Below are 115343 nucleotides of genomic sequence, written 5' to 3'. Positions count from 1 at the left end.
GGTGCGAGCCCGGTCGAGCCGTCCGCGGCGGTCGCGAAACAACCGGCGACCGCGTCGGGCACTGCGAAGGTCGAGCCGACCGCTCCCGCCAAGTCGGGCGAGTTCGGCCCGTGGACGGCGGCGAACCGCACGACACCCACGCCGAGTACGGAGCCGGGGCGCGCCAAGCTGGCGCCGCCGACCGTGGTCGTCGTTTCGGGCAAGGACGAGCCGAGCGGTGTTGCGGTCCCGGCCGTCGGTCGCGCGCCCGTCGTGGTGCCGGAGTCGGTTCCGCCGCCCGACGTTGCCCCGGCGCAGCCGCTCCCGCTCCCCGTTCCGGAGACGAAACCACCCGAAACGAAGCTGCCCGACCCGAAGCCGTCTGAGACGAAGCCGTCGGGCGGGAACCCGCTCGGGGCGATGTCCGACCTGTACCCGCCGGCGCTCGCCACCGGCGACCCCGCGTCGGACTACCTCAAAGCGCTCGAGTCGGCACAATCCGGGTACCGCATCAAGCTCGATCAGGCCGTCGAGCTTGGGCTGTTCAACGCCCGCGAGTACCAGGACCGGCGCGAAGACCTGTACCTGAGTGCGCTGCCGGTCACGCTAGAGCGGTTCAATTTCGCGGCGCAGGCGTTTTTCACCGAGCAAGTGGTCCGCCGGTCCACCGGGCGCGAGCTGGGGGGCGGCGAGCGCTGGAACATGGGCACCACGGCGGGCTTCAACAAACTGTTCCCGACCGGGGCGCTGCTCGCCGTCCAACTCGCTAACCAGGTGGTCATCGACCTGTCCGGCGACCGGCCGCAGACCAGCATCAGCAACCTGACACTGAGCCTGGCGCAGCCGTTCCTCCGCGGCGGCGGGTTCGCCGTCACGCTCGAAGGGCTGACGCAAGCGGAGCGCACGCTGCTGTACGCGATGCGCTCGTACGCGCGGTTCCGGAAGATCTTCTACGTGGCGATCGCGGGCGGCGGGGGGTACACGAACAACCCGTACGGGCTCCAGGGGCTGTCGCAGAACCTGGGGCGCGGCATCGGCGGCAACCTGACCGCCCCAAGCACCGGGTTCATGCCGCTGCTGTACCAGTCGGCGGTCATCAGCAACCAGCGCAAGAACGTGACCGCGCTGGAGCGGCTGTTGCGCCTGTACCAGGCGTTCCGCGAGGGCGGGCAGCAGTCCGACCTCCAGGTGGGGCAGGTGGAAGTGCAGTTGCTCAGCAGCCGCGGCCAGCTCCTCGGGCAGGTCGGGGGCGTGGCGGCGGGCGGCGGGGGGGGCGGCGGGAGCGGTATCCGCGGGTACCTCGACGCGCTCGACAACTACAAGCTCCAGCTCGGGCTGCCGGTGACCGTCGCGCTGGACCTCGACGACACGCCGCTGCGGCCGATCCGGCAGCAGCTCGGTCGGTTCGAGGAGGTGTACGCGCAGGTGCAGCAGGTGGAACTGGAGGCCGCGAAGTACGACCCGGCGGTGCCGGTGGCGCAGTTCCGCGCCCGGTGGCGCGCCCTGCTCACGGAGTCGCCGCTGGCGAAGGGCACCGCGTTCGCGAAGAGCATCGGGGAGCGGTTCGACTCGTGGGCGCCGGCCAAACTGAACGACGACCAGGCCGCCACCCGACTGGCCCGGCTTCGGGAGGAGCGGCGGAAGCTGCTCGACGCCCGCGCCGCGCGGCTCGCGAAGGGCCAGCCGGAGCCGCCCGCCGACACCCGCCGCGTCGCGCTGCTGGAGGACGAGATCGACCTGGGCGAGTTCGACCGGCTGGTGCGGGTGTACGAGTCGCAGCCGTGGAGCAAGTTCACCGGCCCGGCCCGGGTGGCGGCCCAGGCCGGCGCGTTCCGGGACGTGTTCAGCGCGTTCTACCTGCTCATCCTGGAGGCCCGCAACGACCGGCTGGTGCTGGTCCGGAACCAGTGGCCCGAGCTGCCGCCGCTGCCCATCGGGGCGGGTCAGGAGGGGAGCACCGACGCGCTGGCGGCCCCGCTGGACGAGGCGTACACGGCCGCGATCCGGGCGGCCCTGTCGAACCGGCTCGACCTGATGAACGCCCGGGCGCAGGTGGTGGACTCGTGGCGCCAGATCGCAATTCAGGCAAATTCGTTGCAGGGGGTCTTCGACGTCCGGTATGATTTAACAAGCAGCACCCCGGCCGGTCGGAACAATGGTCTCGCGTTTTCCGCCGACCGGAGCGACCACCGACTGACTTTTAACGCGCAACTGCCTCTAATTCGCCGCGCGGAGCGTAATAATTACCGTGCCGCACTGGTCTCCTACCAGCGCTCGCGCCGCACGCTGATGGCGTTCGAGGACAACATCACCAACGACGTGCGCAGCGACCTCCGGGATTTGCGAACCTTCGCTCAGTTGTACCGCATCCAACAGCGGGTCGTGGAACTCGGGTACTCGCAGGTGGACAACGCCCAGGCGATCCTGCTCGCGCCGCCGGCGCCCGGGGCCGGGAACGACGCGGGCAGCGCCGCCGCCCTCACCCAACAGGTGCTCGACGCCCAGAGCCGGTTGGTGGCCGGGCAGAACTCGCTGTACCAGATTTGGGTCGCCTACCAGACCGGCCGGATGCAGCTGTACCTCGACCTCGAACAGATGACCCTCGACGACCGCGGGGTGTGGATCGATGAGTTCTTCAACCGAGCCGACAGTTCCCGTCGTTCACCCGAGCCCGCCGGCGACCGGCCCCGGCAGCCCGTCGGTGAACAGCTTCCTGCCCCCCGGCCATTCGGACGGTAAGCCGCGGCAGCTTCCGTCCCGGGCCAAGGGGCGGAAGCTGTTGCTGCCGCTGGCACTGGGCGGGACGCTGGCGCTGGCGGCCGCCGCGGTCGGCGGGTGGTACGCCTTCCGCCCGGCCCCCGTCCGCAACGACGTGCTGCTGCACACCGTCCGGCGCGAGCCGCTGGTGGTCACGGTCGCGGAGAAGGGGACCCTCGAGTCGGCCGACAACCGCGACATCGTGTGTAAAGTGCGGGCCGGCTCCAAGGGGTTCGCCAGTACCATCAACTGGGTCATCGACGACGGCTCCCGCGTCAAGCCCGGCCAGCTCCTCATGATCCTCGACGACTCCGCCCTGAAGGACCAGGAGGAGGAGCAGCAGATCAAGGTTGACACGGCCTCGGCCAACAAGATCAAGGCCGAGAACGATTACGACATCGTGGTCAAACAGAACGAGATCGCCGTCGAGACCGCGAAGAACGCGCTGGCGCTGGCCGAGATCGATCTGGAGAAGTTCACCGGCCTGAACTACGACCCGACCCTCGGGGCGCTCGCGGTGGTCGGCGGCGGGATGGCGTCGCTGTCCGAGACCGGCTCGTTCCGCCAACTGGTGGACGATCAGACCGGGCAGGTGAAACTGGCCGAGAGCAACCTGGAGCAGTACCGAGAGCGGGCCGCGTGGTCCGACCGGATGGTGAAGCTCTCGTACATGAGCGCCGCCCAGGCCCAGGCCGAGCGGTCGAAGATGGAGAGCGCCGTCGAGGACTTGCGGAGCAAGCGGGCCAAGCTCTCCCAGATGCTCAGCTACGACCGCAAACAGCAACTCACGGACTTCCGGAGCAAGCGGACGAGCGCGCTGCTGGCCTACGAGCAGGCGGTGCTGCAAGCGGACGCGAACCTCGCCAAGGCACTGGCCGAGAAGAAACGGGCCACGTCCGAGTTCATCCAGCAGGACGAGAAACAGCGCGAGATCTCGCTCCAGCGCGCCGAGTGCAAGATCACGGCCCCGAGCGACATCGAGCCGGACTCGATGGTGGTGTATTTCCGGTCCGAGTCCAACCGGTTCGGCAGCAGCAGCAGCCAGGGGCTCATCGAGCAGGGGGCGCAGGTCAAGGAGGGGCAGAAGCTGCTCCGCATCCCGAACTTGCACCGGATGCAAGTGAACACCAAAGTCCACGAGGCGATGGTGGCCCGCATCCGCGGCGACGTGCGGGTGCCGACCCACCTCGTGGACGGGTTCCAGGCGGTGATGCTGCTGAACACCGACCCGTTCGGTCGTCTCGTGGGTCAGCGGGGCGAGTTGATGGACCGGGTGCGTGAGAAGTTCCGCAACCAGGAGTACAAGAAGCTGGCCGACGGGCAGAAGGCCACGGTGCGCGTCGACGCCCTACCGGACCGCCAGTTCGAGGGCCACGTGCGCACGGTGTCCGCGGTCGCCAGCCAGGCCGACTCGTGGATCTCGGACGTGAAACTGTACCAGACGCTGGTCATGATCGACTACGAGGTGTTCCCGGACGGGACCAAGAAGCGGATCGAGAGCGAGCAGCTCAAGCCGGACATGACCGCGGAGGTGACGATCACCGTGGACACCGCAAGGGAGGCCGTTTTGACGGTTCCGGTGCAGGCGATCATCGGCGGCACCGAGATGGGCGTGAAGCGCGAGGTGTACGTCAAGTCTCCGACCGGGGGATACGACCGCAAGCAGGTGGAACTAGGGCTCTACAACGAGAAGTTCGTGGAGATCAAGACCGGCCTGTCCGAGGGCGACGACGTGGTGATGAACCCGAAGGTGCTGCTGGCCCCGGACGACAAGACCCGCACCCGCGACGCCGCGCCCGGCGGTGGTGGCAAGGGTGAGGGCAAGGGCGGCGGGTTCGGTGACAGCCCGAAGGGCGACGGATCCGGCGCACCGGGCGGCGGTAAGAAAGGTGGCGGCAAAAAGGGTGGCGCGGGCGGCCCGCCGCCGGGCGCCGGAGGCCCCCAGCAAGGGTGATCGATGCGCGGCGCGAGCCCGCCGGTGCGACACGACTCAGGGTGCGAATTGCACCTGCGTGGTGTCACCGGCGGGCTCGCGTTGCGCCGGCGGGCTCACGCGGCCCGCGAAACGCTGTCGCTCCGGCGGGCTCACGCCGTGCCGCTCAGGAACCCACGACCCGCCCTTCGAGATTCCTTATGCCTGCCATCGTTCGCATCGTCGATCTGGTCAAGAACTACTATATGGGGACCCAGACCCTCAACGTGCTCAAGGGGTTGAACCTCGCGTTCGACGAGGGCGACTTCGTCGCCCTCATGGGGCCGTCCGGGTCGGGCAAGTCCACGCTGCTGAACGTGCTCGGGTGCCTGGACCGGCTGAGCAGCGGGCACTACTACCTCGGCGACGTGGACGTGTCCGAGATGGACGACGACCAGCTCTCCGAGGTGCGGAGCACCTACCTCGGGTTCATTTTTCAGTCGTACAACCTGCTCCCGCAGTATACGGTGGTCGAGAACATCGAGCTGCCGCTCCTGTACCAGGGCATCAAACTCGACGAGCGGACGAAGGCGCGGTGCGTGGCCCTCGCCGAACTGGTCGGGCTCGGAGACCGTCTGGACCACAAGCCGCTCCAGTTGTCCGGCGGTCAGCAGCAGCGCGTGGCGGTGGCGCGGAGCCTCGTGAACGACCCGCACCTGATTCTGGGCGACGAGCCGACCGGGAACCTCGACACGAAGACCAGCATCGAGATCATGCAGATGCTGCGGGAGCTGAACCGGGCGGGCAAAACGATCATCATGGTGACGCACGAGAACGACATCGCCGAGTGGGCGCGCCGGGTGGTGCGGCTGCGCGACGGGCGGGTCGAATCCGACGTGCGGAACGACACCCGCACCATCGTCGAGATGGACCGCTGAGCGCGTCGAGCGCCGCAGGGCCGTACTCCTTACTTCGAGCCGATGAGGCGGCCCGCGAATGAGCTTACCCTATGACGCTACAACCAAGGAACTGATCGAAACGGACCCGGCGGGTTGGGTCGCGTTCCTTGGCGGGGCCGTCCGGGCGTCCGCGGTGGGGCTGATCGACGCAGATCTCTCCACGGTCACCACGGCCGCGGACAAGGTGATCCGGGTGGACGAGCCGTTCCGGTGGCTGCTGCACCTGGACATTCAGACCGGACCGAGCGCGGACCTCGAGCGCCGGGTGTTCCGCTACAACGCGCTGCTGACCGCCCGACATGGGGTGCCGGTGGCGTCCGCAGTGGTGCTCCTCCGGCGGCGTGGCAATATGGCGTGGCTGAGCGGGCACATGCCGGTTGCCCCGCCGGTCGGGCCGAGTTGGGAGTTCCGGTATCAGGTGGTGCGGGTGTGGGAGCGGCCGGCGTCGGAGTTCCTAACCGGGCCGCTCGGGTTGCTCCCGCTCGCCCCGCTGGCCGGAGTCAGCGAGGGTGATCTGCCGTCTGTGGTGCGTGGCATGAAGGCCCGAATCGACGAGCAGGTGGACCCTCCGCTGGCCGCCAAACTGTGGGGCGCGAGTTACGTGCTGATGGGGCTCGCGTTCGAGCAGCCGCTGATCGATGCCGTGTGCGCAGGGGTGATGCAAATGGAAGAATCCGTGACGTACCAGGCGATTCTCCGGCGCGGGCTGCAAGACGGCTTACAGCAGGGGCTTCAGCAGGGGCTTCAGCAGGGGCTTCAGCAGGGGCTTCAGCAGGGGCTTCAGCAGGGGCTTCAGCAGGGGCTTCAGCAGGGGCTTCAGCAGGGGCTTCAGCAGGGCTCGTTGAATGAAGTACGCAAGTTGATACTCCGCCAGGGGGGGAAAAAGTTCGGTTCGCCGACGGCGACGCAAGAGGCCGCTCTTAACTCGCTGTCGGACCTCGCACGGCTGGACGCGCTGGCCGAAAAACTGCTCGACGTGAGTACCTGGGACGAACTCCTCGCCGGGGCGTGAGCCCGAGGCGGGCGCCTTTAACGCTGCCGCTCGCCCGGTTCGGACCCGTCGCCCGTTCCGAACCACCCTCTGCCGCCAGAACCGGCGGTAGAGCACCGTGCCCGATCCTGCGCCCCGGTACGGCTCTCGGAGACGTGAATGTTCGGTTACGACTTCTCGCTGCTGCAACTCGTCGGCCTCGGCGCGGCGGCGCTGGTGGTGGCCACCGTACTGTTTTTCGTGTTCGGCGGCCCCGCGGCGGCCTGGGTGCTCGCGCGGGTTCCGCTCGCCAGCAACACCGCGAAGCTCAAGCGGAGCGTCTCACTGGCGATGAAGAGCCTGTGGCTGCACAAGCTCCGCTCCGTGCTGTCGGTGCTCGGCATCATCATCGGCACGTGCTCCGTCATCTCCCTCATGTCGTTCGGCGAGGGGTCCATGCAGGACGCGCTGGACGACATCAAGCGCCAGGGCGCCACCAACATCATCGTCCGCAGCACCAAGCCGCCGGACGACTCGGCGACGGCCGCGAAAGGGTTCGTCACCAGTTACGGTCTGGTGCGCGACGACCTTGAGCGGTTCAGCACGCTTACGACCGACGGGGCGGTGTCGCGGATCGTGCCCATGCGGGTGTTCCCGAGCGAGGCGCGGTACCTGGACCGGCTCGTGAACGCCCGCGTCATCGGGACGACGCCCGACTACCAGGCGGTGAACAAGCTCGAAATGTCCCGCGGCCGGTTCCTGGTCGAGAACGACGACAGCGACCTCGAAAACTACTGCGTGCTCGGGGCGGAGGCGGCGGACCGGCTGTTCCCCTACGAGGACCCGCTCGGGCAGACGGTCGGGATGCGGAGCCACTTTTTCGTCGTCGTCGGGGTGCTGAAGGACCGGATGCCGACCGGCGGCTCCGGCGGCAGCCAGGCCGCCGAAGACTTCAACCGGGACATTTACATCCCCATTCGCACGAGCCGGCGGCGGTTCGGCGAGGTGATTTCGGTGCGCACCGCCGGCGCCCGCATGAACGAGAAGGTGGAGTTCAGCCAGATCACGCTCACCGTCAGCGCGGAAGTGGACACCCCCGCGGGCCGCGCGAAGGTGCAGGCGGTGGGCAACGAGATCAAAGGGATGCTGGACCGCAAGCACCCGAAGAAGGACTACTCGGTGACGGTCCCGCTGGACAAGCTCGAAGAGGCCGAGCGCGCCCAGAGCCGGTTCACGATGCTGATGGGCGTGATCGCGTTCATCTCGCTGTTCGTGGGCGGGATCGGGATCATGAACATCATGCTCGCGACCGTGACCGAGCGGACCCGCGAGATCGGCATCCGCCGCGCGCTCGGGGCGAAGCGCAAGGACATCGTGCTCCAGTTCCTCGTGGAGGCGGTGGTCCAGACGACAATCGGCGGGTTGCTCGGGGCCGCGATCGGCGTCCTGTCGGTGTACTGCGTGCCCGCCGCCTGGGAACTGGTCCGCTCGACCGCGTGGTTCGCGTCCGAGGTGCGGCTGCCGGCGAAGCTGCACGTGCTGTCGATTTTCCTGTCGGTGGGCGTGTCCATTCTGGTCGGGATGGTGTTCGGGCTGTACCCCGCGTGGCGGGCCGCGAAGCTCGACCCGATTGAGGCCCTGCGGCACGTGTAGTGAGGTTGTTCGCTTCACACGCGCAAGTTTTCCCTGCTTCGCCATTCTACCCGCGGGCGGGGGTGTTCCCCGCTCTTCCGCTGGCGGGGCGTTCGGTCCGGGGCGACCCGGCCGGGCGCCCCGTTTTCTTCGGTCGGTTGGTCGCGCGAGGCGGTAACGGCTCGTGTTCGGTGCCCGTTTTTGCGGGCACGGGGTTCACGAACCTTCGCGCTCTGGTCCGGGCTGGTACAATTCCCCTGTCCCACCAATCACGGATCAGGAGACACCGATGCCAGCAACCGCGACCGACCGCGTTCCGGTCACCGTACTCACCGGCTTCCTCGGCGCCGGGAAGACCACGCTGCTGAACCACATCCTCACGGCGCAACACGGCAAGCGGATCGCGGTCATCGAGAACGAGTTCGGGGAGATCGGCGTCGACCAGGATCTGGTCATCAACTCGGAAGAAGAAATCTTCGAGATGAACAACGGGTGCATCTGCTGCACCGTTCGCGGCGACCTGATCCGCATCCTCGGCAACCTGATGAAGCGCCGGGACAAGTTCGACTACATCCTCATCGAGACGACCGGGATGGCCGACCCCGGGCCGGTCGCGCAGACGTTCTTCATGGACGACGAGGTGAAGGCCAAGACCGCCATCGACGGCATCGTGACGCTGGTGGACTCGAAGCACGTCCTGCTGCACTGGGACTCGCACGAGGTGCAGGAGCAGATCGCGTTCGCCGACGTGATCCTGCTCAACAAGATCGACCTCGTGACGCCGCCGGAACTGGACAAGCTCGAAAAGCTGATCCGGAAGATGAACGCGAGCGCGAAGATCCACCGCACCACCAACGCGAAGACCGACCTCGACAACGTCCTCAACGTCCGCGGGTTCGACCTCGACCGCATTCTGGAGCACGAGCCGGACTTCCTGAAGAACGGCGGCCATTCGCACGATCACGAACACGATCACAAGCATGACGACAAGGATCACTCCCACTGCGATCACGAGCACGGGAAGTGCGAGCACGACCACGATCACGAGCACGAGCACGAGCACAAGACGCACGCGCTCGGGGTGATGAAAGAAGAGGAGCCAGACCACGTTCACGACTCGTCGGTGACGAGCGTGGGCATCACGCTGGCCGGCGACCTCGACGTTAAAAAGTTGAACAAGTGGATGATGGAACTGCTTCAGGAGAAGGGGCCGGACATCTTCCGCATGAAGGGCGTGCTGAGCATCAAGAACGATCCGAACCGGTTCGTGTTCCAGGGCGTTCACATGCTGTTCGACGGCCGCCCGGACAAGCCGTGGGGCAAGACGCCGCGGTCCAACAAGCTCATCTTCATCGGCCGCAACCTCGACCGCGGCGCCCTCACCGAGGGCTTCAAGAGCTGCTTGGCGTAGCGCAAGTCAAAAGGGAAGGCGCGAGATAAAGTGGTCGGTCGGATCGCCCCGGCAGTTCGCTGGACCGGGGAGATCGTTGTATTGTGGTTTGTTTTTGCCTTTTACCTTTATCCTTTTGACTTGATATGGCTCGCATCAACATCTTCGGCGGCGCGAAGGCCGAGAACCGACTCCGCCCGGTGTGGCAGGCGCCGACGCCGGACCACGTCGTCGGGCTGACTTGGTCCCCGGACGGGGCCAAACTCGCCGCCGCGACGGTCAGCGGGCCGGTCGTCGTGTTCGACGCGCACACCGGCAAGCCGCTGCACGAGCTGAAGGGGAACGGGTTCGGCACCGCGGCGATCGCGTGGCAGCCCGGCGGTAGCCTGCTCGCCTCGGTCGGGCAGGACAAGGCCGTGCGCCTCTGGGACACCGCGACCGGGGCGGAGGTGAAGGCGCTCGACGCCGGCGCGGCGTGGGCCGAGAAGGTGGCGTGGCATCCGCAGGGGCAGTTCCTCGCCGCCGCGGCCGGCAAAAAGGCGCGGGTCTGGTCCGCGGGCGGCGAACTGGTGCGGGAACTGCCCGCACAGGCGGGTACCGTGATGGACCTGAAGTGGCGGCCCGGCACCAACCACATCACGCTCCTCGCGTATGGCGCGGCGGCGACCTACGACCCGTTCGCCGGGCTCGAACCGGTCAAGCTGTTGTCCTGGAAGGGGTCGCCGCTCGTGATGGCGTGGAGCCCGGACGGCAAGATTCTGGCCCACGGGAACCAGGACTCGACGGTTCACTTCTGGTACTTCGACGCGTCGCGCGACTTGCAGATGTGGGGCTACAAGACCAAGGTGCGCGAGCTGGCGTGGGACTTCGGCTCGCGGTACCTCGCGACCGGCGGCGGCCCCGTCGTGTGCATCTGGGACTGTCAGGGCGGGCCGAAGGGGCCGGAAGGCACCAAGCCGACGATGTTGCCCGGTCACGACGAGAATTCGAGCCTGACCGCGCTGGCCTATCAGCACCGCGGTTTCCTGCTGGCGTCCGCGGGGGGCGACGGGAGGGTGATGCTGTGGCAACCGACCAACCGCCGCGGCGCCCAGGTCGGCGAGTTCGCGTTCCCCGGCGAGACGGAGGCGTCCGTGTTGGCGTGGTCGCTCGACGACAAGTCGCTGGCCGCCGGCAGCGGGGCGGGAACGGTTGCGGTTTTTCGAGCCGGTTGAGCGCCGCGAGACGAGCCCTGGTTTCCGTGCGGCGCGGACCCCGAGATACGAAGAGTAGCTTCTTGTCTTTGGGGTCGGCCCCTTGCGTCTGCGCACAGATCGCGCCCGTCTTACCGCCCCCGAAACGAACTGCTGTGAACCGATCCGGCATCCGTCGGGGGAGTGATTGTTCACTGGGTGTCGAGCGGGTACATCGGCCGTTTGATGTGCTTGTACTCGAACCGGGCCGCGTTAATTGCGGTCAGGCCCGGCGTGTCCACCTCAATGATGGTTCCGCCGATCGGGGCGTACGCGGCTTTGTAGGCGACAGCCGCCTTCACGACGATCGCCCGCGCGTGTTTGGGGTCGATCCCCAGCGAGGTGAGCTGCCCGAGGCTAAACGGCGGGGTGCGGAGGGTGTTTACCACGAGCAGGTTCCCGTCCGCGAGGTCGATGACCGCGGTGTGCCCCTGGTCGTTCTGTCGCTTCCCGCCGTGGCGCGCCTCCACCTCCACCCAGCGCCCCTCGTGCAGCGAGCGCACCGTGCCGCGAACGGTCAGCGGCGGCCCGTGCAGCGTGCCGGTGCTGCCGCCCACCTTCACCTCTACCCGCCCGCCGACGCCGGCGTCCTTGGCCTGCGCCACCGCCGACGGGGAGTGAAGCGTCACCACGCAGCCTTTCGCCCGCTGCTTGAGCAGTTCCGCGAGGAGAACGGTCCCGTCGCCGGCCGATCCGCCGCCGATGTTGTCTCCGAGGTCGATCAGCAGCGCCGGCAGGTGCGTACACGCCAGCGCCTGGCGCACCGCCTCTTCGGGGGCCGGGCACGGCACGTTGAGCTGCTCCCGCACCGCCCACATTGCGTTCGCCAGCTCGTCGGCGACCGCTTTCGCGCGGGTCCGGTCCCCGTCGGCCACCACGATCACGCTGGCGCCCATCTCGGGCACGTCCGCGTAGGGGAACCCGGCCATCAGGCTGACCGAGAGGATGCCGGGCTGCTGTTCCCGCGCGCGGGCCATCCGCATCAGCCCGGCCATCGGCTCGCGGCCCGTGTCCTGTCCCAGCAGGTTCAGCAGCATCGGCGGCTTCGCGACGTGGCACACCGGGCGGACCGCTTTGCCCACCGCCCGCGCGACCAGTTCCGCCGCGACCAGCCCGCGCTGCCGCTGGTCCACGTGCGGGTACGTCTGGTAGCCGACGAGCGCCTCGGCCGCTTCGGCCATCTTCGGCGAGACGTTCGCGTGGAAGTCGAGCGTGACCACCAGGGGCACGCTCGGGCCGAGCGCGGCGCGAACCCGGCGCAGCACCTCGGTGTCCGCATCGGGGTGCTTGGGCGTGACCATCGCCCCGTGCAGGGCGAGCAGCACGCCCTCCGCCCGGGCGAGCCGGAACCCGGTCACGAGGGCGTCGGTGAAGTGGTCGAAGAACTCGTCGCTCACCGGGCCGGCCGGGGTGGCCCACGCCATCGCGACCGGCACCGGGGTGAACCCGAACCGCCGCGCCCCTTCGATGAAGCCGCCGATCTCGTGGTGCGCCTCCTGCCAGCTCGGGATCACGGCGTCGCCGTACGTGAGGCTGCCGTCGCGGAACCGCGACAGGTCCGTGGGGAGTGGGGCGAACGTGTTCGACTCGTGCATGAACCCGCCGATCGCGATCCGCATCGTGTCTCTCCGCCGTCCCACGGGCCGGGCGCCAATATCGCGCCCGCTGTTCACGAGATTTCATATGGTTTCTGTGAGGGCGGCGTCCCTCACTTCTCCAATTACTGAGGTGCTCCAGTGCCTGTGAACGTGGCGGTGGTCGGCGCAACCGGTGCCGTGGGCGATCTGATCCGGAAGGTGCTCGCGGAGCGCAGCTTCCCGGTCAAATCGATCAAATTCCTGGCGTCCGAGAAAAGCGCCGGTAAAACCGTCGAGTTCGCGGGCAAACCGTACCCGGTCGAGTCGATCCGGGCCGAGGCGTTCGAGGGCGTGCAGATCGTCCTGAGCAGCACCCCGAGTTCGATCAGCAAGGAGTTCTCCCCGATCGCGGCGAAGGCCGGCGCGATCGTGGTGGACAACTCGTCGGCGTGGCGCATGGACCCGGACTGCCCGCTGGTGGTGCCGGAGGTCAACGCGCACGAGCTGCACAATGCGAAGAAGGGGATCGTCGCGAACCCGAACTGCGTCGCCATCCCGCTGTGCGTGGCGCTGAAGCCGCTGCACGACCTCGCGCCGGTGCGACGCGTGGTGGTGGCGACCTACCAGTCATCGTCCGGTAAGGGCGCGAAGGGGCTGATCGACTTCGCGGCGCAGGCGAGCGCCTGGGCCGCGGGGCAGCCGGTGCCCGCGCCGACGGCGCACCGGGCGCAGCTCGCGGGGAACGTGGTCACCCTCGACTGGACGCTCGACCCGAACGGCTTCACGGAAGAAGAAAACAAGGTCATCAACGAGACGCGGAAGATCCTCGGCGACCAGACCATCGGGGTCTGCCCGACGTGCGTCCGCGTGCCGGTGAAGGTGGCCCACAGCGAAGCGGTGACGGTCGAGTTCGCCCGCCCCGTTTCCGTTGCCGATGCCAAGGCGGCGCTGGCGAAGGCCCCGGGCGTGGTGTTCATGGACGAGGTCGTGGACGGGCGGTTCCCGCAACCCATCCACGCCGAGGGGAGCGATCACACGTTCGTGGGCCGCGTGCGGCAGGACCCGAGCAACCCGAACGCGCTGTGCCTGTGGGTGGTCGCCGACAACCTCCGCAAGGGCGCGGCCAGCAACGCCGTGCAGTGCGCCGAGGAACTGGTCAAGCGCGGCATTGTGAAGTAGCGAACAGACAAGCCGGGTTCACCGCAGAGAGCACGAGAGGGCGCGGAGAGAAGACCAAGAGAGACGTTCAAACTCACTCTCTTGGTCTTCTCTCCGCGCCCTCTCGTGCTCTCTGCAGTGAAATCTCTTGAATGCGTAACCTCAAACTCATCATCCGCTACGACGGGACCGACTTCTTCGGCTGGCAGACGCAGCCCGGCCGGCGCACGGTTCAAGAGACCGTCGAAAAAGCCATCGCGGAGATCACGCGCGAGCCGCGCGTGCGCCTGAACTGTAGCGGGCGCACGGACTCGGGCGTCCACGCGGTCGGACAGGTCGCGAACGTGTACACCGCGTCCAAACTCTCGTGCGCGGTGCTGCTGAAGGCGATCAACGCGAAGCTGTCCGAAGACGTCGGCGTGCGCGAGGTGACCGAGGCGCCGCAGAGCTTCTGCGCGAACAAGGACGCGGTGCGGAAGATGTACCGCTACGTGGTGCAGGACGGCCGGCTGCAAGACCCGTTCCTGCGGAAGTACGCGTGGTTCGTCCGCCAGCACCTGAACGCCGAAGCGATGGCGCGGGCGTCCCGGTGCCTAGTGGGGCGCCACGACTTCCGCTGCTTCGAGACGGAGTGGCCGAACCGGCTTACCAGTGTGCGGACCATTACGCACCTGAGCGTGAACCGGTTCGGCGAGTGCATCTGGATCGACGTGGAGGCGAACGGCTTCCTCTACAACATGGTGCGCGCGATCGCCGGGAGTCTGGTGCAGGTCGGCCGCGGGTTCTGGCCCGAAACGCAGATCGCCGACGTGCTCCACGCGATGGACCGCCGACTCGCCGGCCCCACCGCGCCGCCCGAAGGGCTGTTCCTGATGCGCGTGACGTACCCGGAATCCGGCGCCGATCGCCCGGCGCCGGGGGAGACGGACGCGAGCCGTTCGTGATAATAGCCGCATGTCCCACACATACCCCGCCGAACTCGAAATCCAGCCGCTCGCCCGGTCGGTGAGCGCGACCGTCACAGTCCCGGGCAGCAAGAGCATCACCAACCGCGCGCTGGTGCTCGCGGCGCTGGCGAGGGGGGACGCGCCGTGCGAACTGCGGGGCGTCCTTCGGAGCGAGGACACCGAGGTGATGCTCGGCGCGCTCGCCCAGCTCGGCTACTCGGTTCACGAGGACTGGGCGACGAACACGGTTCGGGTCACGAACCCGACGCCGCGCGCGATCCCGGCCGACCGCGCCGACCTGTTCGTCGCCAACTCCGGAACGTCGATGCGGTTCCTCGCCGCGATGGTGAGCCTCGGGGCCGGGCGGTACCGGCTCGACGGCATCCCGCGCATGCGCGAGCGGCCGATCGAGGATCTGCTCTCCGCACTGCGGGCGCTCGGCGTGAACGCGACCAGCGAAAGCGGCAACGGGTGCCCCCCGGTGGTGATCGAGGCGAACGGGCTGCGCACCGGGCCGGTTCACATCAAGGTCGCGAAGAGCAGCCAGTTCCTCAGCGCGCTGATGATGGCCGTGCCGTTCGCCCGCGCGAGTTCCGAGCACCCGGCTACGGTCGTCCACCTGGACGGCACGGTCGTGTCCGAACCGTACATCGAGATGACGGTGCGGATGCTCGAGAGCTGGGCGATCCGTGTCGATCGCGTGGCCCCCAACGCGTACCGCATCGAGCCCCAGCGCGGGCACCGCGAGCGGTACGACATCGAGCCGGACGCCTCAGCCGCTTCCTATTTCTGGGCCGCGGCGGCGGTCCTCGGCGGGAGCGTTACGGTGCGCGGGCTGAATCGGGCGTCGCTGCAAGGGGACGTGCGGTTCGTCGACGTGCTGGGACAGATGGGCTGTCGGATCGAAGAGAGCGATGGCGGGATCACCGTTCACGGCGGCCCGCTCCGCGGGGTCGATGTCGATATGAACGACATCAGCGACACCGTGATGACGCTCGGGGCGGTGGCACTGTTCGCCGACGGCCCCACGACCGTCCGCAACGTCGCCCACATCCGCCACAAGGAAACGGACCGCATCGCGGCGCTCGCGATCGAACTGCGCAAGCTCGGGGCCGAAGTCGAGGAGCGCGAAGACGGGCTCACGATCACCCCGCGCCCGCTCAAGGGCTGCGCGATCGACACGTACAACGATCACCGGATGGCGATGAGCCTGGCGCTGGTGGGCCTCAAGGTGCCCGGAGTTGTCATTCGGAACCCGGGCTGCGTCGCGAAGACGTACCCGGGGTTCTGGGAAGACCTGGAAGTGCTGGCCACGGCCAGTGGGCACTATTACGGCAGTACGCAAGATGCGCATTAATGCCAGCGGCCCGGCCGTCATTGCCTGTAACTTCAGGCGATTCAGCTCTGCTTATCTTTTGTGCCGCCGCAACATGCACGCGGCAATTTCCGTGAGTTACCAGGTCATGGGCGCGCAATACGGGGTTCGCGCGGACCAAAGGGCGTGGGCGGAGGTTTCGGGCGCTCAAGAAAAATAACCATTATCTTCGTACCGACTGTCTCTTCTCCAGGCGCAATAGGGGCATGGCCACTGAGCGTCAATGTGATCGTTTCGTCTTTATTGACCGAATAAGTGCCCGTGTAGTGCAGCCCATCGTAATCAATAAATTGTACTCCATTTTTAACGTTTGATTGCCAGTTTGCTGAGATGCTCTTTTTGACTTGCTTGTCCATGAAGGTCGAGCCCACTGAACTGCCAGCAACTCGCCAGTAAGGCCCCCCGGGCCAAGAATACGTGTATATAGACCATTTCTCTGTCCCAGGCTCACGGACTTTCATCCTGTACACATGCCAGTCCCCTTGAAAACTGCTTATTGGAACAAAAAATGCAGCGGGAAAGAAGATGATAAAGTGGAACATTTTCACTCCTGATCGCTAGGCCGAATGTGGGTTGATGGGTCAAACTATCGCCAGCGAGTGGCAATTAGATATTGGTTCATCGATTGTCGGCAGGGACGACTCCGCACGTGGGCTTCGGCAACAGACCGGCGGTCCAACTGCTCCATTGCGCGCCCGTCAAATGCGTCGGGCGCAGCGTCCTACTCATGGCGGCCACGACTAGACCACACGCCGCTCAAAATCTAGGGGAGTTTCGGAACACACTCTCAGCAGCGAAATTGAATCAGCTACGGGTTTGCGGAAGGCCTGGAAAGGTGGGCAATTAATACACGGTGGACGTGCGTGTTGCGCGGATGACTTGAGTCGCAAGTCTCAGGTCCGCAAGTCGTAAAGTCGACTACTGACTTTACGACTTGCGGACCTGAGACTTGCGACCGACTGGCCGATCACTGCCCTTCCGGCTTGGGCGTCGGCTTCCACAGCGGGCTGTGGCGCTTGATCTTGTACAGGATCTTCTCGCGGGCCTCGCCGGTCGCGGTCTCCAGCTTCGCCTTCAGCTTCTTCATCTTCTTCTTGCGGCTGTACCGCCGATCCAATTCGATGCGACGCTCGACCATATACTGCCCCTGAAAAGAACGCGCGGCGTGTCTCGCGGCCTGGCGCAGCGAAACGCTGCTTCACGGCCGCTCCAAATACGGACGCGATGTCTCAAACTTACGCACCACCGCCCCCCGCGACAAGCGAAGCGCACCGGCCGCTCCGTCGCGTGCTGCTGGCCGTCTGGGCCGTGCTGACGCTCGCCGCGCTGGCGTTCGTCGCGACGATCGGCACGAACGCCCCTTACGCCGACGAGTGGGAGTTCGTACCCGCCCTGCTGGGCGACGAACCCGCCGGCGAGTGGCTCTGGCGGCAGCACAACGAACACCGGATGCCGCTCCCGCGGCTCGTGGTCCTCATTTGCTTCAAGCTCACGCACGACTTCCGCACCGGGATGTTCCTCCAGATCGCGATGCTCTCGGCCCTCGCGCTCGGGCTGATGCGGCTCGCGGGGGAGTTGCGCGGCCGCTCGCACTGGGCCGACGCGTTCTTTCCCGTCTCGCTGCTGCACATCGGGCACTGGGAAAACTTCGTGATGGGCTATCAGGTGTGTTTCGTACTGTTCGCGACCCTTTCAACCCTGCTCGCGGTTGTCGCGTTGCGGATCACCCGCGCGAACGCGTTTCGGCTCGGGGCGCTGGCGGCGCTGCTCCTGATGCTGCTCGCACTGACCAACGGGTCGGGATTGGTGCTCGTGCCGCCCGTGGGCGCTTGGCTCGTGTTCGTCGCCGTCTCGCTGTGGCGGGAGGGTAAGAAGGGGCAGGCGATTCTCCTCCTGGCGCTGACGGCGCTGCCGGTTGTGTACGTCGCGGCGTATTTTCAGGGTTATCACCGCCCCGAACACCACCCGCCGCCCAGTACCGACGCGGTGCGGGTCGCCACCGTGACCGGCGAGGTGCTCGCGATGTCACTCGGGATGGGCCTCGGTGCGGTGTGGCCGCTCGTGGCCGGCGGTGTGATCGCGGTCGGCACGCTCACGCTCGCACGGGTGCTCCGCGGGTGGAAGGAGCCGGATCAGAAGCTCTCGGGCGCGGGGCTGATCGCGGTCGCGGCTGGAGTAACGGGCGTGGCGCTGGCGATCGGAGTCGGGCGCGCCGGGTTCGAGGGCTGGGAAGACATGGGGCTGTGGTCCCGTTACTCGATGCTCACGTGGCCGCTGCTCGGCACCGCGTACCTCGTGTGGGCGAAGGCCGGTAAGAAATGGGTGCCGATCACGCTGTGTGTCGCGGCGGCGCTCGCCTTTCCCGGCAACACCGGCACCGGCATGGTGAACGGCGGCCAGGTGCGGGCCGACTACAACGCAATCGCCGCCGACCTCGCGGCCGGCTTGAGTGCCGAGCAGATCACCGACGCGAGCGATCCGCGGCGGGCGTTCCCGCGGAGCCACCACGGCGCGCAGACCGAGCGGGCGCTCAGGGCCATCCCCCTGCTTCGCCGGGACCGGATCGGGATTTTCGCGAGGTAGCGCGATGGACCCAGCGAGCATGTGGTGGTTGGCCGGCGGCCTGGGCGTCGTGGCGCTCGTCGCGCTCGGGGTGCGCTGGCTCTGGCAACTCGGGCGGGCGGTCCACGTCGAGCGGTGCCGCGAGCTGTTCCGGCTCCAGCACGAGCGGTTCGAGGAGCAGTTGTTGAAGGCCGCCTGCGCCTCCGGACTGCCCCGGGGGCTGCGCTGGGTGAAGTGCGCCATCACCGGCGACGCGGTTCTGGTGCGCGACACGGCCACCGGCGCGATCGTCGCGCTGGTGCCGGTGCGGATCGATTTCGCGCCCGTTGAGGGGGGAGACATGGAGGACGTGCCCGCGGCGAACGAGCCGCGCCCGGCCACCGCGGTGTTCAGCTTCCATCGGGGGAATTGGCACACCGCCGGGCGGGTCGTGTTCAATCACACGCCCGACCAGACCGTGAACGCCTTTCCCGAGTTGCAGCCGTTGCCAGACCACCTGTAGACGATTGGTTTTTGTCTTTGTGGCACAGACATTCCGGTCTGTGCGGCGCGAGAAGGTCGCACAGGCCGGAATGCCTGCGCCACAAGGATCAAAGTTAGTTAGAACAAAATAGAATTTGCGAAGAGAATTTTGACAGGATGAACAGGATCCACCGGATGAAGACAGATCAGCCCAAAATCCTGCTTATCCTGTAGATCCTGTCAAAATCTGCTGGGCTACCCGATCGAGTTTTGGCGCTACACGCCCTTGCCTCGTACCGGCCGCCTCTTCGGCGGTGCTCATGGTGTTGCCCCCGTTACGCGCAACCGTCCTATTCGCTGCCGTTTGTCAGCCGGGCACAATTCTTTTGCGACTTCCAATTATTCCGTTGCGCGTCCCCACCACTCCGGGTGGGGATAGAGGTAGCTCATCCCCAAAACGCCAGCGACATCACTTCCGTTTTGCCAGCTCCAGAAGGATGTCGATGCCGCGGGCGAGGGTGTCGTCGGAAGCCGCGTAGGACACGCGGAAGTGCGTGTCGCGTGCGCTGAACACGCCGCCCGGGATCACGAGCAGGTTGTGTTTCACGGCTTCCGTGACGAACTCGGTGCCGGTCCCCCAGGGCGCCTTCGGGTACAGGTAGAACGCCCCGCCCGGCACCGCGAACTCGAACGCGCCTTTGAGTGCCGCGACGAGCTGGTCCCGCTTGCGCCGGTAGTCGGCAACGATGCCGGAAACGTCGTAGTCCATCGCCGCGACGCCGCCCCACTGCACGACGCTCGGCGCGCACACGAACGTACACTGCTGGAGCTTCGCCATTTCCTGAACCAGCCACTTCGGGCCGTGCGCCCAGCCGAGCCGCCACCCGGTGACGCCGTACGTTTTGCCGAACCCTTCGATCACGAGGACGTTAGGGTCGAACTCGGCGGGCGAGTGGGCCGGCCCGTCGTAATGGAACGCGCGATAGATCTCGTCGCTGATCAGCAGGATGCCGCGGTCGCGGGCGAACTGCGCGAGCGCCTTCTGGGCGTCGGCGTCGAGTACGGCGCCGGTCGGGTTTGACGGCGTGGACAGCAAGATGACCTTGGTTCGCGGGGTCACCGCCGCCTCGATCTGCGCGAGGTCGAGCCGGAAGTCCGGGTACGTATCGACCGTAACCAGCTTCCCGCCCGCGAGCGCGACCATGTTCGGGTACGCCACGAAGTACGGGTCGGCGGTGATCACCTCGTCGCCGGGGTTCACGACCGCCAGGAGCGCGAGCAGCAGCCCGCCGCTGGTGCCGCTCGTGGCGAGCACGTCGCGGTCCTGCCCCGGTAACCGCTGGTGCAGGTCGCCCCGCAGCCGCGCGAGCAGTTCGGGGATGCCCTGGGTGACGGTGTACCCGTTGTGGTCCGCGTCGATGGCGGCCTTCGCGGCGGCCTTGATGGGGTCGGGCACCGGGAAGTGCGGCTGCCCGATGCTGAGGTTCACCGGGCTCTTGAGCGACTTACCCAGCTCAAAAATCTTCCGCACACCGGACACCTCGACCGCCCGCGCACGGTCCGCCAACAGCGACTCGGAAATCACAACGCACCTCGGCGACCAAGAAAGAGGAAGAGGATTGGCCGCAAAAAAGCACAAAGGGCACAAAAGGATGCAGAAGACGAAGACAGCAGAAGTGTGTTGAACTCACTCTTCTGTCTTGGTTCCTTTTTGTGCCCTTTGTGCTTTTTTGCGGCCAATCCTCTTCCTCTTTCTACTCGCCCGGGAGCAAATGCCGCGGGGCGGTGTGCGCGTAGCCCTGCCACATGGCGGTCAGCTTGGTCTGCGCCTGCTCGATCGGCATCGCCACGTACCGGTGGTCCCGCTTCACCACGAGCCCGGCCCGCATGAGCTTCGCGAGCGCGTCGATGATCTCGAAGTTCACCTCCGCCGGGAGCCGCTTCTTCAGGTCGCGCTCGATGTAGAAGTCCAGGTCCTCGGTGTCCCAGCCCCGGTCCCCGCCGTACTTCCAGAGGAAGAAGTACGCGAGCAGCGACTCGCGCACCTCCTGCTCCTCGGCCTCGTCGAGCGCGCGGAACAGCACGCTGCCGTTGTTCGCGAGGTTCTGGTAGAACAGGCTCTGCCGCAACTGGTGCAGGTACGTCTGCCGCGACGAGTGGAACGCGTGCCACGTCTTGTACCCGTACCCGGCGAGCAGCGCCAGCGGCGTGTACAGCGCGAACAGCACGTTCACCCCGAACCCGCCCAGCAGCGACATCAGCGGGAACTGGCTCAGCTTCCACAGCAGGTACGCCCCCGAGCTGGCGAGCGACCCGCCGATCTTGAGCCGGTCGAACTTGGGCATCCGGATGCGCCCGCCGGGCAGCAGCATCTCGATGTCGATCTGCGGCATGTCCTTGAACAGCTTCATGTAGACGCCGGCGTGGTCGGTGCCCTCGTCCAGCCGCTTGTGCGGGCGCGTCTTGAACACCACCGCGGCGCGGGCGAACGTGGTCACCTCCACCGGGAACCGGCGCCAGAACCGGACCAGCCCGGGCCGCTGCCGCGTGGTCGTACCCCGACCCCGGTAGAACACCTCGACCTTGTCGAACGCCTCCCAGGCCACGTCCATGTCCACGCCCCACGCGCTCGCCCCGCGCATGATGCTCTCCATCTGGTCGCGGGTGAGCCGGATGTAGTTGGCCCGCCGCATCAGGTGAACGAGCGTGTCGAACAGGCGGTCGAGGGCCGCGTCGCGCTCCGCGCCCTGCGGCGGGCTGAGCGGCCTGGGGTCCGCGTCGGGGTCGAACGCGGCGTAGGCGTCCTTGAGCCGGCGGATCTCGGCCAGGTACAGCGTGTGGACGTGCTCCGACACCGTGCGCGCGAACCGGGTGAACGCGGCCCGCTGTTCGGCCGAAAGCGGCCGGTCGCCGAGCGGCCCGGCCTCCTCGCACAGGTAGCCGACGAGGTCGGCCACGCGGATCGGGATGTAGTGCTCTTTCATCATCAAAAAAGCAAAAGTGAAAAGGCGAAAGGCAAAACAGGCACAGCAGCGAGTCGGTTCACCGGTTCGATTTTGACTTTTGCCTTCTCACTTTTGCCTTATTCCTCCAATACGCCCGGGTCGTCGAGCTTGGCGGCGGCCTCGTCGGCGAGCTGGTCGAGCGTGCCCTGCACGTGGCTCATGCGCTCCGGGCGCTTGGTCGCGTTCGGCTGGAGGCACTGGTGGATCAGGTCGGCCAGCCCCTCCGGGACCAGCGGGTTCGCGGCCCGCACCGGCTTGAGCTGCTCCTTGAACAGCTTCTTGGTCATCGGCAGCATGCCGTCCCCGGCGAACCACGACGGCGGGAGCTGCAGCGTCGCGAGCCGGTACATCGTCGCGCCGAAGTTATAAATGTCCGTGCGCTCGTTGACGAGCTTGTGTTCCACCGTTTCGGGCGCGATGTACTCGGGCGTGCCCTGAACCCGGTCCTTGCTCTCGCCCTTCACCCACGCCAGCCCGTAGTCGAGCACCTTCACCCGGGTGCCGCGGTCGTACATGAGGTTGTTCGGCTTCATGTCGGCGTGGCACACGCCCTGTTTGTGCATGTGGGTGAGCCCGTCCGCGATCCGCTCCAGCACGCGCAGCAGTTTCGCCATTTTGAGCAGGGGCAGGCGGTCCATCGTCCGCCCCGGAACGTATTCGATCAGGAGCTTGGCCTTTTTCGGGCCGGAGAACCACCCGCCCTCGGTTTCAAGCGCGTACACCTTCACTAGATTGGGGTGGTTGAGCATCTGCCCCACGCGGAACTCGTGTTTCGCTTGGTCCAGGTACTTCAGGTCCTCCTTTCCGCCGATGTCGACGAGCTTGAGCGCGTACTCGCGGTCATCATCCGCCCGGCGGATTTGTAAAATGCTGCTGTGGGCACCGCTGCCGAGCGTGTTGAGTACGGTGAACTTGCCGATCTTGTCGATCACCATTGGGGCACCGAATGGGTGAGCGGAAGGTCCGGTGAATCGTACCTTATTCGATCCGGGTTGGCGAGCGGCGCCGGTGCCCGAGAGTGAGTCACCATGTCGTCTACGGTTACGAGCCTCGATGAGCGAACCAAAGAGTACGGGCGCGAGATCTTCGCCCGGCTGAACCGGCAGGGGCCGGTGCTGTTCACCCGCGCGTGGGTCGAAGACAAGCTCATGGGCCTGGGGATGCACGACCCGGCGCTCAAGGTGCAGCTCTTCCGGTTCGTGGACACGCTCCCGTACCTCAAGGAGCCGAAGGAGGTGGCCCGTCACCTCCGCGAGTACCTCAACGAGGCCAAGGACGAGCTGCCGTGGTGGGTGCGATTGGGCACGAAGCTGATTCCCGATCGGGGGATTCTGGGTCAGGGGCTGGCGTTCGCGTCCCAAAAGGGCGCGGAGCAGATGGCCCGCAAGTTCATCGCCGGGTCCAACGTGCAGGAGGCCGTCGCCGCGGTCCACCAGATGCGCACCCGGCGGCTCGCGTTCACCATCGACCTGCTCGGCGAGGCCACGATCACGGAGGTCGAGGCCGACCATGTCCAGAAGCAGTACCTGGACCTGCTCGCCGGGCTCACCCGCGAGGTGAACGACTGGCCCGAGGAGCCGACGATCGACCGCGACGACCGCGGCCCGATCCCGCGGGTGAACGTGTCGGTGAAACTCTCGGCTCTGTTCAGCCAGTTCGACCCGATCGACCCCGCGGGCACGTCCCGCGCCGTGTGCCGGCGGCTGCGGCCCATTCTGAGCCTCGCGAAGCAGACGGGCGCGTTCGTCAACTTCGACATGGAGCAGCACAGCTTCAAGGACGTGACGCTCCAGATCTTCCGCGACATCCTGACCGAGCCCGAGTTCCGCGACTGGCCCCACGTCGGCATCGCGATCCAGGCGTACCTGACGGACACCGAGGCGGACCTCCAGGCGCTGCTCGCGTGGGCGCGGGACGTTCGGAAGTGCCCGGTCTGGATCCGGCTGGTGAAGGGGGCGTACTGGGACTACGAAACGGTGGTCGCGGCGCAGAACCACTGGCCGGTTCCGGTCTTCACGAAAAAGTGGCAGTCGGACGCGAACTTCGAGAAGCTCACGGAGTTCCTGCTGGCGAACGTGGAGTGGCTGGTGCCCGCGTTCGGGTCGCACAACATCCGCAGCATTTCGCACGCGCTGGCGGTGGCGGAAAAGCTCGGCGTGCCCCCGCGGCGGTACGAGTTCCAGATGCTCTACGGGATGGCCGACCCTATCAAGGAGGCGATCCAGTCGCTCGGCCACCGGGTGCGCATCTACACCCCCTACGGGCAACTGCTCCCCGGGATGGCGTACCTCGTGCGCCGGCTGCTCGAAAACTCCTCGAACGACTCGTTCCTGCGGCAGGGCTTCGCCGAAGGGCTGGCCGAGGAGCTGTTGCTACTGGACCCGAACGCGCACGCCGCACCCCCGAGTCACGCCGCACCCACGAATCACACTGAACCCATGAGTCACACCGAGCACGCCGGTACGCAAAACGGGCACCTTCCCCCTGCTCGGGGGGCTCACGCCCCCCGCTCGCCTTTCGCGAATGAGCCGCTCACGGACTTCTCCGTCGCGGCGAGCCGCAACGCCATGAGCGCGGCGCTCGATCAGGTGCGCAAAGAACTCGGGCGCACGTACCCGATCGTCATCGACAACAAGCCGCAGCCCGTCGGCGCCGTTCTGGCCCGCGAGAACCCGTCGCGCAAGTCTGAGGTGCTCGGCAAGGTCGCGATGGCGACCGCGGAGCAGGCGAACCGGGCGGTGGCGTCGTGCCTCGCGGCGTTCGACGGGTGGCGCGACACGCCCCTCGCCGAGCGCACCGGGCTGCTGCGCCGGCTCGCGGAGCAGTTCCGCAAGCGCCGCTTCGAGCTGTCCGCGTGGATCGTGCTCGAGACCGGCAAGCCGTGGCGCGAGTCCGACGCCGACGTGGCCGAGGCGATCGACTTCTGCGAGTACTACGCGATCGAAATGGAGAAGCTCGGCGCGCCGCAGGCGCGCGACGTGCCCGGCGAAGACAACCGCTACTTCTACGAGCCCCGCGGCGTGGCGGTGGTGATCGCGCCGTGGAACTTCCCGCTCGCGATCCTGGCGGGGATGGCGACGGCGGCGCTGGTGGCGGGCAACACGGTCGTCCTCAAGCCCGCGGAGCAGTCCGGCATCATCGGCGCGAAGCTGATGGAGTGCCTCCAGGCCGCCGGGGCGCCCCCGGGCGTCGTGAACTTCCTCCCCGGCGACGGCGACGTGATCGGCCCGCCCCTCGTTCAGCACCCGGACGTGGCCCTCATCGCCTTCACGGGGTCGCTCAAGGTCGCGCTGCTCATCAACGAGCAGGCGTCGAAGACGCCCGGCGGCCAGAACTTCGTGAAGAAGGTCATCGCCGAAATGGGCGGCAAGAACGCCGTCATCGTGGATTCCGACGCCGACCTCGACGAGGCGGTAAAGGGCGTGGTGGATTCGGCGTTCGGGTACGGCGGGCAAAAGTGCTCGGCCGGGTCGCGGGCGATCGTGCTGGACGGGATCTACGACCAGTTCTTGAACCGCTTGGTTGAAGCGACCAAGAGCCTCGCAGTGAAGGCGGCGGACGATCCGGGCTGCTCGCTCGGGCCGGTCATCGACGCCGAAGCCCGGGACCGCATCCTGAAGTTCATTGAGGCCGGAAAGCGCGAGTCGCGTCTGGCCCACCAGACCGACCTCGGCGCGCTCGCCGAGCAGGGCTACTTCGTCCCGCCGACGATCTTCGCGGACGTGCCCGAAACGGCCGGCGTCGCGCAGGAGGAGATCTTCGGGCCGGTGCTGTCGGTGATCCGGGCGAAGGACCTGGACGACGCGCTGCGGATCGCGAACGGCACGAAGTACGCGCTGACGGGCGGGTGCTACAGCCGCAGCCCGAGCCACCTGGAGAAGGTGAAGCGCAAGTTCCGGGTCGGGAACCTGTACATCAACCGCAAGTGTACGGGGGCGCTGGTGGACCGCCAGCCGTTCGGCGGGTTCAAGCTGAGCGGGATCGGCTCGAAGGCCGGCGGCCCGGACTACCTGCTGCAGTTCGTGCTGCCGCGGACCATCACCGAGAACCAGATGCGCCGCGGGTTCGCCCCGGAGGCCGTCGCGGGGGAGTGAAGAACGAGCCGGTCAGCGGAACAGGAGGCACAGGGCTTCCGCCCTGTGCTACGTCCGCCGGCCCCTCCGTGGCGGGAAGCGAGTTGAACGGAAAAGCCGAACGTCAAAAGGAGCAACACTTTTGACGTTCGGCTTTTTTCTTTTGCCTTCGTCTTGCACCCCGGAGGGGTCGCCGGACGTAGCACAGGGCGGAAGCCCTGTGCCTCCTGTGCTGTGCCACCGACGCTCTACTTGCTGAGCCCGGTGAAGTCCACAGTCACCCGCTCGCCGGCGCGGAACGGCACCTTTTGGCTCAGCGTCTCGGGCCGCCCGTCGCGCATGATTTCCGCCTTGAGCAGGTACGCGAACTCGCGGTTCGCGGGCAGCGGCGGGGTGGCGAACTGGCGCACCGCCTCCTTCGACGGGCTCTTCTTGTCGTCAACGTAGAGGGTCGCGCCCGCGGGCAGTTTCACCGTGATGGTCGCGCGGTCGTTCGTCGGCCCGGTCGGCGCGGCGGGAGTGTCGCGGACGGGCGGCTCGGCCTTCGTTGGCTCCGTCACCGGCGCGCTCGGCGTGCCCGAACCGTTCGCGGTTGTCGTGCCGGCCGTCGAACTGGTTGGGCGCGCGGTCAGGTCCGTGAACTCGACTGACACGGTCGCGCCGGCCCGCACCGCGACCTTCTCCGTGACACTGACGATTTTGCCGTCGCGTTCGTATTGCGCCGTGAACCGGTACATGAACTCCTGGTCCCGCGGCAGTTCGGGAGAGACGAACCGGCGCTCCGAGCCCACGAGGCTCAGTTCCCGACCTTCCGCCGAGAGGCGGGCGTCGGCGGGGAGGCGCACCACCACCGTGGCGCGGGCGGCTTGGCCGTTCGCGACGGTCGCCGAGGGAGCGGCGTGTGCGGCGGGGCGCAGCCCCGTTGCTTCCGCCGGGCGCGGTTCGGCGTATGGAATGTTCGGCTGCACCGGCGACGGCGGGAACGAATCGAACGATGGCGGTGCGGGGTAAACTAGCCCGCCCTGGCACGACAACCCGCCGGTCACGATCGGCGTGTACGAGATCGCCGGGCCGCCGAAGCACGAGTACGCCGACCCGCTGCACGAGTACCCGGAACACGAGTAGCTCGAACCGGAGCAGCCGTAGCTGTGCGACCCACAGCAGCCGTAGCTGTGCGAACCGCAGCACCCGGTGCGGCTGTCGCGCTCGAAGAAGCTGCGGACGCGGTCGCCGATTCCCAGACCGAACACGTGACCGCCGTTGCACGACGACCCGCAGCACCCGCTGCACGACGCGGGGTACGCCACGGACCCGGAGCACCCGCCGCCGTAGCAACTGTACCGCACCCCACCGGAGCATCCGTTGCACCCGTTACATCCGTTGCAACTGTTTCCGAAAAAGAGGTCGCGGAAGTAGCCGTTGAACCCCGGCGCGTCCGGCGCGGCCGTGAGGGCGGTCATCATCACAACGCTGTACATACTCGGTCCCTCGCGGGCGCGGTAAATTGCGGGCTTTGCGAAGCCCTTGTCGCGAGGATAACTGGCGCAAGAGGGGAGGACAAATCGACTGGCGGTAATCTTTACAACCAGATCGGTTGCGAAGGTTCAACTCCCGCGCAACACGAACGAAGTGTATAATCCGTGCAATCGGAGGAGTCGAGAACCGGAACACCGCGGGACTGCTATCCTGAGCCCTGGGCCGGTTGCCGGCGCCTGTGCCACAATGACAGTAGCCGGGAACAGGCGCCGAACCGCCTCCTGACGCCGGGTCCCGATTTCCGCCCCTGACTTCCGCCCCTCTCCGAAGGAGAGCGAATGCCGCTTCGCAACCTCGCATGGCTCGTCGCGGTGCCCGCGATCATCGCGCTGGGGCTGGCGATCAGCTACAGCGCCCCGGCGCCGGACAAGGACTACCGACTCGTTCGGCAGGTCGTGGACGTCCTCGCGGAGGTGGACTCGAACTTCTACCGCGAGCTCAGCGACGACGAGCGGCAGCAGTTCGTCGAGGACATGATTAACGGCGGGCTGCGGAAACTGGACCCGCACTCCGAGTACCTCAACGCCGAGCACCTCAAGCGGTTCGAGACTGACGCGCAGGGGAGCTTCGGGGGCGTGGGCATCGTTCTCACGATCGACCCGGAGACGAAGTTCCTCAAGGTCGATCACCCGATGCCCGGGACGCCGGCCTACGACGCCGGGATCATCGCCGACGACCTGATCGTGAAGGTCGGCGACACGTCCACGGAGGGGATCACGGTCCCGGACGCACGGAAGCTCATCACCGGCGAACCCGACACGAGTGTCACCCTGACCACCCGCCGCGCCGGCCGCAACCCGGCCGAACAGCAGGTCACACTGAAACGCGCCCAGGTGGCGCAGCACCCGGTTTCGGGTGTGCGGCGCCGGGCCGACGACCCTCAAAAGTGGGAGTGGTTCGCGGACAAGCCGGGCGGGATCGGGTACATCCGCGTCAGCGGGTTCAGCGAGCTGACCACGAAAGAGATCAAGGCGGCGGTCGAGGAGATCGAGCGAGACGGCGGAAAGGCGATCATCCTTGACCTGCGCGAGAACCCGGGCGGGTTGCTGAGTGAGGCCGTTTCGGTGTCCGATCTGTTCCTAACCGAGGGGAAGATCGTCTCGACGCGGGACCGGCGCAGCAAGGAGCGCACGTTCGAGGCCAAGAAGGACGGGACCATGTTCCTGCCGGCGGAACAGAAGCCCATCGCGGTGCTGGTGAACGACGGCAGCGCGAGCGCCAGCGAGATTGTGGCGGCGGCGCTCCAGGACAACAAGCGGGCCGTCGTCATCGGCGAGCGCAGCTTCGGTAAGGGGAGCGTTCAGAAGCTGCTGCGGCTGCCCGGCGATCCGCCCAGCGCGGTGAAGCTCACGACGGAGACCTACTGGCGCCCGAGCGGGGCCAACATCGACCGCATTCGCGCCTCGAAGGACGCCCCGGACCAGTGGGGTGTGAGGCCCGACATTGAGGTCCCGACCACGAAGGAGGACAAGCTCCGCGCGGAGGTCGAGCAGTTGAAGCGCCAGTGGGTGGCGGGTAAGCCGGACGTGGTCGGCCCGAAGCCGCCGGCCGCGCCGAACCCCAAGGGCATCGACGGCAAGCCGATCGTGGACGACAGCAAGCCGTACACGGATCAGCCGCTGAACAAGGCGCTCGAGGTGCTGCGCAACAAGCTCCGCGGGGTGGGCACCGCGCCGGCCCGGCGCCTCCCGGAACGGGTGCTGGGGTAGCGTTGTTCGCAGGCGAGCGGGGGGCGTGAGCCCCCCGAGTGACGAGCACGCTCCGAGTGACGAACGCAAACTGAGCGACGAACACGAACCGAGTGAAGAGCGCGAACTGCGCGACGAGCACGCTCCGAGTGACGAACACGAACCGAGTGACGAACACGAACCGAGTGACGAATACGAACCGAGCGACGAGCACGCTCCGAGTGACTGTGTTCTTCGGCGTTGGGTCACTCGGGGGGCTCACGCCCCCCGCTCGCCTGCGAACACCGTGACGAACACAAACTGATTGACTGAGTTCTTCGGCGTTGGGTCCCTCGGGGGGCTCACGCCCCCCGCTCGCCTTCAAACACCATGAACGACTCCGCCACACTGCCGCTTGCTGTTCTGTACGAAGACCATCACCTCGTCGTCGTGAACAAACCCGCGCCGCTGCTCACGCAGGCGCCGCCCGGGGTGCCGAACCTCGAAGAGCGGGTGCGCGAGTACATCAAGGACAAGTACGCCAAGCCCGCGGGCGTGTACCTCGGCGTCCCGCACCGGCTCGACCGGCCCGTCAGCGGGGTCGTGTGCTTCGCGCGCAACACCAAGGCGGCCCAACGGGTCCACGCACAATTCGAGCAGCGCAGCGTCCGGAAGGTGTACTGGGCACTCGTGGAAGGCGTCGTCGCGCCGGACGCCGGCGTGTGGGACGATTACATCCGCAAGGTCGAGAACGAGGCCCGCGCCGCGCGCGGCCACGAGGGCGAACCGGGCGCGAAGCTCGCGACGCTCGAGTGCCGTGTGCTGGAGCGGTTCGCCGCCCACACCCACCTCGAGCTCCACCCGCTCACGGGACGGATGCACCAGCTCCGCGTGCAGTCCGCGTGGCGCGGGCACCCGGTGATCGGGGATTCGCTCTACGGCAGCGCGCGCCCGTTCGGCCCGCCCGCGGAACTGCCGCGCGACCGCGTGATCGCCCTCCACGCCCGCCGGCTCACCTTCGAGCACCCGTTCACCAAGCAGGAACTGGTGATCGAAGCCCCCGTCCCGGCGTACTGGCACCCACTTCCGGACGACCCGGTGGCGTGACGGCACGCGGGTCGCTACGATGCCCCTGCGCCCAACCACGCGCCCGCTTCCACCCCTCCGCAGGAACGAACATGCTGAACCGTCGCGAACTGTTCCGCTCCGCCGCCGCTGGTTCCGCCGCGCTCGTGCTCCCCTCCCTCACCCGCGCCGACGACGCGAAGGGGTTCGCGCTGCCCAAGCTTCCCTACGCGTTCGACGCGCTCGAGCCGGTGATCGACGCCAAGACGATGGAGATCCACCACGGCAAGCACCACCAGGCCTACGTGGACAACCTGAACAAGGCGCTGGCGGGTAAGCCGGAACTGCTCGCCAAGTCCATCGTGGAACTGGTGCGCGACTGGAAGAAGCTGCCGGCCGACCTCCAGGCGCCGGTGCGCAACAACGGCGGCGGGCACCTGAACCACACGTGGTTCTGGCAGATGATGAAGAAGGACGGCGGCGCGCCGAAGGGCGAACTCGCGAAGGCGATCGATGCCAGCTTCGGCAGCCTGGACGGGTTCAAGAAGGAGTTCGCGACCGCCGCGACGACGCAGTTCGGCAGCGGCTGGGCGTGGCTGGTGAAGGGCAAGGAGAAGCCGCTGGCGGTGGTGAAGACCCCGAACCAGGACAACCCGGTGACCGACGGGCAGGCCGTGCTGCTCGGGTGCGACGTGTGGGAGCACGCCTACTACCTGAAGTACCAGAACAAGCGCGCCGACTACGTCAACGCGTGGTTCAGCGTGGTGAACTGGGACTTCGTCGCCGAGTTGTTCGCCGCCAAGTGACATCGAAGGTTGTACCCGCCTGCATCAGCCAGGCGGGTCGTTCGTCACATCACGGTGTGATCTGGCCCGCGAGTCCGCGCGAATGTCCGGTGTGCCGAATCCGCCGTCCGGAAAGGGGCGCCCGCGCGGCAGCGGCGGGTTCGGGTGGCGCGCGTTCTTCCACCACTCTGCGACGCCCGTGTTCGTTCTGGGAAAAGGCAAACGGTTGCGGTACGCGAACCCGGCGTGGGAGCGGCTCGCCGGCGTCACGCTGAAAGAATCGCTCGGGATGGTGTGCTCCCAGCGGCGGCACAGCACGCCACTCGCCGCGGCGCTGGCTCCGACGCTGGAAGCGCTCGCGGGGCACCACGACCGCGCGCGACGGCCGGCGCCGCCGGGGCGGAACGGGCCGCCGTGGTGGGATGTCACGTTCGCCCCGCTCGCGCCCGGTGCCGAACGGCCCGGGGACGCGGCGGACGCGAAACGCGGGAAAGAGACGTTCGGGATCGTCGGGTTCGTGACGGTGGTCGGCGAACCGGTGCCGGCCGCGGCCAAGAAGGTACCCGCGACCGTCTCGGCGCTGCGTGACCGCCGGGCCGCGCACTTCGGGCTCGACCTGCTGGCCGGTGAAACGCCCGCCGCGGCCCGGCTGGTGTCGCAGGCGCGGTTCGCGGCCAGTGTCATCGCGCCGGTGTGGATCGTCGGCGAGCCCGGGAGCGGCAAGGAAACGACGGCCCGCGTGATCCACCACGCGAGCGCGAACCGCGACCGCGCGTTCGTCGGAATCGATTGCGCGGGCCTTCAGCCGTACCTCGTCGAGAGCCTGCTCTTCGGGCACGGCGGGCTGGTCGGGTCGGACCGCGTCGGCACCCTGTATTTGAAGGAGCCGGCGGCGCTCCCGCGCGACCTGCAACAGCGGCTCGCGGACCACTTCACTGATACCCCGGCGACCCGGCTCATTTGCGGCTCCGAGAAAACCGCCGGCGATGGCGTGAGCGGCGGTGCGCTCGTCCCGATGTTTCAGACGGCTCTGTCGGCGTTCGAGGTGCGCATTCCGCCGCTCCGCGAGCGCCTGGGGGACATCCCGCGCCTGGCGACGCGCCTGCTGGGACGCCCGCTCGACCCGGCCGCACTCGCGGTGCTACGGGAGCACTCCTGGCCCGTGAACCTGCGCGAACTGGCCAGCACCCTCCATGAGGCCGCCCGCGGCGCCGAAAGCGGCCCGGTGCTGCGCGAGCACCTGCCGCACGAGCTGCGGGTAAAGGTCGGGATCGCGCGCACGCACCCGCCGAAATCGCTCAACCTGGACGAGATCCTCGCGGCGGTCGAGAAGAAGCTCATTCAGCTCGCGCTGAAGAAGGCCAACAACCACCAGACGGAGACGGCGGAACTGCTCGGGGTGTTCCGGGCGAAGCTGTGGCGCCGGCTCGACGCGCTGGGCATCCCGATCCCGCCACAGCCGCCCAAACCGCGGAAGTCCGAGAGCGGGGACTGAATCGCTTCCGCGTGGATCTGGGGGGAGGTACGGCGTGCGCGCCCCGCAACTGGTGATCGTCGAAACCGACGGGTGGATCGCGCGGATGCTGGCCGAGTTCACCGCCGAGAGCGCGTGGCTCGTGCGCGCCGCGCGGCCCGATGACGCGGCGGCGCTCGTGCGCGACCGCCGGCCGTCGGTGCTGGTGGTCCAACTCGACCCGGGCGACGACGCCGCGACCGCGGCGGCCCTGGCGCTCGTTTCCGACGTGTCGGCGCGGCTCCCGGACGTGCCGGCGGTCGTGGTGAGCGACGTGAAGTTCAACGACGCGGACCGGGTGGCGTGGACGGCGGCGCTGTTCGACCTCGGGGCGCGGTACGCGCTGTTCCCGCCGCTCACCCGCCCGGTTTTTGAGGACGTGGTGAGCGGGCTGATGGCCGCCGCGGGCCGGCGCGCCGGCACCGCCGCCACGCCCGCGCCACAACCGAGCGAGCCGCCGAAGCCCCGCCCGCGCCGCAAGAAGCCGGAGCCGGAGGAAGAGGTGATCGACCTGGCCGACGAGGAGGACGTGAACGAGTGAACCCGCTCGGCGAACTGCCGGTGCTGCTCGACGCGCGCTGCATCGGGTGCGGTGATTGTGTGGCGGTGTGCCCGGTGGGGTGCCTCGCGATGGCCGGCCCGCGGCCGTGGCTGCCCCGCCCCCGGGACTGCGTGTCGTGCTCGCTGTGCGAACTGGTCTGTCCCGCCGACGCGATCGAACTCCGGCCCGCCGCCGGGTGACGCCGGGGCACTCGTCCGGTCGCGCGGGGCGCCTTCCTTCCCGTCTTCACACGGTTCCCGGTTCCCACCGCGCCGCGGATTGGTATACTATTATCTCGACATCGAGAGACTTTGTCCCTCTCCATTTACCGAGCGACCTAACAATGGCCGACCACGGGACCACCAGCGCGACCCCGACCGCCACCCCGATGAGCGGGGCCGACATCCTCGTTCAGGCCCTCATCCGGCACGGGGTCGATACGGTCTTCGCGTACCCGGGCGGCGCCAGCATGCCCATCCACCAGGCCCTCACCCGGGTCAGCGGCAAGCTCCGCACCATCCTGCCGCGGCACGAGCAGGGCGGCGGGTTCATGGCCCACGGGTACTGCCGCACCACCGGCAAGGCCAGCGTGTGCGTGTCCACCAGCGGCCCCGGCGCCACCAACTTCGTGACGTGCATCGCCGACGCGAAGATGGACAGCATCCCGGCCATCTTCATCACCGGGCAGGTGAGCACCAACGTCCTCGGCAACGACGCGTTCCAGGAAACGCCGATGGTCGAGATCTGCCGCGGGATCACCAAGCACCACTACCTGCTCACCCGCACCGAGGACATCACGCGGGTGATGAAAGAAGCGTTCCACATCGCCACCACCGGCCGCCCCGGCCCGGTGCTGATCGACGTGTGCAAGGACGTGCAGACCAAGTCGGTCGTCCCCGACTGGGACGTGGCGATGGACCTGCCCGGCTACCGCCCGGTGCGGAAGGCGCCGCGGGCCGAGCTCGAGCCGATCATCGCCGCCATCCGCGCCAGCAAGAAGCCGTTCATCTACGCGGGCGGCGGGGTGACCCACAGCGACGCCGCGGCCGAGCTCAAGGAGTTCGCGGAGCTGGTGGGCGCGCCGGTGGGCCTCACGGTCCACGGGCTGGGGAACTTCCCCGCCGACCACTACCTGTGCCTCCAGATGCTCGGGATGCACGGCACCGTGTACTCGAACTACGCGATCAACGAGGCCGACCTGCTCCTGGCCTTCGGGGTGCGGTTCGACGACCGCGTGACCGGCAAGCTCGCCGAGTTCGCCAAGCACGGCAAGATCGTTCACATCGACATCGACAAGTCGGAGATCCACAAGAACAAGTTCGCGCACGTCCCGGTGCACGGCGACCTGAAGCACGCGCTCCAGGGCTTGAACGCGATGCTCAAGGAGGAGAAGAACGCGGACCTCACCGCCGGCGGCCGGTACACCGACTGGTGGCGGCAGGTGGACGCGTGGCGCGACGCCGAGCCGCTCAAGTTCGCCGAGCCGGACAACTTCATCATCCCGCAGTACGCGATCAAGCGGCTGTGGGAGATCCTGCGCGACCGGAACCAGCTCGACGACACGATCATCACCACCGGCGTGGGCCAGCACCAGATGTGGGCCGCGCAGTTCTTCCACTTCAACAAGCCCCGGAAGTGGATCACCAGCGGCGGCCTCGGCACGATGGGGTTCGGGCTCCCCAGCGCCCTGGGCGCGAAAGTGGCGTTCCCGAACAACCTCGTCATCGACATCGACGGCGACGGCAGCTTCCTGATGAACGTGCAGGAGCTCGCCACCGCCTACGCCGAGAAGATCCCGGCCAAGGTGCTGCTGCTCAACAACCAGCACCTGGGCATGGTGATGCAGTGGGAGGACCGGTTCTTCGGCTCGAACCGCGGGCACACGTACCTCGGCGCCGGCGAGGACCACGCCCCGTACCCCGACTTCTGCAAGATCGCCGAGGGCTTCGGCGTGACGGCGAAGAGCGTCATCGACAAGGCCGACCTGGACGCGGCCCTGATCGAGATGATCGAGGCCCCGGGGCCGTTCCTGCTGAACGTCCACGTGCCGCACCAGGAGCACGTGCTGCCGATGATCCCGGCCGGCTCGACCGTCAAGGACATCATCAAGGAATAACGGGCCGCCGGTCAGATTAGCGATTCGTTAGCCCGGCCGCACGGCCGGGCTTTTTCGTTGCGCCGCGGTCGAACCGGTGCATAAACTCGACCTCACCGGCGCCGCGCCTAGCCATGCGGGCGACCGTTTCAATAGGAGAGCGAAATGCCGATCCGCTTGGTGTGCCCGTCGTGTTCGGCGGCGCTGTCGGTGAAGGACGAGTACGCCGGCCGCGCGGTCAAGTGCCCCAAATGCGGGAGTGTAATCCCGGGCTCTGCGTCTGCCCCTTCTGCATCGAAGCCGGCATTACCCTCGCCACTCCCGCCGTTGCCCCAAGAGCCGAAGGCGGCGCAGAACCTGTTCGAGGTCGTCAACGAAACGGAGGAGCCGAAGGGCGAGCGGCCGTCCGATAAGGACCGCACGCGGGACGACGAACGGGGCGAGAGGCCCGCACGCCGGGACCGCGGCGACGACCGGAACGACGAAGCGGTCGCGAAAAGGAGCAAACGCAACACCCCCGACGACGACCGCGACGACCGCCCGGTGCGGAAGAAGCGGCGCCGCGACGATGACGACTACGAGGACGACGAGGGACGATCCGCTCGCAAAGAAGGGCGGTCCAAACTGACCCTCATCCTCGCCCTCGTGTTCGGCTCGCTAATCTTGTGCTGCGGCGGCGTGTCGCTCGGCGTCTATTACGTCCTGCAAAAGGCCGGCGACCGGGTTCAGGAGGTCACAAACGATCTGAAAAATAAGGCCGAACAGGCCGAGAAAGCCGCCAACAGCGCGCCGATCAGCATAACGGCTGAGGAGTTGGCCCGTGAATTTAAAGCCAACCCTACCGCCGCCGCCGAGAAGTACACGGACAGAACACTGATCGTCGACGGCAAGCTCAGTGACATCACCGAGGGGGCCAAGGACGAGGTGATCGTGTCCCTGGACGGGCTCACGCCGCCGCCGGGTCAGTTCATCGGCACGAGCGTGCGATTTCAAATGCGTAAGGGCGACACGAGCACGTTATTTATCGCGTCCCGCGGACAAACGATCAAGGTAAAGGGCAAATGCGCGGGAAACGTCGGCGACCTTTATGTGAACGTGACCGATGCCACCTTCGAGGGTGCCGAACGGGACCTGAACCCGATTGTTTCCGCGTCCCGGCTGCTGAGCGAGTTCGCCCTGGCCCCCGTCGCGACGGACAGTAAGTACAGCGATAAGGCGATCACCATTACCGGCGCGTTCGTGGAGAAGGTGGAAAACGAGTCGATAATGATCGCGACCGGCCCCGGTAAAAAGGCCGGTGGCAAGGGTAAGATCCGAGTCGCTCTGTCGTTCTACACGAAGTCGCAGAGCGACGGGTTCAAGCCCGGCTCCCCGGTGACTATCAAAGGCGAGTATTCCGGGTCGCGTGACGGCACGATTCTCATCAACCGCGCCTGGATCGCGCACTAACCGGTCCGATGCCACATTCGATTGAAGAGTACCGGTGAGTGGTAGCGCCGTGCGGCCGTCCGATCAAACGACACCCCGCCGCGCGTCGGAAAAGGACAAGAAGGTCGCGACGGATGCACTCAAGGCCCTCACGAACTCGTGCAGCGCGTGCCACTACGGCGGACCGATCCGTAAGAGAAAGGCCGAAGAGGATTGGCCGCAAAAAAAGCACAAAAGGGAACTAAAGACCAACACAGAGGAGTAAGTTCAAACTAACCCTGCTGTTTTCGTCTTGGTTCCCTTTTGTGCTTTTTGTGCTTTTTTGCGGCCAATGCTCTTCGGCCTTTTACTCTCCTTCGCGGCTCGCGCCGGGTACCCAGAGTACGTCGCCTTTGCCGTTTTCGTTAGCGATGCGCCCCAGCACGAACAGCAAATCGCTCAGTCGGTTCAGGTAGATGAGAGCGTGCGGGTTGACCTTTTCGGTGTGCGTGAGCGTGACCACCGTGCGCTCGGCCCGGCGGCACACGGTGCGCGCCAGGTGCAACCAGGCCGCCGCCGGGGCGCCGCCGGGCAGGATGAAGCTCCGGAGCGGTTCCAGCGGTTCGTTCAACCGGTCGATCGCTTTCTCCAGCCGCTCGTACTGCGCCGGAACGATCCGCAGGCCCTGGTTGCCCCCTTCGCCCTCCGGTTGCGGCACGCACAGGTCCGCACCCACATCGAACAGGTCGTTTTGGATCGTCCGGAGGAGGGCGCGTTCGGGGCACTCCGGGCAGTTCGCGGTGAGCAGGCCGAGTACCGCGTTGAGTTCGTCCACCTCGCCGTAGGCCGCCACCCGCGCCGCGTCCTTTGGAACGCGGGAGCCGTCGCCGAGGCCCGTTTCGCCGGCGTCGCCGGACTTCGTGTAGATGCGGTTCAGAAAGACCATGCGTAGGGCTCCAGGGCTCCGGATCGGGGCGCGACCTCCAAGCGGCCGTGCCGCGCCACAACCGGTCGGCGGGCGAACTCTCAACTTCCGACTAAACTCTCCGCCCGGCGTGTCCGATACATCCGCTACGGACTGTTGAACCGTCAAGCCACGGGGGGCGAAGTATGTCTTGGATTCGGCGGAAACTCTGGGTTCTGGCGGTCGGCGTCCTTGCGGGCGCGTCGGGCTGCAACCCGTTCACGCTCGGGTTCCTCACCCCGATCCCGGTTCAGCCGTGGGTCGCGGAGCGGATGGACCAGAAGTTCAACCACCAGAACGACGGCCGGGTTCCGATCATGCCGCCGGTCCGCGACGGGTTCCCGCCGCCGATCTGCGAGGACGAGCCGAGCGACCAGGAGGTGCTCCGCGCCATGCCGCGCGTGCCGCGCGGCGTGCCGGGCATCTACGAAACGTTCCGCGACGACATCTCGATCGTCAAGAACCGGCTCGTGGACAAGATCGACCCGCCCCGGTTCTTCCCGCTGGTCGGGCAGGCGCAACTGCACCACTGCCACTGGGAGTGTGTGGTGTACTACACCGAACTGGTGCAGTCCGACTACCCGTTCCCGACCTACCGGAAGAAGCAGCGGGTCCAGGTCATCTACATCGACAAGGACCACCTGCACCTGTACGTCGGCACGGACCCGGCGACCCAAAAGCAGATCACGCAGGACCTGACCCGGTACTAAGCTGCCACCGGCGGGCACCAGATCTGGCGAACCGGTGCTGAGGCTCCGGCGGCACCAGAACGAGGCGGACGAACACTTGGCACGAGCCGAGTGTTCGTCCGCCTTGCTGCGCTGAATAACCGTCGGAAACGACCACTCAGCAACTTCTGGCCTTCCATGTGGCCCGCTCGCTCCACGAGCGGTTGCTTGGGGCATCAAATCAGCCCCATCGAATGCACCCGGCCCGATGTTGCAACCGCTGGCGGAGCGAGCGGGCCACACGGAAGGCCAGAGTTCCAGACCCAGCGGTTCCGAGTTCGGTATTGTGAACGCCGCCCGCGCGTGCCGGCGGGTGGCTCGACACGTCCGGCCCCGCACCCGACCTCATCAAGATTACGCAAAGTAGACTCGTTCGGGTGCCCGAGCGGCTGCGGAATGGCCTTAACCGAACCGCTCAGGCTCGGTCGCAGTAGTCAGGTGAGCCGGATTTGACGTGGACTCGCATCCGTAAGGATGAGCGTAAACCAGATGTGCCGAGCGGGGGAGTTGAAGCGCAAGAGATCGGGCCGGAGGGCACGTGTTGCCCTCCGGCCCGATCTCGATTCCGGCAATCAATTCGCGACGACGCAATCGGTCAGTTTCACGAACTCGTTCAGGCGCCCGGCGCACAGGCCGCGCACCTTCACCTCGTCCCCGCGCTTGCACGACGCCAGCGCGTCCTTGGTTTTCGCCGCGAACTCGCAGCTCACGGTTTTGGTCGCGTTGCCGGTCGCAAGTTCGAGCACGTAAAGCCCACGCGGCTCGTCGCGGACGACGCGGACCACCTTCCCGGACACGGCGAGCACCTTGTTCTTGTACTGTGCGTCGGCGGCGACCGGGTTCGTGTCGAACTCGTCTTCGAGGTTCGGGGCGGTTACCGCGATGCCGGGGCCGTTGCGGATAATCTCCTTGATCCGGTCCTTTGCGAGGTCTTCGAGCAGCTTCTTCTCGAACGCCTCATCGGCGGCCTTCGGATCAACGGGCGGCTTTTGTTCCGGTTGCGCCTTGCGTGCCGGCACCGGGACGGGTACCGGGACCGGGCGCCCTTCGACCTGGGGAACCGGGGGGCGGGCCGCATGCTTCTCGCTAAACACCGCGCCGAACATCGCCAGCCACAGGAGCGAAACAATCAGTGAAGACCCGCTGACCGCGGTCGCCGCAACAGGGTACCCCATTGCCTGTCCCGACTGGCGCGCCACAACGAGCGACAGGAGGGCCAAAAATAAGGTGACCAACGCGACGGGGACCGCAACCACCCCGAAACACGGGATCAGGCTCACGACCAGCGCCAGAATCCCCCCCACGAGGGAGACGACGCCGAGCGTACTCGTCGGGCGGTACGACTCGTAACGGTCCTCGCGGCGCAGCCGGCGACGGGCGCGGCGTTCTTCGCGGTCGCGATCGTAGTCGTCTCTCATGAAACCGCCTCCGGCGACCTTCAATTGTAATTTCATTGTGACCGCAGAGGCGGTCGCCACGCAACGGTATTCGACACGCCCCCCGGGATATTTAGCCCCAAGCCTTCGGTCGGCCGCTTGAGCACAATTTTTTGCTCGATGCGAACGTGTCAACCGGCGTGCGAGCGGAACCCGGATCGCAAACATTATTTCATTTGCAAACGGTTTAGTGGTAATTCCTTGCGTCGCTTACTTCGGGGGCTTAGGAGCGTCGCGTAATGCCATAATTTCAGCGATCGCCTGAATAATGGCATTCGCTCCGGAGCTACCGAACTCCTTCATTATTTCTTCTTTTGACCGCTGTACCTTGTTTCTTAGGATTTCTACCTCTTACGGCGTTCGCCCTCGATTGGCGCCCGGCGGAACTTATGAGCGAGCCAGCAGCGCAGCCTTCCGTTCCGGGACCGACCGCACGCAAAGTCAACACGTGGGCGTACACGCTCGTGTTTTGTGCTCTGGCCGTCGCCGCCGCGGGCGGGTATTATTTCTATGAGAAATCTCGCAATCCTCTCCCGCCGCCGGTCGACGAGATCAAGTCCCTGAAGGACTACGTCGCCCGGCTCGCAACGACCCAAAAGCTCGCGGACGGGTACGCCGACGCCGACGGTGACCTCGTAGCCGACCGGCCAGCCGACGCGAGCAAGCTCGTGAAGGTTGGGGACGAATTAGTGTTCTCCGTGGTCGGAACCGACGACGAAAAGAAGCTGGACGAGGCCGAGAAGGGCTGGGCCAGCTTCACCGCCGCACTCGCAAAGGCGACGGGCAAGAAGGTGAAGTACGCTCGCGACCTCACTAGCCCCGAAGACCAAATGGCGGGCATCCGCGAGGGGCGGTTGCACATCACCGCGTTCAACACCGGCGCGGTGCCGTCGGCCGTCAACACGGCCGGGTTTGTGCCGCTGTTCGTTCCGGCGAACGACAACGGCGACTACGGCTACACGGTCGAGGTTCTGGTACGAGCGGACTCGGATGTCACCGAACCGGCCCAACTGAAGGGCCGCTCGGTCGGGTTCGTGGCCCTGTCATCGAACTCGGGTGCCAAAGCCCCGATGGTCGAGTTCAAAGAGCGGTTCGGGCTACTACCCGTGCGAGACTACACGTTCGCGATCACCGGGAGCCACGACCGCTCGATCCGCGAGCTGGCGGCCGGCAAGCACGATGCGGTGTGCGTGGCGAGCGACCTGATGAACGACGTGCTGGCCCGCCCCGCCAATCAGGGCGGCGTGTCGAAGAGCGCCGTGCGGTCGGTCTACTCGTCCAAGCCGTTCCCGCAGTTGTGCTTCGGCGTGCCGCATAACCTGCCCGCGGACCTTCAGAAGCCGATCGAGCAGACGTTCGAGGCGTTCAAGTTCGCGGGCACGTCGGTCGAAGGGATTTCCGTCGGCCGCGGGCGAACGAAGTTCATCCGGGTCTCGTACAAAACGGCATGGGCGCCGGTCCGCGAAGTGGACCAGAAGCTCACGCACCTGTTCGACGAGAAGTAGGCTCGCACGGTTCGCCTGGGGTTCGTGACAGAAGTATTGAGGTTTCGCCCGCGGAACACCCGCGCGGCAACGGACGTTTCGACCGGTTGGCTCGCAAGTTTGCAGGTTTCATCAGTTCGCCCGCGCACAGCCGTCGGGCGCCCGCAGTGGCGCCCGGCCCCCGACGGGGAAACGTGATCGAGTTGCCCGGTCCACCGTGCCTCTCGCCCCGGAGCGCTCCGGCCTCCTGGATTTATCATCGTTTCCCGCGGAAGGGTTATTTATGCGTACACGTTCTGGCCCGAATCGCTCACCCGGCTTCACGCTCATCGAGCTGCTCGTTGTTATCGCCATTATCGCGATCCTGATCGGGCTCCTGCTGCCCGCGGTCCAGAAGGTCCGCGAGGCCGCCGCCCGGATGAAGTGCTCCAACAACCTCAAGCAACTGGGCTTGGCGGTTCACAACTACGAAGGCACTTACGGCTCTCTCCCTCCCGCAATCGTGAGCAGTCCCGGCTCAGCCGACTGGTCGGGGCTGAAGGAGTTTCAGAAGAACCCCGCCGTGACGCCGACAGCGGGGACCGACTTCGCGAAGCACGGCTTCCTTTCGCTCATGCTCCCTTACATCGAGCAGGGGAACGTATTGAATTCCATTCCTGGCGGGTACAACTTCCGGCTCGACTGGAGCGACCCGGTCAACCAGCCGGCTACGAGCACCCGCATCCCGACGTTCGAGTGCCCCTCGGTGCCGAGTGAGCACGTCGTCAGCCCGGTCCCGAGTGGCTGGACGAAAGGGCCGGCGACGGGCGATTACTGGCCCATCAGCCGCGCCAACAACAACAACGCCGTCTGGACGCAACTCAACATGACGCCCCCCAGCGACGACGGCGTTCGGGGTGTCCTCACCCACAACCGCCGGACCAACATCCTGGCGATCACGGACGGGCTGAGCAACACCTTGATGCTCGGTGAGTCGGGGGCGCGGCACGAGGGCTGGTCGGGCGGAAAGCGTTACGCAGATGCGTCCACACTCGGCTTTTTGGCCGGGGGCTGGGGGCAAGAGAGCAACAACGTTGTTTGTGCGGGGACTCAAGGGCCGATCACGCCGGGTGTCAAACCGGCCGGCAAAGTGTCCACGGCCGCGCATGTCACCGCCGGCCCGGTGGCGGTCAACGGCTGGAACCAGGGCGAGTTGTACGGCTTCCATTCCGGGGTGTGCAACGTCGTGTTCGGTGACGGCTCGGTCCGCTCGCTGCGTAGCAGCATCACCCTGACCACCCTTCTTAAACTGGCCGCGCGAGGCGACGGTGTCCCGGTGAACGCGGACGAATGACGCGGCAGTCAAAATCAACCGCGGCCCCGGGCGAGAACACCCGGGGCCGCGCTCGTCACTTCCCGAGTTCCCAGTTCTTCTCGTTCGTGCCGCTCTTGACCTCGTGAGTCAGTTCGGTCTTGGCCGGGTCGCTGTATTTCGGCGGCAGCAGTTCGGCGGTGACGGGCATTTCCGGGCTGTTGGGAGTCGGGTAGACTTTCTTCTTGCCGACCACCTTGCTGCCCGAGATCACGACCTTCGTGTGCCCGGTCGGCACCCGCGCGGCGGTGTACTTCCCGTCTTTAATGACGCCCCCGGCCGTCCCCCCCTTGCCGTCCGCCGGAACGAACGTGATCGCCCCGTCGTCCAGCGGCTTGCCGTCGTAACTGACCGTGCCCGACACGTCGGCCAGGTCCGGCCCGTCGGAGCACCCGACCAGGGCGACGGCCGCGGCGAACGCCGTGACCGCGCCCGCGAATCGTAGAACGCGCATCGCCGCCCCCGGTTATTGGTTAGAGAACACTTCGCCGCCGTTCATGGTGCCCATCGCGGACCACGTGCTCAGCGTGGTGCTGTTGGAGAAGAACCGGATGCTGCCGTCGCACAGGGCCGCGTTCACGCCGCCGGTGTGGCGGCTGCGGGCGGCGCTGTACTGCGAGCCCGAGGTGGTGTACGGCATCATCGGGTCGGTCCCGACGGCCCAGTTCACCACGTCCGGGGCGGACGAGTTGGGGGTGGTGATGGTCATGAACTTGAACACCCCGTCGTCGTTGTGGATGTCGCCCCGCCAGTCGTTGTCGTCCGGGCTCTTGGTCATCAGCGTTTCGGACAGCATCAGCGTGTTGGAGGTGCCGTCGCTGATGCTGGTCATCACCACCTTGCCGGGCGTGCCACGGTTGCCGCCGGTGTGGTAGAACGGCGCGAGCTGGGCGGGCGGGGCCGCGTCGTACCGGGCGTTGCCCCAGTTCACGACGTAGTTGCCGCGGGCGCGCTGGTAGTACGCGTTGGCCGAGTTCAGGTCCGAGCCGGCGTCGCTCGGGCAGTAGTAGATGGCGACCCGGGCGCCGCACAGCCCGCTCATCGAGTTGCCGACGGTCGCCGGCGGCAGGTAGAACTGCTGGGTGTTGTAGTCGATCTTGCTGGACAGCGCGGTCTGCTCGATGTACGGCCACAGGTACATCACCCACGTCTGGCGCGGGTTGTTGCGGGCGCCGATCGGGAACTGCCCGACCGCGTCGTGGTACCCGTGCATCGCCAGCCCGAACTGCTTGAGGTTGTTGGAGCACTTCATGCGCGCGGCGGCCTCGCGCACCTTCTGAACGGCCGGCAGCAAGAGCCCGATCAGGATCGCAATGATCGCGATGACAACGAGCAGCTCGATGAGCGTGAACCCGCGCCGCGGGAGAGGCGGAGCCTTCATGATAAAGCCCTGTGATGTGTAACGGACGCAAAAGCGAGTGCGAGTCGGACGAACGTGCGATCTGATTCCGAACTTACCGTCTCCCATTTTCTGACGCAAGAGCCGAACGGCCGTTTCGTCGAGAAACGGCCGTTCGGCTCTTGCAACCGCGGATCTTCACAGCGCCATCGTGACCGTCTTCACCTCGGTGTAGAGTTGCAGCGCGTACTGCCCCAGCTCGCGCCCGATGCCGGACATCTTGAACCCGCCGAACGGGGCGCCGGCGTCGAACACGTCGTAGCAGTTGACCCAAACGGTCCCGGCCTTGAGCCCGTTCGAGAGCCGCAGCGCCTTGCCGATGTCGCGGGTCCACACCGCCGCCGCCAGGCCGTAGTGCGTGCGGTTCCCGCGGGCGAGCACCTCGTCGGCGTCCTTGAACTTCAGGATGCTCATTACCGGGCCGAAGATCTCTTCCTTCGCGATCTTCATTTCGTCGGTCACGTCGGTGAACACGGTCGGCTGAACGAAATACCCTCTCTCGCCGACCCGGCCGCCGCCGGCGAGCATCTTCGCCCCGTCCTTCTGGCCGGCGTCGATGTAGCCCATGACGCGGTCGAACTGCTCCTGGCTCACCTGCGGGCCTTGTTCGGTGTCCGTGCTGAACGGGTCGCCGACCTTCCGCCCCTTCGCCTTCGCGACGATCTTGTGAACGAACTCGTCGTACGCGCTCTCCTGCACGAACAGCCGCGACCCGGCGACGCAGCACTGCCCCTGGTTGAAGAACAGCCCGAAGTACGCGCCCTCGACCGCGGCGTCCATGTCGGCGTCGGCGAACACGATGTTGGGCGACTTGCCGCCGAGTTCCAGCGACACCCGTTTCAGGTTCGACTGCGCCGCCGCGGTCATCACGATCTTGCCGGTGCCGGTCTCGCCGGTGAACGCGATCTTGTCCACGTCCATGTGCCCCGACAGTGCGGCGCCGGCCGTGGGGCCGAACCCGGGCACGACGTTCACCACGCCGTCCGGGAACCCGACCTCCTGCGCGAGTTGCGCGACGCGGAGGGCGGTGAGCGGGGTCTGTTCCGCCGGCTTGAGGACGATGGTGTTCCCGCACGCGAGCGCCGGCCCCCACTTCCACGCCTGCATCAGGAGCGGGAAGTTCCAGGGGATGATCTGCCCGACGACGCCGACCGGCTCGTGCCGGGTGTAGCAGAAGTACGGGCCGTTGATGGGCAGCGTTTGGCCGAACACCTTGTCCGCCCAGCCGGCGTAGTACCGGTAGCACTGGACCGAGAGCGGCAGGTCGGCCGCGAGCGAGTCGCCGATGGGCTTGCCGTTGTCGAGCGACTCGAGCGCGGCCAGTTCCTCCTTGTGCGCCTCGATGGCGTCGGCGAGCTTGTTGATGAGCCGCCCGCGCTCGCTGGCGTTCATCCGCCCCCACGGGCCGGTCTCGAGCGCCGCCCGGGCGGCGCGCACCGCCAAATCGATGTCGGCCTTATCGCCCTCGGCCACGCGGCAGATGACCTCGCCGCTGGCCGGGTCGAGCGTCTCGAACGTTTTGCCGGACACGCTGTCCACCCACTTCCCGCCGATCAGCAGTTGCTGGTCGGCGACGCGGGGCTTGGCGGGCCTGGGCTTCGCGGGCGCGGTGGCGGTGGACACGGGACGGCTCCGGGAGAGAAGACGGGCACCAGGGCCATTCTCCCCCAGGGAGTGGGTGAGTCAAGTCACAGCGCGACAGCGAGAACTCGGTTTGCCTCAGTAACCCGAAAGTAGTTAAGATCCACAAGCACAGGAAGCCCGCTCGAATCCGCTGCCATCCATGAATGAAACTGCCAAGGCTATTCTGACGACATTTGCGGGAAGTACAACGCTTCTGCTCGTTGGCGTGTACGCTTGTATTGGACTGCTGTACTGGAAGCGTCCTCTCTGGCTGCTCGGCCTCTACCAAGAAGCCGACAGCGCGCTGAAGTTTCCCAAAACAATCGAAGTGCTCGCCAAACGGCTCCCGTTCGTGGACGATATTGTCCATAGTCGCCGAGTACTCGATGCTTGGGTTGAGCAACACGCCGAGAAAGCCGCTGCGAACTTCGCCACGCTGCCGACAGTCCGAGAGCGTGAGATTCACCTGTTTCTCCCCGTTGAATTGGAGCACGACCGGGGCAAGGCGATCATTTTCGGCGAGTTGAAGCCGACCGAGCTTCAACCCGTATTTAGCCGGGGCCGCGGGTGCGTCCTCATCCGGGGCGAGGGTGGGGTTGGGAAAACGAGTTGGGCATGTCAGCTCGGTCGGTGGGCGATCGAACACGCACCTGGACATCGCCTCGCCCCACACCGAATGCTCCCGGTCATTGTCGAGGAAGACGTTTCTTCTCCCGAATCGGGCCTTCAACCACTGCTGAACCACATCCGAGGCAAGTTAGAGGCGCTCGCAGGAACCTCGCGCCCCGTTCCTGACCGCGTATTCGACGCCCTGCTCCGAACGGGGCGAGTCCTTGTGATTCTCGACCACTACTCCGAACTGGGGCGTGCTACTCGCGAGCGCGTGCGTCCGGGTGACCCCGATTTCCCTTTTGCTGCCTTGGTCGTTACCGCTCGCACCGACGAGCGCCTTGGGAATCAACCCCGGTGGGTCTTGAATCCGTGCCGCATTGAGGCAGACAAACTCTACAAGTTCCTGACGGATTACCTCCGCTTTAAGGGAAGTGAGGAGGCGTTCCCGACCCAGGCCGAATTCTTCGACGCCTGCACGCGGCTCTCGAATCTGGTCGGCAAGCGCGACATCACCCCGCTCCTCGCGCGGATGTTCGCCGATCTCATGGTCAACGCCAGTGTTGATGGATCCTGGGACGACTTGCCGCGAACGGTGCCGGATCTGATTGCCGAATACGTTACCCTCATCAACCGTTCAGTTGTCGAAGGGCGCCGCCCGGATGAGCAGGTTCAAGCCGACCTCCGAGCCGCGGCTTTCGCCTGTGTCCAAGAAACGATGCGGCCGGGTGAAGCCGATAAGGCCGCGGTGCTGAAAGTGTTGGCCGGGGCCGAACCGGTTGAGCGCCTCCAGTACCTCGAACAGCGCCTCCAACTCGTGCGAACCGTCGCCCATAGTACAAAAGTACGCATCACTCTCGACCCAATCGCAGAATACATGGCTGCAACCGAATTGGTCTTGCAAAGTAAGAATAAATCAGCCTTCTGGGAACGCTTTTTCCAGCTAGTTGGCAAGACCACAGACTCACCGATAACTATCAGGAGCTTTTTAATAGCCGTGCGTGATGTTTGTCGGAATCGCAGCGATCGTTCCAAGGTTCTCGAAGACGTGGCTGAGCGAGTTCGAAATTTTATCGGAGATGATGGGTTAGAAGATAACGAAGAAGTCCAAGAACTGATCAGGGCACTCAAAAGTCGTTCTCAATTTTTGCGACAAAGCGCCCTCCAATCACTTGCCGAAGATTACCATGAATCCGCCGCACCAGCCGTTCCTGCAATCATTTCCTGCTTGCAAGACACGAGCACCCGAAGCGAGGCACTTAACGCGATAAAGGCCATCGGCCCATCCGCCACGGCTGCCGTTCCATTTCTAATTAAGATACTTGAACACAGCCTCGTCTGGAGCGACCAATCCCGCGCGGCTGACGCGCTCGGTTCAATCGGCCCCGCCGCAAATGCGGCTATTCCGGTCCTGCGTCGAGCCCTACAGCATGACATGATGCCAGTTCGGCGAGAAGCAGCAGAAGCACTCGGTCTTATTGACCCGACAGCCTCTGACACGATTCAAGCACTTCGGCGCGTTGCGACTGAACCCGGCCAGGTCGAGCTTTATGCAGCTTTTGCGCTCGCAAAGGGTGGGGATGACGTACCCGCCCGCCTCGCGGTCTTGTGCCGAGTATTGGAAGAAAATGATCGACTTCTCTGTCACCAAGCAGCCAAACTTCTTGGTCGGCTTGGCCCGATTGCCGAAAGTGCCGCGCCGCGATTAAGTTCATTTCTCGGTAGAAATGAATCAACGTTCATGGGCGAGTCAATCAGCTATCCAACAGTGCCAGAAATGCGCCGCAGTGCGGCTGCCTCGCTAGTTCAGATTGGGAAAATCAATCTCCTCGTCTTGTCACACATCATTGAATTATTCCACGCGGAAGCCGACTTGGCTAATAAGGCCGCCGATCTTGTTGTTGCACTTGGCACCGCCGTTGTTCCAGATCTGTGCCGCGGTCTTGAGGCCACTGTTTGGGATATTCGTTTCTTGAGCGCGTACTGCCTTGGCGAACTCGCGACGCAGATTGAGCATCAGGCGCCTGTTGTCGATAGGTTGGTCAAAATTCTCACTTCCGACGGCGATAGCGACGTGCGCGAGAATGCAGCCGGAGCGCTTGGTATGTTCGGTAAGGCCGCGATTTCAGCCCTCCCTGCCCTTGAGTCCGCACTTCAGGACAAAGCCGAAAATGTTCGCTCGGAAGCCGCCGCGGCTCTGCAAAAAGTCCGTGGCTGACAGTTCCGCGCCAAGTTACTTCTCATCTTTCCGTTACTGGTAGGAACCGGCCGGGCGCGGGAACCTATCTGTGATGAGTCGAACGCTGCTCCAAGCCGTCGCCCGCAAGGCCGAGTCCCTCACACCGGACGCGGACCTGCTGTCGCGCTTCGCGCGCGACGGCGACCACCCCGCGTTCGAGGAACTGGTGCGCCGGCACGGGCCGCTGGTGTGGGCCGTGTGCCGGCACCTGCTGCCCGACCACGCCGACGCCGAAGACGCGTTCCAGGCCGTGTTCCTCGCGCTGGTCCGGTCCGCGCGCACCGTCCGCGACGGGCAGGCGCTGCCGGCGTGGCTGCACGGGGTCGCCGTGCGGGCCGCCACGCGAGTCAAGCGCTCGATCGCCCGGCGAAAGGCGCGCGAGCAGAAAGTCGCGCGCCCCGAAGCGTCCCGGCCCGTATCCGATGGCACCTGGAACGCACTCCTGCGCGCGGCACACGAGGAGGTGCAGCACCTCCCCGAGGCCGAACGGGTCGTGTTCGTGCTGTGCGATCTGGAAGGTGTGCCGCAACCGGACGCGGCGGCGCGTCTGGGGTGGCCGCTCGGGTCGCTGTCGGGGCGGTTGTGCAAGGCCCGGCAGCGGTTACTGGACCGGCTCGCGGCGCGCGGGATCGCGCCCGCGGCGGCGATCGGGATCGGGTTGGCGGGCGGAACTGCCGGCGCGGTGCCCACGAAGTTGTTCGACGCGGTGAAAACGTTCCCGCGAGCGCCCGGCGCGGCTTCGGCCGCTGTCACGGGGCTTGCCCGCGGGCTTACCGAGGGGTTCACGATGCGTGCGAAGGTGATGGCGACTGCGACCGTACTGGTCGCGGCGATCGGGTTAACCGGCGGGGCGGCGCTGCTGTCGCACGCCGACGCACAGTCGCCCGATGTGGTGCGGGAGGTCAAGGATCTCACCCGGTCGCTGGAGGCGCAAGAGCCGGGGCGAGGGCAACCGGGCGGTGCTGGCAGTGCAGCGCCGGGCGCGCCTCCTGGTGCCGCGTTCCCCGGCATCGGGCGGCCCGTGCCGGGGGCCGGACCCGGCATCGGTGCTTCCGGTATGGGTGGGTTCAGCGGTCCCGCCACGACTCCCGTACCGAACGTGGAGCACAAACTCGTAGAGATCAAGAGCGACCGCAAGGCGTTCGAGGCGGCCATCGTTCAAAACGGCAAGGCGGGCTGGGAGTTCTGCGGGGCCGAGCGGTTCGGGCAAGGAGAGCTGACGCTCGTGTTCAAGAAGGTGAAACCCGGTAACTCGGGATTCATAGAAGGCGCATTGGGCGGTGTGAGTAGCGGAGAGGGGAGCGCAGCCGGCATGGGCAGCGGACGTAGCGGGCAAGACGCGGAACGCGGGTGGCAGAGACTCCAGCGGCTCACGAACAGCACCGGCGACACAGTAGACCTTGGCGCGATTCCGCCGCAGACGCGCGAATTTCTCAAAAGCTCGGCCGAGCGAAACGGTGGCATCCCGCTGCCGGAATCGGGCACCATGACGAAGGCGCAGTACTTCGATTACCAGGCCCGGAATGAAGCGGCTCGTGCCGCCGCAGGCAGTTCGGGCGGGAACAGCCCTGGAGGGAATAGTCGAACCGGCACCCCGGGCTCCGGAGGCAGCGCCCCCCGCCCGAGCGGTGGCGGTTTTGGCAGTTCCGGCATGGGTGGATGGGGCTCAAGCGGGGGAAGCCCGGGCGGGGGATGGGGACCAGGCGGCCCGGCCGGAACTCCGGCGAGCAAGCACATCAACGTATTCCCCCTCAAGGTCAGTAAGGCCGATGAAATGGTCCTCACGCTGAAGCCGCTCTTCCCCAATACTGATCTGGCGGCCGACCCGCGCACGAACACGATCCTGGTCCGCGGGGACGAAAAGACGCTCGACGAACTCCGCACGCTGATCACGCGCCTGGAAGGGATCGAGTCGGCAAAGCCCAAGTGACCGCAGGGCGAAGGTACGCTCGCCATTCCGAACCCGGGTCGCGACAATAGCATCAGTTTCCGTCGCATCCCGGGTTCGATCATGCACTTTCGTCCGACGTTCGACGAGTTCGCGGCGCTCGCGCGCGAGCACACCGTTGTCCCCGTGTACCGGCGCCTCACCGCGGACACGCTCACGCCCGTGTCGGCGTTCTGCAAGCTCCAGGAGGGGGACTGGTCGTTCCTGTTCGAGAGCGTCGTCGGCGGGGAGCGGGTGGGGCGGTACAGCTTCCTGGGGGCCGGGCCGTTCCGCACGTTCGAGGCGTTCGGCACCCGCACCGTCACCCGCGAGGGGGCGAAGGCGGTCGAGGGCGAATCCGCCGACCCGCTCCGCGTGCTGGAAGAGATGATCGGCGAGTTTCGCGCGCCGCACCTCCCGGGGCTGCCGCGGTTCTGCGGCGGCGCGGTCGGGTACGCCGGGTACGACACCGTCCGCTACGTCGAGCGCCTGCCGAACGCCCCCGCCGACGACCGCGGGCTCCCCGACCTCAGCTTCGGCTTTTACGACCGCATGGTGGTGTTCGACCACGCCGCGAAAACGATCCTGGCGGTCGCACACGCCCGCACCCGCGCGAACGACGACCTCCGCGCCACCTACACCGCCGCGTGCCGGCAGGTCGACGAGTTGGTGGAACGACTTCAGCGTGGCGTCGCGGACCTGCAACTCACCGACATCGACCCGAAGGCGCCCCGCGCCGCGGCGGGCGCGCGCCCGCCCCTGGCCTCCAACTTCACCCGCGCGGGGTTTGAGGCGGCGGTGGAGAAGGCCCGCGAGTACATCAACGCTGGCGACGCGTTCCAGATCGTGCTCAGCCAGCGGTTCCGCACCGAAACGACGGCCCGGCCGTTCGACATCTACCGCGCGCTGCGGGTGGTGAACCCCAGCCCGTTCATGTTCTACCTCCGCGCCGGGGCGGTCACGCTCGTGGGCGCCTCGCCCGAAATCATGTGCCGGGTGGAGAACGGGGTCATCACGAACCGCCCGCTCGCCGGCACCCGGCGCCGCGGCGCCACCCCGGAGGAGGACGCGCAACTGGCGACCGAACTCCTCGCCGACCCCAAGGAGCGGGCCGAGCACATCATGCTCGTGGACCTCGCCCGCAACGACGTGGGCCGCGTCGCCGAGCTGGGCAGCGTGAAGATCAGCGACCTGCTGACCGTCGAGCGGTACAGCCACGTCATGCACCTGTCCAGCACCGTGACCGGCAAGCTGAGGCCGGAGCTGACCGCGTTCGACGCGATGCGCGCGAGCCTGCCGGCGGGCACGCTGTCGGGGGCGCCGAAGGTGCGGGCGATGGAGATCATCGACGAACTCGAGCCGCACCGCCGCGGCCCTTACGGCGGCGCGGTCGGGTACGTGGACTTCGGCGGCAACATGGACACGTGCATCGCCCTGCGCACGATGGTGCTGCTGGGCCAAACCGCCTACGTCCAGGCCGGCGCCGGTCTGGTCGCGGACAGCGTCCCGGCGACGGAATATCAGGAAACCGTGGACAAGGCCGCGAGCCTGCTGCGCGCGATCGAAGTGGCCGAAACGCAGTTGTGATTCGCGTTCCGGATTAATCGCGTACCGAACGGGCAGGGATCGGCGCCGCGCGTGTTCCCTCCCGGTTACGGTTGATTGGCCGAACGCCGTTCCCCGCGCCGGTTGCGGCGGGGAAGGCGGTGGAGCGGCGTGGTTCTCGTCGCCGGGCGGGGCGCCGGCGGCCCGCAGAGAAGCATTTCCGAATTCCCGCGAAGGATTCTCGTCTCGCGCGGACAATATCCCCTCGATGAGCGCGGCCGACGCTGGGCACGAGCGGGCGATTCGCGACGCGGTGCTGGCCGGCAGGTCGGACGCGTGGCGCGGGTGGTTCGACGCGCACTACGCCCCACTCGCGCGCTACGCGCGGTGGCGGTGCGGCGGTCTGCCCGATCTTGCCGACGACGTGATCCAGGAAACGTGGCTCACCGCCGTGCGCCGGGTCCGCGACTTCGACCCCGCGCGGGGGAGTTTCTTCGACTGGCTGTGCGGGATCGCCTCCAACGCCGCACGCAGCGCGGTCCGCTCGCGCTACCGCCGCACGGCCCGCGTTCGTGCCCTCCAACCGGCCGATGACAGGGCCGCGCCGGACGAGTGCGGGGCGGTCGAACGGGCCGAGCGCGTCGCCCTCGCGCTCGCCGAACTGCCCGAACGGTACGAGGCCGTGCTCCGGGCCAAGTACCTCGATCAGCAGGCGGTCGCGGACATCGCCGCGCACCGGAACGAATCGGTCAAGGCGGTGGAATCGCTGCTGGCCCGCGCCCGCGCGGCGTTCCGCGAGGTGTATGAGAAGTCCCATGACTGACCCACTTGATGAACTCCTCGGGCCGCCGGACGGGGGCGAAACGCCAGGGCTGCGCGACGCGCTCCGCCGGCGCACCAGTAACCACCTCGTCCGGGTGAAGTGGCTCCGGCGCGGGGCGAAACTGGCGGGCGTGGCGGCCGTTTTCGCGCTCGGCGTCGGGGTGGGCGAGTGGCGGGCGCCCGTGCGCGAACGGGTGGTGACCGTCCGCGAGGTCGAAACGGTCGCCGTGCCGGTGCCCGTCGTCGTTCCGGTGGGGGGCGGCGGGGCCGAGCCCGAGTCGCCTGCGCCGGCGCAACCGGTGCTGTCGGCGGGGAGGCTCGAACTCGACGCCGAACAGGCCGACGGTTCGGCCGCCGCCGCCTTGTACCGACGCGCCGGCGATGCCTACCTGACCGCACAACAGGACTACGCCAACGCGGCCCGCTGCTACCGATTGTTCCTGTCGCGCGCCGGAGACGCGGCACTGGCGCCGGAGTCCGGGGATTCCTGGCTGCTCGTTTCGATCAAGAACGCGACTTTCAAGGAGAAGATCTATGCGACGGCTCGTAACGATTAGCGCCGCCTTCGCACTGGCGCTGGCGGTCACCACGGCCAGCGGGCAACCGCCAAAGGCCGATGCGCCGAAGAAGGCCGACAAGCCGGTCCCGAACCCGCCCGATGCGACGGACGCGGCCATCGGGAGGGCGCTGGCCACCGACCCCGACGTGAAGATGGCCCAGGCCAAGATTAACCTCGCCGAGGCCGAACTGGCGAAGGCGCGGCAGACAATCACGCTCAGGGTGCTGGCACTCAAATCGCGAGTGGAGCAAGGGACGGCCGAGATGCGGGTGGCCGAACAGCATTTGGAAAACGTGACTAAGGGGGTCAACGGTGGAGCCGGGCACCAGTCGGAGTTGCTTGTCGCGCGGAGCAAGTTTGAAACGGCGAAGGCAGCGCTCGCGGCGGCAGAGGCGGAGTGGAAGTTGCTTACCGGGTCGGATAACAATGGGGAAGTGAAATTGTTTCGCGCATACCTAACGGTACTTGATCAATATTTCGAATCGCATTCCCTCCCGTCGACGCAGCAGGGACCGGCGCCGAATGCGGGTGCGTACCGCTGGTATGGAAGTGGCGGGAGCCCGCCGGCAACGATCAAAGGGCCGATCCCGGACCGGCTCCGCGCCGTTCTTGACAAGCCGATCAAGCTCGGTGCGAAGGGCGAGACAATACGCATCGATCAAGCGCTGGAGTTGCTCAAGAAAGAGGTGGGCTTTGATGTCCCGGTTCGGGGCGAATTGCTTCACCCGCGTCCGAAGGTCAACGATCGCGGGGAAATACTGTATGACCCCGCTCGGAAAGGCATCCCGATCATGATTGCTCCCCAAGTCGTCTCGGAAGGTGAGACGCTCCCTGTCGGGGCCTGGCTGCAACTGTACCAGGACGTATCCGGCGGCACGTTCTACGTGCGCGAGTACGGGTTGCTGCTCGCCGACAAGAAGTCCGCTCCTCCGGACGCCCCGACGCTCACCGAGTTCTGGAAGCAGGGCGCGCCCAAGCCGGAACCGAAACCGAAGTCCGATCCGGCTCCCGAACCGAAACCGAAGTGAGCGAACACCGGTGCCCGCGGACGTGCCGTCCGCTGCTCCCGCGATTCGGTCGCCTGGCGGAACACCGGGTTGCACGCTTCACACGCCTACCAGCGGACGGCACGTCCGCGGTCCCAGGGACAGCCAACACACCCTCCGTGTTCGGTGTTCGAGATCCTCGCCGCGCCCATCATTTCCACTACCGCCAGTCGCACCCGTTTCGATTTGCTGCTGGGAAAGGAGTAGCTTCGATGACCGCCTGAAGCAAAGAAGCCGTTCGACTGAAGAAGTTACCCGCTCAAAACGACAACCCCACCGACAGGCCAATGGCCCGGCGGTGGGGTGTCTACCCGAATAAGGACAATCCATGCCCGCGCGGTGTACCGTCCTGGTACGCGTCCGAGTGGGTGGAACAGTAAGCGAGTCCGGAACGTGTGTCAACCGCAGGCGAGTTCCACGAGGGACTCGACTTCTTCGGCGGCGATGCGGGCCGCGACCTCGGCCCGATCGATTTTGATGTTGGAGGGAGCGGCGATCCCGAGCTTCACGCGGCCGTCGCCGCAGGCCGTCACCGTGATGCGGATGTTGCCGTCGATGATGATTTCTTGACCGGTCTTACGGGTGAGCACGAGCATGGTGGCCTCGTCCTTGAGGGAGTGGCAAGTTGTTGTGAACAGAAGCAACCTGCGGACCAAAATCGCTAAAGTTCCGCGAACACAAAACCGACAAGTCCGGGTTGCTCGCGGTTCACTGTAGAACACGATCTCTTCCCTGCGGGACTCTCCCTTTTTTCCCCTCAAGTTCCGATGTCAGTTGCCCGACGCGGCATTCGGCTTCCCACGGGTTGATAAGTTGGGTACCTTGTGCCCGGTTCCGGCGACCTCACGGCCGGCGGCCCCTCCGCGCGCTGTCGAAACGACCATCGTTAAGAATGTATGGCGGAATGAAGCCCGCTCGGGTGCGCTGCCAGTCGGGGCGAGGGCAGCGTGGCACTAAAACGCGATTACTGGGCGAAGACCGTTTTTGACAGGATCTACAGGATAGACAGGATGAAGACAGACCGATTTGAAATCCTGTTCATCCTGTAGATCCTGTCAAAAACGGTCTTTATGCACGAGGCCCGCATGGCCGAAACGACGCCACGACCCGCCGCCCATTCCGTCACCGTTTCATAAGAGCCCGTCAGATGCAGCGGCCCGGCGCGCATCGATCGGGTGCGCCTATTCGCCCACCTCTGACACACTGTCACCGCCCACGCCGACCGCGCCTGTGCCAGACTCGCACAGGCTTTTGCGAGAGGGATCGGCGCGATCTTCAGCAGGGGCACCAGTGGCTTGCCGCACGTCGGACGGTGAAAAAGTTTGGACGATCTGCTGGCTCGACGCACCAGTGAGGTGAGATGAATGACGCCACCCCGACCGACGGCGAACTGGTGCGTCGAACCGCAGCGGGCGATTGCGACGCCTTCGCCCGGTTGTACGACCGGTACGCGCGGCTGGTCCGGACGGTCGCGGGTGACGCCGGCCCGGGCCTCGCCGAGGACATCACTCACGACGTGTTCCTCCGGGCGTACCGGTCCATCGGGACGCTCCGGGATGCCGAGCGGTTCGCCCCGTGGCTGGTCGGGATCGCCCGCCGCGTGGTTCAGGAGACCCGGCGGCGGAACCGCACGCGGGAACCGCTCCCGGATGACCTCACCGACGGGCGGGCGGCCGAGCACGACATCGACGGCGCGGACGAGGCGGCCTACATGCTCGCGCTGGTGGCCCGGTTGCCCGAGGAGGAGCGGCGGGCGGTCCAGTTCTTCTTTCTGCACGGCCGCGACGGGAACGAAACGGCCCGCCTTCTGGGCCGGTCCCGGTCGGGCACGTACTCGCTCATCACGCGCGCCGTCGGAACACTCGCCCGGTGGATGGGGGCCGATCGACCGGCCGGGGAGGTGCCGCAATGAAGTGCCCAACCGACGACGCCCTCGTCGAACTCGCCCTGACCGGCGATGCCTCCGCGGTTCAGCAGCACGTGGCCGGGTGCCCGGCGTGCGCGGCCCGGTTCTCCGACATCAATGGCGTCATGCACGGCATGGAAGCGGCTCAGGCCGTGGCCGATCGCGGCCACGAGGCCGGGCGTGCGCGACTGCTCGCGGCCCTGGCGGTGGAACCGCCGCCGACACGTAACACGTTACTATGGAGGGTTCTCATGGATCGACGCACCTGGATCACGTCCGGGGCCATTTCGGCCGCGGTGATTGTCGTCGTCGTTCTCGGCTGGGGCGGAGCTCCGGCCGTCGCTTTGGCCGATGGCCTCAAGCCGTTCAAGGAGGCGAAGTCCTTCTCGTGCGATTGGGTCCCACTCCATAAGGGTAAGCCGTTCGAGGTTGCAAATAAGATGACCTTCAGGCTGACGTGGGCCGCACCCGGATCGGTGCGCAGCGAGATCTTCGCCGACGGCAAGCCGCAGTCCGTCGCCATCGCCCCACACGGAAAAGAAGGATTTATCGTCGATCACAGTAACAAGACGGTCACATCGATTGACGACCCCGATGCGGAGGAAGCCACGATACTCAAGCTCATCGACGGGCTGGCGACGTACTCGGGTGGGGACAAGAAGGCGGCCGGTACGGACGAAATCGACGGGGTGAAAGCCGCGCGGTTCGAGCTGGAAATTCCGAACGCCGAGGCGAAGGACGCGCCCTGGCGGTACCGGATCTGGGTCCACCCGGAGACAAAACGGCCGGTGCGGCTCGAATTCGCGCTCCAGGCCCTGCATGACCCGACAGCAAAGGGCGTCGCGGGGGTTCGGCTCGAGAAGTTCGAGTGGGACGTGAAGACGGACGGGCTGTTCGATACGAAGCCGCCGGCCGGGTACAAATCCGCCGTGGAGGAGAAGAAATAAGATCGATGAACGTATACCTTACAGTAGGACCCATTACTGAGAGGTCGGTATGGTCGGATTTAACGCAACGGTGCTTGCCTTGATTGCTGGAATCGTCATCGGCACGGTGCTGCGACCGGGGCTGTTGGAGGTCGCAATCGTCGGGGCTCTGGTTTACGCGGTCGCACGGGTCGGCCGACCGAAGCGGCGCCAGACCGGCGCGGAGCGGCACCTTGCGTAAGAAACGGTGGCGGAATGGACGAGCGGTCGCGATTTCTTGCCGGCCCACACGGGCTTCGTGTAGATGAATGCAGATTTTGACAGGATCGACAGGATTGACCGGATGAAGACCGAGTGAGTTGAAATCCTGTTGATCCTGTCGATCCTGTCAAAATCGTCTTGGCTCTCCCATCCCGTGTTGGTGCTACCCTCTCTCGCCTGCTTGTCTTAGTTCTGGCTCTCGGTCATGCTGACAAGGACCGACCGGAGCCAACGCCGTGACCGAGCAAGAATGGTTGACATGCACTAGTCCCACGCCGATGCTCGCCTTTCTCCAAGGCAAGGTGAGCAGTCGTAAATTGCGGCTGCTAGCTGTGGCATATTGCAGGCAGATTTTGCCAGATTTTGCGCACTGGGAACTCGTAGACGGTCTCAAACAAATCGAGGCTGTTGCTGACCAACTTTTGGACCCGACGGCCTTGATTACCGTCGCCCAAAAAGCCGAAGCTCACTTGTATCCCGAGATGCCACCTGAGCAGCGGCTCGTCTGTCAGTGCGTCACCTTTGCCAGCTATTTCGACGAACTTGCCGACGATTCGGGAGCTTTTGGGGTGGACGACCCGGATCGAAGTGCATTGCCCGCGGCAATACGATGCTCGTCTGCGGTTAGTGTCGGAATGGTAGGAGAGAGGGGGCATTCAGGGTACATTCGCTGCGTCTTCGGCAATCCCTTCTGCCCCGTGGCCGCCGATCCTGCTTGGCTCACCTCCAACGTCGTTGCTCTCGCCACCGGCATTTACACAGACCACGCCTTCGACCGGATGCCGATCCTGGCCGATGCCCTCCAAGACGCCGGGTGTGACAACGCCGACATCCTGACCCACTGCCGCAACGAGGCACAGCATGTGCGTGGGTGCTGGGTGGTCGATTTGCTGCTGGGGAAGGAGTAGCTCCGATGGCTGCCCCGAAGCGTGCCGAAGCGAAGAAGACACCCTTCGACATTGAGGAAGCGGTACCGCTTCTTCGAGAAGCGGTCGCACCGTACCCGAAGGCGGCTCTCTTTGAACTTGCGGCGGCGGGGCACGATTCCGTCTTCGAGATCCTGGTTGCGTGCATCGTGAGCATCCGCACGCGCGACGAAGTGACGCTCCCGGTCGCACGGAAGCTGTTCGAGGCCGCGCCTACGCCGGCGGACATCGCGGCGCTGACGGTTCCCCAACTCGACCGGTTGATTAACCCCTGTACGTATCACGAAGCCAAGGCGCCAACGATCCTGAACATCGCACGCGAAGCCGTGGACAAGTACGGCGGGGTGCTTCCGTGCGACGCGGACGCGCTCATGGCGTTCAAGGGCGTGGGGCCGAAGTGCGCGAACCTCGCGGTCGGGATCGCGTGCGGGGAACTGGTGATCGGCGTAGACGTTCACGTTCACCGCGTGACGAACCGGTGGGGGTACGTGAGCGCGAAAACGCCCGAGAAGACGATGGAGCAACTCCACGAGAAGCTGCCGCGCCAACTGCGGGTCGAGATCAACGCGCTACTGGTGCCGTTCGGGAAGCACGTCTGCACCGGCGATCGGCCCAAATGCTCGACGTGCCCGCTGCTGTCCATGTGCCAGCAGGTGGGCGTCACGCGGCACGCATGAGTCGGGAAAGCTCTCCCCGGTTTTTAAGCACTTCCTAATTGTTTCCGCGCGCGGGCTCTCACACAATACGTTCACTCTCTCATCACACTCGCTCTCGCACCGTCCCGCTCGGAGTCCGTCTCATGCCCCGCGTTCTGAAGCCCGCCGCGCTCGGCGTGCTGTGCGCCCTTTTAATGCCCCCCACCCCGGCGACGCCGGCCGACACCGCGCCCAAGGTGCGCGCCAGCTCGGACGACCTGGACCGGCTGGTCATCGAAGAGGTGAAGGCCCGCAGCGAGATCATGAAGAACCTGCGGTACCTGTCCGACGAGATCGGCGGGCGCCTCACCGGGTCCCCGAGCCTCGAAAAGGCGAACAAGTGGACCGCCGAAAAGATGAAGGAGTACGGCCTGGAGAACGTTCGCCTCGAGCCGTGGGAGATCCCCTACGGGTGGCAGCGCGGCAAGGCCGAGATGAAGATCGTCGAGCCCGACACCGGCCGCAGCCTGCTGGTCGCGTCCGCCGCCTGGTCGCCCGGCACCAAGGGCAAGGTGACCGGCGACGTGGTGATCCTCAACGTCCGCACCAAGAAGGACCTTGAGGCGTACAAGGGCAAGTTGAAGAACGCCGTGATCCTGCGCCAGCCCCCGACCCGCGTGGCCCCGATCACCGACCTCAACTACCTCGGCAGCCGCCCCGAAAAGAAGGACGAGCCGAAGAAGGACGCCCCGCCGAAAGAGGAGCCCAAGAAGGCCGACCCCAAGAAGGACGGCGCGGGCGACTTCGGCATCTCGTTCAAGCTCCAACCGCCGGCCAAGGACGAGAAGAAGGAGCAGCCGAAAGAGCAGCCGAAGAAGGACGGCGGCGGGTTCGGCGGCGGGTTCCAGCAGTTCCAGAACGAGCTGAACGAGTTCCTCAAGGCCGAGGGCGCCGCGTGCCTCGTGTCCGACTCCGGCAAGCCGCACGGGCTGCTCGTCACGAACGGGGGCTGGGGCCGCGGCGACCGGGCCGCCGCCGAGGGCGGCATCGCCCGCGTGTACACGGCCCACGAGCACTACGACCTGCTGTGGCGGCTCGCGTCCCGCGAGAAGGCGACCACCCGCGTTGAAGTGGAGATCGAGAACAAGTTCATCCCCGGCCCGGTGGTCGTGTACAACACGGTCGGCGAGGTGCGCGGGAGCGAAAAGCCGGACGAGATCGTGGTGGTCGGCGCGCACCTGGACTCGTGGGACCTGGGCAGCGGCACCACGGACAACGGCACCGGGAGCAGCGTGGTGCTGGAAACGGCCCGGGTCGTCGCGAAGCTGGCGCGGGCCGGGAGCCCGCCGAAGCGCACCATCCGGTTCTGCCTGTTCAGCGGCGAGGAGCAGGGGCTGTACGGCTCGCGAAAGTACGTCGAGAAGTACAAGGACGACCTGCCCAAGCACTCGCTGGCGATCGTCCACGACACCGGCACCGGTAAGGTAACCGGGTTCGGGCTCCAGGGCCGCACCTACATGAAGGACATGCTGGAGAAGGAGCTGGCCGCGCTCAAGGGGCTGGACGGCTGGAAGGGGCTGACCGCCGGCGGGATCGGCGGCGGCACCGACCACTGGCCGTTCCACCAGGCCGGCGTGCCCGGGTTCGCCTGCAACCAGGACATGGACGAGTACCGGCTCACCCACCACACCCAGAGCGACACCTTCGATAAGGCGAAGGAGCCGAACCTGATTCAGGGGGCGCAGGTGATGGCGGTGACGGCGCTGCGGGTGGCGAACCTGCCGGAACTGCTGCCGCGGAAGTGACCGCGGCCATTTGGTTTGTCGGAGGCCAGGGCTTTCGGACCAGGGGCTTTCGCCCCTGGAGAGAGCGGCCGGTTGAACGCGATTCCTTGAACGTCAGCGTGTGCGAGTTCGCGTAGCGACCCACCCCCCCAGCCCCCTCCCTGCAGGGAGGGGGAGCAAAGCACTCCGGAACCGCTTCGCGCATTCTGTTCGCTTAGCGCAGTCGCGGAACTCCCCCTCCCTGCAGGGAGGGGGCTGGGGGGTGGGTCGCTACGCGAACTCGCACACGCTTGCGGTTCTTCAGCCACCCGAGCGGGTACGATCGGGAATTGGCGTAAAACGTTGAAGAGAAGACGATTATGGGAGATGTGACTCGTTCGAGCTACTTCGCAACTCGGACGAGAGCCCGGGTGCGTTACCCCGCCCTGCGTGGGCGAGGAGTCGGGAGGACTTCCGGAACTACCACTCTTACCGCGAGCCCGAGGGCGGCACGTCCTGTCCTCGGGTGACCGGCGGAGAAACCAGGGGGTCGGCACTTGTGACCGGCGGAGCGACCAGCGGGTCGCTGCCCGTGGACGGTGCGGTCGGATTCGCGGGTTGTGCCTTGGGAGGCGTCGTGGCACGCGGGGCCGCCGGCGGGGCCGGGCGGGTGTTTTGCGCCGGCGCGGCCGGAACCGTGTTCCGGAAGGGGGAGCTGGGGGCCGCCAGTGCCGGGGGGGGGATCATCTGACTGCCGTAGGTCGGGACGTAGGTCGTTGCCCCGCCGGCCGAGTGTTGCGTGTAGCCGTTCGGCAGCACGATCACCAGCGTGTCCGGCTTGAACATCGTCAGCTCGCGCGGGTTCGGTAGGGAGCCGTTCGAGGAGACGAGCGCGACGACGTCGGTCTTCAGCATCTCCTTCCACGCCTTCGGGGAGAGCCGGTTCCCCTTGATGTCGAACACCGCGACGTCCGCCGGGTCGTAGGTCGTCGCACGGACGGAGGACTTCATTTGGTAGCTCACAACGGTATGCTCGCCGACCATTTGCGTCACCGGTTCATAGAACTGGGTGCGCTGCCGGGTGACCAGCTTTCCGGCCTCAATGCGCACGACCGCTTGCGCCGGGAACGTCCCGTAGGGCACGTCGTCGTCTTCGATGCCCTTCGCCACGATCTTCTTCGCCTCCGGAAGCTTCCTCGTCTCCAGCGCAACGGGCGGGGCGTCTTCGGCCACGAGCGGCTGCTCGGGGTTGGGCCGGGTCGTGCCCGGGCTCCCCAAGTTCGGCTCGCCGAGCTGCTGGGCCAGCGCGCCCCCCACCCCGATCAGCCCGCAGGCGAACAACCCGGCGGCGAACGTCTGCTTCAAGCGTGTCACGAGCATGGCCTTCAAGGCTCCTTCGGTGAGGGACGAAACTTCCGGCGGCGCGCCGGGCGGGACCGTGCCCCGCGCCAGCGCGAACCGCGCGGCCAACTGAACCGTTGTGTGCGTCAGGTTGTGGGGGACGACCGTGGCCGCCGCGTCGCGGGTCAGGACCGCGCCCGCCGCGGCGACCGACGCCGTGACCCCGCGCCGGGTCAGCCGCCGGGCGAGGAGCTTCCGCGCGTGGGCCAGCCGGCTCGACAGCGTGCCCTCGGGGACGCCGAGCGCCCGCGCCGCGGCCGACCGCGGCAGCCCTTCGAGGTCGCAGAGGACGACCGCGGCCCGGTACTTGTCCGGGAGCCGGGCCAGCTCCTCGTCGATCACCCGGCGCAGCTCGGCGTTGTCGTCGGGCGGCTCCGGGCAGGCCGGTTCGGCGGCGGTGGGCACGACACGGTCCTCGGCACGGCGCCGGGCGGCGCGGGCGTCCAGGGCGGTGCGGAACGCGACGCCGTACAGCCAGTTCGCGAGCAGCTCCGGGCGGCTCAGGTGTCCTGCGCGCTTCGCCAGAACGAGGAAGGCCGCCTGGAACGCGTCCTCGGCGTCGTGGGCGCGCCCGGTGACGCGGCGGCACACCGCGAGCACCATCGCCCCGTGCCGCCGCACGAGTTCCGCGAACGCGTCCTCGTCGCGTGCGTTCACGAACCGCGCGAGTAGGTCGCGGTCTGGCACGTCCGGCGTGCCGAGAACAACCCGGAGCAACTGCCGGGTGAGTGGTCGGGCTTCGGTGGGCATCGGTGTTCCCGCTGAACGCGTCACAACTGGTACTGGGGTGAAACCGCCCCGCGCGTCGGAGAAATTGAAAATTTATTCACGGCGGGGCGCGACGGGTGCGGAAAGGAGCACGAGCGGCGTTACTCCCTATTCTTCTCTCTGCGCCCTCAATCGCGCTGTTTGCGGTGAACACGAGGTTACCCATGCCCACCGTCGCCGAGTTCGCCGCGTACCTGGAGCGGTTCGCCCCCTGCGCGACCGCCGCGGAGTGGGACAACGTCGGGCTGCTGCTCGGCGACCCGAAGGGGGAGGTGGGCCGGGTTCTCACGTGCCTCACCCTCACGCCCGATGTCGCCGCCGAGGCCGTGCGTGAGGGTGTACATCTGATCGTCTCGCACCACCCGGTGCTGTTCCGCGGCGCGAAGAAGCTGACCGCAAACACCCCGGACGGCGAGGCGCTCCTGCCGCTCCTGCGTGCGGGTATCGCAGTCTACTCGCCGCACACGGCGTTCGACAACTGTTCCGGCGGGATCAACGATGGGCTGTGTCAGAAGCTCGGCGTGGCGAACGCGGTCCCGCTGCGGCCGCGCGAGGCGAAGCGGCAGTGCAAACTCGTCGTGTTCGTACCCGACGCCGACCTCGCGAAGGTGTCCGACGCGCTGTTCGGGGCTGGGGCGGGGGTGATCGGGCAGTACCGCGAGTGCAGCTTCCGGCTCTCCGGCACCGGCACGTTCTTCGGCACCGACGCCACCAACCCGGCGGTCGGTCAAAAGGGCCGGCGCGAAGAGGCGCCCGAGTGGCGGTTGGAGGTCGTAGTCCCCGAACCGCTCGTCTCGGGCGCGATCGCCGCGATGCGGAAGGCGCACAGCTACGAAGAACCGGCGTTCGACGTGTACCCGCTCAAGCCAGCTACCAGCGGCGGCGAGGGGAGGATCGGCGAACTGGCGAACCCGACCACCCTGGGCGAACTGGCCCGGCGCGCGAAGGAGGTGCTTCGCGCGAACGCCGTTCAGATGGTGGGTGATGCGGAGCGCCCCGTGCGCACGGTGGCCCTTGCGTGCGGCGCCGCAGGCGAGTTCCTGTCCGATGCCATCAGACGGAAGGCGGACGTGTTTCTCACCGGCGAGGTGCGGTTCCACGACGCGCTCGCGGCCCGCGGCGCGAACGTCGGCTTGATTCTTCCCGGGCACTACGCAACAGAGCGGCCGGCGGTCGAGGAGCTGGCCGCGAAGCTGGGGGGCGATTTTCCGGGCGTCACGGTGTGGCCCAGCCGGGCCGAGCGCGACCCGCTCGCGGCGTTCTGATGCACGTGCCCGGCGGTCGCGGCTCGTCAACAAACGTGATACCCATTGCGGGTTCATGTATGAGCATTTAGACCGTTGACTCACGCCCGCCCCAACGCTATGAGCCCCCAAGTGACGCAGGAAGCGTTGGGGGGAGCGGAATGAGCGGGCGACGCATGCTGATCGCGGTGGCGCTGGCGTGCGGGCTGTGCGTGTGGGGGTACGCGCGGTCCGGGGAGCAGCCGGTGGCGGCGCACGGGTTCGAGCCGATTGCTTCGGAAGAAGCCGAATACGACGAGGGGACCCGCGACGACGCGGCCAACCGGTACCGCACGAACCAGCCCCGGCACTGGCGGTACATGGCGGTCGGGAACAGCTACTCGCACTGAACCCGCCGCCCGCGGCTGGTATCATGGACGCGAACACCAACCTTCGCGCCCGTGACCCAGCACATGGCCCTGATCCACATCGACCCGGTTCCGCCGCGGTGCCCGCCCGGGGTTGTTCTCGCGTTCGTCTGCGGCGGCGGGAAGATCGACTCGAAGCACGTCGGGAAGATCGCGTTCGTGGGCCGGGGGGCCACGGTCGAGGTGCCCGACGGCAAAGCCGCCGCGATCGTGAACGCGCTGGACGGCGCGACACTTCAAGCCAAGCCGGTGCGGGTGCGGTTCGCGGGCAAAGCGGACTTCACCGACGCGAACCACCTTTCCAACCTGTCGCACCTGCTCGACCTGGAAGCGAAGGCCGAGCAAGAAGAGGCCCGACGCCGCGCGCAGGCCGAAGAGGGCTCGCCCGTCGGCGACGGTTCGACGCTCACGAAACTCATCCTGCGTGACTCAGAGTTCGGACTCGGCGGCCGGTTGCTGCTCACCTTCGGGCGCAAAACGCTCAACGAACCGCTCCCGCCGTCCCGCCTCGGCCCCGGGGCGCCGGTGCTCCTCAGTCAGACGAACGTGAACCGCCGGGTGCCGTCGTACCGCGGCGTCATTTACGACCGCGACACGGCCACGATCGGCGTGGCGATCGACCCGCCGGACGACGACCTGCCGGACGAGGCGGTCTGGCGGCTCGATCTGTCGCCCGACGAGGTGTCCCGTTTACGCCAGCAGGACGCGCTGCGCCGCGCCGCGAGCGCCACCGGCGACCGGCTCGCCGAACTGCGCGAGGTGCTGCTGGGGGAACGACCTACCCCCCCGGCCCCCCTCCCTCAAGGGAAGGGGGAGGAAGGCGGCCCCATCCCTGAAGGGAGTGAAGACAACCCACCCCCCAGCCCCCTCCCTGAAGGGAGGGGGAGTTCGGCCGGTTCGCAAGATGTTTCGGAAGCGCCTTCGCTCCCCCTCCCTTCAGTCGAGGGGGGCGGCGGAGTGGGGGCGCCTTCCGCCCTCAACGAACCGCAGCGCGACGCGGTCGCGTTCGCGCTGGCGGCGCCGGACTTCGCCATCATCCACGGGCCGCCCGGCACCGGGAAAACCACGACCGTCGTCGAGTTCATCCGCGAACTGGTCGCCCGCGGGGACAAGGTTCTGGCGTGCGCGCCCAGCAACCACGCGGTCGATAACCTCCTGGAGAAGTTGCTCGGTGTGGGCGAACTCCCGGTGCGGCTCGGCCACCCGGCGCGGGTGATGCCGGAGCTTCGCGCCCGGGCCATTGACATTCTCGCCGAGAAGCACCCGGACGCGCGCCAGGCGCGCAAGGTGGCCCGCGAGGCGTTCGCACTGTTCCGGCAGGCGGACAAGTGGACCCGCGAAAAGCCGCAACCCGGCGAAAAGGCCGCGCTCCGGAAAGAAGCCCGCGAAATGCTCACCGAGGTGCGGAGGCTCGAAGCCAGCGCCACGGAGCGCGTGCTCGACGAGGCGAGGGTCGTGTGCGCCACGCTCACCGGGCTCGACAGCCAGTTGCTCGGTCAGCGCCGGTTCGACGTGGTGGTGATCGACGAGGCGTGTCAATCGACCGAACCCGCGGCGTGGGTGCCGCTGTTGCGCGCGAACAAGGTCGTACTCGCCGGGGACCACTGCCAGCTCCCGCCGACCGTCCTTTCGCCCGAGGCCGCGGAGCGCGGGCTCTCGGTCAGCCTGATGGAGCGGCTGGTGCGACAGTTCGGGCCGGGCGCGTCGCGGCTGCTCACGGTCCAGCACCGGATGCACGCAGGTGTAATGGGTTTCTCCAATGGAGAGTTCTACGACAGCCAACTGGTCGCGCACGAGAGCGTCGCCGCGCACCTGCTCTGCCATCTGCCGGGTGTGGCGCGTGACCCGCTCACCGAAACGCCGGTGCAGTTCATCGACACGGCCGGCGCGAGTTACGACGAGGAACTGGAAGAAGACACCGGGAGCCGCTTCAACGCGCAAGAGGCCACGCTGGCGGTAAAGAAGGTGCGTGCGCTGCTCGCGCTGGGTGTAGCCCCTTCGCAGATCGGACTGATTACGCCGTACCGGGCGCAGGTGCGGCTGCTGCGCGAGAAACTCGCCGACGTTTCGGGGCTGGAGATCGACAGCGTGGACGGCTTCCAGGGGCGCGAGAAAGAGGCGATCGTCGTTTCGCTGGTGCGGTCCAACAACGAGGGCGAGATCGGGTTCCTGTCCGACACCCGGCGCACGAACGTGGCGTTCACCCGCGCCCGGCGCAAGCTGCTGGTGATCGGCGACAGCGCGACCCTGGCGAGCGACCCGTTTTATCAGCGGATGCTCACGTACTTCGAGCAGATCGGCGCGTTGAGCAGCGTTTGGGAGGAAACCGAGTGACGCCGGCTCCGACGCACGAGCCATCTGCAACTACCGGGGCGAGGGTGTTCGGTGCGCGGTGCGTTGACCCACCCCCGGCCCCCTCCCTGAAGGGAGGGGGAGAGGATGCCGCGCCCCGCGTATTCGATTCGCGTGCCGCTGCCGGCGTGTCTTCTCCTCTCTCCATGAAGGGAGGGGGCCAGGGGTGGGTCTCGGGGAGCACGGGGTGTAACGGGGGTTACAGTGCCGCTATATGGGGCTCCGACAGGACAGTAACGGGACTGGAGCTACCCCGCCCGCTACCCAATCGCTACCTGTTCGCGGGCGGGCTGATGCCAACAAATCGCCCGCATAATCCGCACATGCGAACCGTGCGGCCGGGCCAAAGCAGCCGCGGAAGTGCCTGGGTTTTCGAGAGGTTTACGTGCGGCCTGGGGCGTGAAGCCTTGGTGCCCGGGCGACAAGGGACAGGTCGAGATCCCAATCAACAACTCGCGGGAAGTGACGGGAGCCGGAATGACGCCCGACCTCAAAGAGACCGCACACGCCGCGCTGTGCCTGACCGAAGCGCCGTACCTGAAGCATTACAAGCGTGGGCGGTTTCGTGTGTGGGAAGGCGTCGCGTTCACCGCAAGCGAAATGCCCGGTGCGGGCTTCAACTTCGCCGCGGTGCTGCGTCCCGTCGCGCCGTCCCTGAACGAACTGCTCCCGGTGGCGCGGGACTTCTTCGCCGACAGCGCCGCCGGATGGGGTGTGCTGGTGGAAGGTGGCGCAGGGCATCCGATGGAGGCGGAGCTTCGCGCCCGCGGGTGGGCGGTCGATGAAGACGAACCGGCCTACGTGCTGCCGGCGCTCGATTCGATCGGCACTCACCCCGTACCACCGGACCTGACGATTCGCAGAGCGGAAGGGCAGGGGGGAGCGGATTCGTACAAGGCCCTCACCGCGGCGGCGTTCCAGGCTCCCCCGGAGTTCGCCGACCTGATGGTGCCGTCCGTGAACTTCATGTTCGATCCCGACATCGCGATCTTCATCGGTTCTGCGGGTGGTATCGACGTGGCCGCTGCCGCGTACTCTCGGGCCGGTTCGACGGCGGTGCTCTGGGGCGTTGCGACACTCGAACCCTATCGCGGTCGCGGTTACGGCGCGGCGGTGTCACGGGCTGCGCTCGCACACGCCGCTTCGCAGGGATGCGATAACGCGGCCCTGCGATCCGGCCCGAAGAGCCGGCCGCTGTACGAGCGCATCGGCTTCAAGTACGTGTGCCAGCACCGCACCTACGCGGCCCCGGCAGGCGTGTAACGGGAGTTCGCCATGCACCCCGATGCCGACGCGCTCCTGGACGCGATCTTCGACGCCCCGGACGACGACACGCCGCGCCTCGTTTACGCCGACTGGCTTCAGGAGCACGGCCAGGAGGCGCACGCGCAGTTCATTCGGTTGCAGTGCGCCGCGGCCCGCCACCCGCTTTGGAGCGACGAGGCGAACCGGTTGTGGGAGGAGATCGGCCGGGTGTGGACGCGCTTGGACGAAGAATGGTGGCCAGCGACTCGGGACGATTGGGACTTGCGCAATGGCACCCGGCTCGATGCGACGCATTTTCACCGTGGGTTTCTCGGGCGACGCCTGGGCCTTACCTGCGACCAGCTCGCGCGCTACGGTGAGACCTGCTGGCCGTGGCTGCCGCTACCCGAAACAACGCTCTCGTCCGGTCCAGAAGATGAGTACTACGAGTGGGATGAGGACGAAGAGCCGCAGTTCGCTGACGACGAGAGCGACGAAGGCGCAGAGCCGCACATCCCTCGACTGTTCCGCATCCAGCGCCTTCACGTGCGGGGTAATAAGTGGGAGCACCTTCGCAGGCTCGGCTGCTGGCCGCTCGTCGCTTCGCCGCAACTGGCGAACCTTGAAGTGCTCGATCTCGGCGCGGTTAACTTGCCGAGCGTCTATGCCGAACGGATGCTTGCCCCCGGCCGCTTCCCCCGCCTCCGAGAGGTTCGGCTGAGAGTGTTCGACCCGAAACGTCGTCCCAATCCCGCCGGGTGCCTGACCGCCGATGTCGATACCTCCGCTCTTCACCTCGCCGAACTGCGGAGGCGCCTCGAAGCCCGCTTTGAGAAGGTTGTTTGGCGCGTCGGTCCATAAATCGCGGTTGTCGTGGGCCGTGTCATCCGTCGTGTATGATGGAACCATTCACGGCGCGACACGGGCACTCGCGGGACACATGTCACACTCCATTCTCATTATTGACGACGAAGAGCCGATCGCGTGGGCGTTGCGGCGGGCGTTCGAGCGCGACAAGCACCGCGTGGCGGTCGCGGCGACCGCCGAGGACGGTCTCGTCAAGGCCCGGCTGCACCCGCCGGACGTGGTGTTCCTGGATGTCAAACTGCCCGGGATGGACGGACTCACCGCGCTCGGCGAACTCAAGAAGACGGCGCCCAACGCCGCGGTCGTCGTTATCACCGCGCACGGGAACCTGAACACCGCCGTTAAGGCGGTTGAGGGCGGCGCGTTCGACTACCTGGCGAAGCCGTTCGAACTGGCGCAAGCGGTGGACGCGACGAAACGCGCGCTCAGCAACCGGAGCGAGGACACCGGCGCGCGCGAAGTGCTGGCCGAAGAGGACCACAGCCCCGATGCGATCATCGGGCGCAGCCCGGCGATGCAGACGGTGTTCAAGCGGATCGCGAAGGTGGCGCCGTCGAACGCGTGCGTGCTCATCACCGGCGAGAGCGGCACCGGTAAGGAACTGGTCGCCCGCGCGATCCACGCGAACAGCCCGCGGCGGCACAAGCCGCTCGTCCCCGCCCACGTCGCGGCGTTCAACCCGAACCTCGTGGAGAGCGAGCTGTTCGGGCACGTTAAGGGGGCGTTCACCGGCGCCGAACGCGCCCGCGACGGGCTCCTCAAGCTCGCCGACGGCGGCACGGTGTTCCTCGACGAACTGGCGGACATCCCGCTCCCGGTGCAGGCGAAGTTGCTCCGGGTGCTGGAGCGCCAGGAGGTGCAGGCGGTCGGCGGGAGCGACTCCCAGACCGTTGACGTGCGGATCGTGTCCGCCACCCACGCCGACCTCTCGTCCGCGGTGCGCGAAGGGAAGTTCCGGCACGACCTGTTCTTCCGCCTGAACGTGTACCCGATTCACCTGCCGCCGCTCCGCGACCGCGTGGACGACATCCCGGTGCTCGCCGAGCACTTCTTGCGGAAGTTCGGGGTGCCGAACCTCGCCGGCGCCGCCCCCGCCGAAACGGTCGCGTTCCTGAAGTCGCGCCCGTGGCCCGGGAACGTGCGCGAGCTGCGCAACGCGCTTGAGCACGCCGCGATCGAATCCCGGGGCGGCCCGCTCCGGCCCGAACACTTCCCCGAGCCGAGTACGGCGTCGGGGCCGGTCTCGCTCACCGAGCGGCTGCGCTCGCTTGCCACCGAATGGGTCCGGGAGCAGGTCCAGCAACTCGAAGGCGAAGAGCCCGCGGACCTGCACCTCAAGCTGATCGAGGCAATCGAGCCCGCGGTACTCGACGAGACGCTGCGCCAAGTGGACGGCAACCGGCTGGTCGCGGCGCGGTGGCTGGGGCTGGCGCGCGCGACCGTGCGGAAGCTGATTCGGAAGTACCACCCCGAGACCGTTGACCCGGACGGTGACGAATAGGCGCGGAAGAAAAGAGGATGGCCGCAAAAAAGCACAAAAAGCACAAAAAAGAAGAAAGGCTACAGACGGATTAATTAAATTTCTTGTGCTTTTTGCGACTGTCTTTCTTGTTTTTGTGCTTTTTGTGCTTCTTTGCGGCCATCCTCTTTGTCTTGATTCCCTCCCCGCGCACGGTTCCAATTCATGCCCACAATCCGCGAGGAGAGCCAATGCGTCGCGTGCTCGCTTTATGTCTGTTTGTCGCGGCGGCCGGCCACCTGTCGGCCGCGCCCGAGCGCACCCACGACATCACCCCCGCCGATTACGCCGGCGTGAACACCATCACCGAAATCGCGCTCTCGCCCGACGGCAAGCAGGTCGCGTACACGCTCGCGACGTGGGACAAAAAGGGCGATAAACGCGCCACCGAGTTGTGGGTCGTTGACACCGACGGCAAGGGAAAGCCGAAGCAACTCACCACCGACCGCGCCAACGACCGGCACCCGAAGTGGTCCGCCGACGGGAAGGCCGTCTTCGTGCTCGCGAACCGCAAGGGCAAGGCTCAGGTGTGGAAGGTTCCGCTCGACGGCGCGCCCGAAGCGGTCACCAGCGCGAAAGGCGGGGTGATCGGCTACGACTACGCCCCGAAAGCCGATGCGGTTTTCTACACGGTCGATGACACGGTCACGGACAAGGGCGATTTCCTCGAGCTGCGCGAGAAGTTCGCCAAGATCGAGTACGGGCACAACAAACGCACCGTGAGCAAGTTGCTCCGCATCGACCCGAAAGAGGAACCGCGCGAGGTTCTCGCGAACGGCCGGTACATTCGCGAGTTCGCCGTCACCGCGGACGGCAAGCGGATCGCGCTGGTCAGCGCGCTCGACGACACTGTCATCCGTTCGGAAGGCGAATCGCGGGTGGACGTGTGGGAAGACGGAAAGGTGACCACCCCACCGACGGACGTGTATCGGGCCAAGGCCGCAAGCCCCTATGCATGGCTCGAAGGGCTGGCGTGGAATCCCGCGGGCACCCGGTTCGCGTTCTGCGCGATCCACGACGCGTACCCGGCCGAAGTCATCATTGGCGAGTGGGGCGGAGGAACGTGGACGACCGGTCGGATGAACCGCACGAAACTGGTCGGTCCGGAGCGGTCGGAAGGGTGGGTTCACGTCCACGGATACGGAAGCCCGCTCCAGTGGACCGGTAACGACGCGCTTTCGTACCTGCACGAACGGGCAGGGCAGGTTAACTTGCGCACCTACGTGTTGAAAGACGGGGCGACGCACGTTCCGCCACCGGATTACCAAGAGGCGACGGTCGAGTACGCGGTGCATTTCGCCGCCACCCCGCCGCTCCGGGCCGTCATCGCCGGTAGCCAGAACGGGCTCCCGGTGCTCAAGGTGCAGGTCAAAGCGACCGGTGAGCCCGAAACGCTCGTGGACCCGAACCCGCACACCGCGGACTGGAAGTTCCCGAGCGTTAAACACGTCACCTGGAAGGCGCCCGACGGCACCGAAATCGGCGGGCCGCTGGAACTGCCTTACGGCTGGAAGAAGGGCGACAAGCCTTTGCCGCTCGTCGTTGCGATCCACGGCGGGCCGACGACTTCCAGCCCGAACGACCTGCGGTTCGACCCGCACAACGGCCGGCTCTACTTTGCTGCCGCCGGGTACGCCGTGCTGTGCCCGAACTACCGCGGGTCTACCGGGTACGGCGACAAGTTCGTCACCGACCTGATCGGCAACGAGAACGACGTGGACGTGAAGGACATCCTCGCCGGCATTGAGCACCTCATCAAAGAGGGCGTCGCGGACCCCGAGCGGGTCGCGGTGATGGGCTGGAGCAACGGCGGGTATCTCACGAACTGTCTCATCACCCTGAAAGACCCGCCGGTGAAGATCAAGGCCGCGTCGAGCGGCGCGGGCATCCTCGACACCGTGGCCGAGTGGGGGTTCAACGACGAGCCTGCGTACCCGGTGGTGTTCAAGAAGGGGACGCCGTGGGAGCAACCCGAGATCTACAAGAAGACCTCGCCGACCTACGGCCTGGGGAACGTCACCACTCCGACGCTGATCCACGTCGGCGGGAACGACGATCGGTGCCCGCCGGGTCACAGCCGGATGCTGTACCGGGCGCTGAAGGAGTACAAGAACGTGCCGACGCAACTGTGCGTGTACCCGAACCAGCCGCACGGGCTGGGCGCACTTTCGTTCCGCACCGCAAAGATGGAATGGGATCTGGCCTGGTTCGATAAGTACCTGAATAAGAAATAGCCCAGGCAGGCAGAGTGGGTATTTGACAGGAATAACGGGATTGAAGCAAACGAATTGGCGTATTGCCTTTCTAATCCTGTGTATCCTGTTGATCCTGTCAAAAATGTCTGCGCGGTTTGAGGGGCTGTCGCGAGCGTCGGTGCCGGCCTGCCTCTCGTGGACGTGACGTTCGGTAACGGCGTGTTCGTCGGGGGCGGCGTGGAAGGGCCGGCTGTTCGGTCCTGCCGATGGCGTTTACTGGAGAGAGACACACAAGGCCGAACGGCACGTGCTCGCGGTCGTGTTCGGTACCGTCGGGGGGTGAGCCTTCGCCGCCCCGCCCCTCGCGTGTAGAACATCGCTATGAACACACTCATTCGTTCGATCGCGCTTGCCGCTCTGGCCGCGACGGCCGGGCTCACGCACGCGCAGCAACCCGAAGAGAAGCCCCTGCTGCCCAAAGCGCCTGCGGAGAAGGTGGGCGGGCCGCCGGTGGTCAGTGCCAAAGGGTGGGCGGTGGCCGACGGCAAAACCGGAAAGGTGCTGTGGGGCGGGAACGAGAAGGACCCGCTCCCGATTGCCAGCACCACCAAAATCATGACCGCTTACGTCGTGCTGAAACTCGCGGCCGAGGACGCGAAGGTGCTCGACGAGGTCCTCACGTTCTCCGGGGCCGCGGACAAGGTCGTGGGCAGTTCGTCCGACCTGAAGGCCGGCGACAAGGTCGCCGTTAGTGAACTGCTTTACGGGCTGCTGCTGCCCTCGGGCAACGACGCGGCGCACGCGTTCGCCGAGCACTTCGGCCCGCGGTTCAAGTCGGCGGGCAAGGAACAAGACCCGGTCGCGAGCTTCGTCGCGCAGATGAACGCCACCGCGAAAGCGCTCAAAATGGGCGAGACGAACTACCTGGACCCGCACGGGCTGACCCGCAACGTCGCCAGCCCGCGCGACTTGGTCACGCTCGCGTTCCACGCGATGAAAGACCCGGCGTTCGCCAAGTACGTCCAGACGCGGCGCCACAAATGTACGGTCACGGATAAGGACGGCAACGCGCGCGAGGTGATCTGGAACAACACGAACAAGCTGCTCGACATTGAGGGCTACGAGGGCATCAAGACCGGCACCACGACCGCGGCCGGCGCGTGCCTCGTGTCCTGCGGCACCCTCAACGGGGACCGGCTGATCGTGGTGGCACTGGGCAGCACGTCGAGCGACAACCGGTACACGGACTCGCGAAACCTATACCGCTGGGCCTGGGCCGAACGCGCGAAGAAGTAAAGCCGGTTTCACCGCAGAAGAAGTAAAGGCGGGCTTCACCGCAGAAGAAGTCGAAGGCGGGTTTCACCGCAGAGGGCACGAGAGGGCGCAGAGAGAGTCGAGAGACAGGAGTAATGTTCCTTCTCTCTCTTGGCTTTCTCTGCGCCCTCTCGTGCCCTCTGCGGTGAAACCCGCCTTCGATTTTTAGGCCAGCTCGCGGATCGCCTGTGCGTCGGCGTCGATCGGGAAGTGCGGTCGGCCGTTCGCGTCGTACTCGCGGACCGCGTTCGGGTCCAGGCCGAGGTTCTTGTACAGCGTCGCGAAGATCTCCTGGTGCGTCACCGGGCGCGACGCCGCCCGCTCCGCGAGGCGGTTGGAGGAGCCGATCACCTGCCCCGTCTTCATCCCGCCGCCGGCGATCAGTGCGCAGCTCAGTTGCGGCCAGTGGTCGCGGCTCGCCATGTTGTTGATCTTCGGCGTGCGCCCGAACTCGCCCCACACGATCACCGACACGTCCTTATCCAGTCCGCGGTCGTGCAGATCCTCGACCAGCGCCGTGATGGCGGTGTCGAGCAGCGGGAAGTCCTTGCGGGCCTGCACGAAGTTCTTCCCGTCCGGCCCGTGCCAGTCCCACCGCGTGAAGTTCATCGTCACCACCCGCGCACCGGCCTCCACGAGCCGCCGGGCGACGCAGAAGTTCCGCACCATCCGCGGCGCGCCGTCGCGCTCGAACGCCGGGTCGTCGACCCCGTACCGCTCCAGCACCTTCGGGTCTTCCTTCGACAGGTCGATCGCGTCCTTCAGCCGGGACGAGGTGAGGATGTCGAGCGCCTGACGGTTGAAGGCGTCCATCCCGTCCATCGCGCCCTTGGTGTCCAGCTTCCGGTCGATGTCGTCGAACCCCTTCAGCAGGCCGACGCGGTCGTTGAGCCGCTCCAGCGTCACGCCCTTGAGGGTCAGGTTGTCCGACTTCATCCCGGTGTCGCGCCCGCCGACCATCTGGAACGGGGCGTGCTGAATGCCCAGGAACCCGCCGTCGCCGGGGTACCCCCAGCGCTTCTCGCCGCACGGGTACGCCAGCGACACGTGCGCGGGCACCGCCGGGTCGGCCTGCCCCTGCGACTTTGACACCCACGACCCGAACGACGGCCAGTGGCCCAGGTTCGCCGGGGTCCGCGGGCGCCCGGTCATGCACTGGTAGGCGTCGTGGTCACCTGAGCTACCGACTAGCGAGCGGATGATGGTAAACTTGTCCATCATCTTCGCGATCTTGGGGAACAGCTCGCAGATCTGGATACCGGTGACGTTCGTCTGGATGGGCTTGAACTCGCCGCGCACCTCGGCGGGCGCGTCCGGCTTCAGATCCCACATGTCGAGGTGGGGCGGGCCGCCTGGGAGGAAGACGTTGATGACCGCCTTGTGTGACGTTTTGATACCGTTCTTGGCTTCTGCCGCGAGTAGGTGCGGGAGCGCGAGGCAGCCGCCGAACAACGTCCCGCCGGCCGTGAGGAAATCGCGTCGAGTGGCGCCGTCACAGAACCCGCCGCGCGCGTGCGGCTTGCCAAAAATGGAAAGCATGGAAGGGCCTTAGCGGGGCAGGGTGGTGGGAGTCGTACTGGCAGGAAGCTACACTACTTTTCGCCGAAATCGTGTCCGTTGTCCAGCAGAATTGGCACGCATTTTGGCATATGAGGCGCCCGCGATGAAGTGCGGCTACAACACCTCCGATCCGATCGAAGCGAACCTCCCGGTCGAGGCGCCGACGGAAGCCATCCGGCTCCGGCCCGGAATGTTTCTCGGCGGTACCGGCTCGCGTGGGCTTCACCATCTACTGTTTGAGCTGGTGAACGACGCCCTGGGGCCGCTTTCGGGCGATCCGGCAGGCGTGGTGCGGGTTGCGCTCGATGCGGACGGATTTGTTGAAATCAGCGATGATTGCTCGCCGCCACTGAACGTGGAGGCGGTGTTCAGCCGCATGTCGGGTCTTCACGCCGCTGACAGCCGGCCGGTCGCCTGCGCTCTGTCCGAAGAACTCACTGCCCGTGCCCGGCGTTCCGGAGCGGTCACGCAATGCACTTTCCGGCGCGGGCAACTTCACGCCGAAACGCAGTTCGGCGGCCCGCCAGATGATTGCGGCCTCACCGTGCGGTTCCGGCCCGATCCCGCGATCTTCGGAGCGGCGCGGTTCGATCCCGACATCATCCGAAACCGTCTCCAGCAGTGCGCGTTCTTGAACAGCGGCGTGCGCATCGCATTCGCCGACGAATCGAGCGGCACCGAGGACGTGTTCGAGTACGCGGACGGCATTGCGGATTATGTGAAGTGGTTAAACACGAACCGCACGCCGGTTCATGCGGAAGTGGTCGCATTCGACGGCGAAGCGAACGGCGTCCGCTACGAAGTCGGGTTACAGTGGTGCGACGAAGGGGAACTGTCGGTGTCATTTGCGAACGGTTACCAAACGCTTCGCGGCGGTACACACGAATACGGTGCGCGTGCAGGCGTTCGGGATGCTGTCGATGCGATCCTGCGTGCGAATCTGCCGAACGAGAAGAAGGTTACGACTGATGACGTGCGTGGCGGGCTAACAACAGTAGTGTCGGTGGGGATGAACGCCCCGCAGTTCTCTGGCGCAACCCGCGACCAGCTCGCCAACCCTGATGTCGAACGCGCGCTGAGATCTGAGGTCCAACGAGCGCTGAGCGACTTTCTGGAAGAACACATTGCTGTCGCAGATGTGATCGTTCGCCGTGTTCTTGCCAAGCGCGACGTACGAGAGGGCCATAAAGCGGCTCGCAAACAGAAATGACGACGGGGCACGGGTCCGAAAACCCGCGCCCCGCGTGCAGCGTTCGGCTTCTTAAACCGTCGTGCGGCCGCTTCGGTCGGCGGTCAGCGCGATGTAGCCCCACAGCACGATCACGCCGCCGATGACGGACATGAGCCAGCCCGGCCACATGCGGTCGACGTTCGGGTCGTTCGCCCACGTCGGCCAGAAGGCCGTGGAAATCAGGCCACCGACCGCGGCCCCGATCACGCCCAGCGCGACCGTCAGGATGAGCCCCATTGACTGGCGCCCCGGCACCAGAGCCCGCGCGATCAAACCCACGATCAGACCCGTCACGACCCAGCTCAGTAACGACAACATGACTCGCCCCCAGGTGGTTTTCGCAACCGGCTCAGTTCGGCCGGAACACCCAGAGATAAAGCAAGGGCCGTGCCAGTTTCGCCGCTCAGCGGCCCGCGGTTGCGGTCACGTTGTTGGTTACTACGAGTACATCGCAGTTGCGGTAAAAGTCGTAGTGCTTCGCGACCACTTGGGTCGGAACGGTCATCTTCGGTTCGACCCGCTCGGTCCACGTCTTTTCGGGAATGAACAGGTACCCGGGTGTTGGGAGGGAAAAGAACTCGGCGACCTTTTCCGCGTTCATCATCTCGACCACCTCGCGTCGCGCGTAAAACACAACGCTCGGCTGGAACCAGTCGCAGTGGGCGAGTCGCACGTCGCATGACGGGTCGTCGACGCCACTCGCCCTCACCAGTTCCTTGGGCGCCTTGTACGGGTCGATCACAAGCGCTGGGAACGCAGCCGTGAGCCCGGTGAATACGACCGCTCCGATGCCAGCAGCATGTACGAACCGATCACGGTTCCCCGCACGTAGGGAAAACGCCATCACAACGGCCGTTGCCAGCGGCACCAACCCGATGACGGCCCACGGCCCCAATCCCGGGAACGTCCGCGCGGTTGGCGGGAGTACCGGCACCGTGTTGCCCGCGATGAGAATCCCGAGGCCGACTGCAAGCGCCGTAAACGCCAGCCCCGCGACCCCCGCCGGCATGAGCCACTTTGGGAGTTGTAACTCGCCGTCGCGCCATCGGATCAGGAACCGCGCTGTCAGGATCGCGAGCGCCGGGTACAGCGGCAGGATGTAGTTCGGCAGCTTCGTGGCCGCAACGGAGAAGAACACCAGATATGAACCGAACCAGCAAACCAGGAAGCGGAAGGGGCGAGGAGAAAACCCGCCCCCCAACCCCTTCTCTGAAGGAAGGGGGAGTTCGAACGAAGCCCCTTGCGAACTCGATTCTGCGGTACCTTCCCTCTCCGAAGGGAGAGGGCTGGGGGGTAGGTTCTTCGCCCCCCGTATTCCGTACCACACGGCCGCGAGCAGGAACGCGCTCCACGGCACGAACAGCACCATCAGGGCCGCCGCGTGGTAGTAGAGCGGCCCGTGATGGTTCTGCATCGGAGACACGAACCGGTTCAGGTTCTCGTTTCCGAGGAACGAGCGCAGCCACTGGCCGCGGGTTTCGGCCGTCACCAGCCCGTACCACGGCCCGATGACCAGGAGAAACATCAGCACCGCCCGGAAGATCTTGCGGTCCAGCAACCGGCCCAGTTCACGGTTCCAGGCGAAGTACAGCAAGAGGACCAGGCCCGGGAGCGCGACGCCGACCGGTCCTTTGGTCAGCACGGCTAGTCCGCAAGCCGCGGCGGTCGGCACCCACCACCGGCGCGACCCGTTCTCGTGCCGCGCCCAAAACAGGTAAAAGGTCAGCACGGTGAACAGCAGCAGCACCGCGTCCGGGGTTGCCGCGTGCGCGAGGACACACACCTCCAGGGCCGACACCAGCACGATTCCTGCGAGCAACCCGGTGGCGCGGTTGAACATGCGCCGGGCCAGTTCGTAGACCAGCAGCGCCGTCGCCCACGACGCCAAAACGGACGGGAGCCGCGCGGACCACTCGTTCACCCCGAAGGCGGCGTAGCTGATCCGCTGGAGCCAGTACAGCATCACCGGCTTCGCGGTGCGCAATTTGAAGTTGAAGGTGGGGATGACCCAGGTGTCGTTCTCGCGCATCTCGCGCGCGGCTTCGGCGTTCACACCCTCATCGACATCCCATAGGCTGGGCGCACCGAGATTCGGAAGCGTGAGCAGCGCGGCCGCGGCCACCAGAACAACGTAATCGCGAACCCGCTCCCGCATGTCTGCTCCCTCCAGGGCCGGGAGCATAGCCCAAACGTCCGACCGGCGGAAGCGGAACTCGGCCCGCGGAGCGAACGGGCGCAACTGGCGCAGGTGTGGAAACGTGTGACGAGCGGCGCCGGCCTTTTCGCACCGGCGGGAACGGTCGTTACTTCGTGGGCGGATCGCCGGGCGTCAGTTCGTCGAGTGTGCGGAGGAGCTGCTTCATCGTGACGCCGGGATCGACCAGTACGGCCCCGTGCTGGTGCGCCCGGGCCTCGCGCTGCCACCCGGTCTGGTCCTCGCCCAGGATCAGCACCACGGCGACCTCCATGCCCGCGTTGCCGGCCGCGCGGAGCACGTCGTTGTACGCGGTCACCCCTTCGCGGCCCACCGTGCGGGCGTCGATGATGAGGGCGTGGTACGCCTGCTGTTGGTAACGCCGTAGCGCCTGGTTGGGGTCGATCGTGAGGATCACCCGGTAGCCGGCGGCCTTGAACTTGTCGCGGAACGCGTCCTGGAGCTTCTGGTTCTGTTCCACCACGAACAGCGTCTTCGGCCCGCTCGGCCCGCGCGCCACGGCCCCGCCCGCCAGTTCTGCCCGGCACGCCTGGATCGCCTCGACCAGTTGCGTCGGGTTCTGGAACCGCTCGGCCGGCTCGAACGCGACCATTTTGGCCAACAGCCGCAGGAGCGGGGGCGTAAGTCCCAGGGCCGGCCCCTGCGAGCGGAGCGTGTCCTCGACGTCCGTGTACCGCCGGGCCTGCATCCGCGCCTGCCGGTCCTTGGTCACCGGCATTAGCGTCGCCCCGGTCAGGCACTCGTACAGCACCGTGCCGAGGAAGTAGATGTCGCTTCGCACGTCCCCGGCTTTTTGGTTCGTGGCCTTTTCCAGGCCGGCGTAATCGACCGTGCGGTCCACGGCCACGTCGTCGTCGCGGTCGTCCTGCCGCTGGAGGTGGACCGAGGAGTTCTCGGTGATCTCGGCGAGCCCGAAGTCCACCAGCTTCGCCTGCCCGGTGGAGACCGCGATCAGGATGTTGGTCGGCTTGATGTCCCGGTGCGTGAGCCCCCGGGCGTTCGAGTACGCCAGCCCCTGCGCGCACTCTTCCAGGATGCGCAGTGACTCGTCCGGAGTGAGCTTCTTCCGCGCCTGGAGCAGGTCCCGCAGGTTCCCCCCCTCGACGAACTCCATCACGATGAAATACTGGCCGGTCTTGGTGTCCTGGTTCACGGCCAGAACCGACACGATGTTCGCGTGCCGGATGGTCATCCCGAGCTGGCCCTCGCGGCGGAACAGGTCCACCTTCTGCTTGTCCTGGGTCCACTTGTTGCGGAGCACCTTCACCGCGACCACCTGCCCGGTGCGCGGGTCGTCCCCGCGGTACACCCGGCCGAAGCTCCCGGACGCGATCTTGTACAGCAGCCGGTACCCGCCCAGGACGTACCCGTCGGTGTCGCCCTTGAGCAGCTTGTTGCCCTGCCACGGGGTGAGCTGTCGCCTGCGCTCGAGCAGCCGGACCATGTCCGCGGCCGGGGCCGACTTATCGCCCAACTCTTCGAGGGCGTCCCGCACCTGGTCGAGGGTGATCAGGCCGAGGCGAACGGCCAACTGGCCGATTCCGGACGCGTCGAGGTTGACGGACATGGCGCCAGTTGGGACCGCGGAGGGGGACATATTTCAAGGGCACCCGCACACGCGGGTGCAGATACCTTACCACCCGCGCGGGGGCCACGCAATCCGGCTGCCTTCCCCAACTTCCGGTTGGTGTTGCAACGCCCCGCCGGGCCGCTATAAGCGGTCCGCGTGTGGCCCGTCCGTCCCGCACCGCGGTTTGAGGCGACCCGTGACCGCTGTCCTGCTAACCCTCGCGCTCAGCCCGGCGGCACCGCCCGAAGCCCCCGGGCTCCAGCCCGGCGCCGAACTCACGTTCGTCGGCAAGGTCGAAGAGGCCGTCGAGCGGCCCGGCACGCGGTTCCTGCGGACCCAGGCGCTTGAGGTCCGCGTACTGGTGCTCGAGAAGCAGGACGCCTGGGTCGATGCGGCCGTGCTCACGCTGCTCCGCCGGGGCAACGACGCCGTAACCGGGGCCGTGGGCGCGGTCACCGGCGACACCGTCGAGAAGGCGGCTCCCCCGGCGGTGCGTCTCGACTTGGTGCGGGTCCACGCGGACGGTACCGTTCACCACCTCCAGCCGACCGGCGTGCCCCCGTTCACGCTGGACGCGAGGACCCCGGCCCGGGCGCCCCCGGCGATCCGCCTCGACGCGTTCACGCCGTTCGAGTTCGGCATGTTCCCGCCGCGCCCGCCGCGCACGGACCCCGAGAAGGCCTGGACCCGCGCCGCGGCCGACCCGTCCCGCCCCGCCGAGGTGTGGCAGCTTCAAGGCACGAAGGTTGTTACCGGCGAGCGGTGCGCGGTGCTGGTGGCCAACCAACAGCACCCGAACTGGGACAAACCGGTGGGCGGGCGCACCGCCTGGCACCGGGCCGACGAGGTGTGCGTGGCGCCCGACGGCACCGCCCGCCAGGTCCACCGCGTCATCCGGCACCGTGACGGCACCGATACCGCCCTCGCCGCGTGGGTTGAGGTGAAGTACGAGTTGAAGGAACAGGCCCCGGTGGCCGGGCGCACGCGCGACCGCTACCGGCGCGACATCGAGACCGCGCTCGCCGCGGGCGCCGAACTGGCCCCGTTCCTCGCGGACCCGGTCCGGCACGGGCCGCGGTTCTTCGAGGCGAAGGGCGCGAAGCTCGACGCGTACCTGGACTCGGCCGACGAATCGAGCCCGTACCGGGAGGCCGTGCTGGCCGTGCGCCGGCAGGTGACGGCCGCCGCCCGGGGCGAATCGGTGTTGGCCGCAGGGCCGCTCGCGGTTCCGGTGAAGCGGAGCCCGTGGCCCGAGCCCAACCGGCCCGCTCCGGACTTCACGGCGGGCCGCTTTCGACTGTCCGAGGGGCGCGGCCAACCGGCCCTCCTGGTGTTCTTCAAGCCGGGGAGCGAAACGACGGACCTCGCGCTGGCGATCGCGGACGCGCTGCACCGCAAGCACGGGCCGCGCGCCGCAATCGTGCCGCTCGCGGTGTGGGGCGACCCGGCCGACGGCCCCAGGGAGCGCGCCCGGTTGAAGCTCACGGTCCCGGTGTACGACGGCGAGCAGGCGGACACGTCTTACGGGGTTGACTCGGTGCCGCGGTTCGCGCTCGTCGATGCGCACGGGGTGGTGCGGTGGACCTTCTGTGGTGTGGGCGACGAGACCGGCGCGGAGGCACTGGCGCAGCTCGAGCGCCTACTCAAGCCAGTTTCGCCAGTCGGTGCGACCGGCACAATCGGCGGGGCCGCCCCCGCGGCGGCCGGTTCCGTTCCGCGACCGTGATTGTTTTCGGTAGCGCGACGGCGCTACGATGCGTTGAGTGAGCGAGCGACACCCGCAATGACCGACTACGACATTCAAGGGCCGACGCGGGTGTGCGCGGTGACGGGCCGCGAGCTGAAGCCCGGCGAAAAGTACTTCGCCGCCCTCACCGAGAGCGCGGGCACGTTGGTCCGCACCGATTACGCTCCCGAAGCGTGGCCCGGGCTGCCCGCCGGCGCGGTCGCGTACTGGTGCGGCAAGGTGCCCGCCGCCGGGGCCAAGCCCCGCAAGCCGGTGGTGAACGACGACCTGCTGCTCGACTGCTTCGACCGGCTGAAAGGCTCGGCCGACGCCGACGGGCTGAACTTCCGCTACGTCGCGACGCTGCTGCTCATGCGGCGCAAGCGGTTCAAGTTCGAGGACGCCAGCCGCGACGCCAGCGGGCGCGACGTAATGATCGTGCGGGACGCGCGCGGCGGCGCGGTCCACCACGTGGTCGATCCGCGGCTGAACGACGAACAGATCGCCGCCGTGCAGACCGAAGTATTCCGTGTCCTGGGTTGGGAGTAGCGCGGGCGCTCCGACCGGCAGCGAACGACGAACGGCCAACAGCTTCCACAGGTACGTTACATGAACCGCCTGCATCTGATCCTGGCCGCTGCTGTGCTGTGCCCGAGCGTCGGGTGCGAGTGGATGAAGCAGAACGGGATCGGTAAGCCGGACAACTACCCGGGCAAGTTCGGCCGCGGCCGCGAACTGTCCCCAGTTGCACCCGAGAAGCTGGTCGCCTACCTGAACGACCGTGCCGACGGGCTCCAGTCGATCACCAACGCCGAGGTGCGGGTGCTCGCGACCGATCGCAGCACGCTGATGCCCACCCCCCCCATCTCGCTCCAGGGGACGCTGTTCGCGGCCCAACCGCGGAACTTCGACCTCTACACCAAAAGCGGCGGCCTCGTAGACGTTACTATGTTTATGGGTTCGAACGACCAAGAGTTCTGGGTGTTCGTGAAGGCCCCCACGAACGAGCCGGTCTACATGTACGCGTCGCACGCAGACTTTGAGGCCGGAAAAGTAAAGCTCCCCGGCGGCGTCCCCTTCGAGCCCGAGTGGGTCATGCAGGCGTTGGGCATGGCCCACTTCCCCCCGAACAACCGGTACGAGGTGACGCCCGACCCGAAGGCCGGCACTTACACGCTGTCGTGGCCCGCGACCACCCCGACCGGGATGTCGGTGGTCAAGGAGATCGTGTTCAACGCCGACCCTGCCGACGGGAAGCAGTCACAGGTCAAGCGGCACGCCGTGCGCAACGCCAAGGGGGGCAAGGAGCTGTGCTACGCCGAGATCAAAGAGGCGCGGACGGAACGGGGGGCAGACGGGCGCGTGCTCCAGTACCCGACGTTCGTAGTGCTGCGGTGGGAAGAGCCACAGAAGTTTGAGCTGCGGCTCGAGGTGATGAACACCCCGCAGATCAACCGGCCGCTGACGGCCGAGGAGTCCAACCGTCACTTCCGCCGCCGGGCCGTTCCCGGGGCCAAGCTGATTGACCTCGCTCAAGCCCGGTTCGACCTGCCGGCGAAGTAACGTGAGTTTGTTCGGTTGAAAGCCAAGGAGCTATTTGGCGCTTGGCTTTCAACCGAACCGTGAACACCAAATCCTGCTACTTCGCCAGCATCCCCACCTTCTTGGCGTAGGGGAACAGCCCGCCGGCTTCGAGGATCGGGGCCACTTCGCCCAGCGGGAGCAACTCGAACGTCTCGCCGCTCGTCTCGTTCGTAAGCGTGCCGGCGGTGATGTCGATGACCAGCTTGTCGCCAGTGCAGACGCGGTCGATCAGCCGCGTTTTCGCCTCCAGCGGCACCAGATAGCCGCCGTTCACGCTGTTGCGGTAAAAGATGCGGGCGTAGAACTCGGCGACGACCGCCACCACGCCGGCCGCGGCCAGCGCGATCGGGGCGTGCTCGCGGCTCGACCCGCAGCCGAAGTTCTTTCCGCCGATCACGATCTTGTACGGGGCGACGAACTCGTCCCCGCCGGGCGGGTGGAACGGTACGTTGCCCTTCGGGAGCCCGGCCGCGGCCTCCGGCACGCCGCACAGGGCGTACTTGCCGAACATCTTGTACTCGGCCGGGATCGAGGGGTTGAACGTCAGGTACTGCGCGGGGATAATCTGGTCGGTGTCGATGTTGTCGCCCAGAACGTACGCAACACCTTCGATACGGGTTTGCATATCTGCCTCGGGTTTGGCGAGTGCAACGCGGGCGCGTAGAATCGCGTACACAGGAACGGCGGGCGTTCCCGGTCACCCACGGCCGCGCCCGCACTGTCCGGTTCTCGTCGCCCGGCTCGTTACACGGGATGTTTGGTGCCGCGCGTGTTTGCTCGCCCCCGTTAGTCTAGGCCCCTGTGCGGCGTTCGGTAACCCGACACGCCGGCCGCCGCGACGCAAAACGCGTGCTAAAGTTTTCCGGATCGAACGGTCGCCCGGCGGCTTCCCGGCCGTACTCGCCCCTTCAAGGTGTGACCGACCCGGCCTGCTGGAGCGTTACGCGATGCGCGCGCGACTGACGTTGGAAGGCGGCGAGTGCGTGCCGCCGACACTCGACCTCTCGCCGACCGGCCAGCCGGTTACTCTTGGGCGGAGTCGGGACAACACGGTCATCCTGCGGGACGAGATGGCCAGCCGGACGCACGCCAAGGTGTACTTCGAGGACGGCCGCTGGCACGTCCGCGACTTCGGGCTCAACGGCACCCGCGTGGACGGGCTGCGGGTGAGCGGGGCCACCGAGCTGACCGACGGGCAGCGGATCAAGATCGGCGAGGTGGTGCTGCGGTTCGTGCTGGAGCCGAAGGCGCCGCCGCGCCTAGGGCCGACCCCGCTCCCGGCCACGCCGGTGACGATGCCGAACAAGGCCCTGAACGACAGCCGGTCCGCCCCCAACCCCCAGAACGCGACCAAGCTCCACGAGTACCCGCAGGAGCGGCCCGTCCCCACGGAACCGGCGGCCGAGCAGGCCGCCAAGCAGCTCCGGGTGGACGAGCTCACTGCGCTGTGCAAGTTCATGACCGGGGCGGTCGAGGCCAAGAGCCCGCACGACCTGGTCAGCTTGGCCCTCCGCGCGATCCTGAACCAGACCGCCGCGAAGATCGCCGGCTACCTGAGCCTCGACCAGGACGACCCGAGCCCCAAGATCGTGCTGCCCGAGTCGGCCCCGATCGACACCGCGCTCAGCAAGCGGCTCACGCTCCAGGCGCAGAAGGTGGGCAAACCCATCTGGCTGTTCCCGGACCTCAGCGACGCCCACCCGCCCACGGACTCGCTGTCCGCGTTCACCGACGCGATCTGCATCCCGCTGAAGGCGTCCGGCGAGCCGTTCGCGACGCTCCACGTGTACCGCAGCGGGCGGGCGTTCGTGGAGCGCGACGTGCGGTTCATCGAGGCGGTCGCGGGGTTCCTGGCGCACGGGCTGGAGATCAGCCGCACCCGGCGCACGCTGGAGGCCGAGAACTCGCGCCTGCGGACCCACACCCCCGCGGCCGACGACATCATCGGCGGGAGCAACGCCGTCATCCACCTTCGCCAGCAGATCCTGCGGGCCGCGCCGCAGCCGTTCACGGTGCTGGTCCAGGGCGAGAGCGGGTCCGGCAAGGAGCTGGTGGCGCTGGCGCTGCACCGCAACAGCCGCCGGGCCGACGGCCCGCTGGTGGTGGTCAACTGCGCGGCCATCGCGCCGACGCTCCTGGAGGCGGAGCTGTTCGGGTACAAGAAGGGCGCGTTCAGCGGCGCGGACCGCGACCACCCCGGGCTGTTCCAGCAGGCCGACGAGGGCACCCTGTTCCTCGACGAGGTCGGCGAGCTGTCGCTCGAATGCCAGGCGAAGCTGCTCCGGGTGATCGAGGGCAAGGCGTTCCGGCCGGTGGGCGGCACCGGGGACATCAAGGCGGACGTGCGCGTGGTCGCCGCGACGCACCGCGACCTCGAAAAGGAAGTGAAGGCGGGGCGGTTCCGCCAGGACCTCATGTTCCGGCTCAAGGTGATCCCGATCCGCGTGCCCTCGCTCCGCGAGCACCCGGAGGACATCCCGGAGCTGGCGGCGTTCTTCCTGGCGAAGGTGTCGAGCGAGTGCCGGCGGCGGTTCAAGCTCACCCCCGCTGCCATGCGGAAGCTGCAAGCGTACCAGTGGCCCGGGAACGTCCGCCAGTTGCGGGCCGCGATCGAGAGCGCCGCGGTGATGGGCGAGGGCGACACGATCGACGCCGACGCGCTGCCGCTGACCGGCGCCACGGAGATGGTCCCGGCGCCCGGCGCGAGCGGCGCGGGGGCGATCCCGGAGCTGCCGCCGAGCCTCGACATGAACGACATCGAGACGTGGGCCATTTGCCGGGCGATGAAGCAGACCAACGGCAACGTGAGCCACGCGGCGAAGCTGCTCGGCATCAGCCGCGACACGCTGCACACGAAGCTGAAGCGGCTGAAGGAAGAGAAGGGGATCGACCGGTACACGCTGACCAACACCCCGGCCCCGCTGGGCACGCCCGAGCCGGTCGCCGCGGGCGAGGCGTGAAAGGTCGTTCGCGACGGCCGTTGAGGGCCGATACGTGAGCCCGCCATGCGTCGCGAGCGAACGAACTCAGATCACGTGGTCGGGTGCGCTGTGGCGCCGGGTTCGACCGGCTCGCGCACCAGCGCCTGGACGTACCGGACCGCCTCGTTCCGGGTGTCGTAGTAGCACGAAACCCCGCCGAGCGGTTTCCAGCCCTGGGCCATACGCCGATGGACCTCGGCGGTCAGGCGCAACGCATCGTCGTTTTCGAGGATGACGTATCCCATCGTGGCCCCTTCGGCCGTCGGCTCGTTCTCCCGCTGCGTGACGTACCGCGCGGCGTTGAGCCACGGTCGCGTGTGAGCTCGGCCCGCCCCGCGACGCTCGCGGGGCAGTAAATGGAACCGCGCTCGCTCAATCGGAACCGGCGCTGACGGTTGCGATCGGAAGTTGACTCACGTCATCAATCGCCGGCATCAGCGCGAACGGGCCGGACCAGCCCGGCGCGCCCGTCCACCGGCCGATCACCGCCCCTTCACCGTCCACCCGCCCCTCGTACCGAATGGCGTGCTGGCCGATGTACTGTTTCATCAGGGACAACTCGCCCGCGTCCGTATACGTACCGCCGAAGGTGAACCGGCCGACACAGTCCCAACCTTCTCCCTCGATCCGGCCGCCGGCGAACCGAAGGGTCAGCTCGTCCATCCACCGGCGCCCCCAACCGGCCGCCTCCCAGAACCCCTTCCATCGCCCTGACGGAAACATCGCCTCTCCTCCCCAGGACAACGAATGCACCCGCCGGGCCTCCGCCCGACGGCCTACTCGCAAAGAATCTGATGGTAGCTTGAGTAACGTGCCGGGTTCGGCAAGCCCCTTCGCTATGGCTCGAATCTGTACGCGGTCAATGATGTCGATACTGGTACCGCGTGGGTTTGGGCGACCCGACTGGCCCCGCTCCGCGACCGACTCACCGGTTGCCGTGCTGGCGGGTCAGCAGATACTTGAGAATCGAGGCCAGGTGCAGGGCTTGCACCACTTCCCCCTCCTCGACACGCCGCGCGACTTCATCGACCGGGGCCAACAAGACCTGAAGATCCTCGGTCGCTTCCGGGGACGGCGGCGCGAGCGGTTCGACCCCCACGGCCAAGAACGTGTAGTTCAGGTTCGTGTGTGTGCCCGCGTTGGCGGATGTCACGCCCAGCGAGCTCCATGCCCCGCCCCCGTACCCGGTCTCCTCGAACAGCTCCCGCCGTGCCGCGGACTCCGGGGACGGATCGTCCGGCTCCATTGCTCCCGCGGGCAGTTCGGTGCCGACACGGCCCAACCCGTGTCGGTACTGCCGGACCAGTACCACCCGGTCGTCCGGGGTGACGGCCACGACGCACACCCAGGTCGGGTACTCCAGCACGAAGTAGTCGTCGAGAACGAGCCCGCTCGGCAGGCGCACCCGGTCCTGCCGGAGCGTTAACCAGGGGCTGCGGACCAGAAAGGCCGATCCCAGCACTTCCCACGCTTGTGGCTCGTTCATTTTACCTGATCCAATCAGGGGCGGCTGGGCGGGGCCACAGCACAAGGGTTTCCCACACTGCCATACGCCTGCCGTCGTGTTGGTAACGCGGCGGTGGTGCGTTTGGCGAGACCGCCGGCCGCAACCGGTGTCGCTCCGAGGGCGTGTATCGAGCCCCGTTGAGCCCCACGCACATCCATTTAAGCGAATCCGCCGGCGCGGTCATGACCTCTATAATTGGAACGGCTCGTGCGATTCGTACCGGGAGTGCGGAGGGACAGTCCGGTGACAACGACCGCGAAATACGATGGCGTCGGCTGGCGGTTCGATAACACCTACATGCGCTTGCCGGACCCCCTTTTCGTTCCCACGGAACCGGTCAAGGTGCGCGCGCCGCAGGTGGTGGTCCTGAACCACGGCTTGGCCCGCGAACTCGGCCTCGATCTTGGCGTGTGCCCCGAAGATGCGATCGCGTCCATGTTCGCAGGCCAGGAGTTGCCAACCGGTTCCCGTCCGATCGCCCAAGCGTACGCCGGACACCAGTACGGCGGGTTCACCATGCTCGGCGACGGCCGCGCCATCCTGCTCGGCGAACACCGGGCGCCAGACGGCCGGCTCGTAGACATTCAGTTCAAGGGGGCCGGCCGGACGCGCTTCTCACGCGGCGGCGACGGCCGCGCGGCCCTAGGGCCGATGCTTCGGGAGTACGTCATCAGCGAGGCAATGGCCGCGCTCGGCATCCCCACCACGCGGAGCCTCGCTGTCGTCACGACCGGCGAGGCTGTTTACCGGACGGAGGCGCAGAAAGGAGCCGTTTTGACCCGCGTGGCCGCCAGTCACATCCGGGTCGGTACCTTTGAGTACGCCGCCCGCCGGTCTCCGGAGGCCTTGCGGGAACTGGCCGATTACACCATTGCCCGGCACTACCCGGAACTGGCCGACGCCCCGCAGAAGTACCTGGCGCTCCTTCGTGCGGTGTCCGACCGTCAGGCCGCACTCGTGGCGCGGTGGCAACTCGTGGGCTTCATCCACGGGGTGATGAACACCGACAACATGGCGGTCTCCGGGGAGACGATCGACTACGGCCCGTGCGCGTTCATGAACGCCTACGACCCGGCCACCGTGTTCAGCTCGATCGACACCGGCGGGCGATACGCCTACGGCAACCAGCCGAACATCGCGCAATGGAACCTAGCGCGGTTCGCCGAGACGCTGCTGGCGCTCATAGACCCCGACCCCGAAACCGCGGTGAGGGTTGCTACGGAGGCGCTGAACGAGTTCCCGGTGCGGTTCGAGGCGTTCTGGCTCGCCGGCATGCGGAAGAAGTTGGGTCTCCAGACGGAACAGGAGGGCGACGCGGAACTGGTTCAGGCGCTGCTCGACTGGATGCTAAAATCCCGCGCGGACTTCACCAACACGTTCCGGGATTTGTCGAGCGTTGAGGGACTGTCCCGGGAACCGTACCGGGACGCGGACTTCCAGTCGTGGTACGCCCGCTGGCAGGAGCGCCTCGGCCCGACCACGGGGCCGGCGTATGAACTGATGCGGAGTGTCAACCCGGTCGTCATCCCACGGAACCACCGCGTGGAAGAGGCGCTGTCCGCCGCCGAGAAGCGGGACGACCTGGCGCCGCTGTATCGGCTGCTGGAAGCCGTGGGCTCGCCGTATGTGGAACGGGTGGATCTGGCGGAGTACCGGGAACCGCCTGCCGATGAGTGCGGTTACCGAACGTTCTGCGGGACGTAGACGGTTCGGTGGCGCTTTGCTTTGAGGACTCGATCGGGCGAGAAGGAACTGAACAAGTCGGGCGAAGAAAGCGGTGCGTGAGTCGCCGCATCTCACGACACGCGATTTTTGATTGCTTATCGATTGGAGACCGGTTGGTGGGTCTGTCTCACATGCGGCCAATGCCGCGACTGATCGCGAGGTTCGCCCGAACCGGTCACTGCGGGCAACGGGTCGGTGGGACACTTTTGTGCTATTCGACTCCCCAGGCCGCCAGCACCTCCGCGGGCTCGTGCCACTCAACGGCTCGGATGTGCGCCCACCCGAGCAGCTCGCGCCCGGCCTTCGTGCCGAGCCGTCGCGGGTCCGGAGTGACGCCGACCCGACCCAGGTCCAACCGGTCCGCGTCCCAGCACGCCAGTAACGTCCGGTTTCCGGTCGTTCCGCCGTCCGTGTGGAACCGGCACGCCTCGAACAGCAACTCGAACCGGTCGTCGCTGAGGTGAACCAGTTTCCCCCGTAACGAGCGCGCGAATTCGCCGCCTCGTAACCCGTGCCCGTCGTCCCAGTCCTCGTTTACCCGGCGCGAGTCGTGAAACAAGGCGAAGAGGGTTACGATCTCTCGGTCCGCGCCGTTGGCTTCCGCGATCCGGAGCCCGTTCTCCAGAACTCGCGCCCAGTGAACGACGCCGTGTGTGCCGCGCACAGGCAACACGTAACCGTCGAGGACAGCGGCGGTGATCGCGGCCCAGTCGTGCATCGGGAATACTCTTCTGCAACCGAACAAGCCGTCCTGAGCCGGCCCGGACATGAACCCGTCGTATCGATCGGCCCGGCAAAGTACAAGCGAAGGCCGGCCTCATCCCGAGCGGGCGGGTTCGTAGCTCTCTAGCGCCCACACGCCGATTCCGTACACGACACCGAAGAGTACGGCCGCCGGGACGGCCTTGCCCAGCGCGGCACCGAGGCCCCAGTGGAGGAACGCAAGGGCCACCAGCGTTCGTAACAGACCACGCACGGTCGCTGATCGTAGGCGTGTCATGGCGATGGTTGCCTCGGGTGAGCGCGAGTCGGCGTTGGAGCGATTGAGTTGAGTAACATGAGACCTGTTTCATGCTGGCGCTAAGACCAGACAACGTGTTTGCGGTGCTTACGGAGGTAGTTCTTGATTCCGCGACGTGCCTCTGGACTCACGCTCTCTGCAAACCAACACCGACCACCTCGGATGACCACCAATTCGGCAATTGCAGGTGTAGATTTTAGAACGTCTGGCAGTGCCATGCACCACGTCCACTGCGGTTGCATCTCGGCCGAGTCCTTTTGCTCCTGATCTTGCGAGAAGTAATCGCCCTCCCACCACCTCAGCAGTCGGAGGGCTACTACGAAAAAGTTACCCTCTCCAAAGCTGTTGGCAACCTCGGCCGCACGCTCCAACGAACCCGGAACGCGTCGGTGCTCCACAAACTTCATCAAATCGTCGACAACCTGGGGGACCGGTAACTGCTCCCAATCCGGGTCAAGTTTCCATCGGATCACTGAGCCTTCTTCGATCAGACCGACTTTGCAGCGGGGGCATTTCTGGCCGACTGACTCGCGCAGGGAGCGGACTTGACGTGAGGAGCATTCGAGGCACAGTACCGCGTCCCGCTCCAGATCGAGGTCGAACTGCCTGAGGCAATCCAGGCATACGCAGTGCTGGGCGAAACCAACCCGGCCTGCGTTCTGGGCGTCGGTGTAGTTCAGGCCAGTTACTTGATACACGGTGTGGAATTCGCCGGGATGTGGGCACACCACCCTTTGCCCCGAGTTATCAACGGCGTACGTGTAGCCACCCCACCCCGAGGGTAGTTCGAAGTCACATTCGTTGCAGGCGTAGCTGCTGATGGGTGGCATCGTTACCTCTGTACTGCGATGCGTGTGGTTTGCTCATCCCGTGAGCGGTTGCTCTGTGTAGCAGGTCCGCTGCTCGTGTGACCGGCTTGGCCGTCGTGCGCAACGCACATCCAAAACCCGGAGCGACCGCTCACGGAGTGAGCGTACCACACTGAGAGGCCTTACAATGTTACGCGGCCCGAACTTGAAGCGACTGGACTCGCACTCTACACGACACACGAGCCGAACTCAAGGCCTGCGTGGCTGTTCCATCCATTGTCCGTGTGCATATGCGCCCGTGTTGGCCCGGGTCGTGCGCAAGATAACACGGTAACGTTCCTATTGAGCAATCCTTACTGGCAAGGTCGGCCGTTCTTCCTGCGCTGGTGCCCTGATGTCCGTCGCCGCCGGTCTATTTATGGCGCTCATTTCCGCAGCGGCGTCACCTCACCGGTGCCAAGTTCGACAGGAACTGTGCCGTGCAGTTCGCCCAGGTGTAGCGCGCTCCCTCCTCCGCACACGCCTGCGGGCTACCTTCGGCCAGCGCCTGCGATACCGCTACGCTCAGGGCGTCGTTGAGCGCGCCGAGTTCCGGGCGTGTGACGATGTCCACCGGGCCGGTCACCGGGTACGCCGCCACCGGTAACCCGCTCGCCAGCGCCTCAATCAGCACGATCCCGAACGTGTCGGTCCGGCTCGGGAACACGAACAGGTCCGCCGCGGCGTACACCTCGCCGAGTGGTTCGCCCTTGCGGTAGCCCAGGAATGTCGCGTCGGGGTGCTCGCGTTCCAGTTCGGCCCGCGCCGGGCCGTCGCCAACCACCAGCTTCGTGCCGGCGGTTTTGAGCTTCAGGAAGTCGCCGATACCTTTTTCGTGTGAGACACGCCCCACGTACAGTAGCACGGGGCGCGGGTATTCCATGTCCGGTTTCGGGCGCGGGCGGAACAGTCCCAAATCGACGCCCCGCGACCACCGCCGGATCGGCGCCCGGAACCCGCGGGCGACGAGTTCCGCCTCCAGACTCGGCGTCGCGACCATCATGCACGCCGACGGTCCGTGAAACCACTTCAGGAACTGGTACGTGAGTGCCTCGGGCACCCGCGCCAGCTTCTTCAGGTACTCGGGGAACCGCGTGTGGTACGAGGTCGTAAACCGCCAGCGCATTCGCGTGCAGAACCGGCGAACCAGGAGGCCGATCGGTCCCTCTGTGGAAATATGGACGTGGTCCGGTCTAAACTGGCACATCCGCTCGTAGATGCGGCCGGGTCGCGGCAGCGCGAGCGGGATTTCGGGGTAAAACGGCACCCGGAGTGCGGGATAAGGGGTCGGCTCGATCACCTCGACGGTGTGCCCCTGCTCGCGCAAGAGTCGGGACGTGGTGTCGAGCGTGCGGACCACCCCGCTCACCTGCGGGTGCCATGCGTCGGTGGCGATCAGGATGCGTGCCATTGGGGCAGTTTCAAGCCCCGGCCCCCGGGTTTCAAGTTCGCCGTGACGATTTCCGACGGAGGTTGGTGCCGTGCCTGATCCCGACAAGCGGATGCTCCGCGATCTCAAGCGGAAGTTGAAGAAGCGCGGCAACAAGCACCGCCGCGCCGAACTGAAACGCGACCTCGCCGAGAACCCCGAAGAGGCGGCCCATGCGGAAGAGGACCTCGGCCGCTACCGCTCGGACACGCTCAACCGGCTCGACGACGATAGCACCCGTCGCAAGAAGGACGGGCCGACGCCCGAGTAGCGAGCGGGCTACGGATCACGCGGCCCCGGCTTGGTCCGAGAAGGGAGACTCAACGGTAGTGCCTCATAAGATGTATGTCTTGTGAAGCGCATTCGGTGCGCGCGTTAGGAATCGTGTTCGGGATGTAATCGCACCACATCTCTCACTTTACTTTCATCAAGCCGCTTGCGACCCGCTCTCCGGCGCAGTAGCCTTCAGCTAAACACCGCCCGTTCTCTACACTCCCGGCGCCCGCCGAGCCATGAACGCACCCGCGGCGCCTGCAACCCACCCCGCGCTCGTCCGACCGGCCGACTTCGCACGCGGCCTCGGTTTTGCGGCGGTCTATTTCGCCGCCGCCATGTTCGGCCTGGAGTTCCGTACCGAGCCCGAGCGGATGGCCCTGTTCTGGCCCCCGAACGGGTTGCTTCTTGGCACCCTTCTGGTCGCCGGAGCGCGGGGGCGGTGGACGGCTCTGGTCGCCGGAACCGCCGCGTCTCTGATCGCCAATTTCGTGGGCGGCAACTCGCCGGCGGTGGGCCTCGGGTTCACGCTGGTGAACGTCGGCGAGCCCTGGTTCGCCGCTTGGCTGCTCCGGTACGCCCGGAGCGGCTCGTTTGAGCTGGCGAGCGGGGACGACGTGTTCCGGCTGTTCTTCACCGTGCTCGCGACCGGGCTCGTAAGCGCGGTGCCGGGAGCGGCGGTTATCGTGTTCGGTCTCGGCGTGCCGGACTTCGCCGGCGCGCTGGTGGCGTTCTGGCTGTCCGACGTGATCGGCGTCGTGGTCGTGACGCCTTTTGTGCTCGCGTGGGCACGGTTCGATCGGGTCACCTTACCGCCGCCCTCGATCTGGTGCGCGGGCGAACTGGTCGCGCTGTATGGCGGGCTTGCGGCGCTGGCGGTGGCCGTGTTCGCCGAGCCCGCGGGCGGGCGGTACGTCCTGTCGTTCGCGTTCCCGCTGTTCGTGTTTTTCCCGTGGGCGGCGCTGCGGTTCCGGGTCCGCGGGGCGTCCGCCGCGGTGCTGGTGATCGCGCTGCTCGCGATCTGGAACACCGGACGCGGGCGCGGCCCGTTCGTCGACCCGAACGCCGCCCGCGCGGCGCAACTGTTCATGGCACAACTTTTCGTCGGCGTTCTCGCACTGTGTTCCCTGGTGCTGGCCGCGACCCAGGTCTCACGCGACCGGAGCGACGCACGTTTGCGCGATAGCGAGGAGCGGTACCGGCAGGTCACCGAGACGATTCAGGAAGTGTTCTGGGCCATGACGCCCGACTGCGCCCGCGTGCTGTACGTCAGCCCGCAGTACGAGATGGTGTGGGGGCGCACCTGCGCGAGCCTGTACGCGGAACCCGGCACGCTGGTCGCCGCGGTTCACCCCGACGACCGCGCCGGGGTTGCGGGCCGCCTCGCGTGGTACGACGGGGAGTTCCGGATCGTCCGGCCGGACGGCGCCGTGCGGTGGGTTCACACCCGCTCGTTCCCCGTGCGGGACGAGTACGGGGTGCCGTGGCGGGTGGTCGGCATCTCCCGGGACGTGACCGACGTGAAGGACGCGGAACAGGCGCGGACCGTGCTGATCGAACAACTCCAGAAGGCGCTGGCCGAGATCAAAACGCTGCGCGGGATGATCCCGATGTGCGCCTGGTGCCGGAAGGTGCGCGACGACGCCGGGTTCTGGGACTCGGTCGAAGGGTACATCAGCGAACACACGCACGCGTCGGTCACGCACGGGATCTGCCCCAAGTGCCTGGACGACATGGTCCAGCGGTTCCCCGACTTGGCCGCCGCGGGCGACGAAGGGGCGGCCGGGTAGTCACTTCACGACCCGTTTCAGCACGAAGTGAACGGTGGTCGGGGCGGACTTCGCGTCGGCCGCGGCGGGGGTGGTCGTGCTGACCAGCTCGAACCCGTCCTTCGCGAGCCGGTTCAGCTCCTTCTCGGCGTCACCCTCTTTCCCGACGGTCATGGCGACGATCCGGAACTCGGTGCGCGGCGCGGGCACCTTGCGGAAGTAGTACACCGTCACGTCGCCGGCCTCGTCCGTGTTCTTGGGGCGGTCGTCCCCGTCCCGGCCGACCGCCACGATGAGCCGGTCGCCCACCACCTCGACCACGCCCAGCGCTTTTGTCTTCTTGCCGCGCAGGCTGACGGTTTCGATGTCGATGGTCATCTTGGCCGCGTCGAACGTGTACTCCATCGTCGTGGGGCCGGCGCTGGCCCCCAGCATGGCGAGCGTGGTCGGCGGCAAGGTGCCGGCGCGGCCCTCGAGCGAGATTTCGTTCTTGGTGAAGGTCGCGGGGCCGGCCAGCAGAGAGGACGCCGTGAGCCCGGCGGCGCGGACCACGACCGCACCCCCGCCCGGCGGCGCGACGGCCCCGAACCCGCCCCCGGCGGCGCCGGCCCGGTCCGCCGGGCTGGAGACGGACAGCAGCGTGTACTTGCCTTCGAGTGAGGGGGCCGGCTTCTCGGTCGGCACGGGGGCGGCCCCGGCCGATGCGGTGAACACAACGAAGGCGGTTGTAAGCGAACAGAGCGCGCGCATGGGGGGCATCCTGACTGATGCGGGAACGGTGCGGAGAGGTGCAGAATGAGAATATCTGTGCGGCCCCACGCGGCAAAACGAATAACCGCTGACGGGCGAGTCGGTCGGTTCCGGGGAAAAAGTTCGCCCCGGTGAGACGGGCGGCAAAAAACTTGGCCGCTCGCGCCCGCGACCACACACTACTACGCGAACTCCGGGGAGGAACGGATGCCGGGACACGTTCTCAAGCTGCTCCACGCTGTCGCTCCCGAAACGCCGGACGCCGAACTGCTCGCGCGGTTCGTGGCCGCGCGCGACGAGGTCGCGTTCGCCGAACTCGTCCGCCGCCACGGGCCGCTGGTGTACCGCGTTTGCCGGCGGCTCGCCCGGCGGTCCGCGGATGATGCGTTCCAGGCCACGTTCTTGGTGCTCGCCTGCCGCGCCGCGGGCGTGCGGAAGGCGGCGAGTGTGGGCAGTTGGCTGGTCGGCGCCGCCGGCCGGGTGGCCCGACAGATGGCGCGGCGGGACGGGCGCTACGTGGCGCTCGCGCCCGACGTGCCCGGCCCCGTTGAGCGACCCGCGGACCCGTTTGAGCGCGCCGAACTGGCGGCCGCACTTGATGACGAACTGTCGCGGCTGCCCGAGCACCTCCGCGCTCCCCTGGTCCTGTGCCTCGTGGGCGGGCGAACGCAGGAGCAGGCGGCGGCCGAACTGGGCAGCAGCGTGCGGACGCTGCGCCGCCGGCTGGAGCGGGCCAAGTCGGTTCTCCGTGCCCGCCTGGAGCGGCGCGGGATCGTGCCGGCCGTCGCCGGGGGCCTGGTGGCCGGTGTCGGAGTGGTGTACGCCGTTCCGCCCGGCCTGGGGCGCCTTGCGACGGGCGGGGCGATTGAGTTCCTGATCGGTGCGGCACCGGTCGGCCCGGCCGCGATCGCGGCGAAAGGAGTCATGGGCAGTATGACGAGATTAAAAATATCGGCAGCCGCTGCACTTGCGGTCACCGCTGTCGCCCTCGGCTTGGGTGGCCGCGCGGCACAGCCGACGCCGGCGCCTCCGCCGGAACGGCCGCTCGCGTCATCGGTCCCGACCGCCCCTCCGCCACAGCCGAAAGCCCCTGTTCCGGACGGGGCTGCCGCGTCGCCTGGCGCTGACCGTCCGGTGAGTGCCTACCGTAGCACGAACTTCCTGGTGTCCGCACCGACTCACGTTATTGCTCGCGCGGTTGCTGCCGAAGCCGAGTACCAGCGGGCGCAACTCGGTGTGCTGTGGCTCGGGGCGGAACCGCCGGTGTGGAACCGGCCGTGCGAGATCGTGATCCGTCGCTCTGCGGACCGGGCGACGGGCGCGACGGAGTTCGACTTCCGGGCCGACGTGAATGGCGGCAAGCCGTTGTGTCGCGGCGCGCGGGTCGAACTGGCCGGGCCGTTCGAGGATGTCCTTTCGACCGCCGTTCCGCGGGAGGTCGCGCGCGTCCTGCTCGGGTACCACTTCGGCCGGTCGCTACCCCGCTGGGTGGACGAGGGGATCGCCATGACCTTCGACAGCGCCGAAGACCAGTTCCACAACGACATCCGCTGCCGCGAACTGCTCAACGCGGGTCGGGGGATTCGCTGCCGGGTGCTGTTCCGGATGACCGAGTACCCGCGAGACGCCAGCACGCTGCGCGTTCAGGGGCATTCGGTCGTGCGGTTCCTGCTGGCTCGCACACCAGCCGCCGAACCGGCCCTCGTACCGGGCACAACGGACGCGGGACCGGCGCCCGGGTTGGGAATACTCACAAAAGGCGCCTCGACAAATCCGCACCGTGCCTTGTTGGACTTCATACGCGCCGGGTTCGACAGCAACACGGCCGAGCCGTGGGACCGAGCGGCGAAGCAGGTGTACGGGTTCGACTCGGCATCCGTGCTTGAAGATGCGTGGCTCGAGTCATTGCGGACACCACCGGTCCGGCCGGCGAAGGGGCCGAAGGGTAGCTCTGACCTCATACCGCCGACGCGGCTGCCGGATGGCGACGTGGCGCCCGTACCCGCAAAGCCGAAGGACGGCCCTTTGCCGAAGCTGGGAGGCGGGCCTGGGTTCATCTCGGCGCGGAAATTTTGTTTGTCCGTTCAAATTCCGCTCGAGCGGCAGGCCGCGCTCCGCGGGGTAACGCTGTTCACGTGCCGGGGTGGGGAAGCGACGTGGTTCCAAGCCGGAACAGCCGCACCTGATGCGACCGGGTTGGCGTTCGATGCACCGGAAGACGGGCTGTATTGGTTCGACATCGTTGAGAACCCGAAAGACCGTTCCGAGGCGCCCACGGTCACACTAAAGCCCACTTTCAAAGTCGTTGTGGACACCACGCCGCCCGTGGTCCGCATCACCGAGGCCACGCGCGCAGGAAACGAAATTCGTGTGGCCTGGGCCATTACCGAGGCGAACCCGGGTACGCTCAAAGTCCGGTGGCAAGCCACCGAACCCGCGTCTCCCTGGCAAGACGTGTCGGTGCCCTCGACCGAATCGACCGTGACCTTCGACCCTGGGGTCAAAAAGAAGGTGCGGGTTCAGGTGCTTGCCACGGACGCGGCGGGAAACGAGAGCCGGGTGGAGGCAGTCGTCGAGTGAACTTCACTCCCGCCGGGGCTCGGCCGTTTGGCGCGGGGGGTGTCACTCGGACGGCATCACCTCGTTGCCGTTTCGCGTGCTCAGCCCGATCAGCACCTGCGATGTGGTGGAGTCCCGCAGGAAGCTCACGCTCCCGTCGGCGCGGGCGGTCATCACCCCGCCGGTGTGAAAGCTCCCGTAGGCGCCGAGCCGGCGCCACCACAGGGCCTTCAGCGCGACGCCGTCCACCGGCGGGGGCGGTACGGGCGGGAACCCCGGCAGCGGCGGCGGCGGCGGGGTCCACACCGTCCCGTGCCGGTAGCCGATCACGGCCTCCGCGCTCAGCAGCCCGCCGGCCGCATTCGGCCCCGGGAGCGCCCCCCACATGGCGTAACTCGCGCTCGGCTGAATGTCCGGCCCCGGCGCCGGGGTGATGACGCCCGCCGGCGCGTTCAGGTACGAGTCGAGCGCCGGGTCGCCGACCACCCGCTCACCGAAGAAGAGCGTGTTGGAGGTGCCGTCGGAGACGTCCAGCATCCGGACGCCGGTCTGGTTCGCGCGCGGCTCGGACAGCGGCCCCGTCGTGTGGAACATACCGTCGACTGTGGCGCGCGCCGGCGGGAACGCCACCGTGCCGCCGTTGCCGCCATAAGTGGTGACCGCGAACGAACTGCCGCCGTGCGTGAGCGTTTGAGCCGGGCACACGTAAATGGCGACGACGGTCCCGGCCCGCGGGGCGGTGCCCGAGTAGTTGTTCGCGGGGGCGGCGAAGTCCCACTGCTGGTACAGCGGCGCCTGCTCGATGTAGGGGAGCAGCTCCACGAACAGCGACGACGGCCGCGGCCCCGTCTGGGCGCCCGACGGGAACCGCTCGTTAACGTCGTGGTAGTTGTGGGCGGCCAGCGCGATCTGCTTGAGATGGTTGGTACACCGCGTCCGCGCCGCCGCGGCCCGGACCTTCTGGACGGCGGGCAGCAGGAGCCCGATGAGGACCGCGATGATCGCGATCACCACCAGCAACTCGATCAGTGTGAACGCGCGACGGAGCGGGGACATGTTGGGACTCGCGGGTCGATCTGCGCGGGCGCTCGGTCATCATCGCCGCTCGCCGGGCCGCGGTCCAACGCATTCTCGCCGCGCGGCCCTTCCGCTCCCGGCGGCCGTACCCGGGCGGTGTCACTGAAGTTCGTATACCATTCCTATTCAATTCGCTTGGTTCCGGAGTCGAAGTTGTGGCCATTTCCGTGACGTGCCCCGGTTGCTCCGCCCGACTCAACGCCCCTGCCGCCGCCGCCGGAAAAACGCTCACGTGTCCGAAGTGCCGGGTCGCGGTGCCCGTTCCGGCCGGCGCCGCGCCGGCGTTCGAGGTGGTCGAGGACGAGCCCCCGGCGCCCGCCCCCGCCGCGCCGGGCGAACAGCCGGTCGGCGCGGCCGAAACCGGCGCCGACCGGGATGAAGAGGTCGCGCGCCGGCACCCCCCTGGCGACCGGGACGACCGAGACGAAGAGGTCGCGCGCCGGCGCGTCCCCGCGGGCGACCGGGGCGACCGAGATGACCGAGACGGGGATGACCGTCCGCCCCGCCGCGCCCGGCGCGGTCCCCCGGGTGACCAGGAGGACCCTCGGCCGGCTCGCCGCGGTGGGGCCGCCGAGGGAGGGGATGGGGACGACGACCGGCCGCGCCGACGCCGCGGCCCGGACGCGGACCGCGACGGTGACGACCGGCCGCGGCGGCGCCGGCCCCGCGACCGCGACGCGGACCGCGACGACCGGCCGCGACGGAGCGTGCTGCCGCTGCTGCTGCTCGGCGGGATGGTGGTGGTGGTCGCCGGGGCCGGCGCGCTGGCCGGCGCCGCCTACTGGTTCGGGTTCTTCGGCACCGAAGCGGCGAAGCCCGGCGCGCCCGCGGGCGGTCCGCCCGTGGCCGCGGTCACCAGCCAGTGGACCGACTTCGAACGCCCGAACAGCGGGTTCCGCGTGCGGTTCCCGTGGGGCATTCCGAACGAGGGCCGGTACACCGGCGCCCTGGGCACCGATCGCGGCTCACTGCCCCAAAGCGTGACCGGGGTGCGGCTGGCCACGTACTACTCGACCCGGAAGCTCGAGGTGGACACCAGCGCCCCGCCGGAAAAGCGGGGGCTCATCACCAACTACGAGTTCGGGCTGGTCGTCGTCACGTACGCCCCCGGCACCCCGCCCGACCGCCGCGGGGCCGCGGTCGACGCGGTCGTCGCCACCCTGGAGGTGCCGGCGGGCCTGAAGGCCGGGGAGGCGAAGGGGGTGACGTGGGCCGGCCGGCCGGCCCAGGAAACGGTCCACGCGGCCGAGCCGGGGGCCGGCGCCGGGGGCCGCCAACTGGTCGTCCGCCGGCTCGTGACCGAGTCCGCCGGGTACGTCGGGCTGGTGCGCGACGCGGGCGGGCTGAAGCCGCCGGAGCTGGCACTGTTCTTCGACAGCCTGGACCTGTCGGCGGGCTCCAAGAAGGAGCCGGGGGCGGCCGCGGAGAAGCCGACCCTGCCCCCGGCGCCGGACGGCTGGGTGCCGTTCACGGACGCCTTCCAGCGGTTCGCCGCGGCCGTCCCGCCGGGCGGCGTGACGGCCGTGCGCGGCGGCCGGCTGGCGTTCCTCGAGGAGGTCGGCAAGGGGCAGCTCTTGGGCGGGGACTACAACGAGATCCGGTTCCGCGACACCGAGACGACGCTGTCGGTGCGCCTGCTCAACTTCGCGCCCGCGACCACCCCCGCGGACCGGACCGAGTTGCTCGCCAAGTACGTGCGGCGGATGGCCGGGCCGCTGCCGGAGGGGGCGAAGACGGAGAAGCTGACCTGGGCCACGCTCGACGCGGTCGAAGAGGCCAGCGAGGCGGGCGGGACGGCCGAGGTGCGGCGGTACGCTGCGGGCAAGAGCGTCGGGTTCGTGGTGACCCTCCGCGGGCCGCGGGGCGCGGACTTCGACGCCCGCAAGGCGGCCCAGTTCGCTCAGTTCCTGCCGAACCCCGACGCCCCCCAACTGTCGACCGACGGCAAGCTCCAGGACTGGCCCTGGTTCATCTCCGCGGACGCGATGTACCGGGTCTCGGTCCCCACGCCGGCCGTCAAGACCGACGCCCTCGACAAGGTGATGGAGGGGGCCAAGCTGACCGGCGCGTTTCACACGGTGACGAAGGACGGGCTGGTGTTCCACGTCGGTCACGTGCGGTACCCGGCCGGGGCCACCGACGACGACCGGCGCCGCGCCCGCGAGGCGCTGGCGACGGCCCTCGGGCGCCCCGGCGCCGCCGGGCTGCCGCGCCCGGTCAACTTCTCGGCCGCTTCGGGGCGGCAACTCGCCTGGCAAGACTACCAGCGCCGCGGCACCGGCGAGCAGCCCGGGTTCCGGGTGCGGTTCCACGAGTTCGACGGCGGGGCGCACGTGCTGTCCGCTCACGGCGTCGGGGTGTTCACCGCGACCGACGCGAACATCTTTTTCCAGTCCTTCGTGCTGCTCTATTAGCGGTCGGGGCCGGGCGCCGGCGGTCACACGCCGGCGTTCTCTTCGAGCCGCCCCAGGCGCCACGCCCGGCGCTCGCTCCACCGCCAGAACAGTTGCGCCAGCACCACCAGCACCGCCGTCGTGCCGGCCAGCACCAGCGCCAGCTCCGCCTTCGACCAGTCCGCCAGCGGGCCGCGGAGCCGCTCCGGCACATCGCCCATGAGCGCCCGGCGCATCCCCTCGAGCCAGTACGTGGTGGGCAGGCCCATGCTGACCCACCGCACCCACGCCATGTTCCCGGTGAACACCGAGATCGGGAACACGACGCCGCTCAGCAGGTACACCAGCCCCGCGATGCCCTCGCTGAGGAACATGCCGTTGCGCGCGAGGTTCAGGCACGCCGCGGCCAGGATCATCCCGCACGCCCAGAGCATCGCCGCCCCGACCGCCAGGTACGCGAGCAGCCAGGGTACGTCGACGGCGACCGCGGTCCGCACCTGCGCGAACAGGGCGAGCCCGACCGCCAGGTTCAGCGCCCCGCCGATGGTGCCCTCGAGCGCGCGGGACGCGCCGCGGCCGAGGAAGTAGGTCTGGAACCGGGCCGGGCTGATGTACACGTACTTCAGCATGCGGTAGTGCTCGCGGTCCCGCACCACCGCGTAGCTGAGCCCGAACATCACTGTGCCGACCAGCCCGTAGCACGCGTTGGACACGTACATGTACGGCAGGAACTCGACCGGGACGCGGCGGCCGACGCCCCCGGTGGCCTGGCTGGCGGCGTAGAACATGCCGACCAGCATGAGCGACCCGCACACCGGCTTGACGAGCATGTACAGGGCGAACAGCCACGGGCTGGCCCAGTTGGTTTCGAGCTGCCAGCCGAGCCACGCGGCCAGCCGGAGGGTGCGGAGGTGTGCGAGCATACAGGTATGATACGCGGCGCCGCCGGGAGGGCACCGCGCCGTCAGCGGGTCGCGCTGTCGGGCGCGGGCCAGATCTTCGCGTAGCCGTTGAGCGTGCCAGTGATGACGCGGGTCCCGTCGGGGCCGAACGCGACCGACAGCACCGCCGTCGGGTGCCGGAGCGGCGGCCCGAGCGGGCAGCCCGTGCGGGCGTCCCAGAAGCGGGCGGTGCCGTCGGCGCTGGCGGTGGCGAGCACCCCGTGCGACGGCCCGGTGCCGAACGCCAGCGCGTTCACCCGCCCCGCGTGCTGCGGGGCGCGCCCGCCCCACTCCTCGCCGGAAAGGGGCCACAGCCGCACGCTCCCGTCCTGGCCGCCGGTGGCCGCCCAGTCGCCGCCCGGGGCGACGGCGGCCGCGGTCACCGGGCCGGGGTGCGGGAACCCCGGCCCGACCTCCGCCCCGCTGGCCAAGTTCCACAGGCGCGCCCGCCGGTCCCGGCGGTAGCCGATCAGCACCGCCCCGCCGCCCGGGTGCGGGGCGAGGCACGAGACCTCGGCGGCCGGCCAGCCGCCGAGCCGGCCGGCCCCGCCCTTCTCGTCCAGCTCCCACCAGACGAGTTCCCCCGCGCTGTCCCCGTCCGGCCCGGGCTCGGCCACCGTCACAAAGGAGCGGGGACCCACGAACGCGACCTGACCCGCCCGCGCCGCGGGAACGCTCTGACGATCCGGCGGGGTGCGGCTCAGGTCGTACACGGACACCGCGCCCGACCCCTGCACCGCGGTCACCAGCCACCGCCCGTCCGGGCTGACCGACACCCCTTGCGGGGCCAGCGCCGTGCCCTCGCCCGCGGGTCGGATGCTGAGCCGGGGCGGGGCGCCCGGCCAGAGCTCGGCTTTACGCGCGGCCGCCGCCCGGTCGCCCGACCAGAACTCGACCTTCCGCGCGGTCGCCGCCCATTCGCCGCCGTGGCGCGCCTCGAACCCCGCGGCCCGGATCGCCTGTTCGGCCCTGGGGCCGATCCGGATCACGATGCCGGGGCCGAGCGGCGTCGGCTCGACTGCCCGGTCCCGGAGCTCGAGCTGGGCCGGCAGCCGCCACAAAACGGACGAGCCGTCCGCCCCGCCCACCAGCAGATTGTCCGACTTGTCGGGGGGGAACTGTAGGGCGAGCACGGGGGAGGGGAGGCGCAGCTCCGCCAGCAGCGCCCCGGACGTCACGTCCCAGCAGCGGACGACCCCGCCCCGGTCCGCGGTCGCGCACCGCCGCCGGTCGGTGCTGAACGCCAGGGCGGTGACCCGGTCGGGGTGCCCGTTGACCCACAGCGGGCGCTCGCGGTCGTGGATCGTCCACAGGCTCACCGCGCTCGCCCCGCCGGCCAGGAACGTCTGCCGGTCCGGGCCGACGCGGATGTTGAGCACCTCGCCGCCCAGGTCGAACTGGTGGAACGTCACCGCCGGGTTGGGGCGGCCGCCCTGGACCGGCTCGAAGAGGGAGCCGCGGTTCGGCGACGGGAGGCCCAGCAGGATCACCCCCTCCTGCTCGCCGGCGGTCAGCAGCATGTTGCCGTTGTCCGGGAACTCGAGCCCGGTCACGGCCCCGGGCGCCGGGCCGGGCTCGAGGGCCGGCGGCTCGTGGGGGCTCTGGCGCCGCTTCGTGCCGGTGTAAAAGTGGCGGGACGCGGTCTCGCCGTCGGGGCGGGCGAGCAGCCGCCGGCGGTCCAGGTCCCAGACCCGGTAGCTGCCGTCCGCCGAACCGATGCCCACCAGCCGGCCGGACACCGCGCGGCGCGCCAGCGTCGCTCCGGCGGACCGGATCGGGCTGTCCGGCTCGAACGCGAGGTCGTGGCGAACGGCCGTTCCGGTCTGGAGGTCCCACTCGCTCACGTGGCCGGACTCGTACACCACCCGGAGCCGCCGGTCCGGCTCCGGGAACGCCGCCACCACCCCGGGGCGGGCCGGGTCCGGCGGCGCCAGCTCCCGTAGCGAGCCGGTGCCGTGCGCCTTGTCGTCCAGGTCCCAGACCCGCAGGGCGCCGCCCCGGCGGCTGCCCGTCACGAGCGCCCGGCCGTCGTCCGTGAACACGGCGACCGTGACCGGGCGGGCAGGGTCCGGCCGGTCGAATCCGTACTCCTCACGCGACCGGAACTCGCCCCACGCGGCGCGGTTCAGCCGCGCCACCCGCTCCAGCTCCTGGAACTCGCCCCGCGCGGCGCGGTTCAGCCGCGCCACCCGCTCCGGCTCCTGGTTCCCGATCCGCTGCGCCGCGTTCAAAACCTCGTCGAGCCCGGACAGGCCGCGGTCCACGCTCCCCGCCTCGCACAGCGCGAGCGCCTGCTCGAGCGCGGACTTCGTGGCCCCGAGTTCGGCTTTGAGCCGCGCCTCGATCGCCTCCTGCCGATTCTTCTCGGCGGTGGACTGTGCGACCAGTGCGACGCGCAGCGCAAGCCCGATCAAAACGAAGGCCGCCCCGACCGTGGCTGCGATCAGCAGCAGCGCCGCGAACGGGACCGGGTGGCGGCGGATCAGGCGAACGCCGCGCTCCCAGGCCCGTGCCGGCCGCGCGCTAATGGTGCCGCCGCAAAGGTACGCCCGCAGGTCGGCCGCCACCGCGTCGGCCGTCGGGTACCGGTCGCCCGGGGCCTTTTCCAGGCACTTGAGGCAGATGGTCTCCAGGTCCCGGGGCACCCCGCGGGCCAGCGCGCGGGGCGGCCGGGGCCGGTCGCGCACGACCCGCTGCAAGGTGTCCACCACCGTGTCCCCCAAAAACGGCGGGCGGCCGGTGAGCAGCTCGTAGAGGATGGCGCCGAGGCCGTGGACGTCGGTGTACGTGCCGATGTCGCGGTGCCGCCCGGCCGCCTGTTCGGGCGCCATGTAGCTCGGCGTCCCGAGCAGCTCGCCGGTGGCGGTCATTTCGGACCGCCCGACCCGGGCGATGCCGAAATCGGCCACCTTGGGGGCCGGGTCCCCGGGCTCGCCGCCCAGCAGGATGTTGCTCGGCTTCAGGTCCCGGTGGATGACGCCCTTGGCGTGCGCCGCGGCCACGGCGTCGGCCACCCGCGCGACCAGCTCCGCGGCCCGGGCCGGCGGGAACGTCCGGCCCCGGGCCAGGTGCTCGGCGAGGCTCCCGCCGTCCGCGAACTCCATCGCGAGGTACGGCCGCCCGGCGTGCTCGCCGAACTCGTACACCTGGACGATGTGGGGGTGCTGGAGCCGGGCCACCGCCTCGGCCTCGGTCAGGAAGCGCGACCGCGCGGCCGGGTCGTTCAGCCCCGCGTCCGTCAGCACCTTCAGAGCGACGGTGCGGTTGAGGCGGCGGTGCCGCGCCCGGTAGACGACCCCCATGCCGCCGCGGCCGAGCTCCCCGGCCACCTCGTACCCCGGCACGTCGGGCGCCGCGACCGTGGCCGTGGCCGGAGCCGGGGCCGGCGGCCCCGCGGTGGCGGCGGCCAGGACCCGCGCGAGGAACGCGTCGGGGGGCGGCTCGGCCGCGCCCGCCGGGGCGAGCGGCGGGAACTCCGTCAGCCGCTCCAGCGCTTGTTGGCAGGCCGGGCAGCCGTTCACGTGTTCCTCGACGGCCGGGTGGGCCGCGGCGCCGAGGGTCCCGTCGATCAAGCCCTGGAGCTGGTCCGGCGGCGGGCACGCGCTCATGCGTCGTCCCCCTCGTCCCCCGCGGCAGGGCCGCCGTCGAGCGCGCGGACTTCCTCTTGTAGCAGCTTCTGCACCCGCCCCTTCGCGACGTAGACCGTCGCCACCTTCATGCCCAGCCGCTCCGCCGCCTCGGCCCCGCTCACGCCGTCGAGGGCGGTGAGGGCGAACGCGTCCCAGGTGCGCGCGTCGACCCGCGCCCGCACCCGGGCGGCGGCGGCGTCCAGCAGCTCGCGGTCGAACTCGGCTTCGAGCCGCCCGACCAGATCGTCCCGCGCGGTGGCCGACTCCAGGGCGTGCCGTGCGGACGTGTCGGCGGCGGCCGGGACCGCCCGCCGCCGCGCCTCGAGCCAGTCGGCCCAGGCGGCGCGGGCCACGGTCTTGAGCCACCCGCGGAAGCTGCGCGCGGGGTCGTAGCGGAACGTGCGCATCTGGCGCGACACCCGAAGCAGCACGTCCTGGGCCACGTCCTCGGCGTCCGCCGCTTGCAGGTTCCAGTGGCGGCACCAGGCGAGGACTTGCGGGCCGTACCGGTGGAGGAACTCGGTCCACGCCACCGCGTCGGCCGGCGCCCCGCCGAGGCGTGCGAGGAGGGTAACGCTGGTGCGCGCGGCGGCCGGGTCCATGAGCGGGGAACCTCCGACGGGTGGCGTCAATTTTCGGCACACGGGGCGGCCGGGTCAACACCCGGGGCGCGGGCGGCGCGTCAACTTCAAAATATCGTTGCGCGCGGTGTTAGGTTCGGTCGCCCGCCGCCGAACGGGTTGCAGTTCTGTTCTTAACACGCTCTCCGAGTTGTGCCATGACCAGTTGGCTCAAGAACCTGCTCGCACCCGCCAGCCCCGCCTCGTGCCGTGCCCGGCTCGGCGTCGAAACCCTGTCCTCTCGGCTCACCCCCGCCGGGGTGTCCCTCTCCGGTACAACCTTGGTGATCGAGGGGACCGCCGGGGACGACCGGGTGGACGTCGTGCCGAACTATCTCGGCGGGATCGACGTCACGGTCACCTTCGCCGGCGACGGCCCGGTGCTGTACCGGTACGACATCAACGAGACGACGGCGATCCGCTTCGGCGGCTACGACGGGAACGATTACATCAGCAACCTCTCGTGGAACAAATTGACTGCCTACGGCGGGCGCGGGGACGACACCCTGCGCGGCGGGTACGTGGCCGACGAACTGATCGGCGGCGAGGGGAACGACTTCATCCGCGGTTACACCGGCAACGATTTCGTGAACGGGGACGGCGGCAACGACACCATCTACACCGACGAGGGCGACGATACGGTGTACGGCGGCGACGGCAACGACATCGTGTACGCCGGCGCCGGCAACGACAAGGTGTACGGCGGCGCCGGACAGGATACCGTCTACGCCGGGGCCGGCAACGACATCGTGTACGGGGACTACGACCCGGCCGCCCACTACGTGTACGTAGACTACTACGGCGACTCCCAATACAAGCCCACGCTCGTCCTGACCTCGAACGCCGAAGACACCCTGTACGGCGAGGACGGCGACGACCGGCTCCAGGGCGGGGACGGGAACGACAAGCTGTACGGCGGCAACGGGAACGACACGCTCGGCGCGACCTGGATGACGGTCGAGTGGGGGCCGGAGTACTACTACGACGGCGCTTACGTGGGGCGCCCGGTGGTGACCAAGTCGGACGAGGGCGAGTCCGGGGACGATTTCCTCTCCGGCGGGGCCGGCGACGACACGCTCCGCGGCGGCGACGGCAGCGACACCCTGAGCGGCGGCGACGGCAGCGACTGGCTGTACGCCGGGTGGGTCTGGGGCTCCCTGGACGGCGACAAGGACAACCTGTACGGGGACGCCGGGTACGACCACTTCCTGGAAGTCGAGGCGCGCGACAAGACCGACTGGAACTTCGAGCACATTTCCGCGCTGCCCGGCTGATGCGCCGTAAAACGGCCGGCGCCGGTTGCGCCGCCCCGGAGCGAATGTGCTTTCGGGAGCGGCGCAACCATCCCGGCGGCACCAGCGGTTTCAAGTCGGTGTGACGTGCCTATGCACCGGCCGTTGAGTGTGGTCCGCTCACCCCGTGAGCGGACGCTCCGGGTATCGGATACGCGTGGCGTCGACGATGGGGCTGCAAGCCCGCGGCACGCATCTGACGCGCGGAGCGACCGCTCACGGAGTGAGCGGACCACACTCAACGGCCAGAACTGCGCGGTAGGGGTTGGTCACCGGCCGACGCCGTTTGAAACGCTCGGGCCCGGCCGGACGCTCAGCGCGTCCGGTCGGGGCGGTCGGGCGCCTACGGCCCCTTCGGGGCGCCCTTGCCGGCGAGGTACGCGGCGACGTTCTGCCCCAACCGCACGGTGCCCGGCGTCTTCACGATGTAGCTGGTCCCCTCGGTCGGGCCGTGACAGTAACGCGTGAACCCACAGTCGATGGCCACCCGCCGGGCCGGGTCCTTCGAGACCGCGATGAGGGTTTTCCCGTCGCTGGCGGCGAGCGCCGCTTCGAGCCCGGCCGCCGGCCCCACGTGGCTCACGGTGATCCCCTCGAACAGGAAGTTCACGCCGGTGAGCAGCGGGTGCGGTTCCACCTCGAACTGCCCGCCGAACCGCCGCACTTCCGCCGGGGTGAACCCGCGCCCCCGGACAGCGGCGACCTTGTCGGCGTGGTAGTTGCCGCTCACCCGCGCCCCGAACAACCGGCGGGCCAGTTCGTCCGCCTCCGCCGTGAACGGCTCGTCGTCCGCGAGCAGGCACACCCCTTTGCCGGCCTTCACGAAGGCCTCGATCGCCGCGTAGCCCCGCTCGTCGAGCGCGTGCCGCGGCGAGAACGCCACGTCGAGTGTCGCGCGGACGACGAACTGGTACTCCGCCGGCGTGAGCCCGGACGGCGCCGCCCCCGCGGGTAGCAGCCCCATTGCCTCGACGAGAAGTTCCGGCGTCACCCCGGCCGGCAGTTCCAACCGGCCGGAGGACACGACCCACAACTGATCGGCCTCCTTCAGCCAGCGCGGGTCGAACCGGCCGAAGGCGCGGCGCACGACGAACCCCTTGTCTTCCAGCGCCTTCCAGAGCGGGTTGGTCGGGCCGAAGAACACGTTCCCGGCGTTCTGGAACGCGCACCAGAACAGGATCTTGGTGCCCTTGAACTCGCCGTCGCGCGCGAGCCCCTGCTCCGGACCGACCGGGTTGCCGAACCGGTCCAGTGGGGGGCGCTGGGCCGGGGCCGGCACCGGCGGTTGCGGCACGGGTGGCACCGCGGGCTGCGGTTGGGGTGAGAGCTGGGATTGAGGGACGACTTGCGGTTGCGGGGCGTGCGGCTGTTGAACCGGTGCGTGCGGGACCGGCGCCTGGGTGAACGCCGGCGGCTGCGCCTCCGCGTCCCCGATCGGGGCGTTCGGCGCGGGGCGAGCGACTGAAGGGGGCTCGGGCACGACCTGCGCGGCCGCCGGTTGCGGTTCCGCCCGCGGAGCGGAACGGGCCTGTTCGCCCGCGCTGCCCCCCGGCTTCCGCAGTGCGACGAAGAGCACCAGCGCCACGCCGGCGCACAGCAGCACGGCCGCAACCGTCGCGGCGAGAGCGGTGCGAGCGCCGCGCGGGGGCGCGTCTACCTCGCGCCGCTCAGGATCGGGAGCGGCTTCCGGTTCCGCGCCGGGCGCGGTTGCGGCGGCCCCGCAGTTGGGGCAAACGACGGTGGCGCCCGCCTTGCGGGTCGCGATCGACAGCCGCCCGGTACAACCGGGGCAGCGGAACCGGATCGGCACGGCGCCCTCCCGCCAAGTGGCGGTGAGACAAATTGACGTGAGCGGGACCGCCGGGAGAAAGCCCCGGCGGTCCCGCCCATTGTAACGCGGTTCGCGGCCGCCCGCGTGCCGAATCGGCGGACGGGCCGGCGGCTACTTGATCTCGCCCGAGTGCCCCTTGATCTCGCCGACCGGCTCGGCGCGCCCGCCGAGGTGCTTGGCGAGGAACTGCTCGGTGACCGCGAAGAAGTGCAGCCGGTTCTCCGGGCGGGCGAACCCGTGGCCCTCGTCGGGGTACAGCACGTACTCCACCGGTTTGCCGTTCTTCCGCATGGCCTCGACGATCTGGTCGCTCTCCGCCACCTTCACCCGCGGGTCGTTCTTGCCCTGGCCGATCAGGAGCGGCTTGGTGATGTCGTTCACCTTGAACAGCGGCGACCGCTCCTTGAGGAACGCCTCCTCCTTTTCGAGGTCGCCGACCCGCTTGGCGAACAGCGCCTTGGCCGGCGCCCAGTACGGCGGGACGGTCTTCAGCAGCGTGACGATGCTGCTCGGCCCGACGATGTCCACGCCGCACGTGAACGCGTCCGGGGTGAACGTGAGCCCGACCAGCGTGGCGTACCCGCCGTAGCTGCCGCCCATGATCGCGACCCGGGTCGGGTCCGCGACGCCCTGCTTGACGGCCCACTCCTTGGCGTCGATCAGGTCCTGGTGCATCTTCCCGGCCCACTCCCGGTTGCCGGCGTTCAGGAACTTCTTGCCGTACCCGGTGCTGCCGCGGAAGTTCACCTGGAGCACCGCGTACCCGCGGTTCGCGAGGAACTGCGTCAGCGAGCTGAAGCCCCAGTTGTCGCGCGCCCACGGGCCGCCGTGGACCAGGAGCACGGTGGGCAGGTTCTTCGCGTCCACCCCGACCGGCTTGGTCAGGTACCCGTGAACGGTGAGCCCGTCCTTGGCCCGGTAGCTGATCGGCTCCATCTGCGCGAGCGTCAGCTTCTCCAGCTTCGAGTTGTTGACGAACAGGAACTCGGCCTTCTTGGCCGCGCGGTCGTAGAGGTAGAACGCGGTGGGGCCGTCGTCGGTGGCGTAGGCCACCACCCAAAGGTTCTGGTCGCGGGTCTGGCTGGTGACGCTGAAGTCGCCGCGGCGCACCTTGGCGAGGGCCGCGAAGTCGGCCTTGATGCCGTCGTCGAGGATCTTCCACTCGGTGCGGGCGCGGGTGAACGACACGGCCAGCGGGACGCGCCGCTTGTCGTCGACCATCGCGCCGCTCACGTCCGCGGTCGGGTCCTCGGCCACCACCTGTTCCTTGCCGGTGGCGAGGTCGAGCTTCGTGAGGCGCATGGTGTCGGTCTGGTCGTTGCCGATCACGTACAGGGTGTTCGCGTCCGCGCCGAACGCGGCGGGCTGCCCCTGCTCCTCGTTGGTCCACTGCTTGACGACCTTCCAGTCGGCCCCGGGCTTCTCGCGGACCATCAGGTCGTACCCGCCGGTCTTCATGTTGACCGCCGTGGCGGCGCGGACAACAAAGTCCTTGTCCGTGGTCCACCCGATTATCAGCCCGGGGTTCTCGGTGTCGAGCTTCTCCGCGCCGGTCGAAATGGTGATCCGGTGCATGTCGAACGCGGCTTTGTTCCGCTTGTTCAGGCCGACGAGCACCGTGTCCGGGTTGTGCTCGTCGAGGTCCACGCCCTCCACGCGGACGCCGTCGAACGGCGTCAGGTCGCGGGTCTTGCCGGTCGCCAGTTCGGTGGCGTACAGGTGGAAGTTCTCGTCCCCGCCCTTGTCCTGAAGGTACAGGAGGTGCTTGCCGTCGTGCGCCCAGTAGTATCGGCGGATGCCGCGCTTCTCGTCGCTGGTGACGGCCCGGTCGTCGGGCTTGCCGGGCTGCGGCGGGTGGCTCCGGACCCAGACCTGGAGGACGTTCTTGGCGTCGGGCGCGAGGTACGCGAGGTGCTTGCCGTCCGGGCTGATTTGCGGCGCGGTCCGGTCCGGGTTGCCGAACAGCACGTCGCGCGGGATCAGCGGCGGGGCCTCGGCCGACGCGACCGCCGGCACCGCGGCCAGGGCCGCGAGGAACGCGAACCGAATCATGTGGGCACCTTCAGAGTGGAAAACGGACACGGGTCCGGTGCTATTCGACGCACTGGGCCGGTGCTTTTACCCGATCACACGTTCCACAAGCTATTCGTCGGCCGCGACATTGCGGCCCGCGCTGGAGCTACGGGTGGGCCGACACATCGACTCCCGCGGCCCGCTCGGCGACCAGCATTTCGCCCTCGCTGTCCAGGTACCACTCGTCCGGGGTGCGGGCGCGGAGGCGCAGGAACAGGTCGTCGCCCACCTGCATCGTGTGCCCCGGGGCGAACCGCTGGCCGGACGTGCGGAGGTAGCGGAGCGCGTTGCCGAACAGCTCGAACGTGAACTGGGCGGACGTGTGGTCGGGCGCGTGGAGCGCCAGGTCCGGCAGCCCGAACCGGTGGGCGCCGTAGGTGCGCATCCACACCCCGGGCTGACCCTCGATCTCCAGCTTCACGAACCCGCAGTAGAGCAGCACGAGCGGCAGCCCGCGGAGGGCGCCGAGCATGTCCCCGTTGTCCTCCTCGTGCGCCGTGAGCACGGGCGCCGGGATCGCCGTCCGGGCGGTCTCGTTCAGCGTGAACACCGCCCCGAACGTGGCGAGCACGCCCGCCACCGCGGCGAGCGCGACGTACTGCTCCAGCGGGTCCTGGTCGTACCCGTTGTAGAAGAGCACCACGTGCGTCTGGTGCCGGTACGCGACCTCCTTGAACTCCGGGGCGAAGTGCGCGGGCTGCACGCACGCCCGCACCGCCTCCGGGGGCATCGGGTTCGCGAACGCCACCAGCTTGATGACGTGCGGCCCCCACGCGACGAGGCCCATGATCGCCGGTTCCAGGTCGTGCGGCCTGTCGCGCTTCTTGTCGTCCGGCGGGACGTGGAACAGCTCGACGGTCGCCTGGTCGAGGTCCGGGTGGTAGTCGCGGACGGCGGCCTGGACCGCGTCGGCCTTGAGGTCCAGGGGGATGTCGAACAGGCACTGGAGCCCGAGCGGGTCCCGGAGCCGCGGGTTCGCGACCGGCGGGCCGCCGAGCTTCGGCACGCCCTTTCCGAAAAAGCGGTCCAGCAGGTCGTCGGCCATCGCGCGGCTCGCTCACTTTCTGATTGCGTGCGGTGTTCCCGGCAGTAGTATCATACGCGGTCCCCACTCATCGCTTCCCTCCCACACGCATTCCTCTAAGGAACGCCGCCATGTTGAACCGCGGAAACCTCTCCCGCCGGGGGTTCATGAACCGCTCGGTCACGGCCCTGACGCTCGCCGGGCTGCCGGCGTGGCACGCCAAGGACTGGTTCGGCACCCAGGCCCGCGCCGACGAGCCCAAGACCGGCGCCAACGGCAAAATCAACATCGGGGTGATCGGGGTCGGCCCGAACCCGCGCCGCTCCAACGCGCTGTACGGCGAGGCCAAGAAGTACAAGGACAAGGTGAACTTCACGATGGTGTGCGACGTGGACGGCCGCCACGTCGACCACGCGGTGGCCCAGTACAAGAAGGACGGCTTCGGCGTTAAGGGGACGAAGGACTTCCGGGAGCTGGTGACCAGCAAGGACGTGGACGCGGTGATCGTCGCGACCCCCGACCACTGGCACGCGATCATCGCGGTCGCGGCGATGAAGGCCGGGAAGGACGTGTACTGCGAGAAGCCGCTCACGCTGACGATCGAAGAGGCGCTCGCGATGAAGGCCGCGACCGCCGAAACCAAGCGGGTCCTCCAGACCGGTAGCCAGCAGCGGTCCGAGTTCGGCGGCCGGTTCCGGCTCGCGACCGAACTGGTCCGCGCCGGCCGCATCGGCAAGGTGGAGAGCATCGAGTGCCGGATCGGCGAGAACCCCCAGAGCGGGCCGATCAAGGAGGTGGAGCCGCCGAAGGAGCTGGACTGGGACATGTGGCTCGGGCCGACCCCGAAGGTGGCGTACCGGCAGGACGGCGGCAAGACGAACTGCCACTACGAGTTCCGCTGGTGGTACGACTACAGCGGCGGGAAGATGACCGACTGGGGCGCGCACCACATCGACATCGCGCAGTGGATGCTGGACATGGACGGCAGCGGCCCGGTCCGCACGGAGGTGCTCGAAGCCGCCAAGGCCTACGACAAGGGCGACGGGTACAACTGCCATAAGACGTTTAAGGTGCTGCACAGCTACGCGAACGGCGTGAAGGTGGAGGTGAGCCACGGCGCCGGCTCGACCGTGAAGGGGCTGGTGGACACGAACGGCAACCCGCGCAAGGGCGACCTGATGGGGTTCGAGAACGGCGTGCTGGTGAAGGGCGACAAGGGCACGCTGTTCGTGGGCCGCGGGCTGCTGCTGGCCAGCGACAAGGCGGTGTTCGCGCCCTTCAAGGACGGGGACAAGCCGAAGCTGTACTCGTCGGTCCCGCGGGACCAGATGGGCAACTTCCTCGACTGCGTGAAGACGCGCGAGACGCCGATCTGCGGCGTGGAGGTGGGGGCCGGGTCGGTGATCGTGTGCCACCTGGGCACGATCGCTTTGCGGACCGGCCTGAAACTGGACTGGGACGCGAAGACGAACACGTTCAAGCAGTCGGAGGCGAACAAGCACATCGCCCGCGAGCGCCGCGGCGGTTGGAAGATCAGCTAACGCGCCGCCGCTGACTGCCGGATCTGCACTGGAGCGCGGGCCTCTGGCCCGCCGGTAGGCGCCGCGCACCAGTGATCGCTGTCTCAGTATCGGCGCTGGAGTGCGGGCCAGAGG

At 67.6% G+C, this 115343-nt stretch carries 90 protein-coding genes (1 of these 90 running past the window's edge); 56 read left to right on the top strand and 34 right to left on the bottom strand.

What is annotated here, in order from left to right:
- From R5W23_RS07525 to R5W23_RS07495, 7 genes are all read left to right on the top strand, one after another.
- Positions 1-2718, top strand: the 3' portion of a protein-coding gene (locus R5W23_RS07525; RefSeq protein ID WP_320685804.1) for a TolC family protein. The gene continues 591 nt to the left of window position 1, outside the view; only the last 2718 of its 3309 coding nucleotides appear in the window; its start codon lies off the left edge, out of view; its stop codon occupies positions 2716-2718.
- Positions 2606-4690, top strand: coding sequence for a hypothetical protein (locus tag R5W23_RS07520; protein WP_320685803.1), 2085 nt, complete (start codon positions 2606-2608; stop codon positions 4688-4690). The genes R5W23_RS07525 and R5W23_RS07520 overlap by 113 nt, the downstream gene beginning before the upstream one ends.
- 179 nt (positions 4691-4869) lie before the next feature.
- Entirely contained in the window at positions 4870-5586 is a 717-nt protein-coding gene (locus tag R5W23_RS07515; RefSeq protein ID WP_010034564.1) for an ABC transporter ATP-binding protein, read from the top strand.
- A 58-nt stretch (positions 5587-5644) separates the two neighbouring features.
- Positions 5645-6619 carry a DUF4351 domain-containing protein gene (locus tag R5W23_RS07510; protein ID WP_320685802.1) on the top strand — a complete coding sequence of 325 codons (975 nt, stop codon included), beginning with the start codon at positions 5645-5647 and terminating at the stop codon, positions 6617-6619.
- Positions 6620-6757: 138 nt separating this feature from the next.
- On the top strand, positions 6758-8230 hold the full coding sequence (locus R5W23_RS07505; protein ID WP_261185754.1) for an ABC transporter permease: 1473 nt from the start codon (positions 6758-6760) through the stop codon (positions 8228-8230).
- Between the two features lie 268 nt (positions 8231-8498).
- A complete protein-coding gene (locus tag R5W23_RS07500; RefSeq protein ID WP_320685801.1) occupies positions 8499-9620 on the top strand; it encodes a CobW family GTP-binding protein in 1122 nt (373 codons plus the stop codon).
- A 125-nt stretch (positions 9621-9745) separates the two neighbouring features.
- The gene (locus R5W23_RS07495) at positions 9746-10813 is read left to right on the top strand and encodes a WD40 repeat domain-containing protein (protein ID WP_320685800.1); all 1068 of its coding nucleotides are present in this window, start codon (positions 9746-9748) and stop codon (positions 10811-10813) included.
- A gap of 170 nt (positions 10814-10983) precedes the next feature.
- Here the strand turns inward: R5W23_RS07495 and R5W23_RS07490 are convergent, their stop codons facing one another.
- Positions 10984-12450: a M81 family metallopeptidase gene (locus tag R5W23_RS07490; RefSeq protein WP_320685799.1), complete on the bottom strand. Its 1467-nt coding sequence runs from the start codon at positions 12448-12450 to the stop codon at positions 10984-10986.
- Between the two features lie 123 nt (positions 12451-12573).
- On the opposite strand from R5W23_RS07490, the gene R5W23_RS07485 reads away from it, so the two are divergent.
- From R5W23_RS07485 to aroA, 3 genes are all read left to right on the top strand, one after another.
- Positions 12574-13587 (top strand): aspartate-semialdehyde dehydrogenase, encoded by a 1014-nt coding sequence (locus R5W23_RS07485; RefSeq protein WP_407936109.1) that lies wholly within the window; start codon positions 12574-12576, stop codon positions 13585-13587.
- Between the two features lie 131 nt (positions 13588-13718).
- Complete coding sequence (gene truA / locus R5W23_RS07480; RefSeq protein WP_320685797.1) at positions 13719-14510, top strand: tRNA pseudouridine(38-40) synthase TruA; 792 nt, start codon at positions 13719-13721, stop codon at positions 14508-14510.
- 10 nt (positions 14511-14520) lie between these two features.
- A complete protein-coding gene (gene aroA / locus R5W23_RS07475; protein WP_320685796.1) occupies positions 14521-15870 on the top strand; it encodes a 3-phosphoshikimate 1-carboxyvinyltransferase in 1350 nt (449 codons plus the stop codon).
- Between the two features lie 104 nt (positions 15871-15974).
- On the opposite strand, the gene R5W23_RS07470 is transcribed toward aroA, so the two are convergent.
- Positions 15975-16430, bottom strand: a complete 456-nt coding sequence (locus R5W23_RS07470) for a hypothetical protein (protein ID WP_320685795.1) — start codon at positions 16428-16430, stop codon at positions 15975-15977.
- Between the two features lie 425 nt (positions 16431-16855).
- Positions 16856-17026, bottom strand: coding sequence for a DUF6800 family protein (locus R5W23_RS07465; RefSeq protein WP_010046860.1), 171 nt, complete (start codon positions 17024-17026; stop codon positions 16856-16858).
- A gap of 86 nt (positions 17027-17112) precedes the next feature.
- Between R5W23_RS07465 and R5W23_RS07460 the strand changes: the two genes are divergently transcribed.
- The gene (locus tag R5W23_RS07460) at positions 17113-18471 is read left to right on the top strand and encodes a hypothetical protein (RefSeq protein ID WP_320685794.1); all 1359 of its coding nucleotides are present in this window, start codon (positions 17113-17115) and stop codon (positions 18469-18471) included.
- A gap of 4 nt (positions 18472-18475) precedes the next feature.
- Positions 18476-18952, top strand: coding sequence for a hypothetical protein (locus R5W23_RS07455; protein ID WP_320685793.1), 477 nt, complete (start codon positions 18476-18478; stop codon positions 18950-18952).
- Positions 18953-19381: 429 nt separating this feature from the next.
- Here R5W23_RS07455 and R5W23_RS07450 read toward each other — a convergent pair whose 3' ends face one another.
- From R5W23_RS07450 to R5W23_RS07440, 3 genes are all read right to left on the bottom strand, one after another.
- Positions 19382-20494 (bottom strand): pyridoxal phosphate-dependent aminotransferase, encoded by a 1113-nt coding sequence (locus tag R5W23_RS07450; protein ID WP_407936108.1) that lies wholly within the window; start codon positions 20492-20494, stop codon positions 19382-19384.
- A 172-nt stretch (positions 20495-20666) separates the two neighbouring features.
- Positions 20667-21899: a DUF3754 domain-containing protein gene (locus R5W23_RS07445; protein ID WP_320685791.1), complete on the bottom strand. Its 1233-nt coding sequence runs from the start codon at positions 21897-21899 to the stop codon at positions 20667-20669.
- A 95-nt stretch (positions 21900-21994) separates the two neighbouring features.
- Positions 21995-22852: a serine/threonine protein kinase gene (locus tag R5W23_RS07440; protein WP_320685790.1), complete on the bottom strand. Its 858-nt coding sequence runs from the start codon at positions 22850-22852 to the stop codon at positions 21995-21997.
- Positions 22853-22945: 93 nt separating this feature from the next.
- Between R5W23_RS07440 and pruA the strand changes: the two genes are divergently transcribed.
- Complete coding sequence (gene pruA / locus R5W23_RS07435) at positions 22946-26011, top strand: L-glutamate gamma-semialdehyde dehydrogenase (protein ID WP_320685789.1); 3066 nt, start codon at positions 22946-22948, stop codon at positions 26009-26011.
- A 227-nt stretch (positions 26012-26238) separates the two neighbouring features.
- Here pruA and R5W23_RS07430 read toward each other — a convergent pair whose 3' ends face one another.
- Positions 26239-27468 (bottom strand): TIGR03000 domain-containing protein, encoded by a 1230-nt coding sequence (locus R5W23_RS07430; protein WP_320685788.1) that lies wholly within the window; start codon positions 27466-27468, stop codon positions 26239-26241.
- 336 nt (positions 27469-27804) lie between these two features.
- Here R5W23_RS07430 and R5W23_RS07425 point away from each other — a divergent pair, with 336 nt between their 5' ends.
- The 8 genes from R5W23_RS07425 to R5W23_RS07390 all read left to right on the top strand — a co-directional run bounded on the left by R5W23_RS07425 (position 27805) and on the right by R5W23_RS07390 (position 36641).
- Entirely contained in the window at positions 27805-29235 is a 1431-nt protein-coding gene (locus R5W23_RS07425) for a S41 family peptidase (protein WP_261185768.1), read from the top strand.
- A gap of 348 nt (positions 29236-29583) precedes the next feature.
- Positions 29584-30300, top strand: coding sequence for an RluA family pseudouridine synthase (locus tag R5W23_RS07420; protein ID WP_320685787.1), 717 nt, complete (start codon positions 29584-29586; stop codon positions 30298-30300).
- 71 nt (positions 30301-30371) lie between these two features.
- A complete protein-coding gene (locus tag R5W23_RS07415) occupies positions 30372-31064 on the top strand; it encodes a superoxide dismutase (RefSeq protein WP_320685786.1) in 693 nt (230 codons plus the stop codon).
- Positions 31065-31146: 82 nt separating this feature from the next.
- Complete coding sequence (locus R5W23_RS07410; RefSeq protein WP_320685785.1) at positions 31147-32538, top strand: sigma 54-interacting transcriptional regulator; 1392 nt, start codon at positions 31147-31149, stop codon at positions 32536-32538.
- Between the two features lie 34 nt (positions 32539-32572).
- On the top strand, positions 32573-33097 hold the full coding sequence (locus R5W23_RS07405) for a hypothetical protein (RefSeq protein ID WP_320685784.1): 525 nt from the start codon (positions 32573-32575) through the stop codon (positions 33095-33097).
- Entirely contained in the window at positions 33094-33297 is a 204-nt protein-coding gene (locus tag R5W23_RS07400; RefSeq protein WP_010049931.1) for a 4Fe-4S dicluster domain-containing protein, read from the top strand. The genes R5W23_RS07405 and R5W23_RS07400 overlap by 4 nt, the downstream gene beginning before the upstream one ends.
- A gap of 143 nt (positions 33298-33440) precedes the next feature.
- Entirely contained in the window at positions 33441-35213 is a 1773-nt protein-coding gene (ilvB, locus tag R5W23_RS07395) for a biosynthetic-type acetolactate synthase large subunit (protein ID WP_261185774.1), read from the top strand.
- Positions 35214-35357: 144 nt separating this feature from the next.
- Positions 35358-36641, top strand: coding sequence for an OB-fold protein (locus tag R5W23_RS07390; protein WP_320685783.1), 1284 nt, complete (start codon positions 35358-35360; stop codon positions 36639-36641).
- Positions 36642-36966: 325 nt separating this feature from the next.
- Here the strand turns inward: R5W23_RS07390 and R5W23_RS07385 are convergent, their stop codons facing one another.
- Positions 36967-37545 (bottom strand): cob(I)yrinic acid a,c-diamide adenosyltransferase, encoded by a 579-nt coding sequence (locus tag R5W23_RS07385; protein ID WP_261185777.1) that lies wholly within the window; start codon positions 37543-37545, stop codon positions 36967-36969.
- 164 nt (positions 37546-37709) lie between these two features.
- Here R5W23_RS07385 and R5W23_RS07380 point away from each other — a divergent pair, with 164 nt between their 5' ends.
- Positions 37710-38273, top strand: a complete 564-nt coding sequence (locus tag R5W23_RS07380) for a hypothetical protein (RefSeq protein ID WP_261185778.1) — start codon at positions 37710-37712, stop codon at positions 38271-38273.
- A 590-nt stretch (positions 38274-38863) separates the two neighbouring features.
- On the opposite strand, the gene R5W23_RS07375 is transcribed toward R5W23_RS07380, so the two are convergent.
- Positions 38864-39709 (bottom strand): OB-fold putative lipoprotein, encoded by an 846-nt coding sequence (locus R5W23_RS07375; protein WP_261185779.1) that lies wholly within the window; start codon positions 39707-39709, stop codon positions 38864-38866.
- 407 nt (positions 39710-40116) lie between these two features.
- Here R5W23_RS07375 and phnD point away from each other — a divergent pair, with 407 nt between their 5' ends.
- Entirely contained in the window at positions 40117-41232 is a 1116-nt protein-coding gene (gene phnD / locus R5W23_RS07370; RefSeq protein WP_320685782.1) for a phosphate/phosphite/phosphonate ABC transporter substrate-binding protein, read from the top strand.
- Between the two features lie 262 nt (positions 41233-41494).
- Positions 41495-42544, top strand: a complete 1050-nt coding sequence (locus R5W23_RS07365; protein ID WP_320685781.1) for a DUF1559 domain-containing protein — start codon at positions 41495-41497, stop codon at positions 42542-42544.
- Positions 42545-42599: 55 nt separating this feature from the next.
- Here the strand turns inward: R5W23_RS07365 and R5W23_RS07360 are convergent, their stop codons facing one another.
- The 3 genes from R5W23_RS07360 to R5W23_RS07350 form a co-directional block, all read right to left on the bottom strand.
- On the bottom strand, positions 42600-43016 hold the full coding sequence (locus R5W23_RS07360) for a hypothetical protein (protein ID WP_261185783.1): 417 nt from the start codon (positions 43014-43016) through the stop codon (positions 42600-42602).
- Positions 43017-43028: 12 nt separating this feature from the next.
- The gene (locus R5W23_RS07355) at positions 43029-43943 is read right to left on the bottom strand and encodes a DUF1559 domain-containing protein (RefSeq protein WP_261185784.1); all 915 of its coding nucleotides are present in this window, start codon (positions 43941-43943) and stop codon (positions 43029-43031) included.
- 156 nt (positions 43944-44099) lie between these two features.
- Positions 44100-45584 carry an aldehyde dehydrogenase family protein gene (locus R5W23_RS07350; protein WP_320685780.1) on the bottom strand — a complete coding sequence of 495 codons (1485 nt, stop codon included), beginning with the start codon at positions 45582-45584 and terminating at the stop codon, positions 44100-44102.
- 160 nt (positions 45585-45744) lie between these two features.
- On the opposite strand from R5W23_RS07350, the gene R5W23_RS07345 reads away from it, so the two are divergent.
- From R5W23_RS07345 to R5W23_RS07320, 6 genes are all read left to right on the top strand, one after another.
- Positions 45745-48411, top strand: coding sequence for a HEAT repeat domain-containing protein (locus R5W23_RS07345; protein ID WP_320685779.1), 2667 nt, complete (start codon positions 45745-45747; stop codon positions 48409-48411).
- A 73-nt stretch (positions 48412-48484) separates the two neighbouring features.
- Positions 48485-50362 (top strand): sigma-70 family RNA polymerase sigma factor, encoded by a 1878-nt coding sequence (locus tag R5W23_RS07340; RefSeq protein WP_320685778.1) that lies wholly within the window; start codon positions 48485-48487, stop codon positions 50360-50362.
- A gap of 81 nt (positions 50363-50443) precedes the next feature.
- Complete coding sequence (gene trpE, locus R5W23_RS07335; RefSeq protein WP_320685777.1) at positions 50444-51946, top strand: anthranilate synthase component I; 1503 nt, start codon at positions 50444-50446, stop codon at positions 51944-51946.
- 226 nt (positions 51947-52172) lie between these two features.
- Positions 52173-52727 (top strand): RNA polymerase sigma factor, encoded by a 555-nt coding sequence (locus R5W23_RS07330; RefSeq protein WP_320685776.1) that lies wholly within the window; start codon positions 52173-52175, stop codon positions 52725-52727.
- Entirely contained in the window at positions 52720-53283 is a 564-nt protein-coding gene (locus R5W23_RS07325) for a hypothetical protein (protein ID WP_320685775.1), read from the top strand. The genes R5W23_RS07330 and R5W23_RS07325 overlap by 8 nt, the downstream gene beginning before the upstream one ends.
- Entirely contained in the window at positions 53261-54313 is a 1053-nt protein-coding gene (locus R5W23_RS07320; RefSeq protein WP_320685774.1) for a hypothetical protein, read from the top strand. Before R5W23_RS07325 ends, R5W23_RS07320 begins: the two co-directional genes overlap by 23 nt.
- A gap of 416 nt (positions 54314-54729) precedes the next feature.
- On the opposite strand, the gene R5W23_RS07315 is transcribed toward R5W23_RS07320, so the two are convergent.
- Complete coding sequence (locus R5W23_RS07315) at positions 54730-54927, bottom strand: carbon storage regulator (RefSeq protein WP_261190708.1); 198 nt, start codon at positions 54925-54927, stop codon at positions 54730-54732.
- Positions 54928-55691: 764 nt separating this feature from the next.
- On the opposite strand from R5W23_RS07315, the gene R5W23_RS07310 reads away from it, so the two are divergent.
- From R5W23_RS07310 to R5W23_RS07285, 6 genes are all read left to right on the top strand, one after another.
- Complete coding sequence (locus R5W23_RS07310) at positions 55692-56243, top strand: RNA polymerase sigma factor (RefSeq protein ID WP_320685773.1); 552 nt, start codon at positions 55692-55694, stop codon at positions 56241-56243.
- Positions 56240-57184: an anti-sigma factor gene (locus R5W23_RS07305; RefSeq protein WP_320685772.1), complete on the top strand. Its 945-nt coding sequence runs from the start codon at positions 56240-56242 to the stop codon at positions 57182-57184. The genes R5W23_RS07310 and R5W23_RS07305 overlap by 4 nt, the downstream gene beginning before the upstream one ends.
- Before the next feature lie 49 nt (positions 57185-57233).
- The gene (locus R5W23_RS07300; RefSeq protein WP_320685771.1) at positions 57234-57404 is read left to right on the top strand and encodes a hypothetical protein; all 171 of its coding nucleotides are present in this window, start codon (positions 57234-57236) and stop codon (positions 57402-57404) included.
- A 256-nt stretch (positions 57405-57660) separates the two neighbouring features.
- Positions 57661-58332: a hypothetical protein gene (locus tag R5W23_RS07295; protein WP_320685770.1), complete on the top strand. Its 672-nt coding sequence runs from the start codon at positions 57661-57663 to the stop codon at positions 58330-58332.
- Between the two features lie 5 nt (positions 58333-58337).
- Complete coding sequence (locus tag R5W23_RS07290; protein WP_320685769.1) at positions 58338-59027, top strand: endonuclease III domain-containing protein; 690 nt, start codon at positions 58338-58340, stop codon at positions 59025-59027.
- A 122-nt stretch (positions 59028-59149) separates the two neighbouring features.
- Positions 59150-60790: a M28 family peptidase gene (locus tag R5W23_RS07285; protein ID WP_320685768.1), complete on the top strand. Its 1641-nt coding sequence runs from the start codon at positions 59150-59152 to the stop codon at positions 60788-60790.
- A gap of 447 nt (positions 60791-61237) precedes the next feature.
- On the opposite strand, the gene R5W23_RS07280 is transcribed toward R5W23_RS07285, so the two are convergent.
- On the bottom strand, positions 61238-62899 hold the full coding sequence (locus tag R5W23_RS07280; protein ID WP_320685767.1) for an RNA polymerase sigma factor: 1662 nt from the start codon (positions 62897-62899) through the stop codon (positions 61238-61240).
- A 182-nt stretch (positions 62900-63081) separates the two neighbouring features.
- On the opposite strand from R5W23_RS07280, the gene R5W23_RS07275 reads away from it, so the two are divergent.
- From R5W23_RS07275 to R5W23_RS07240, 8 genes are all read left to right on the top strand, one after another.
- Positions 63082-64182, top strand: coding sequence for a Nif3-like dinuclear metal center hexameric protein (locus R5W23_RS07275; RefSeq protein ID WP_320685766.1), 1101 nt, complete (start codon positions 63082-63084; stop codon positions 64180-64182).
- 140 nt (positions 64183-64322) lie between these two features.
- The gene (locus tag R5W23_RS07270) at positions 64323-64550 is read left to right on the top strand and encodes a hypothetical protein (protein WP_261184192.1); all 228 of its coding nucleotides are present in this window, start codon (positions 64323-64325) and stop codon (positions 64548-64550) included.
- 63 nt (positions 64551-64613) lie between these two features.
- Positions 64614-66902, top strand: coding sequence for an AAA domain-containing protein (locus R5W23_RS07265; RefSeq protein WP_320685765.1), 2289 nt, complete (start codon positions 64614-64616; stop codon positions 66900-66902).
- Positions 66903-67397: 495 nt separating this feature from the next.
- Entirely contained in the window at positions 67398-68183 is a 786-nt protein-coding gene (locus tag R5W23_RS07260) for a GNAT family N-acetyltransferase (RefSeq protein WP_320685764.1), read from the top strand.
- A gap of 12 nt (positions 68184-68195) precedes the next feature.
- Entirely contained in the window at positions 68196-69026 is an 831-nt protein-coding gene (locus R5W23_RS07255; protein ID WP_320685763.1) for a TIGR02996 domain-containing protein, read from the top strand.
- A gap of 79 nt (positions 69027-69105) precedes the next feature.
- Complete coding sequence (locus R5W23_RS07250) at positions 69106-70533, top strand: sigma-54-dependent transcriptional regulator (RefSeq protein WP_320685762.1); 1428 nt, start codon at positions 69106-69108, stop codon at positions 70531-70533.
- 209 nt (positions 70534-70742) lie between these two features.
- Positions 70743-72785, top strand: a complete 2043-nt coding sequence (locus tag R5W23_RS07245; RefSeq protein WP_320685761.1) for a S9 family peptidase — start codon at positions 70743-70745, stop codon at positions 72783-72785.
- A gap of 342 nt (positions 72786-73127) precedes the next feature.
- Positions 73128-74042 carry a D-alanyl-D-alanine carboxypeptidase family protein gene (locus tag R5W23_RS07240; protein ID WP_320685760.1) on the top strand — a complete coding sequence of 305 codons (915 nt, stop codon included), beginning with the start codon at positions 73128-73130 and terminating at the stop codon, positions 74040-74042.
- Between the two features lie 183 nt (positions 74043-74225).
- Here R5W23_RS07240 and R5W23_RS07235 read toward each other — a convergent pair whose 3' ends face one another.
- Positions 74226-75599 (bottom strand): DUF1501 domain-containing protein, encoded by a 1374-nt coding sequence (locus R5W23_RS07235; protein ID WP_320685759.1) that lies wholly within the window; start codon positions 75597-75599, stop codon positions 74226-74228.
- A 124-nt stretch (positions 75600-75723) separates the two neighbouring features.
- On the opposite strand from R5W23_RS07235, the gene R5W23_RS07230 reads away from it, so the two are divergent.
- Positions 75724-76830: a hypothetical protein gene (locus R5W23_RS07230; RefSeq protein ID WP_320685758.1), complete on the top strand. Its 1107-nt coding sequence runs from the start codon at positions 75724-75726 to the stop codon at positions 76828-76830.
- Between the two features lie 51 nt (positions 76831-76881).
- Here R5W23_RS07230 and R5W23_RS07225 read toward each other — a convergent pair whose 3' ends face one another.
- From R5W23_RS07225 to R5W23_RS07215, 3 genes are all read right to left on the bottom strand, one after another.
- Positions 76882-77169, bottom strand: coding sequence for a GlsB/YeaQ/YmgE family stress response membrane protein (locus R5W23_RS07225; RefSeq protein WP_320685757.1), 288 nt, complete (start codon positions 77167-77169; stop codon positions 76882-76884).
- An 85-nt stretch (positions 77170-77254) separates the two neighbouring features.
- Positions 77255-79033, bottom strand: a complete 1779-nt coding sequence (locus R5W23_RS07220; protein WP_320685756.1) for an ArnT family glycosyltransferase — start codon at positions 79031-79033, stop codon at positions 77255-77257.
- 121 nt (positions 79034-79154) lie between these two features.
- On the bottom strand, positions 79155-80633 hold the full coding sequence (locus tag R5W23_RS07215; RefSeq protein ID WP_320685755.1) for a serine/threonine protein kinase: 1479 nt from the start codon (positions 80631-80633) through the stop codon (positions 79155-79157).
- Between the two features lie 199 nt (positions 80634-80832).
- On the opposite strand from R5W23_RS07215, the gene R5W23_RS07210 reads away from it, so the two are divergent.
- The 3 genes from R5W23_RS07210 to R5W23_RS07200 are packed head-to-tail and all read left to right on the top strand — an operon-like array spanning position 80833 to position 83925.
- On the top strand, positions 80833-82362 hold the full coding sequence (locus R5W23_RS07210; protein WP_320685754.1) for a TlpA family protein disulfide reductase: 1530 nt from the start codon (positions 80833-80835) through the stop codon (positions 82360-82362).
- Positions 82363-82419: 57 nt separating this feature from the next.
- The gene (locus R5W23_RS07205) at positions 82420-82911 is read left to right on the top strand and encodes a hypothetical protein (protein WP_320685753.1); all 492 of its coding nucleotides are present in this window, start codon (positions 82420-82422) and stop codon (positions 82909-82911) included.
- Positions 82912-82971: 60 nt separating this feature from the next.
- The gene (locus R5W23_RS07200; protein WP_261184206.1) at positions 82972-83925 is read left to right on the top strand and encodes a hypothetical protein; all 954 of its coding nucleotides are present in this window, start codon (positions 82972-82974) and stop codon (positions 83923-83925) included.
- Positions 83926-84001: 76 nt separating this feature from the next.
- On the opposite strand, the gene R5W23_RS07195 is transcribed toward R5W23_RS07200, so the two are convergent.
- Positions 84002-84571, bottom strand: coding sequence for a 3-isopropylmalate dehydratase (locus R5W23_RS07195; RefSeq protein WP_320685752.1), 570 nt, complete (start codon positions 84569-84571; stop codon positions 84002-84004).
- Between the two features lie 322 nt (positions 84572-84893).
- On the opposite strand from R5W23_RS07195, the gene R5W23_RS07190 reads away from it, so the two are divergent.
- Positions 84894-86906, top strand: coding sequence for a sigma 54-interacting transcriptional regulator (locus R5W23_RS07190; RefSeq protein WP_261184208.1), 2013 nt, complete (start codon positions 84894-84896; stop codon positions 86904-86906).
- A gap of 71 nt (positions 86907-86977) precedes the next feature.
- On the opposite strand, the gene R5W23_RS07185 is transcribed toward R5W23_RS07190, so the two are convergent.
- The 3 genes from R5W23_RS07185 to R5W23_RS07175 form a co-directional block, all read right to left on the bottom strand.
- On the bottom strand, positions 86978-87172 hold the full coding sequence (locus R5W23_RS07185; protein ID WP_320685751.1) for a DUF1737 domain-containing protein: 195 nt from the start codon (positions 87170-87172) through the stop codon (positions 86978-86980).
- Positions 87173-87299: 127 nt separating this feature from the next.
- Positions 87300-87650, bottom strand: coding sequence for a hypothetical protein (locus R5W23_RS07180; RefSeq protein ID WP_320685750.1), 351 nt, complete (start codon positions 87648-87650; stop codon positions 87300-87302).
- A gap of 202 nt (positions 87651-87852) precedes the next feature.
- On the bottom strand, positions 87853-88413 hold the full coding sequence (locus R5W23_RS07175; RefSeq protein ID WP_261184211.1) for an NUDIX hydrolase: 561 nt from the start codon (positions 88411-88413) through the stop codon (positions 87853-87855).
- Positions 88414-88677: 264 nt separating this feature from the next.
- Between R5W23_RS07175 and R5W23_RS07170 the strand changes: the two genes are divergently transcribed.
- Complete coding sequence (locus tag R5W23_RS07170; protein WP_320685749.1) at positions 88678-90138, top strand: protein adenylyltransferase SelO; 1461 nt, start codon at positions 88678-88680, stop codon at positions 90136-90138.
- A 232-nt stretch (positions 90139-90370) separates the two neighbouring features.
- Here R5W23_RS07170 and R5W23_RS07165 read toward each other — a convergent pair whose 3' ends face one another.
- From R5W23_RS07165 to R5W23_RS07150, 4 genes are all read right to left on the bottom strand, one after another.
- The gene (locus tag R5W23_RS07165) at positions 90371-90877 is read right to left on the bottom strand and encodes an HD domain-containing protein (protein WP_261184213.1); all 507 of its coding nucleotides are present in this window, start codon (positions 90875-90877) and stop codon (positions 90371-90373) included.
- 99 nt (positions 90878-90976) lie between these two features.
- The gene (locus tag R5W23_RS07160) at positions 90977-91135 is read right to left on the bottom strand and encodes a hypothetical protein (RefSeq protein ID WP_261184214.1); all 159 of its coding nucleotides are present in this window, start codon (positions 91133-91135) and stop codon (positions 90977-90979) included.
- A gap of 104 nt (positions 91136-91239) precedes the next feature.
- Positions 91240-92010: a hypothetical protein gene (locus R5W23_RS07155; RefSeq protein WP_320685748.1), complete on the bottom strand. Its 771-nt coding sequence runs from the start codon at positions 92008-92010 to the stop codon at positions 91240-91242.
- Between the two features lie 421 nt (positions 92011-92431).
- Complete coding sequence (locus R5W23_RS07150) at positions 92432-93439, bottom strand: glycosyltransferase family 4 protein (protein WP_320685747.1); 1008 nt, start codon at positions 93437-93439, stop codon at positions 92432-92434.
- Between the two features lie 70 nt (positions 93440-93509).
- On the opposite strand from R5W23_RS07150, the gene R5W23_RS07145 reads away from it, so the two are divergent.
- Positions 93510-93728 carry a hypothetical protein gene (locus tag R5W23_RS07145; protein WP_320685746.1) on the top strand — a complete coding sequence of 73 codons (219 nt, stop codon included), beginning with the start codon at positions 93510-93512 and terminating at the stop codon, positions 93726-93728.
- 241 nt (positions 93729-93969) lie between these two features.
- The gene (locus R5W23_RS07140; protein ID WP_320685745.1) at positions 93970-95520 is read left to right on the top strand and encodes an MASE1 domain-containing protein; all 1551 of its coding nucleotides are present in this window, start codon (positions 93970-93972) and stop codon (positions 95518-95520) included.
- Here R5W23_RS07140 and R5W23_RS07135 read toward each other — a convergent pair whose 3' ends face one another.
- On the bottom strand, positions 95521-96249 hold the full coding sequence (locus R5W23_RS07135) for a hypothetical protein (protein ID WP_320685744.1): 729 nt from the start codon (positions 96247-96249) through the stop codon (positions 95521-95523).
- 207 nt (positions 96250-96456) lie between these two features.
- Here R5W23_RS07135 and R5W23_RS07130 point away from each other — a divergent pair, with 207 nt between their 5' ends.
- Positions 96457-98829, top strand: coding sequence for a sigma-70 family RNA polymerase sigma factor (locus tag R5W23_RS07130; RefSeq protein WP_320685743.1), 2373 nt, complete (start codon positions 96457-96459; stop codon positions 98827-98829).
- Between the two features lie 42 nt (positions 98830-98871).
- Here R5W23_RS07130 and R5W23_RS07125 read toward each other — a convergent pair whose 3' ends face one another.
- Positions 98872-99864, bottom strand: a complete 993-nt coding sequence (locus tag R5W23_RS07125; protein ID WP_320685742.1) for a DUF1559 family PulG-like putative transporter — start codon at positions 99862-99864, stop codon at positions 98872-98874.
- A gap of 176 nt (positions 99865-100040) precedes the next feature.
- On the opposite strand from R5W23_RS07125, the gene R5W23_RS07120 reads away from it, so the two are divergent.
- Positions 100041-102299 carry a hypothetical protein gene (locus R5W23_RS07120; protein WP_320685741.1) on the top strand — a complete coding sequence of 753 codons (2259 nt, stop codon included), beginning with the start codon at positions 100041-100043 and terminating at the stop codon, positions 102297-102299.
- Positions 102300-102322: 23 nt separating this feature from the next.
- On the opposite strand, the gene R5W23_RS07115 is transcribed toward R5W23_RS07120, so the two are convergent.
- From R5W23_RS07115 to R5W23_RS07105, 3 genes are read right to left on the bottom strand one after another with little or no spacing between them, the layout of a single operon-like run.
- Positions 102323-103201 (bottom strand): ABC transporter permease, encoded by an 879-nt coding sequence (locus tag R5W23_RS07115; RefSeq protein WP_261184223.1) that lies wholly within the window; start codon positions 103199-103201, stop codon positions 102323-102325.
- A 41-nt stretch (positions 103202-103242) separates the two neighbouring features.
- Positions 103243-106827: a serine/threonine-protein kinase gene (locus tag R5W23_RS07110; RefSeq protein WP_320685740.1), complete on the bottom strand. Its 3585-nt coding sequence runs from the start codon at positions 106825-106827 to the stop codon at positions 103243-103245.
- Positions 106824-107450 carry an RNA polymerase sigma factor gene (locus R5W23_RS07105; protein ID WP_261184225.1) on the bottom strand — a complete coding sequence of 209 codons (627 nt, stop codon included), beginning with the start codon at positions 107448-107450 and terminating at the stop codon, positions 106824-106826. The genes R5W23_RS07110 and R5W23_RS07105 overlap by 4 nt, the downstream gene beginning before the upstream one ends.
- Before the next feature lie 176 nt (positions 107451-107626).
- Between R5W23_RS07105 and R5W23_RS07100 the strand changes: the two genes are divergently transcribed.
- A complete protein-coding gene (locus R5W23_RS07100) occupies positions 107627-108742 on the top strand; it encodes a calcium-binding protein (RefSeq protein WP_320685739.1) in 1116 nt (371 codons plus the stop codon).
- Positions 108743-109103: 361 nt separating this feature from the next.
- Here the strand turns inward: R5W23_RS07100 and R5W23_RS07095 are convergent, their stop codons facing one another.
- The 3 genes from R5W23_RS07095 to R5W23_RS07085 form a co-directional block, all read right to left on the bottom strand.
- Complete coding sequence (locus R5W23_RS07095; RefSeq protein WP_320685738.1) at positions 109104-110570, bottom strand: hypothetical protein; 1467 nt, start codon at positions 110568-110570, stop codon at positions 109104-109106.
- Positions 110571-110702: 132 nt separating this feature from the next.
- Positions 110703-112643 carry a S9 family peptidase gene (locus R5W23_RS07090; RefSeq protein WP_320685737.1) on the bottom strand — a complete coding sequence of 647 codons (1941 nt, stop codon included), beginning with the start codon at positions 112641-112643 and terminating at the stop codon, positions 110703-110705.
- 127 nt (positions 112644-112770) lie between these two features.
- Positions 112771-113709: a DUF4261 domain-containing protein gene (locus R5W23_RS07085; RefSeq protein ID WP_320685736.1), complete on the bottom strand. Its 939-nt coding sequence runs from the start codon at positions 113707-113709 to the stop codon at positions 112771-112773.
- Between the two features lie 110 nt (positions 113710-113819).
- On the opposite strand from R5W23_RS07085, the gene R5W23_RS07080 reads away from it, so the two are divergent.
- Complete coding sequence (locus R5W23_RS07080; protein WP_320685735.1) at positions 113820-115229, top strand: Gfo/Idh/MocA family protein; 1410 nt, start codon at positions 113820-113822, stop codon at positions 115227-115229.
- Positions 115230-115343 lie beyond the last annotated feature (114 nt).

The sequence above is a fragment of the Gemmata algarum genome, from assembly GCF_034097035.1.
GTDB lineage: Bacteria > Planctomycetota > Planctomycetia > Gemmatales > Gemmataceae > Gemmata > Gemmata algarum.
The sequence above is the reverse complement of the archived record's forward strand: the minus strand, read 5'-3'. Positions and strand labels throughout refer to the sequence as shown.

Bases quoted from the DNA above. Each gene is read 5' to 3' on its own strand.
- R5W23_RS07520 (WP_320685803.1), top strand. From the start codon at position 2,606: ATGAGTTCTTCAACCGAGCCGACAGTTCCCGTCGTTCACCCGAGCCCG.
- R5W23_RS07515 (WP_010034564.1), top strand. From the start codon at position 4,870: ATGCCTGCCATCGTTCGCATCGTCGATCTGGTCAAGAACTACTATATG.
- R5W23_RS07510 (WP_320685802.1), top strand. From the start codon at position 5,645: ATGAGCTTACCCTATGACGCTACAACCAAGGAACTGATCGAAACGGAC.
- R5W23_RS07505 (WP_261185754.1), top strand. From the start codon at position 6,758: ATGTTCGGTTACGACTTCTCGCTGCTGCAACTCGTCGGCCTCGGCGCG.
- R5W23_RS07500 (WP_320685801.1), top strand. From the start codon at position 8,499: ATGCCAGCAACCGCGACCGACCGCGTTCCGGTCACCGTACTCACCGGC.
- R5W23_RS07495 (WP_320685800.1), top strand. From the start codon at position 9,746: ATGGCTCGCATCAACATCTTCGGCGGCGCGAAGGCCGAGAACCGACTC.
- R5W23_RS07490 (WP_320685799.1), bottom strand. From the start codon at position 12,450: ATGCGGATCGCGATCGGCGGGTTCATGCACGAGTCGAACACGTTCGCC.
- truA (WP_320685797.1), top strand. From the start codon at position 13,719: ATGCGTAACCTCAAACTCATCATCCGCTACGACGGGACCGACTTCTTC.
- aroA (WP_320685796.1), top strand. From the start codon at position 14,521: ATGTCCCACACATACCCCGCCGAACTCGAAATCCAGCCGCTCGCCCGG.
- R5W23_RS07470 (WP_320685795.1), bottom strand. From the start codon at position 16,430: ATGTTCCACTTTATCATCTTCTTTCCCGCTGCATTTTTTGTTCCAATA.
- R5W23_RS07465 (WP_010046860.1), bottom strand. From the start codon at position 17,026: ATGGTCGAGCGTCGCATCGAATTGGATCGGCGGTACAGCCGCAAGAAG.
- R5W23_RS07460 (WP_320685794.1), top strand. From the start codon at position 17,113: ATGTCTCAAACTTACGCACCACCGCCCCCCGCGACAAGCGAAGCGCAC.
- R5W23_RS07455 (WP_320685793.1), top strand. From the start codon at position 18,476: ATGGACCCAGCGAGCATGTGGTGGTTGGCCGGCGGCCTGGGCGTCGTG.
- R5W23_RS07445 (WP_320685791.1), bottom strand. From the start codon at position 21,899: ATGATGAAAGAGCACTACATCCCGATCCGCGTGGCCGACCTCGTCGGC.
- R5W23_RS07440 (WP_320685790.1), bottom strand. From the start codon at position 22,852: ATGGTGATCGACAAGATCGGCAAGTTCACCGTACTCAACACGCTCGGC.
- pruA (WP_320685789.1), top strand. From the start codon at position 22,946: ATGTCGTCTACGGTTACGAGCCTCGATGAGCGAACCAAAGAGTACGGG.
- R5W23_RS07430 (WP_320685788.1), bottom strand. From the start codon at position 27,468: ATGTACAGCGTTGTGATGATGACCGCCCTCACGGCCGCGCCGGACGCG.
- R5W23_RS07425 (WP_261185768.1), top strand. From the start codon at position 27,805: ATGCCGCTTCGCAACCTCGCATGGCTCGTCGCGGTGCCCGCGATCATC.
- R5W23_RS07420 (WP_320685787.1), top strand. From the start codon at position 29,584: ATGAACGACTCCGCCACACTGCCGCTTGCTGTTCTGTACGAAGACCAT.
- R5W23_RS07415 (WP_320685786.1), top strand. From the start codon at position 30,372: ATGCTGAACCGTCGCGAACTGTTCCGCTCCGCCGCCGCTGGTTCCGCC.
- R5W23_RS07410 (WP_320685785.1), top strand. From the start codon at position 31,147: ATGTCCGGTGTGCCGAATCCGCCGTCCGGAAAGGGGCGCCCGCGCGGC.
- ilvB (WP_261185774.1), top strand. From the start codon at position 33,441: ATGGCCGACCACGGGACCACCAGCGCGACCCCGACCGCCACCCCGATG.
- R5W23_RS07390 (WP_320685783.1), top strand. From the start codon at position 35,358: ATGCCGATCCGCTTGGTGTGCCCGTCGTGTTCGGCGGCGCTGTCGGTG.
- R5W23_RS07385 (WP_261185777.1), bottom strand. From the start codon at position 37,545: ATGGTCTTTCTGAACCGCATCTACACGAAGTCCGGCGACGCCGGCGAA.
- R5W23_RS07380 (WP_261185778.1), top strand. From the start codon at position 37,710: ATGTCTTGGATTCGGCGGAAACTCTGGGTTCTGGCGGTCGGCGTCCTT.
- R5W23_RS07375 (WP_261185779.1), bottom strand. From the start codon at position 39,709: ATGAGAGACGACTACGATCGCGACCGCGAAGAACGCCGCGCCCGTCGC.
- phnD (WP_320685782.1), top strand. From the start codon at position 40,117: ATGAGCGAGCCAGCAGCGCAGCCTTCCGTTCCGGGACCGACCGCACGC.
- R5W23_RS07365 (WP_320685781.1), top strand. From the start codon at position 41,495: ATGCGTACACGTTCTGGCCCGAATCGCTCACCCGGCTTCACGCTCATC.
- R5W23_RS07360 (WP_261185783.1), bottom strand. From the start codon at position 43,016: ATGCGCGTTCTACGATTCGCGGGCGCGGTCACGGCGTTCGCCGCGGCC.
- R5W23_RS07355 (WP_261185784.1), bottom strand. From the start codon at position 43,943: ATGAAGGCTCCGCCTCTCCCGCGGCGCGGGTTCACGCTCATCGAGCTG.
- R5W23_RS07345 (WP_320685779.1), top strand. From the start codon at position 45,745: ATGAATGAAACTGCCAAGGCTATTCTGACGACATTTGCGGGAAGTACA.
- R5W23_RS07340 (WP_320685778.1), top strand. From the start codon at position 48,485: ATGAGTCGAACGCTGCTCCAAGCCGTCGCCCGCAAGGCCGAGTCCCTC.
- trpE (WP_320685777.1), top strand. From the start codon at position 50,444: ATGCACTTTCGTCCGACGTTCGACGAGTTCGCGGCGCTCGCGCGCGAG.
- R5W23_RS07330 (WP_320685776.1), top strand. From the start codon at position 52,173: ATGAGCGCGGCCGACGCTGGGCACGAGCGGGCGATTCGCGACGCGGTG.
- R5W23_RS07325 (WP_320685775.1), top strand. From the start codon at position 52,720: ATGACTGACCCACTTGATGAACTCCTCGGGCCGCCGGACGGGGGCGAA.
- R5W23_RS07320 (WP_320685774.1), top strand. From the start codon at position 53,261: ATGCGACGGCTCGTAACGATTAGCGCCGCCTTCGCACTGGCGCTGGCG.
- R5W23_RS07315 (WP_261190708.1), bottom strand. From the start codon at position 54,927: ATGCTCGTGCTCACCCGTAAGACCGGTCAAGAAATCATCATCGACGGC.
- R5W23_RS07310 (WP_320685773.1), top strand. From the start codon at position 55,692: ATGAATGACGCCACCCCGACCGACGGCGAACTGGTGCGTCGAACCGCA.
- R5W23_RS07305 (WP_320685772.1), top strand. From the start codon at position 56,240: ATGAAGTGCCCAACCGACGACGCCCTCGTCGAACTCGCCCTGACCGGC.
- R5W23_RS07300 (WP_320685771.1), top strand. From the start codon at position 57,234: ATGGTCGGATTTAACGCAACGGTGCTTGCCTTGATTGCTGGAATCGTC.
- R5W23_RS07290 (WP_320685769.1), top strand. From the start codon at position 58,338: ATGGCTGCCCCGAAGCGTGCCGAAGCGAAGAAGACACCCTTCGACATT.
- R5W23_RS07285 (WP_320685768.1), top strand. From the start codon at position 59,150: ATGCCCCGCGTTCTGAAGCCCGCCGCGCTCGGCGTGCTGTGCGCCCTT.
- R5W23_RS07280 (WP_320685767.1), bottom strand. From the start codon at position 62,899: ATGCCCACCGAAGCCCGACCACTCACCCGGCAGTTGCTCCGGGTTGTT.
- R5W23_RS07275 (WP_320685766.1), top strand. From the start codon at position 63,082: ATGCCCACCGTCGCCGAGTTCGCCGCGTACCTGGAGCGGTTCGCCCCC.
- R5W23_RS07270 (WP_261184192.1), top strand. From the start codon at position 64,323: ATGAGCGGGCGACGCATGCTGATCGCGGTGGCGCTGGCGTGCGGGCTG.
- R5W23_RS07265 (WP_320685765.1), top strand. From the start codon at position 64,614: ATGGCCCTGATCCACATCGACCCGGTTCCGCCGCGGTGCCCGCCCGGG.
- R5W23_RS07260 (WP_320685764.1), top strand. From the start codon at position 67,398: ATGACGCCCGACCTCAAAGAGACCGCACACGCCGCGCTGTGCCTGACC.
- R5W23_RS07255 (WP_320685763.1), top strand. From the start codon at position 68,196: ATGCACCCCGATGCCGACGCGCTCCTGGACGCGATCTTCGACGCCCCG.
- R5W23_RS07250 (WP_320685762.1), top strand. From the start codon at position 69,106: ATGTCACACTCCATTCTCATTATTGACGACGAAGAGCCGATCGCGTGG.
- R5W23_RS07245 (WP_320685761.1), top strand. From the start codon at position 70,743: ATGCGTCGCGTGCTCGCTTTATGTCTGTTTGTCGCGGCGGCCGGCCAC.
- R5W23_RS07240 (WP_320685760.1), top strand. From the start codon at position 73,128: ATGAACACACTCATTCGTTCGATCGCGCTTGCCGCTCTGGCCGCGACG.
- R5W23_RS07235 (WP_320685759.1), bottom strand. From the start codon at position 75,599: ATGCTTTCCATTTTTGGCAAGCCGCACGCGCGCGGCGGGTTCTGTGAC.
- R5W23_RS07230 (WP_320685758.1), top strand. From the start codon at position 75,724: ATGAAGTGCGGCTACAACACCTCCGATCCGATCGAAGCGAACCTCCCG.
- R5W23_RS07225 (WP_320685757.1), bottom strand. From the start codon at position 77,169: ATGTTGTCGTTACTGAGCTGGGTCGTGACGGGTCTGATCGTGGGTTTG.
- R5W23_RS07220 (WP_320685756.1), bottom strand. From the start codon at position 79,033: ATGCTCCCGGCCCTGGAGGGAGCAGACATGCGGGAGCGGGTTCGCGAT.
- R5W23_RS07215 (WP_320685755.1), bottom strand. From the start codon at position 80,633: ATGTCCGTCAACCTCGACGCGTCCGGAATCGGCCAGTTGGCCGTTCGC.
- R5W23_RS07205 (WP_320685753.1), top strand. From the start codon at position 82,420: ATGACCGACTACGACATTCAAGGGCCGACGCGGGTGTGCGCGGTGACG.
- R5W23_RS07200 (WP_261184206.1), top strand. From the start codon at position 82,972: ATGAACCGCCTGCATCTGATCCTGGCCGCTGCTGTGCTGTGCCCGAGC.
- R5W23_RS07195 (WP_320685752.1), bottom strand. From the start codon at position 84,571: ATGCAAACCCGTATCGAAGGTGTTGCGTACGTTCTGGGCGACAACATC.
- R5W23_RS07190 (WP_261184208.1), top strand. From the start codon at position 84,894: ATGCGCGCGCGACTGACGTTGGAAGGCGGCGAGTGCGTGCCGCCGACA.
- R5W23_RS07185 (WP_320685751.1), bottom strand. From the start codon at position 87,172: ATGGGATACGTCATCCTCGAAAACGACGATGCGTTGCGCCTGACCGCC.
- R5W23_RS07180 (WP_320685750.1), bottom strand. From the start codon at position 87,650: ATGTTTCCGTCAGGGCGATGGAAGGGGTTCTGGGAGGCGGCCGGTTGG.
- R5W23_RS07175 (WP_261184211.1), bottom strand. From the start codon at position 88,413: ATGAACGAGCCACAAGCGTGGGAAGTGCTGGGATCGGCCTTTCTGGTC.
- R5W23_RS07165 (WP_261184213.1), bottom strand. From the start codon at position 90,877: ATGCACGACTGGGCCGCGATCACCGCCGCTGTCCTCGACGGTTACGTG.
- R5W23_RS07155 (WP_320685748.1), bottom strand. From the start codon at position 92,010: ATGCCACCCATCAGCAGCTACGCCTGCAACGAATGTGACTTCGAACTA.
- R5W23_RS07150 (WP_320685747.1), bottom strand. From the start codon at position 93,439: ATGGCACGCATCCTGATCGCCACCGACGCATGGCACCCGCAGGTGAGC.
- R5W23_RS07140 (WP_320685745.1), top strand. From the start codon at position 93,970: ATGAACGCACCCGCGGCGCCTGCAACCCACCCCGCGCTCGTCCGACCG.
- R5W23_RS07135 (WP_320685744.1), bottom strand. From the start codon at position 96,249: ATGCGCGCGCTCTGTTCGCTTACAACCGCCTTCGTTGTGTTCACCGCA.
- R5W23_RS07130 (WP_320685743.1), top strand. From the start codon at position 96,457: ATGCCGGGACACGTTCTCAAGCTGCTCCACGCTGTCGCTCCCGAAACG.
- R5W23_RS07125 (WP_320685742.1), bottom strand. From the start codon at position 99,864: ATGTCCCCGCTCCGTCGCGCGTTCACACTGATCGAGTTGCTGGTGGTG.
- R5W23_RS07115 (WP_261184223.1), bottom strand. From the start codon at position 103,201: ATGCTCGCACACCTCCGCACCCTCCGGCTGGCCGCGTGGCTCGGCTGG.
- R5W23_RS07110 (WP_320685740.1), bottom strand. From the start codon at position 106,827: ATGAGCGCGTGCCCGCCGCCGGACCAGCTCCAGGGCTTGATCGACGGG.
- R5W23_RS07105 (WP_261184225.1), bottom strand. From the start codon at position 107,450: ATGGACCCGGCCGCCGCGCGCACCAGCGTTACCCTCCTCGCACGCCTC.
- R5W23_RS07100 (WP_320685739.1), top strand. From the start codon at position 107,627: ATGACCAGTTGGCTCAAGAACCTGCTCGCACCCGCCAGCCCCGCCTCG.
- R5W23_RS07090 (WP_320685737.1), bottom strand. From the start codon at position 112,643: ATGATTCGGTTCGCGTTCCTCGCGGCCCTGGCCGCGGTGCCGGCGGTC.
- R5W23_RS07085 (WP_320685736.1), bottom strand. From the start codon at position 113,709: ATGGCCGACGACCTGCTGGACCGCTTTTTCGGAAAGGGCGTGCCGAAG.
- R5W23_RS07080 (WP_320685735.1), top strand. From the start codon at position 113,820: ATGTTGAACCGCGGAAACCTCTCCCGCCGGGGGTTCATGAACCGCTCG.